99 protein-coding genes, 1 tRNA gene and 1 pseudogene (2 of these 101 running past the window's edge) are annotated in these 115,343 nt (G+C 71.1%); 61 read left to right on the plus strand and 40 right to left on the minus strand.

What is annotated here, in order from left to right; all coding sequences use genetic code 11:
- The 4 genes in view from AB0D85_RS11055 to AB0D85_RS11070 are tightly spaced (at most 54 nt apart) and all read left to right on the plus strand, a layout consistent with a single transcriptional unit that may run on beyond the window.
- Positions 1-2,790: the 3' portion of a putative baseplate assembly protein gene (locus tag AB0D85_RS11055; RefSeq protein ID WP_362317036.1), read on the plus strand. 984 nt of this gene lie to the left of the window's left edge; the window shows 2,790 of its 3,774 coding nt (coding positions 985-3,774); the start codon falls outside the window, past its left edge; it ends in the stop codon at positions 2,788-2,790.
- Positions 2,790-4,919, plus strand: a complete 2,130-nt coding sequence (locus AB0D85_RS11060; protein ID WP_362317039.1) for a hypothetical protein — start codon at positions 2,790-2,792, stop codon at positions 4,917-4,919. Before AB0D85_RS11055 ends, AB0D85_RS11060 begins: the two co-directional genes overlap by 1 nt.
- A 54-nt stretch (positions 4,920-4,973) precedes the next feature.
- Complete coding sequence (locus tag AB0D85_RS11065) at positions 4,974-6,527, plus strand: DUF6519 domain-containing protein (protein WP_362317042.1); 1,554 nt, start codon at positions 4,974-4,976, stop codon at positions 6,525-6,527.
- Positions 6,527-7,420 (plus strand): peptidoglycan-binding protein, encoded by an 894-nt coding sequence (locus AB0D85_RS11070; protein ID WP_362317045.1) that lies wholly within the window; start codon positions 6,527-6,529, stop codon positions 7,418-7,420. The genes AB0D85_RS11065 and AB0D85_RS11070 overlap by 1 nt, the downstream gene beginning before the upstream one ends.
- Positions 7,421-7,435: 15 nt before the next feature.
- On the opposite strand, the gene AB0D85_RS11075 is transcribed toward AB0D85_RS11070, so the two are convergent.
- The 3 genes from AB0D85_RS11075 to AB0D85_RS11085 all read right to left on the minus strand — a co-directional run bounded on the left by AB0D85_RS11075 (position 7,436) and on the right by AB0D85_RS11085 (position 13,470).
- A complete protein-coding gene (locus tag AB0D85_RS11075) occupies positions 7,436-8,809 on the minus strand; it encodes a M1 family metallopeptidase (RefSeq protein WP_362317048.1) in 1,374 nt (457 codons plus the stop codon).
- 77 nt (positions 8,810-8,886) lie between these two features.
- The gene (locus AB0D85_RS11080; protein WP_362317051.1) at positions 8,887-12,753 is read right to left on the minus strand and encodes a Pls/PosA family non-ribosomal peptide synthetase; all 3,867 of its coding nucleotides are present in this window, start codon (positions 12,751-12,753) and stop codon (positions 8,887-8,889) included.
- Between the two features lie 336 nt (positions 12,754-13,089).
- A complete protein-coding gene (locus AB0D85_RS11085; protein WP_362317984.1) occupies positions 13,090-13,470 on the minus strand; it encodes an ATP-binding protein in 381 nt (126 codons plus the stop codon).
- A 303-nt stretch (positions 13,471-13,773) separates the two neighbouring features.
- Between AB0D85_RS11085 and AB0D85_RS11090 the strand changes: the two genes are divergently transcribed.
- Positions 13,774-14,640: a helix-turn-helix transcriptional regulator gene (locus AB0D85_RS11090; protein WP_362317054.1), complete on the plus strand. Its 867-nt coding sequence runs from the start codon at positions 13,774-13,776 to the stop codon at positions 14,638-14,640.
- A 3-nt stretch (positions 14,641-14,643) separates the two neighbouring features.
- On the plus strand, positions 14,644-14,871 hold the full coding sequence (locus AB0D85_RS11095) for a DUF397 domain-containing protein (protein WP_362317056.1): 228 nt from the start codon (positions 14,644-14,646) through the stop codon (positions 14,869-14,871).
- A 118-nt stretch (positions 14,872-14,989) separates the two neighbouring features.
- Here AB0D85_RS11095 and AB0D85_RS11100 read toward each other — a convergent pair.
- Positions 14,990-15,077, minus strand: a tRNA-Leu gene (locus tag AB0D85_RS11100).
- Positions 15,078-15,276: 199 nt separating this feature from the next.
- On the opposite strand from AB0D85_RS11100, the gene AB0D85_RS11105 reads away from it, so the two are divergent.
- The 3 genes and pseudogenes from AB0D85_RS11105 to AB0D85_RS11115 form a co-directional block, all read left to right on the plus strand.
- Positions 15,277-16,602 carry a M20/M25/M40 family metallo-hydrolase gene (locus tag AB0D85_RS11105; protein ID WP_362317059.1) on the plus strand — a complete coding sequence of 442 codons (1,326 nt, stop codon included), beginning with the start codon at positions 15,277-15,279 and terminating at the stop codon, positions 16,600-16,602.
- 145 nt (positions 16,603-16,747) lie between these two features.
- Positions 16,748-16,981 carry a chaplin ChpH gene (gene chpH / locus AB0D85_RS11110; protein WP_123978334.1) on the plus strand — a complete coding sequence of 78 codons (234 nt, stop codon included), beginning with the start codon at positions 16,748-16,750 and terminating at the stop codon, positions 16,979-16,981.
- Between the two features lie 168 nt (positions 16,982-17,149).
- Positions 17,150-17,593 (plus strand): annotated as a pseudogene (locus tag AB0D85_RS11115) (chaplin); the annotation flags it as partial.
- A gap of 21 nt (positions 17,594-17,614) precedes the next feature.
- On the opposite strand, the gene AB0D85_RS11120 reads toward AB0D85_RS11115, so the two are convergent.
- Positions 17,615-18,010: a hypothetical protein gene (locus AB0D85_RS11120; protein ID WP_362318027.1), complete on the minus strand. Its 396-nt coding sequence runs from the start codon at positions 18,008-18,010 to the stop codon at positions 17,615-17,617.
- A 15-nt stretch (positions 18,011-18,025) separates the two neighbouring features.
- On the opposite strand from AB0D85_RS11120, the gene AB0D85_RS11125 reads away from it, so the two are divergent.
- Positions 18,026-18,217 carry a hypothetical protein gene (locus AB0D85_RS11125; RefSeq protein WP_362318030.1) on the plus strand — a complete coding sequence of 64 codons (192 nt, stop codon included), beginning with the start codon at positions 18,026-18,028 and terminating at the stop codon, positions 18,215-18,217.
- An 85-nt stretch (positions 18,218-18,302) separates the two neighbouring features.
- On the opposite strand, the gene AB0D85_RS11130 is transcribed toward AB0D85_RS11125, so the two are convergent.
- Positions 18,303-18,491, minus strand: a complete 189-nt coding sequence (locus AB0D85_RS11130) for a DUF5703 family protein (RefSeq protein WP_007380901.1) — start codon at positions 18,489-18,491, stop codon at positions 18,303-18,305.
- A gap of 47 nt (positions 18,492-18,538) precedes the next feature.
- Between AB0D85_RS11130 and AB0D85_RS11135 the strand changes: the two genes are divergently transcribed.
- On the plus strand, positions 18,539-19,249 hold the full coding sequence (locus AB0D85_RS11135; RefSeq protein ID WP_362317063.1) for a hypothetical protein: 711 nt from the start codon (positions 18,539-18,541) through the stop codon (positions 19,247-19,249).
- Positions 19,250-19,335: 86 nt separating this feature from the next.
- On the opposite strand, the gene AB0D85_RS11140 is transcribed toward AB0D85_RS11135, so the two are convergent.
- Both AB0D85_RS11140 and AB0D85_RS11145 read right to left on the minus strand, forming a co-directional pair.
- Positions 19,336-21,633, minus strand: coding sequence for a helix-hairpin-helix domain-containing protein (locus tag AB0D85_RS11140; RefSeq protein WP_362317065.1), 2,298 nt, complete (start codon positions 21,631-21,633; stop codon positions 19,336-19,338).
- Positions 21,630-22,613, minus strand: coding sequence for an aldo/keto reductase (locus AB0D85_RS11145; RefSeq protein ID WP_362317068.1), 984 nt, complete (start codon positions 22,611-22,613; stop codon positions 21,630-21,632). Before AB0D85_RS11145 ends, AB0D85_RS11140 begins: the two co-directional genes overlap by 4 nt.
- A 184-nt stretch (positions 22,614-22,797) precedes the next feature.
- Here AB0D85_RS11145 and AB0D85_RS11150 point away from each other — a divergent pair, with 184 nt between their 5' ends.
- Together AB0D85_RS11150 and AB0D85_RS11155 are read left to right on the plus strand one after the other, a co-directional pair.
- Complete coding sequence (locus tag AB0D85_RS11150; RefSeq protein ID WP_362317071.1) at positions 22,798-23,853, plus strand: LLM class F420-dependent oxidoreductase; 1,056 nt, start codon at positions 22,798-22,800, stop codon at positions 23,851-23,853.
- A gap of 270 nt (positions 23,854-24,123) precedes the next feature.
- Entirely contained in the window at positions 24,124-24,912 is a 789-nt protein-coding gene (locus AB0D85_RS11155; RefSeq protein ID WP_362317073.1) for a ferritin-like domain-containing protein, read from the plus strand.
- Here the strand turns inward: AB0D85_RS11155 and corA are convergent, their stop codons facing one another.
- On the minus strand, positions 24,913-25,914 hold the full coding sequence (gene corA, locus AB0D85_RS11160; protein WP_362317076.1) for a magnesium/cobalt transporter CorA: 1,002 nt from the start codon (positions 25,912-25,914) through the stop codon (positions 24,913-24,915).
- Positions 25,915-25,976: 62 nt separating this feature from the next.
- On the opposite strand from corA, the gene AB0D85_RS11165 reads away from it, so the two are divergent.
- The 4 genes from AB0D85_RS11165 (at position 25,977) to mshC (ending at position 29,475) form a co-directional block, all read left to right on the plus strand.
- The gene (locus AB0D85_RS11165; protein WP_362317080.1) at positions 25,977-26,663 is read left to right on the plus strand and encodes a histidine phosphatase family protein; all 687 of its coding nucleotides are present in this window, start codon (positions 25,977-25,979) and stop codon (positions 26,661-26,663) included.
- A gap of 108 nt (positions 26,664-26,771) precedes the next feature.
- A complete protein-coding gene (locus AB0D85_RS11170) occupies positions 26,772-27,362 on the plus strand; it encodes a DUF3090 domain-containing protein (RefSeq protein WP_362317083.1) in 591 nt (196 codons plus the stop codon).
- A complete protein-coding gene (locus tag AB0D85_RS11175) occupies positions 27,326-28,141 on the plus strand; it encodes an SCO1664 family protein (protein ID WP_362317085.1) in 816 nt (271 codons plus the stop codon). Before AB0D85_RS11170 ends, AB0D85_RS11175 begins: the two co-directional genes overlap by 37 nt.
- A 104-nt stretch (positions 28,142-28,245) precedes the next feature.
- Complete coding sequence (gene mshC, locus AB0D85_RS11180) at positions 28,246-29,475, plus strand: cysteine--1-D-myo-inosityl 2-amino-2-deoxy-alpha-D-glucopyranoside ligase (protein ID WP_362317088.1); 1,230 nt, start codon at positions 28,246-28,248, stop codon at positions 29,473-29,475.
- Between the two features lie 100 nt (positions 29,476-29,575).
- Here the strand turns inward: mshC and AB0D85_RS11185 are convergent, their stop codons facing one another.
- The 8 genes from AB0D85_RS11185 to AB0D85_RS11220 form a co-directional block, all read right to left on the minus strand.
- Entirely contained in the window at positions 29,576-30,604 is a 1,029-nt protein-coding gene (locus tag AB0D85_RS11185) for a PAC2 family protein (protein ID WP_362317091.1), read from the minus strand.
- Positions 30,605-30,767: 163 nt separating this feature from the next.
- Positions 30,768-31,439 carry a FadR/GntR family transcriptional regulator gene (locus AB0D85_RS11190; protein WP_362317093.1) on the minus strand — a complete coding sequence of 224 codons (672 nt, stop codon included), beginning with the start codon at positions 31,437-31,439 and terminating at the stop codon, positions 30,768-30,770.
- Positions 31,440-31,516: 77 nt separating this feature from the next.
- Positions 31,517-32,812, minus strand: a complete 1,296-nt coding sequence (locus tag AB0D85_RS11195) for an amidohydrolase (RefSeq protein ID WP_362317096.1) — start codon at positions 32,810-32,812, stop codon at positions 31,517-31,519.
- Positions 32,809-33,561: a nucleoside phosphorylase gene (locus AB0D85_RS11200; protein ID WP_362317098.1), complete on the minus strand. Its 753-nt coding sequence runs from the start codon at positions 33,559-33,561 to the stop codon at positions 32,809-32,811. The genes AB0D85_RS11195 and AB0D85_RS11200 overlap by 4 nt, the downstream gene beginning before the upstream one ends.
- Positions 33,558-34,424: an ABC transporter permease gene (locus tag AB0D85_RS11205; protein ID WP_362317101.1), complete on the minus strand. Its 867-nt coding sequence runs from the start codon at positions 34,422-34,424 to the stop codon at positions 33,558-33,560. The genes AB0D85_RS11200 and AB0D85_RS11205 overlap by 4 nt, the downstream gene beginning before the upstream one ends.
- Positions 34,424-35,470 (minus strand): ABC transporter permease, encoded by a 1,047-nt coding sequence (locus tag AB0D85_RS11210; RefSeq protein ID WP_362317103.1) that lies wholly within the window; start codon positions 35,468-35,470, stop codon positions 34,424-34,426. The genes AB0D85_RS11205 and AB0D85_RS11210 overlap by 1 nt, the downstream gene beginning before the upstream one ends.
- 1 nt (position 35,471) lies before the next feature.
- The gene (locus tag AB0D85_RS11215; protein WP_362317105.1) at positions 35,472-36,998 is read right to left on the minus strand and encodes an ABC transporter ATP-binding protein; all 1,527 of its coding nucleotides are present in this window, start codon (positions 36,996-36,998) and stop codon (positions 35,472-35,474) included.
- Positions 36,979-38,031, minus strand: coding sequence for a BMP family ABC transporter substrate-binding protein (locus AB0D85_RS11220; RefSeq protein WP_362317108.1), 1,053 nt, complete (start codon positions 38,029-38,031; stop codon positions 36,979-36,981). The genes AB0D85_RS11215 and AB0D85_RS11220 overlap by 20 nt, the downstream gene beginning before the upstream one ends.
- A 340-nt stretch (positions 38,032-38,371) precedes the next feature.
- Between AB0D85_RS11220 and mtnA the strand changes: the two genes are divergently transcribed.
- A complete protein-coding gene (gene mtnA, locus AB0D85_RS11225) occupies positions 38,372-39,403 on the plus strand; it encodes an S-methyl-5-thioribose-1-phosphate isomerase (RefSeq protein WP_362317111.1) in 1,032 nt (343 codons plus the stop codon).
- A gap of 61 nt (positions 39,404-39,464) precedes the next feature.
- Here mtnA and mtnB read toward each other — a convergent pair whose 3' ends face one another.
- The 3 genes from mtnB to AB0D85_RS11240 are packed head-to-tail and all read right to left on the minus strand — an operon-like array spanning position 39,465 to position 41,385.
- The gene (mtnB, locus tag AB0D85_RS11230) at positions 39,465-40,073 is read right to left on the minus strand and encodes a methylthioribulose 1-phosphate dehydratase (protein WP_362317114.1); all 609 of its coding nucleotides are present in this window, start codon (positions 40,071-40,073) and stop codon (positions 39,465-39,467) included.
- Positions 40,070-40,789: an acireductone synthase gene (gene mtnC / locus AB0D85_RS11235; RefSeq protein ID WP_362317116.1), complete on the minus strand. Its 720-nt coding sequence runs from the start codon at positions 40,787-40,789 to the stop codon at positions 40,070-40,072. The genes mtnB and mtnC overlap by 4 nt, the downstream gene beginning before the upstream one ends.
- Complete coding sequence (locus AB0D85_RS11240; protein WP_362317119.1) at positions 40,786-41,385, minus strand: cupin; 600 nt, start codon at positions 41,383-41,385, stop codon at positions 40,786-40,788. Before AB0D85_RS11240 ends, mtnC begins: the two co-directional genes overlap by 4 nt.
- Positions 41,386-41,958: 573 nt before the next feature.
- Here AB0D85_RS11240 and AB0D85_RS11245 point away from each other — a divergent pair.
- The 4 genes from AB0D85_RS11245 to mtnK are packed head-to-tail and all read left to right on the plus strand — an operon-like array spanning position 41,959 to position 46,858.
- Positions 41,959-43,056: a substrate-binding domain-containing protein gene (locus AB0D85_RS11245; protein WP_362317122.1), complete on the plus strand. Its 1,098-nt coding sequence runs from the start codon at positions 41,959-41,961 to the stop codon at positions 43,054-43,056.
- On the plus strand, positions 43,043-44,578 hold the full coding sequence (locus tag AB0D85_RS11250) for a sugar ABC transporter ATP-binding protein (RefSeq protein ID WP_362317125.1): 1,536 nt from the start codon (positions 43,043-43,045) through the stop codon (positions 44,576-44,578). Before AB0D85_RS11245 ends, AB0D85_RS11250 begins: the two co-directional genes overlap by 14 nt.
- Before the next feature lie 52 nt (positions 44,579-44,630).
- Positions 44,631-45,671 carry an ABC transporter permease gene (locus tag AB0D85_RS11255; protein WP_362317128.1) on the plus strand — a complete coding sequence of 347 codons (1,041 nt, stop codon included), beginning with the start codon at positions 44,631-44,633 and terminating at the stop codon, positions 45,669-45,671.
- A gap of 14 nt (positions 45,672-45,685) precedes the next feature.
- Positions 45,686-46,858 carry an S-methyl-5-thioribose kinase gene (gene mtnK / locus AB0D85_RS11260; protein WP_362317131.1) on the plus strand — a complete coding sequence of 391 codons (1,173 nt, stop codon included), beginning with the start codon at positions 45,686-45,688 and terminating at the stop codon, positions 46,856-46,858.
- 5 nt (positions 46,859-46,863) lie between these two features.
- On the opposite strand, the gene AB0D85_RS11265 is transcribed toward mtnK, so the two are convergent.
- The 5 genes from AB0D85_RS11265 to AB0D85_RS11285 form a co-directional block, all read right to left on the minus strand.
- Positions 46,864-47,424 carry an SMI1/KNR4 family protein gene (locus tag AB0D85_RS11265; RefSeq protein WP_362317134.1) on the minus strand — a complete coding sequence of 187 codons (561 nt, stop codon included), beginning with the start codon at positions 47,422-47,424 and terminating at the stop codon, positions 46,864-46,866.
- 191 nt (positions 47,425-47,615) lie between these two features.
- Positions 47,616-49,232: a glycerol-3-phosphate dehydrogenase/oxidase gene (locus tag AB0D85_RS11270; RefSeq protein WP_362317136.1), complete on the minus strand. Its 1,617-nt coding sequence runs from the start codon at positions 49,230-49,232 to the stop codon at positions 47,616-47,618.
- Between the two features lie 44 nt (positions 49,233-49,276).
- Positions 49,277-50,815, minus strand: a complete 1,539-nt coding sequence (gene glpK / locus AB0D85_RS11275; RefSeq protein WP_362317139.1) for a glycerol kinase GlpK — start codon at positions 50,813-50,815, stop codon at positions 49,277-49,279.
- A gap of 75 nt (positions 50,816-50,890) precedes the next feature.
- Positions 50,891-51,685: an MIP/aquaporin family protein gene (locus tag AB0D85_RS11280; protein WP_362317143.1), complete on the minus strand. Its 795-nt coding sequence runs from the start codon at positions 51,683-51,685 to the stop codon at positions 50,891-50,893.
- Between the two features lie 397 nt (positions 51,686-52,082).
- Positions 52,083-52,847: an IclR family transcriptional regulator gene (locus AB0D85_RS11285; protein ID WP_362317147.1), complete on the minus strand. Its 765-nt coding sequence runs from the start codon at positions 52,845-52,847 to the stop codon at positions 52,083-52,085.
- A 359-nt stretch (positions 52,848-53,206) separates the two neighbouring features.
- Here AB0D85_RS11285 and metH point away from each other — a divergent pair, with 359 nt between their 5' ends.
- The 3 genes from metH (at position 53,207) to AB0D85_RS11300 (ending at position 59,578) form a co-directional block, all read left to right on the plus strand.
- Entirely contained in the window at positions 53,207-56,722 is a 3,516-nt protein-coding gene (metH, locus tag AB0D85_RS11290) for a methionine synthase (RefSeq protein ID WP_362317150.1), read from the plus strand.
- Positions 56,723-56,849: 127 nt separating this feature from the next.
- Entirely contained in the window at positions 56,850-57,551 is a 702-nt protein-coding gene (locus tag AB0D85_RS11295) for an HAD family phosphatase (protein ID WP_362317153.1), read from the plus strand.
- Between the two features lie 422 nt (positions 57,552-57,973).
- Complete coding sequence (locus tag AB0D85_RS11300) at positions 57,974-59,578, plus strand: ABC transporter substrate-binding protein (protein WP_362317156.1); 1,605 nt, start codon at positions 57,974-57,976, stop codon at positions 59,576-59,578.
- Between the two features lie 84 nt (positions 59,579-59,662).
- On the opposite strand, the gene AB0D85_RS11305 is transcribed toward AB0D85_RS11300, so the two are convergent.
- Together AB0D85_RS11305 and AB0D85_RS11310 are read right to left on the minus strand one after the other, a co-directional pair.
- Complete coding sequence (locus tag AB0D85_RS11305; RefSeq protein ID WP_030608351.1) at positions 59,663-60,334, minus strand: response regulator transcription factor; 672 nt, start codon at positions 60,332-60,334, stop codon at positions 59,663-59,665.
- 16 nt (positions 60,335-60,350) lie between these two features.
- The gene (locus tag AB0D85_RS11310; RefSeq protein ID WP_362317159.1) at positions 60,351-61,292 is read right to left on the minus strand and encodes a RecB family exonuclease; all 942 of its coding nucleotides are present in this window, start codon (positions 61,290-61,292) and stop codon (positions 60,351-60,353) included.
- Between the two features lie 140 nt (positions 61,293-61,432).
- On the opposite strand from AB0D85_RS11310, the gene AB0D85_RS11315 reads away from it, so the two are divergent.
- The 3 genes from AB0D85_RS11315 to AB0D85_RS11325 all read left to right on the plus strand — a co-directional run bounded on the left by AB0D85_RS11315 (position 61,433) and on the right by AB0D85_RS11325 (position 64,978).
- Complete coding sequence (locus tag AB0D85_RS11315) at positions 61,433-63,124, plus strand: site-2 protease family protein (RefSeq protein ID WP_362317162.1); 1,692 nt, start codon at positions 61,433-61,435, stop codon at positions 63,122-63,124.
- A 137-nt stretch (positions 63,125-63,261) separates the two neighbouring features.
- Positions 63,262-64,164: a tRNA (adenine-N1)-methyltransferase gene (locus tag AB0D85_RS11320; RefSeq protein WP_089103073.1), complete on the plus strand. Its 903-nt coding sequence runs from the start codon at positions 63,262-63,264 to the stop codon at positions 64,162-64,164.
- A 235-nt stretch (positions 64,165-64,399) separates the two neighbouring features.
- On the plus strand, positions 64,400-64,978 hold the full coding sequence (locus AB0D85_RS11325; RefSeq protein ID WP_362317165.1) for a hypothetical protein: 579 nt from the start codon (positions 64,400-64,402) through the stop codon (positions 64,976-64,978).
- Positions 64,979-65,053: 75 nt separating this feature from the next.
- Here the strand turns inward: AB0D85_RS11325 and AB0D85_RS11330 are convergent, their stop codons facing one another.
- Positions 65,054-65,359 (minus strand): ferredoxin, encoded by a 306-nt coding sequence (locus AB0D85_RS11330; RefSeq protein ID WP_362317168.1) that lies wholly within the window; start codon positions 65,357-65,359, stop codon positions 65,054-65,056.
- A gap of 523 nt (positions 65,360-65,882) precedes the next feature.
- On the opposite strand from AB0D85_RS11330, the gene arc reads away from it, so the two are divergent.
- The 6 genes from arc to prcA all read left to right on the plus strand — a co-directional run bounded on the left by arc (position 65,883) and on the right by prcA (position 72,061).
- Positions 65,883-67,649 carry a proteasome ATPase gene (gene arc / locus AB0D85_RS11335; RefSeq protein WP_362317171.1) on the plus strand — a complete coding sequence of 589 codons (1,767 nt, stop codon included), beginning with the start codon at positions 65,883-65,885 and terminating at the stop codon, positions 67,647-67,649.
- A 244-nt stretch (positions 67,650-67,893) separates the two neighbouring features.
- Positions 67,894-69,405 (plus strand): depupylase/deamidase Dop, encoded by a 1,512-nt coding sequence (gene dop, locus AB0D85_RS11340; protein ID WP_362317174.1) that lies wholly within the window; start codon positions 67,894-67,896, stop codon positions 69,403-69,405.
- A gap of 188 nt (positions 69,406-69,593) precedes the next feature.
- Entirely contained in the window at positions 69,594-69,812 is a 219-nt protein-coding gene (locus AB0D85_RS11345; protein WP_316774888.1) for a ubiquitin-like protein Pup, read from the plus strand.
- Between the two features lie 113 nt (positions 69,813-69,925).
- Complete coding sequence (locus AB0D85_RS11350) at positions 69,926-70,438, plus strand: endonuclease VII domain-containing protein (RefSeq protein ID WP_362317178.1); 513 nt, start codon at positions 69,926-69,928, stop codon at positions 70,436-70,438.
- The gene (gene prcB / locus AB0D85_RS11355; RefSeq protein ID WP_362317180.1) at positions 70,390-71,235 is read left to right on the plus strand and encodes a proteasome subunit beta; all 846 of its coding nucleotides are present in this window, start codon (positions 70,390-70,392) and stop codon (positions 71,233-71,235) included. The genes AB0D85_RS11350 and prcB overlap by 49 nt, the downstream gene beginning before the upstream one ends.
- A gap of 67 nt (positions 71,236-71,302) precedes the next feature.
- Positions 71,303-72,061: a proteasome subunit alpha gene (gene prcA, locus AB0D85_RS11360; protein ID WP_362317183.1), complete on the plus strand. Its 759-nt coding sequence runs from the start codon at positions 71,303-71,305 to the stop codon at positions 72,059-72,061.
- Between the two features lie 76 nt (positions 72,062-72,137).
- Here prcA and AB0D85_RS11365 read toward each other — a convergent pair whose 3' ends face one another.
- The gene (locus AB0D85_RS11365) at positions 72,138-73,154 is read right to left on the minus strand and encodes a LacI family DNA-binding transcriptional regulator (RefSeq protein ID WP_362317186.1); all 1,017 of its coding nucleotides are present in this window, start codon (positions 73,152-73,154) and stop codon (positions 72,138-72,140) included.
- A gap of 89 nt (positions 73,155-73,243) precedes the next feature.
- Here AB0D85_RS11365 and AB0D85_RS11370 point away from each other — a divergent pair, with 89 nt between their 5' ends.
- The 11 genes from AB0D85_RS11370 to AB0D85_RS11420 all read left to right on the plus strand — a co-directional run bounded on the left by AB0D85_RS11370 (position 73,244) and on the right by AB0D85_RS11420 (position 84,659).
- The gene (locus AB0D85_RS11370; RefSeq protein ID WP_362317188.1) at positions 73,244-74,503 is read left to right on the plus strand and encodes an MFS transporter; all 1,260 of its coding nucleotides are present in this window, start codon (positions 73,244-73,246) and stop codon (positions 74,501-74,503) included.
- A 9-nt stretch (positions 74,504-74,512) separates the two neighbouring features.
- Positions 74,513-75,874, plus strand: a complete 1,362-nt coding sequence (pafA, locus tag AB0D85_RS11375; RefSeq protein ID WP_062672158.1) for a Pup--protein ligase — start codon at positions 74,513-74,515, stop codon at positions 75,872-75,874.
- A 113-nt stretch (positions 75,875-75,987) separates the two neighbouring features.
- A complete protein-coding gene (locus tag AB0D85_RS11380) occupies positions 75,988-76,992 on the plus strand; it encodes an FKBP-type peptidyl-prolyl cis-trans isomerase (RefSeq protein ID WP_362317191.1) in 1,005 nt (334 codons plus the stop codon).
- Between the two features lie 74 nt (positions 76,993-77,066).
- A complete protein-coding gene (locus tag AB0D85_RS11385; protein ID WP_362317194.1) occupies positions 77,067-77,438 on the plus strand; it encodes an FKBP-type peptidyl-prolyl cis-trans isomerase in 372 nt (123 codons plus the stop codon).
- Positions 77,439-77,644: 206 nt separating this feature from the next.
- Positions 77,645-78,598 carry a WYL domain-containing protein gene (locus tag AB0D85_RS11390; protein ID WP_362317196.1) on the plus strand — a complete coding sequence of 318 codons (954 nt, stop codon included), beginning with the start codon at positions 77,645-77,647 and terminating at the stop codon, positions 78,596-78,598.
- A 19-nt stretch (positions 78,599-78,617) separates the two neighbouring features.
- Positions 78,618-79,628, plus strand: a complete 1,011-nt coding sequence (locus AB0D85_RS11395; RefSeq protein ID WP_362317199.1) for a WYL domain-containing protein — start codon at positions 78,618-78,620, stop codon at positions 79,626-79,628.
- Positions 79,629-79,725: 97 nt separating this feature from the next.
- The gene (locus AB0D85_RS11400; protein ID WP_362317987.1) at positions 79,726-79,986 is read left to right on the plus strand and encodes a hypothetical protein; all 261 of its coding nucleotides are present in this window, start codon (positions 79,726-79,728) and stop codon (positions 79,984-79,986) included.
- 10 nt (positions 79,987-79,996) lie between these two features.
- Positions 79,997-80,191, plus strand: a complete 195-nt coding sequence (locus AB0D85_RS11405; RefSeq protein WP_362317201.1) for a hypothetical protein — start codon at positions 79,997-79,999, stop codon at positions 80,189-80,191.
- A 260-nt stretch (positions 80,192-80,451) separates the two neighbouring features.
- Positions 80,452-80,730 carry a Sec-independent protein translocase subunit TatA gene (tatA, locus tag AB0D85_RS11410; RefSeq protein WP_360237225.1) on the plus strand — a complete coding sequence of 93 codons (279 nt, stop codon included), beginning with the start codon at positions 80,452-80,454 and terminating at the stop codon, positions 80,728-80,730.
- 47 nt (positions 80,731-80,777) lie between these two features.
- On the plus strand, positions 80,778-81,725 hold the full coding sequence (gene tatC / locus AB0D85_RS11415) for a twin-arginine translocase subunit TatC (protein ID WP_362317204.1): 948 nt from the start codon (positions 80,778-80,780) through the stop codon (positions 81,723-81,725).
- A gap of 81 nt (positions 81,726-81,806) precedes the next feature.
- Entirely contained in the window at positions 81,807-84,659 is a 2,853-nt protein-coding gene (locus tag AB0D85_RS11420) for a DEAD/DEAH box helicase (protein WP_362317207.1), read from the plus strand.
- A gap of 73 nt (positions 84,660-84,732) precedes the next feature.
- On the opposite strand, the gene atzF is transcribed toward AB0D85_RS11420, so the two are convergent.
- From atzF to AB0D85_RS11440, 4 genes are read right to left on the minus strand one after another with little or no spacing between them, the layout of a single operon-like run.
- Complete coding sequence (gene atzF, locus AB0D85_RS11425; RefSeq protein ID WP_362317210.1) at positions 84,733-86,388, minus strand: allophanate hydrolase; 1,656 nt, start codon at positions 86,386-86,388, stop codon at positions 84,733-84,735.
- A gap of 17 nt (positions 86,389-86,405) precedes the next feature.
- On the minus strand, positions 86,406-89,915 hold the full coding sequence (locus AB0D85_RS11430; RefSeq protein WP_362317212.1) for a 5-oxoprolinase/urea amidolyase family protein: 3,510 nt from the start codon (positions 89,913-89,915) through the stop codon (positions 86,406-86,408).
- A complete protein-coding gene (locus AB0D85_RS11435; RefSeq protein ID WP_362317215.1) occupies positions 89,912-90,526 on the minus strand; it encodes an urea amidolyase associated protein UAAP2 in 615 nt (204 codons plus the stop codon). Before AB0D85_RS11435 ends, AB0D85_RS11430 begins: the two co-directional genes overlap by 4 nt.
- A complete protein-coding gene (locus AB0D85_RS11440) occupies positions 90,523-91,347 on the minus strand; it encodes an urea amidolyase associated protein UAAP1 (RefSeq protein WP_362317218.1) in 825 nt (274 codons plus the stop codon). Before AB0D85_RS11440 ends, AB0D85_RS11435 begins: the two co-directional genes overlap by 4 nt.
- 191 nt (positions 91,348-91,538) lie before the next feature.
- Between AB0D85_RS11440 and AB0D85_RS11445 the strand changes: the two genes are divergently transcribed.
- From AB0D85_RS11445 to AB0D85_RS11470, 6 genes are all read left to right on the plus strand, one after another.
- Entirely contained in the window at positions 91,539-92,165 is a 627-nt protein-coding gene (locus tag AB0D85_RS11445) for a helix-turn-helix domain-containing protein (RefSeq protein ID WP_362317221.1), read from the plus strand.
- Between the two features lie 309 nt (positions 92,166-92,474).
- Positions 92,475-94,097 carry an ATP-binding protein gene (locus tag AB0D85_RS11450; protein ID WP_362317224.1) on the plus strand — a complete coding sequence of 541 codons (1,623 nt, stop codon included), beginning with the start codon at positions 92,475-92,477 and terminating at the stop codon, positions 94,095-94,097.
- Positions 94,094-94,501 carry a roadblock/LC7 domain-containing protein gene (locus AB0D85_RS11455; protein ID WP_089103096.1) on the plus strand — a complete coding sequence of 136 codons (408 nt, stop codon included), beginning with the start codon at positions 94,094-94,096 and terminating at the stop codon, positions 94,499-94,501. Before AB0D85_RS11450 ends, AB0D85_RS11455 begins: the two co-directional genes overlap by 4 nt.
- Positions 94,498-94,926, plus strand: a complete 429-nt coding sequence (locus AB0D85_RS11460) for a DUF742 domain-containing protein (protein WP_362317228.1) — start codon at positions 94,498-94,500, stop codon at positions 94,924-94,926. The genes AB0D85_RS11455 and AB0D85_RS11460 overlap by 4 nt, the downstream gene beginning before the upstream one ends.
- Complete coding sequence (locus AB0D85_RS11465) at positions 94,907-95,527, plus strand: ATP/GTP-binding protein (protein WP_362317231.1); 621 nt, start codon at positions 94,907-94,909, stop codon at positions 95,525-95,527. The genes AB0D85_RS11460 and AB0D85_RS11465 overlap by 20 nt, the downstream gene beginning before the upstream one ends.
- Positions 95,528-95,550: 23 nt before the next feature.
- Positions 95,551-97,026, plus strand: coding sequence for a cytochrome P450 (locus tag AB0D85_RS11470; protein ID WP_362317233.1), 1,476 nt, complete (start codon positions 95,551-95,553; stop codon positions 97,024-97,026).
- Between the two features lie 5 nt (positions 97,027-97,031).
- Here AB0D85_RS11470 and AB0D85_RS11475 read toward each other — a convergent pair whose 3' ends face one another.
- Complete coding sequence (locus AB0D85_RS11475) at positions 97,032-97,979, minus strand: RluA family pseudouridine synthase (RefSeq protein ID WP_362317236.1); 948 nt, start codon at positions 97,977-97,979, stop codon at positions 97,032-97,034.
- A gap of 82 nt (positions 97,980-98,061) precedes the next feature.
- Positions 98,062-99,591: an amino acid permease gene (locus AB0D85_RS11480; protein ID WP_362317239.1), complete on the minus strand. Its 1,530-nt coding sequence runs from the start codon at positions 99,589-99,591 to the stop codon at positions 98,062-98,064.
- Between the two features lie 229 nt (positions 99,592-99,820).
- Here AB0D85_RS11480 and AB0D85_RS11485 point away from each other — a divergent pair, with 229 nt between their 5' ends.
- From AB0D85_RS11485 to AB0D85_RS11495, 3 genes are all read left to right on the plus strand, one after another.
- Positions 99,821-100,489 carry a PadR family transcriptional regulator gene (locus AB0D85_RS11485; protein ID WP_362317242.1) on the plus strand — a complete coding sequence of 223 codons (669 nt, stop codon included), beginning with the start codon at positions 99,821-99,823 and terminating at the stop codon, positions 100,487-100,489.
- 222 nt (positions 100,490-100,711) lie between these two features.
- Positions 100,712-101,719, plus strand: coding sequence for an ATP-binding cassette domain-containing protein (locus AB0D85_RS11490; protein ID WP_362317245.1), 1,008 nt, complete (start codon positions 100,712-100,714; stop codon positions 101,717-101,719).
- Entirely contained in the window at positions 101,716-102,492 is a 777-nt protein-coding gene (locus tag AB0D85_RS11495; RefSeq protein WP_362317248.1) for an ABC transporter permease, read from the plus strand. Before AB0D85_RS11490 ends, AB0D85_RS11495 begins: the two co-directional genes overlap by 4 nt.
- Positions 102,493-102,587: 95 nt before the next feature.
- On the opposite strand, the gene AB0D85_RS11500 is transcribed toward AB0D85_RS11495, so the two are convergent.
- Together AB0D85_RS11500 and AB0D85_RS11505 are read right to left on the minus strand one after the other, a co-directional pair.
- Positions 102,588-103,436, minus strand: coding sequence for a siderophore-interacting protein (locus tag AB0D85_RS11500; RefSeq protein ID WP_362317251.1), 849 nt, complete (start codon positions 103,434-103,436; stop codon positions 102,588-102,590).
- A gap of 114 nt (positions 103,437-103,550) precedes the next feature.
- Positions 103,551-104,480, minus strand: coding sequence for a 5'-3' exonuclease (locus tag AB0D85_RS11505; RefSeq protein ID WP_362317254.1), 930 nt, complete (start codon positions 104,478-104,480; stop codon positions 103,551-103,553).
- Between the two features lie 178 nt (positions 104,481-104,658).
- On the opposite strand from AB0D85_RS11505, the gene AB0D85_RS11510 reads away from it, so the two are divergent.
- The 4 genes from AB0D85_RS11510 (at position 104,659) to AB0D85_RS11525 (ending at position 109,595) form a co-directional block, all read left to right on the plus strand.
- A complete protein-coding gene (locus AB0D85_RS11510) occupies positions 104,659-105,732 on the plus strand; it encodes a glycine betaine/L-proline ABC transporter ATP-binding protein (protein ID WP_362317257.1) in 1,074 nt (357 codons plus the stop codon).
- On the plus strand, positions 105,725-107,512 hold the full coding sequence (locus AB0D85_RS11515; RefSeq protein WP_362317260.1) for an ABC transporter permease/substrate binding protein: 1,788 nt from the start codon (positions 105,725-105,727) through the stop codon (positions 107,510-107,512). Before AB0D85_RS11510 ends, AB0D85_RS11515 begins: the two co-directional genes overlap by 8 nt.
- A 777-nt stretch (positions 107,513-108,289) precedes the next feature.
- Positions 108,290-108,862 (plus strand): XRE family transcriptional regulator, encoded by a 573-nt coding sequence (locus AB0D85_RS11520; RefSeq protein WP_362317263.1) that lies wholly within the window; start codon positions 108,290-108,292, stop codon positions 108,860-108,862.
- A 19-nt stretch (positions 108,863-108,881) separates the two neighbouring features.
- Positions 108,882-109,595 carry a helical backbone metal receptor gene (locus AB0D85_RS11525; protein ID WP_362317266.1) on the plus strand — a complete coding sequence of 238 codons (714 nt, stop codon included), beginning with the start codon at positions 108,882-108,884 and terminating at the stop codon, positions 109,593-109,595.
- Here AB0D85_RS11525 and AB0D85_RS11530 read toward each other — a convergent pair.
- Positions 109,507-110,625 (minus strand): TDT family transporter, encoded by a 1,119-nt coding sequence (locus AB0D85_RS11530; RefSeq protein WP_362317268.1) that lies wholly within the window; start codon positions 110,623-110,625, stop codon positions 109,507-109,509. The two genes, AB0D85_RS11525 and AB0D85_RS11530, sit on opposite strands and share 89 nt — an antisense overlap.
- 71 nt (positions 110,626-110,696) lie before the next feature.
- Here AB0D85_RS11530 and AB0D85_RS11535 point away from each other — a divergent pair, with 71 nt between their 5' ends.
- Positions 110,697-111,617 carry a LysR family transcriptional regulator gene (locus tag AB0D85_RS11535; RefSeq protein WP_362317271.1) on the plus strand — a complete coding sequence of 307 codons (921 nt, stop codon included), beginning with the start codon at positions 110,697-110,699 and terminating at the stop codon, positions 111,615-111,617.
- 24 nt (positions 111,618-111,641) lie between these two features.
- Here the strand turns inward: AB0D85_RS11535 and AB0D85_RS11540 are convergent, their stop codons facing one another.
- Complete coding sequence (locus AB0D85_RS11540; protein ID WP_362317274.1) at positions 111,642-112,328, minus strand: gamma-glutamyl-gamma-aminobutyrate hydrolase family protein; 687 nt, start codon at positions 112,326-112,328, stop codon at positions 111,642-111,644.
- A gap of 59 nt (positions 112,329-112,387) precedes the next feature.
- Positions 112,388-113,122 carry an FCD domain-containing protein gene (locus AB0D85_RS11545; RefSeq protein WP_362317277.1) on the minus strand — a complete coding sequence of 245 codons (735 nt, stop codon included), beginning with the start codon at positions 113,120-113,122 and terminating at the stop codon, positions 112,388-112,390.
- A gap of 107 nt (positions 113,123-113,229) precedes the next feature.
- Between AB0D85_RS11545 and AB0D85_RS11550 the strand changes: the two genes are divergently transcribed.
- A complete protein-coding gene (locus AB0D85_RS11550) occupies positions 113,230-114,597 on the plus strand; it encodes a glutamine synthetase family protein (protein ID WP_362317280.1) in 1,368 nt (455 codons plus the stop codon).
- Between the two features lie 8 nt (positions 114,598-114,605).
- Positions 114,606-115,343: the 5' portion of an aldehyde dehydrogenase family protein gene (locus tag AB0D85_RS11555; protein WP_362317283.1), read on the plus strand. It continues 642 nt past the right edge of the window; the window shows 738 of its 1,380 coding nt (coding positions 1-738); it begins with the start codon at positions 114,606-114,608; its stop codon lies off the right edge, out of view.

Consider the following 115,343-nt stretch of genomic DNA (forward strand, 5'->3'; position numbering starts at 1 on the left):
CGGCTGGGGGAGGCCCAGGTGCTGGCCGAGCCGTGGGAGGAGGTCTCGGCGTGGTTCGAGCAACTGCAGGCCGTTTTGGACGAACTTGGCAAGCGGGCACTGGAGTTGGCGCCTGCGCAGAGTGATGACGGCAGTGCTTCGGCTGCGGCGCCGCGGGGGCTGGTCGCGCAGTTCCCCGCGCCCCCAAGAGAGGGCACCTCACGGATCGCCGCCTTCAAGGCTCTGGCCGCTGTGCTTCCCGCCCTGCGCTCCGAGACCGCGGACCGGAGAAGCGATGCACGCCCCACCACCGACCCCGCCCGTCTCCTCGCCGCCCTCGACCCCGGGCTCGGCTCCCTCTATCCCGCCTGGCGGAAAGCCACCGCCACCGGCACCACCCCCCAACTCCTCCGCGCCCTCCTCGCCATGCGCGTCACCGCCGCGCCCTTCGGGGCCACCGCTCCGCTCAAGCCGGTCCAGGACGACAAGGGAAGGGTCATCCGGTCCGCCGACTGGCCGCTCACCGGGGCCGTGCTCGCCGGGATGCGGGTCGTTCTCGACACCGCCGGCAAGACCCCGGTCCGCGCCGAGTTCCAGTACGTCGAGGGCAACAGCTCCGACCAGCGGGCGGTGACCCTGCCCGTCACCCAGCAGGTCAACTTCGCGCTCGGTCCGGGGCAGGTGGAGCTGTCCACCCGCGGTGCCCTGGACCACGACCTGCGCTGGCTCACCCGGCGTCCCGCCGACTCCCAGGAGCCCGGTGTGACGGTCCGGTTCCGTGCCGGGCTGCCCGAGCGCACGCTCTTCGTCTCCCGGCCCGACGACGACGGCCTGGTCCACATCGGGGTCAACAACGGCACCGCCCAGGAGATCTCGCTGCGGCCGGGCGCCACCGAGCAGTTCACCCACGGCGAGTACGAGGTGAGCCTGCGCTACACCGTCGCCGGCAACGAGCCCAACGTCGAGGTGGTCGTCGCCAGCAAGCCCGCGCCGGTCAACCGGAACGTGCTCCAGCTCGACTCCGTGCACACCGGCATCACGGTCGGCAGCTGGGTCGCGATCCAGCGCCCCGCGAAGGGCGCCCAGGACGGCATTCCCGGCGACGCGAAGCTCGCCTTCGTCACCACGCAGGTCGTGGCGGTGCGTACGGCGGTGTACACCAACTACGGCATCACCGGCCGCGGCACCGAACTCACCCTCGCCGACCCGTGGCTGGACGAGTTCGACGTGCTGCTCTCGCAGATCCGGGACACCACCGTGTACGCGGCGGGCGAGGCGCTGGACCTCGCCGACGAACCGCTCGGCGAGGACGTGCACGGCAACGAGATCGAACTCGACCGGCTGTACGACGGGTTGCGGCCGGGGCGCACCCTGATCGTCGGCGGCGAACGCACCGACATCCCGGGCACCACCGGAGTCACGGCCACCGAGGTGGTCACCATCGCCGCCGCCGACCCGGCCGTCGACCCGCGACTGCCCGGCGACCACGTCCACACCCGCCTCACCCTCACCACCGGCCTCGCCCACCGCTACCGCCGGGCGACCGTCCGCATCCTCGGCAACGTCGTCGACGCCACCCACGGCGAGAGCCGCGAGGAGGCCATCGGCAGCGGCGACTCGGACCGCACGAACCAGACCTTCGCGCTCTGGCAGTCCCCGCTCACCTGGCTCGCCGACGACACCCCCCTCGGCGCCACACCGGTCCTGGAGATCCGGGTCGACGGGGTGCGCTGGCACGAGGTCGACAGCCTCGCCGGCCGCGGCCCCGACGAGCGGGTGTACATCACCGGCACCGCCTCCGACGGCCGTACGACGGTCACCTTCGGGGACGGTGTGCACGGCGCCCGGCTGCCGTCCGGCCACGAGAACGTGCACGCCCGCTACCGCTTCGGCACCGGCAAGGCGGCCAACGTCGCGGCCGGCCGGATCACCCAGCCCCTCACCCGCCCGCTCGGCGTCACCGCGGTCACCAACCCGCGCCCGGCGACCGGCGGCACGGACGCGGACGGCCCCGGCCTGACCCGCCGTACGATCCCGCTCGCCGTCTCCGCCCTGGACCGGCTGGTCTCCGAGCCCGACTACGAGGACTTCGCCCGCTCCCGCGCCGGCATCGGCCGGGCCGCCGCACGCGAACTCTTCGACGGACGGCGGCGCGTGCTGCACGTGACCGTCGCCGGCAGCGACGACGTCCCGCTCGGCGAGGAGACCCTGCGGCCCCTGCGCGCGGCCCTGACGGAGTACGGCGACCCGAGCCTGCCCGTCCGCGTCGACGTCCGCGAACCGGTGCTGCTGCTGGTCTCCGCCGGGGTGAAGGTCGCCCCCGACCACGCCTGGGAGTACGTCGAACCACGGCTGCGCCAGGCGCTGTACGCCCGACTCGGATACGAGGGACGGGAGTTGGCCCGGCCTGCCCGGCTCTCCGACCTCCTCGCCACGGCCCACACCGTGCCGGGTGTCGACTACGTGGACGTCGACGTCTTCACCGGCGTCCCCGCCTCCGTCACCCCGGACGAACTCACCGCGCTCCTCGCGGATCCGGGCGAACCCCGCGCGAGTGTTCCGGCCCGCCCGGCGTCGTACGAGGAGAAGATCCACACCGTCAGGGACCCGGACGGCGAGACCCTCTCCGCGGTCTGCCACCGCCACGGCATCCCGCTCGCCCGGCTCCTGCGCCTCAACCCCGACATCACCGACACCCGGCGCCTGGCCAGGGGCCGGTCGGTGTTCGTCTTCCGCGGCATCCGCCCCGCGCAACTCGCCCTGCTCTCCGCGAAGGCGACGGACACCCTCATCCTCACGGAGGTCAAGTAATGTCCCCGGATGTCCAGTTCGACACCGAGGCTCCGGTGGCGTCCCGGGAGCCCGACGGCCTCGCCGCGCTGCTGCCCCGCTGGCACCTCCTGCGGGACGCCGAGGAGGGCGAGCCGCTGCGCGCACTGCTCGCGGTGATCGCCGAGCAGCTCGACCGGGTCCGCGACGGCGTCGAGCAGCAGTACGAGGACCTGTTCGTCGAGACAGCGGCGCCCTGGGTACTGCCGTACTTCGGCGACCTGGTCGGCTACCGCACCCTGCCCGGCTACGAGCGGGTGCTCACCACCGGACTGCACGACGGCGGCCGGGACGCCCTCGCCGAGGCGATCGCCCCGCGCGCGGACGTGGCCGCCACGGTCGCCAACCGGCGCCGCAAGGGGACCCTGCACCTGCTGGAGGAGATCTCCGAGCAGGTCGCCGACTGGCCCGCACGGGCCGTGGAGCTGTCCCGGCTGGTCGCCCGGAACCAGTCGGTGAAGCTGTACCGGGACACGGGCCGCGGCCGCCTCCCCGACCTGCGGGACGGCTCGGCGCTCGCCCTCCAGGGCGGTCCCTTCGACACCACGGCCCGCACGGTCGACATCCGCCGCGCCGACTCCGCGCACCGGCAGGGCGGTTGGACCCCGGCCGGAGTCGCCCTCTTCGTCTGGCGGCTCAAGGCGTACTCCCTCACCTCCTCCCCGGCGTACTGCATCGACCGCGCCCGCAACCTCTACACCTTCTCGATCCTCGGCAACGACAGCCCCCTGGTCACCAAGCCGGAACCGGAGCCGTCGCCCACCCACATCGCCACCGTCGACAACGTCCCCGCCTTCATCACCCGCCGTCTGCTGCACGACCGGCTCCTCGACTACTACGGCCCCGGCAAGAGCTTCGTGATCCGGCGCGACGGCGAGGACCGGCCCGTACCGCCGTCGGACATCGTGGTCGCCGACCTGTCCGACTGGCGCTACCGGCCGGGGCGCGGCCAGATCGCCGTCGACCCGGAGCTCGGGCGGATCGCGTTCGGCTCCCGGTCGGCGCCCCGGCAGGGCGTGTGGGTCGACCACCACTACGCGTCCGGCGCCGACATGGGCGGCGGCGAGTACGAGCGGCCCGACCGCGTGGACCGGCCCGACGCGACCTTCTACCGGGTCGGGCCCGGGCAGCCGTACCGGCAGATCATGGACGCCTACCGGGCCTGGCAGGGCGAGCGCGGCCCCGGCCGGACCGGCATCATCGAGATCACGCACAGCGGCGCCCACCAGGAGCAGCTGGACTTCGACCTCGACCCGGGCGACCGCCTCGAAGTGCGCGCGGCCGAGGGCGCCCGCCCGGTGATCCGTCTCCTCGACTGGTACAGCAACCGGCCCGACGCCCTCAACATCCGCGCCGTGGACCCGGACTGCGCTCCGCACGAACGGCCGCGGATCGTCCTGGACGGGCTGCTGGTCGCGGGCCGCGGCATCAACGTCACCGGCCCGATGGGCGCGGTCGTCGTCCGGCACTCCACCCTCGTGCCCGGCTGGTCCCTGGAGCCCGAGTGCGAGCCGCACTCGCCGGAGGAGCCCAGCATCGTCCTGGAGCGCACGACCGCCTGCCTCCAGATCGAGCACAGTGTCCTCGGCACCATCGAGGTCATCGGCGACGAGGTGACCGAGGACCCGATCGACATCCACCTCCGCGACAGCATCCTCGACGCCACCGCCCACGACCGCGAGGCGCTGTCCGCCCCGGACTGCCGGCACGCCCACGCCGTGCTCCACCTCCACCGCACCACCGTCATCGGCGAAGTCCGCACGCACGCCGTGGCGTTGGCCGAGAACTCGGTCTTCACCGGGAAGCTGCACGTGGCCCGGCGCGGCATCGGCTGTCTGCGGTACTCCGCCGTGCCCGCCGGCTCGCGCACACCGCAACGCCATCGCTGCACCGCCGTACGGCCGTTGTTCGCGTCGGTGCGCTACGGGACCCCCTGGTACGGGCAGTTGGCCGACCGCTGCCCCGAAGAGATCCGCCGCGGCTCCGACGACGGCGCCGAACCGGGCGCCTTCCACGACCTGTACCGGCCCCAGCGCGAGGACGGTCTGCGGGCGCGGCTCGCCGAGTACACGCCCGCGGACGCGGACGCCGGGATCTTCTACGTGACCTGAGCAGTGCCGCCGTACGCCCTACCCGCACTTTCCTGAACCAGGGGGACCCCCTTCATGCACGCAGATCTCTCCCGCCTCACCTTCCGGCCGGAGCGGCACTACTCCGCGGTCATCGCCCAGCAGGGCCGCGTCCAGCTCGACGCCGACGCCAACGAACAGACCGCGATCCAGCTCCATCAGTCCCGCGCCTTCGCCGCCGACCTGATCGGACGACACGGCGGGCCGCTCGGCACGGCGGGCTTCCATATCGAGTACATCGGCGGCAAGCACGACATCGACACCCTCACCATCAAGAGCGGCCGGTACTACGTCGACGGCATCCTGGTCGACGCCGACCGGCCGGCCCCCGGCGTTCCGGTGCCGGACGAGGAGGCGCAGGAGGACACCACCGTCACGTCGCCGTACTGGACCTACTGGGACCAGCCCGACGCCTACCGCGACCCGGAGAAGCCCGGCGACCGGCTGCCCTCGCCCGCCGAGTCGCCGTTCGTGGTCTATCTGAACGTCTGGGAGCGGTCGGTGAGCGCGGCCGAGGACCCGGCGCTGCGCGAGGTCGCTCTCGGTGCCGCCATGCCGGACACGGCGGCCCGGGTGAAGGTGGTGTGGCAGGTACTGCCGCTGTCCCTCGACGAGTTGGCCATCGAGGACGTCGACCCGACGCGGGAAGTGGTCCGCGCGGCCTTCGAGACGTGGGCTCAGCGCCAGTCGCCGTCCTCGGCCCGGCTCGCCGCCCGCAGCGAGCGTCCCGACCACGCCGACGAGGACCCGTGCCTGGTCAGGCCGGACGCCCGCTACCGCGGCCCGGAGAACCAGCTGTACCGCGTCGAGGTGCACGCCGGCGGCGAGGCGAAGGACGCCACCTTCAAGTGGTCCCGGGAGAACGGGTCCGTGGTCTTCCCGGTCGACGGACTCGACGGCACCTGGGTGCAGTTGGCGTCCCTCGGCCACGACGACAAACTGGACCTGGACGTCGGCGACCACGTGGAGTTCACGGACACGGCGTACTCCTCGCGGCTGGAGGCCCTGCCGCTGCTACGGGTCGAGGAGCTTGACCTGCCCGGCCGTCGCGTGCGGCTGTCCGCCGAGCCCGCGCCGGGGGTCGGGCGGCTGCCGGGCCTCAACCCGTTCCTGCGGCGCTGGGACCACCGCGAGGGACCGAAACGCAAGGGCCGTACGACCTCTCTGAAGGCCGGAGCCGTGCCGGTCACGGAGGGGGAGTGGGTGTCCCTGGAGGACGGCGTCGAGGTCTACTTCGCCAAGGGCGGCGCCTACCGTACCGGCGACCACTGGCTGATCCCGGCCCGCACCGCCACCGGCAGCGTGGAGTGGCCGACCGACCCTGCCCGCCGCCCGCTGCTCCAGGGCCCGGCCGGCATCACCCGGCATCTCGCCCCGCTGGCCCTGGTCAAGGGCGAGGAGGGAGCCGTCGATCTACGGCTCGCGTACGCGCCGTTGGCCAGCAGGAACTTTCCGGCCGCGGACAAGGCCGCCCTGGCCGCGGAGGAGCAGGCACATCTGGAGGAGGTCGCGGCCGAGGACCCGTCGCACGGGAGGTCGCAGACCACGGCGGAAGCGGAAGCGGCGGCGCCGCTGGACGGAGACAACTGATGGCCACCCCCATGACCGCCTCCCAGTTCCTGCAGACCCTGCGCGCGGAAGGCGTGACGGTCGTCGAGGTGGGCAACTGGCGCCACCACAACCGCAACACCAAGGGCCCCTGGGGCCCGATGAACGGCGTGATGATCCACCACACCGTCACCTCCGGCACCGAGAACTCCGTCAACATCTGCTACGACGGCTACTCGTTCCTGCCCGGCCCCCTGTGCCACGGCGTCATCGACAAGCAGGGCCGCGTCCATCTCGTGGGCTACGGCCGCGCCAACCACGCGGGCCTCGGCGACCACGACGTGCTGCGCGCCGTCGTCAACGAGACGAAGCTGCCGCACGACAACGAGGCCGACACCGACGGCAACCGGCACTTCTACGGCTTCGAGTGCATCAACCTCGGCGACGGCAAGGACCCCTGGCCCGAGGCGCAGAAGGAGGCCATCGAGAAGGTGTCCGCCGCGATCTGCCGCCACCACGGCTGGAGCGCGGCCTCGGTGATCGGCCACAAGGAGTGGCAGCCGGGCAAGGTGGACCCGCGCGGCTTCACCATGGACGGCATGCGCAAGCGGATCGCGGAACGGCTGGCCGGGAAGGGCGGCGGAGGCGGCACACAGGACCCGGGCCCCGAGCCGCCGTCCAAGCCCCAGTACGCGCCCTTCCCCGGCAGCGGCTTCTTCCACGTCGGCCAGAAGTCGCCGCTCGTCACCGCCATGGGCAGGCGCCTGGTCGCCGAGGGCTGCGGCCACTACGAGGACGGGCCGAGCCCCGAGTGGACCGACGCCGACCGCAGGTCCTACCAGGCCTGGCAGCAAAAGCTCGGCTTCAAGGGCAAGGACGCCGACGGCATCCCCGGCCGGACCAGCTGGGACAAGCTGAAGGTGCCGGCCTCCTGACGCGGAGCCGCCCGCCTACGCCGACTCGGCGTTGGTGGGCGGCTGCGCCGGTCGTGCCGGGACGGCCTGGACGGGCAGCGCGGGCAGGGCCGTACGGTGCACCCAGGCGTCGAGGAGGGCGTCCAGCGGCTCGTCCGCGAACCGGTTGACGTGCGCCGTGAACATCGAGGTCGTCACCGCCCCGCCCCGGTGCAGCCCCGCCCACGCGCGCAGCATGTGGAAGAACCGCTCGTCGCCGAGCGCGCAGCGCAGCGCGTGGATCGTGACCCCGCCGCGCTCGTAGAGCCGGTCGTCGAACATCGCCTTCTTGCCCGGCGCGGCGATCCGGATGTCCTGCGGCATCCCGGCAAGCAACCGGTGGGCGACGGCGGCCAGTTGCTGGGCGCTGCGGCCGCCGGACCGCTCCGACCACAGCCACTCCGCGTACTTGGCGAGCCCCTCGTTCAGCCAGATGTGCCGCCAGTCGGCGATGGACACACTGTTGCCGAACCACTGGTGGGCGAGCTCGTGCGCCACCAGCCGTTCCGAACCCCGGGCCCCGTCCACGTGGTTGGCGCCGAACAGCGACAACCCCTGGGCCTCGACGGGGACATCGAACTCCTCGTCGGCGACGACCACCGCGTACTCGTCGAACGGGTAGGGCCCGAACAGCCGCTGGAACAGGTCCATCATCGCGGGCTGCCGTGCGAAGTCCCTGGAGAACTCCGGGAGCAGATGCGCCGGTATGTGGCCGTGCATCGGCACCCCGCCGAAGCCCGGGTCGCCCAGCAGCACCGTCTGGAACTTGCCGATGGCCAGGCTCACCAGATAGCTGGACGTCGGCGCCGCCTGCTCGTACACCCAGGTCGTCGTGGACGCCTTGGTGGTCCGGGTGAGGAGCCGGCCGCCGGCCACCACCGAGTACGCCGACGGGCAGGTCACCGAGATCAGGTACGACGCCTTGTCGGCCGGCCGGTCGTTGCACGGGAACCACGAGGGCGCGCCGATCGGCTGGCTCGCCACCAGCGCGCCGTCCGTCAGCTCCTCCCAGCCGATCCCGCCCCAGGGGCTGTTCACCGGCTTCGGATTGCCCGACCAGTGGATCTCCACCGTGAAGGCGGCACCGGCGCGCAGCGGCTTCGCGGGCTTGACCCGCAGCCTGCCGCCCCGGTGCGTCCAGTGCGGCTGGCGGCCGTCCACCCGGATCCGGCCGATCTTGAAGTCGGCCAGATTCAGCTGGAACTCGGGCAGTGCCGCCCGGCCCGCGATCGCGTTGATCCGGACCATGCCGGCCAAACGGTTGGGGCCTGGCCGGTAGTCCAGCGTGAGCTCATAGCGATGCACCCGGTACCGGGGATCGCCGTTGTCCGGGAAATACGGGTCCGGACCCGCTGACTGCTGCACTGCCACTTCCGCGTTCGCTCCCTGCGCCTTGCTCGAACCATTCCTCGGTGCCCCGACGCCCGCGGTCACCGAGGGGCCCGCGCTCAGGGACGCCATGCCTCGATCGGATTGCCGAGCCAGCGGGTGTCGTCCGGGACGGACTCCGCGGCCATGACGAGCGACGCGGGACCGAGGGTCGTACGGGCCCCGATCGCACTGCCCGGCAGCACGATCCCGCCAGGACCCAGTGTGGCGCCCTCACGGAGAACCACAGTATCCGTCCGCAAGATCCGGTCGTGGAAGAGGTGAGTCTGCAGTACGCACCCGCGGTTCACGGTGGCCGCGTCCTCCAGGGTCACCAGATCGGTCTCCGGGAGCCAGTAGCTCTCCACCCAGACACCCTTGCCGATCCGCGCACCCATGCCGCGCAGCCAGGCCGTCAGCACCGGCGTGCCCGGCACCGAACCGGCCAGCCACGGCACCGCCAGCACCTCCACGAAGGTGTCCGCCAGCTCGTTGCGCCACACGAAGGAACTCCACAGCGGGTGCTCCCCGCTGCGGTGCCGCCCGACCAGCAGCCACTTCGCCAGCATGGACACCAGGCCCGCGGCCGCACCGGCGCCGAGCAGCACCAGGCCGGACAGCAGCGACGCCCACGCGCCCAGCGCGCACAGCGCGGCGACCGTCAGCCCGGCCAGCGCCACCGAGCACAGCACCGGCACGATCCGGCACGTCTCCACCAGGGCCCGCGCCCACAGCAGCCGCGCCGGCGGCTCGTACGTCCGGCTCTGGTCGCCGTCGGCCGCGCTGCGCGGCAGCTTCACCGGCGGCAGCCCCAGGTACGAGGTGCCCTTCTTGGCCTTCTTCGGCGTCGCCGACAGCACACCGACCAGACCGCCGTCCGGGACACTGCGGCCCGGCGCGGTCATCCCGGAGTTGCCGAGGAACGCCCGCCGGCCGATCTCCGCGCGCCCGATCCGCACCCAGCCGCCGCCGAGTTCGTACGGCGCGGTCAGGGTGTCGTCGGCCAGGAACGCGCCCTCGCCGACCGTCGTCAGGCTGGGCAGCGCGAGCACGGTCGACACCTCGGCACCGCGCCCGATCCGCATCCCGAGCAGCCGCAGCCACACCGGGGTGACCAGACCGGCGTACAGCGGGAACAGCGTCTCGCGGGAGCGGTCCATCAGCTGGGACACCGTCCACGCCTGCCAGCCGATCCGGCTGTGCGTCGGATGCGTACCGACGCGCAGGCCCAGGCTGAGCAGCCGTACGGAGACGAGAATCAGCAGGGCGTACACGAGACCGAAGGCCAGGGTGGCCGGGACCAGCGCCACCGCCGCGTCCCGCAGGGCCTGGGCGAGGCCGTCCCCGGGGGCCACGAAGAGCCCGGCGACCAGCAGGGCGACGGCTCCGGCGACCACCGGCAGCGCACTCAGCCCGAGGCCCGTCAGGCCGTACATCACCCGCCAGTACGTGCCGCGCTGCGGCCGCTGCTTGGGCCAGTTCCGCTTGGCCTTGCCCAGCTTGACCGCCGGGGCGCCGGCCCAGCGCTGACCCGTCGGGATCTGCCCGGTGACGGCCGAGCCGGGGGCCACCTCGGCCCGCTTGCCGACCCGGGCGCCCGGGAAGAGCATGCTGCGCGTCCCGACGACCGCGTGGGCGCCGATCCTGACCGGGCCGACCACCAGCCGGTCGCCGTCCAGCCAGTAGCCGGACAGGTCCACCTCGGACTCCACGGCCGCGCCGCGCCCCACCCTGAGCAGACCGGTGACCGGCGGCAGCGAGTGCAGGTCCACCTCGGGACCGATCTTGGCGCCGAGCGCCCGCGCGTACCGCTCCAGCCAGGACCCGGTCAGCGTGGTCGCCCCGGTGAACTCGGCCAGCCGCTCCGCGGCCCACAGCCGCAGGTGCACGGCGCCGCCGCGGGCGTACCGGCCGGGCTTCACGCCCCGCAGCAGCAGCCGCGCGCCACCGGCCGCGATCGCGATCCGGCCGGGCGGGGTGAACAGGACCAGGGCGCCGAGCCCGACCAGCCACCAGGGCGCGGTGGGCAGCCAGCCGTAGCCGGACAGGAGGTTCCCGAGCGCGGCCAGCACGACGGTCCAGCGCAGGCCCAGGAGCGTGAACAGGGGGAGGAGGAGCAGGACCTGGAGCAGCTGTGCCCTGCGCGGCACGGGCGCGATGGTGCGCTCCGTCCCGTCGTCCTGTACGGACTCCTCCAGCCGGCGCGCCAGCTTGCGCAGCACCGGCTGCTGGTAGATGTCGAGAACGGCCGCGCTCGGGTAGCGGGTGCGCAGCCGGGTGGTGAGCTGGGCGGCGGACAGGCTGCCGCCGCCGATCGCGAAGAAGTCGTCGGAGGCGCTGCCCACCGGGATGCCGAGGACCTCGGTCCACTGCTCGGCGAGCCAGGCCTCGGTGCCGTACAGCTGCTCGGCCGGGCCGCCGGTCTCCAGGCCCTCCAGGGGCCAGGGCAGGGCGTTGCGGTCGACCTTGCCGGAGGTGCGGGTGGGCAGCTCGGCGACGGGCGCGAGCAGCGGCACCAGGGCCGCGGGCAGCTCGGCGCGCAGCTTCTCGACGGCGGTGGCGTGGTCCCAGCCGTCCTGGGTGACGACATAGCCGACGAGGAGCTGGTTGCCGCTGCGGGCGGTCCGTACGGCCGCCGCGGCGCCCGCGACGCCCGGGAGCGCCTGGAGGGCCGCGTCGACCTCGCCGAGCTCGATACGGCGGCCGCCGAGCTTGATCTGCTCGTCGGCCCGCCCGAGGAACACCAGGCCCTCGCGGTCGGCACGCACCAGGTCACCGCTGCGGTACGCCCGCTCCCAGCCCAGCGACTCCAGGGGCGCGTACTTCTCCGCGTCCTTCTCGGCGTCGAGGTACCGGGCGAGGCCGACCCCGCCGATCACCAGCTGGCCGCTCTCGCCCAGGGACACGGGCTCGCCCGCGTCGTCCACCACGGCGAGTTCCCAGCCGTTCAGCGGCAGCCCGATGCGGATCGGCTCCTCGCCGCTCATCAGGGCGGCACAGGCGACGACGGTGGCCTCGGTGGGCCCGTAGGTGTTCCAGACCTCGCGGCCCTCGGTCACCAGCCGCTGCGCCAGCTCGGGCGGGCAGGCCTCGCCGCCGAAGATGAGGAGGCGGACGTCGTTGAGGGTCTCCGGCTCCCAGAGGGCGGCCAGGGTCGGCACGGTCGAGACGACCGTGATCTCCTGCTCGACCAGCCAGGGGCCGAGGTCGGCGCCGCTGCGGACCTGGGAGCGGGGCACGGGCACCAGACAGGCGCCGTAGCGCCAGGCGAGCCACATCTCCTCGCAGGAGGCGTCGAAGGCCACGGAGAGGCCCGCCATGACCCGGTCGCCGGGGCCGATCGGCTCCTCGGTCAGGAACAGCGCGGCCTCGGCGTCCACGAAGGCGGCGGCGCTGCGGTGGGTGACGGCGACGCCCTTGGGCTTGCCGGTGGAGCCGGAGGTGAAGATGATCCAGGCGTCGTGCTCGGGGCCCGGGCGGCCGACGGGCCGCTCCGACGCGTGCCGCACGTCGATGTGCAGCCCCGCGCCGAGGACGGCCGCCACCTCCGCCTCGCCGAACACCAGTGCGGCCCGCTCGTCCGGGTCCTCGGCGTCGACGGGCACATAGGCGGCCCCGGCCGCGAGAACGCCCAGAACGGCCACGTACAGGTCGTTGGTCCCCGACGGGACGCGCACGCCCACCCGGTCGCCGAGCCCGATCCCGGCCTCGGCGAGCCGCCGCCGCAGCCGCTGCACCTCGATGGCGAGCCCGCGGTAGGTGAGCTGGGTGGTCCCGTCGTCGAGCGCGGGCTCATCGGGGTGAGTCCGTACACTTGCTTCGAACACGTCTACGAGCGTGCGCGGCGACGCTGCCGCCCCGGCCGAAAAGCGGGCCGTGTCCCCGAACTCCTCGCGGATCTCTTCGTCGAGCAGGCCGAGAGCGCTGCTCTCGTCTATGGCTGCCATCCGGTCCTCGCGTCTCGTTCCCGGAACCCTCCGGGGCGCCGGCGGGCCCGCAGGTGTGCCTGGGGTTATCCGGGTCCGGCTGGGTAACAAACCGGAAATGTTAGTACGACGCTAGGCTTCCGTTCATCTGACGGCCACTCGAAAGCCGCCGTTCGGGGCAGTCGTTTGAAACTTAACATACCCCTGACCAGGCATTATGCGTCTGCGGCGAGAGATGGACCACACAGTGTGAGACGGGCCAACTCCGCGTGTCCGCAGGTGGGTACGAGGACGGCCGGTGCCGTGGCGGGGAGGGGAGTGGGTCGCCGCGGAACCGGCCGCCGTCTCGGTGGTACGTCACACGGCACTGACCTCGGCCCAGATGGACTTGCCCCAGGGCAGATTGCCCACACCCCAGCGGCCCGAGCACAGCGCGTCGAGGATGAGCAGACCCCGTCCCCGGTCCCGTTCGACGGAGATGGGCCGCAGCCGGGGGTGACGGCTCAGCGGGTCGTGCACCTCGACCCGGGTCCGGGAGCCGTCGGACTCGATGAGGAGCCGGACCGGGTCGTCCGGGTCGGTCTCGTAGCGCAGGGAGTTGGTCACCAGCTCGCAGGCGACCAGGGCGACCGCGTCGATGTGGTCACGGGAGGCGTCCGGTGTGTGATGGACGATGAAGTCGCTCACGAACAGCCGTGCCGCCCTGGCCGACTGAGGCTCACTCGCCAGTAACAGCACCGGCGCTGGGGCGACTTGCAGTGCACGGGTTTCGGTCGTGGTGCTCCGCTGGCGTTCGATCATGTGGATCCCCTCACGGGCATGTCCCAACGCAGGCACGGTGCTTCGCCATGCGAGTGCGGTCACTTTCGTATTTCCCGGATTCATGGTGCCTTCACGGCACAGTCGATCGCAATACGTCCCACGTGATGTGAAAAATTGCGCATCTCTGAGAGAGACTTGCGGCACAAGTCGTCAGCCGGTGGCGAGGGGTGGGGCGGCACGGCAGACTGTCGGGCAGTTCACCGGACAGAAGGGGGATCCGTGAGCACGCCCACGGTGCGCCGGCGACGGCTCGGTGCGAAGTTGCGCGAACTGCGCGGCGAACTGACCCTCGACGACGTGGCGGAGCACTCCGAAGGTGCCTTCGTCTCCTCGAAACTGTCCCGCATGGAGACCGGCAAGACGGCCCCCAAGGCAGCGGACATCCAGGCGCTGCTCACCCTGTACGGCGAACTCGGCCGTGACGTCAGCGACGAGCTGCGCGCGGCCCTGATCACGCTCACCAAGGAGGGTGGCCGGCGCGGCTGGTGGCACTCGTACCGGGGTGTCCTCACGCCGGTGTACGAGGACCTGATCAGCCTGGAGGCCGAGGCGGAGACGGTCTCCACCTGGCAGTTGGGAATGGTCCCCGGACTGCTCCAGACCGCCGAGTACGCCCGGGAGATCATCCGGGCGACCGCCATGTCCGAGGCGGTCGAGGCACGGGTCGACGCGCTCGTGGAGGTACGGCTCGCACGCCAGGCCGTGCTCACCCGCGACAGCGACCCGCTGGCGCTCTGGGCGATCATCTCCGAACAGGCCCTGCGCTGCACCACCGAGGATCCCGCCCTGATGTACGAGCAGTTGGGGCGCCTGCTTACGATGGGGCGGCGCCCGAACATCAACATCCAGGTGCTGAGATCGGACGCTCCCCTGCACGCCGGGCTGACCGGCACCTTCAGCATCCTGGGCTTCGGTCCGCACACGGACCTGGACGTCGTCCACCAGGAAGGGCTGACCTCCGCCCTGTACATCGAGGAACGTGATCGGGTCTCCACGCACCGGGCCGCGTGGCAACGCCTCACGTCTGCCGCCGAGTCCGTCGAGGCGTCGGTGGAACTGATCACCCAGATAAGGAAGAACGAATAGCGAATGAAGCACGTTGACGACGCGTCGACTCTGCCGGTGACCTGGTGGAAGTCCTCGGCGTCCGCATCACAGTCCGACTGCGTGGAATGCGGGATCGTCGACGGGACGACGGTCGCCGTCCGTGACAGCAAGCGGCCCGACGGGCCCGCCCTGCTGGTCGGCCGGACGGCACTCTCCGCGTTCACCTCCGCCGTGGCCCTCGACGACGGCCGAATAGGCCGCCTCGGCTGACCGAGCGGCCGAGACATCCCCAGCGAGTACGGCGACAGCCACCGGGAGGTGGTCTCCCGCACTCCCCGGAAAACCAAGAAACCCCTGCTCAGCAGGGGTTTCTTCGGGTTCTTCCTGATGGTGTCCGAGGGGGGACTTGAACCCCCACGCCCGATAAAGGGCACTAGCACCTCAAGCTAGCGCGTCTGCCATTCCGCCACCCGGACAAGGTGTCTGTCGTGCGGGGTTTCCCTCGCGGCGACGAAGGAAACACTACCAGGCTTTCAGGGGCGTCCGATCACGCCCCGTTCCCGGGCCGGCCCCACGTGAACGGCGTGTGACGGGCCGGGCCCGGTCTTGGGCTCGGAGCCGGAAGGGAGAGAGGATGGCGGGGACCGGCCGGCAGTGACAGCAGGAGGAATCGACGTGAGCGAGACGGACACGGCCAAGGGCGTCACCGGCGAGGACGAGGTCGTGGACCTCTGCCGCGAGCTGATCCGGTTCGACACCAGCAACTACGGCGACCACTCCGGACCCGGCGAGCGCAAGGCCGCCGAGTGGGTCGCGGAGAAGCTCGCCGAGGTCGGCCTCGACCCGGAGATCTTCGAGTCCCACCCGGGCCGTGCCTCCACGGTGGCCCGTATCGAGGGCGCGGACCCGACCCGGCCCGCCCTGCTGATCCACGGCCACCTCGACGTCGTCCCGGCCAACGCCGACGACTGGACCCACCACCCGTTCTCCGGCGAGGTCACGGACGGCTGCGTGTGGGGCCGGGGCGCCGTCGACATGAAGGACATGGACGCCATGACCCTCGCGGTCGTACGCGACCGGCTGCGCAGCGGGCGGAAGCCGCCCCGGGACATCGTGCTCGCCTTCCTCGCCGACGAGGAGGCCGGCGGCACCTACGGCGCCCGGTACCTCGTCGACCACCACCCCGGCCTCTTCGAGGGCGTCACCGAGGCGATCAGCGAGGTGGGCGGCTTCTCCTTCACGGTCAACGAGCAGCGGCGGCTCTATCTGATCCAGACGGCCGAGAAGGGCATGCACTGGATGAAGCTGAAGGTGGCCGGCACCGCCGGGCACGGCTCGATGATCCACCGCGACAACGCGATCACCGAGCTCTCCGAGGCCGTGGCCCGGCTCGGCCGGCACGAGTTCCCGGTGCGGGTCACCAAGACCACCCGGGCCTTCCTCGACGAACTGGGCGACGCGCTCGGCACCGAGCTGGACCCGGAGGACATGCAGTCCACGCTGGCCCGGCTCGGCGGCATCGCCAAGCTCATCGGCGCGACGCTCAGCAACACCGCCAACCCGACCCAGCTCAACGCCGGTTACAAGGTCAACGTGATCCCCGGCGAGGCCACCGCGCACGTGGACGGCCGTTTCCTGCCCGGCCACGAGGAGGAGTTCCTCGCCGACCTCGACCGCATCCTCGGCCCGAACGTGGTCCGCGAGGATGTGCACTCCGACAAGGCGCTGGAGACCAGCTTCGACGGGGCGCTGGTCGAGGCCATGCAGTCCTCGCTGCTCGCCGAGGACCCCACCGCCAAGGCCGTCCCCTACATGCTCTCCGGCGGCACCGACGCCAAGTCCTTCGACGACCTCGGCATCCGCGGCTTCGGCTTCGCGCCCCTCAAGCTGCCGCCGGAGCTGGACTTCGCGGGCATGTTCCACGGGGTGGACGAGCGGGTGCCGGTGGACGGTCTGCAGTTCGGCGTGCGGGTGCTCGACCGCTTCATCGACGCGTCGTGAGGCAATGGCTCGGGCTAATCGGGCGGCTGTGCGAGTTCGACTGGAAAGAGTGAATGCGACGATAAGCTCGTAGCTCCATTACTCCCTCCTCGTTACACGGGGTGCGATCCGCTACTTGGAATCGCATTGCCAACAAGGAGGAATAATGCTCAAGAAGGTCGTCGCTGCTGCGGCTGCCACTGGTGGTCTGGTTCTCGCGGGTGCGGGCCTGGCCGTCGCCGACTCGGGTGCTCAGGGTGCCGCCGTGGGTTCCCCGGGTGTCGTCTCCGGCAACGTGATCCAGGTTCCCGTGCACGTCCCGGTGAACGTCTGCGGCAACACGATCTCCGTGATCGGGCTGCTGAACCCCGCCTTCGGCAACACCTGCATCAACAAGTGACGCCGGCTCCCTGAGGGGGCGTCTTTCCGTCGGCCCCGGAGCGCGCGCCACGCGCTCCGGGGCCGACCGGTTTTTCCGCGGGTATTTCCACGCGGAATGCAACGGTCAGGATCCAAGGCAGGGGGGAATTCAGAAATGCGACAGGGTACCCGCAAGGGCCTCATGACAATGGCCGCGGCGACCGGCGTGATCGCCGCGGCGGGCGGTTACGCCCACGCCGACTCGGGGGCCGTCGGCTCGGCCGCCGACTCACCCGGCGTGCTGTCCGGCAACACGGTGCAGGCGCCGGTGCACGCGCCGGTGAACGTCTGCGGCAACACCGTGAACGTGGTCGGCGCCCTCAACCCGTCGGTGGGCAACAAGTGCGCCAACCACGGTGGCGGAGGCGGTACATCGGGGGGCTACGGCGACTCCGGTGGGTACGGAGGCGGTTACGGAGGCGGCCCCGGGGCGCACAGCGGCTCGCACGGTGGCTCGCACGCCGGAGGGCACACCGGCGGCTCGCCCGGGGTCGGCTCGGGCAACACGGTCCAGGCGCCGATCGACGCACCGGTCAACGTGTGCGGCAACAGCGTCAATGTGATCGGCATCGGCAACACCGCCGCGGGCAACGACTGCGCCAACGGCGACGGTTCAGACGACCATGGGGGCGGCGGGGGGCATGGCGGTCACGGTGGCCACGGTGGCCACGGTGGCCACGGAGGCCACGGAGGCCACGGAGGCCATGGGGGGCACGGTGGCCACGGGGGAGGTCACCACACGCCGCCTGGGCACGGAGGGCATGGCGGTCACGGAGGCCATGGCGGACCCGGCGGACCCAGCGGACCCGGCGGACCCGGCGGTCACGGAGGCCATGGCGGTCATGGTGGCCACGGCCACGGGACGCCTCCGGGGCACGGCGGCGGTGGGAGCACCCCGCCCGGGGCGCCAGGTACGCCCGGTACGCCAGGGCACCCGGGAACTCCAGGGCACCCGGGACAGCCCGGTCAGCCGGGTGGGCCGGGGCAGCACCCGGTGGCGCCCGGTCACTCCGGGGGCGGGACCGTGCCGACCGGCAGTCGCGGCTCCACCTTCGGCACCCCGCAGGGAGGCGTCTCGGTGACCCAGCCCGGCCCGGCCGTCGCACAGCTCGCGCACACCGGCAGTGATCTGCCGCTGGGCCTCATGCTCCCGGCGGGCGCCGGTGCGCTGCTCGCGGGCGCCGTGCTGTACCGCAAGGCGCGCGCCTCGGCGTAGCACACGGACGGTGACGCGCCGGCAGCGGTGCGTGGAACGGAACGGGCCCCGTCGATGCGGGGCCCTTTCCGTCATGTAGCCAGTCTCACCATGTGGCACGCACCTGGCGGATGATCCGCCGGCGCAACCGCACCCTGCGGCTGCCGTCGCGCATGAGGCTCAGTCGGTCCAACTCCCAGTGTCCGTACTCGGCATGGTCCGTCAGTAGACGCGTGGCGTCCTTGCGGGAGACCCCGCGAGGTACGTACACGTCGACAAATTCGTATTCCGGCATCGCATCTATTGTGCGGGCTGGTGCCTGGTACGGATAGCGTCTGCACTATGTCTGATGCTGCGCAGCCCACCGCTGCCGAGGTACGCGCCGCCGCCGAGGCGGTCAAGACCGCGCTCGACCGCCATCTGGCCGCGGTCGAACGCAGGTCGGGGGAGGACGACCCCGCTGTCTACGAGGCGTTCAACCAGCTGGCCGCGGCCGCCGAGGTCTACGACGAGCTGCTCTACGACCGCTACGACGAGGTCACGCCCTTCGAGATCCCCGGTACGGAGGACTCGCTGCCCCCGTACGCGGGCCCCGAGGAACCGAACGCGATCAGCGTGCTGATCCGCCGCGACTACTCCGTGGCGGAACCACAGCGGCTGCTGGCTCAGGCCCAGCGGGTCGAGGCGGCGGAGTACGCCGCCGGTCCCGGCGTGGACCAGGACGCCGCCGGCACGATCCACGGGGCGGTGGGGATCCTGTTCGGTGAGTTCGAACCGGACGAGATCGCCTCCCGGCACAAGGAGTTCGGGCTGGAGGAGGGCGACTCCACGCTGTGGGTGACCGCGGCGGACGAGCCGGCCGAGCCCGGGGAGTGGCTGGAGACCCCGTTCGAGGCGGTCGATCCGCAGCGGGTCGTGTGCCGGTTCGACGTCAGCGCGGTGTTCGACGACGAGGACGAAGAGGACGTCGAGGACAGCGCGGGAGCCGACGAACTGGACGAACTCGACCTCGACGAGGACGAGGACCTGGAGCCGTTGGACGCCGAGCGCTGATTTCCCGGCCGGTCGGCGGTGCGCATCCGGGAGCGTGAGGCCGGATGGGCACCGCCGACCGGTGCCGTTGTGGCTGGAAAAGTGACTTACGTGGCCGGGACCTGTGTCGTGAGGAGCAGCGGCAGGCGGGTCGTCCGGGGCTTGGGCAGGGACTCCGCCACCGCTTTGGGCAGGGCCTGTTCCACACCGTGGACCACCGACAGGTGGCGCTCCGCCCGGCTGAACGCCGTGTACACCCAGGGGCGGCTGAGCGACTGGGCCGCGTCGCCGGGGAGGACCACGACCGCTGCCGGCCAGCGGCTGCCCGTCGCCTGGTGGGCGGTGAGGGCCCACCCGTGCCGGACGGACTGCTCCACGCGCTCCTTCGGTACGACGACGGGCACGCCCGCGCACGACAGGTGCAGCCCCTCGGCGTCGGCCTTCACCACCTGGCCCGGGACCGTACGGCCCGGCGTGGGGGAGTAGGCGATCCGGTCACCCGGGTCGAAGCCGCCGAAGCGGCCGGGGCCCGGGTTGAGCCGTTCCTTGAGCGCGGTGTTGAGGGCGCGGGTGCCGGCCGCGCCGCCGTGGCCCGGAGTGATCACCACGGTCTGTTCGGCGGGGATGCCGATCGCGCGCGGCACCGAGTCGGCGACCAGCTGCACCGTCCGGTGCACCGCCTCGCCCGCGTCCCGCACGGGCACGATCACGATCTCCTTGCCGGGCGCCTCGACCTGGGTGAGCTCGCCGACGCCGATCCCGGAGACCAGCTCGCCGAGCGGACCGGGGTCGGGCGTGCGCGAGGCGATCGCCGGGCACACGCGGGCCGCCAGGAGATCGGCGAAGACCCGCCCGGGGCCCGCCGACCACAGCACCGCCGGATCCCCGCTCAGCACCAGCCGGGCCCCGTCGGGCAGCGCCTCCACAAGGATCGCCGCGTCCTCCACGTCCAGCTGGGGCGCGTCCAGCACGATCAGCAGATCGAGATCGAGGGCGCCGTCCGCGTCCCGGCCCGGCCCCTCGGCACCGGAGAGGAGACCGGCGACGGTGCCGTCGGCACCCTCGCCGTCCTCCAGCAGCGCGGTCAGGCGGCGGCGTCCGTCGGGGGTGTGCGCGGCGGCGAAGGCACGCAGCCCTGCGGTGCGGGCGGCGGTCAGCAGGGCCGCGGGTTCGGCGCGGGCCGCCTCGCCGCCCGTGTGCAGGACGAGGCCGTGTCCGGCGACCGCCCTCGCCAGCTCGGCCGCGCCTGCGGAGGCGGCCGCCGCGGCCGCCTCCCAACGCTCCGAAGCGTCCTTGGAGAGGGAGTTGACCAGCCGGGCCAGTCCGTCGGCGAGGCTCTCCTCGGCCAGCGCGTACCGCTCCAGACCGGCCAGGACCCGGACCGGCCGTTCCTCCTCGTCGTCCTCGGGCTCGGGGGCGCCCGGATCGAGCGCGTCCCGGAAGACCAGCGCCTCGCCCTCGGCGATCGCGCTCTGCACGGCCGCCTCCGGGTCGGGCACCGCCCGCTGGGCCAGCGCGGCGGTGAGCGCGGACATCTCCAGCGCGGTGTGCCCGGCCACGGCGGCCTGCTCGAGGAGCCAGCCGGTCACCGCCCGGCCACGCCGCTCGTCGTCCGGACCGCACTCCGCGCCGAGCAGCGCCCGCGCGAACCCGTCGGCCTGGTCGGGTCGTACGCCGGTGACCCGCAGCAGCTGCCACGGGTCCGCCCGCAGCAGCGCGTCCGCTCCCTCGCCGAGAGCGGCGGCGACCTGGGGTGCGAGCGACTCGGGCGCACCGCCGTCGGCGAGGGCACGTCGTACCGCCGTGACCGTCTCCGTGGCGGGAGCGGCGGCAGCAGGGGCGGCGGGCTGCGGCGGGCGGACCGGCTCCGGGGCGGGGGCCGCCCGGCGCGGGGCCGGCTCGGCCGGGGCACTGAACACGGTGGCCGCCGGCTTCTCGCCGCCCTCCACGGCCCGGACCGCCGCGAGCAGATCGGCCGCCTTGCCGCTCAGCTTGGCACCGCTGCCGACGGGCCCCTTCTTCTCGGCCTTCCGCCGCTCGATCCGCTCCCGCTCGACACGCTGAGCAGCCAACTCGGCCGCGGCCTCGGACACCTGGGCCGCACCCTCGCCGCCAGTGCCGGCGGCGTCCGCCCCACCGCCCCCGCCCGCGCCATCGGTACCGCCGTCTCCGGCCGCGTCCTCGGCGTCGGAGGCGCTCGCCGGGCCTGTCGTTCCGGTCGGGTCCTCGGAGTCACCATCACGGTCTGTGCTCGCCGTGCCGGAGGCGCCGGCCGGTCCGTCAGTGTCGGCGGACCCGCCCTCGGGGGCCTTGCCGCCCACCGCAGCCGGGCCCCCGGCAGCCGCGCCGCCGTCACCCACCTCGTCGGCCTCGGGCCCAGCGCCCAGCTCCGGCTCCGTGCTCACAGCGTGCTCCAGTCGTGATCGGGATAGCGGTGCACGGGCGCCGACACATCGTCGAGCGCCCGGCAGATCTCGTCAGGAAGACTAAGCGCCTCCACTGACAACGCCCCCGTGAGCTGCCGCGCGTTGCGCGCGCCGACGATCGGCGCGGCCACGCCTGGCCGGTCCCGCACCCACGCGAGGGCGACCTGGAGCGGGGTCACCGCGAGCCCGTCCGCCGCCGTCTGTACCGCGTCCACGATCCGGCTCGCGGTGTCGTCGAGGTACGGCGCGACGAACGGCGCGAGGTGTTCGGAGGCGCCGCGCGAGTCCGGGGGAGTGGAGTTCCGGTACTTCGCGGTCAGCACGCCGCGGCCCAGCGGGGAGGACGGCAGCAGGCCGATGCCCAGGTCGAGGGCGGCCGGGAGGACCTCGCGCTCCACGCCCCGCTGGAGCAGCGAGTACTCCAGCTGGGTGCTGGCCAGCCGGGTGCGGGTGCCGGGCGCCGCGAGCTGCCAGGTCGCCGCCTTCGCCAGCTGCCAGCCGCAGAAGTTGGAGATGCCGGCGTAGCGGGCGCGGCCGCTGCTGACGGCCAGGTCGAGGGCCTGGAGGGTCTCCTCCAGCGGGGTGTCGGGGTCGTAGGCGTGCACGTGCCAGACGTCGACGTAGTCCGTGCCGAGGCGGGCGAGGGAGGCGTCGAGCGCGGCGAGCAGATGGCTGCGGGAGCCGTTGAACCGGCGGTCGGGGTCGGGGACGCTGCCCGCCTTCGTCGAGATGACCAGGTCCCGGCGTGGCACCAGGCCTTCCATGAGCTGCCCGAGCAGATACTCGGCCTCTCCGTCGCCGTACACGTCCGCGGTGTCGACGAGGGTCCCTCCGGCCTCCCAGAACGTCTTCAGCATGTCCGCGGCGTCGTGCTCGTCGACGTCCCGGCCCCAGGTGAGGGTGCCGAGTCCGATTCTGGACACGCGCAGGCCGGTACGGCCGAGATGCCTCTGCTCCATGCCCGCGAGATTACTGGCCAGAGCTGGTGCGTTGGGTTGCCTGTGGATAACCGATTTCCCCAGAGGCCGGGACGGTGCGGCCCCCACGACCCGCAGCCGCGCCACGGCCGATCTCCCTCACAGGAAACGACCGCGCTAAGGTCTCTCGCAACAGCGACGTTACTGATCGGTAAGGGGTACGGCCATGCAGCTCGGGATCAACCTCGGCTACTGGGGCGCCGGGATGGACGGGGACAATCTGGCCGTGGCGCAGGAGGCCGAGCGGCTCGGGTACGCCGTGTGCTGGGCCGCCGAGGCCTACGGCTCCGACGCCGCCACCGTGCTCAGCTGGGTCGCCGCCAAGACCGAGCGCATCGACGTCGGTTCGGCCATCTTCCAGATCCCGGCCCGGCAGCCCGCCATGACGGCGATGACCGCCGCGACCCTCGACTCCCTGTCCGGCGGCCGCTTCCGGCTCGGCCTCGGCGTCTCCGGACCGCAGGTCTCCGAGGGCTGGTACGGCGTCAAGTTCGACAAGCCGCTCTCCCGCACCCGCGAGTACGTGGAGATCGTGCGCAGGGCGATGAGCCGGGAACGGCTGTCGTTCGAAGGGGAGCACTGGACGCTGCCGCTGCCGGGCGGCCCGGGCAAGCCGATCAAGCTCACGGTGCACCCGGAGCGCGAGCACATCCCGGTCTACATCGCAGCCATCGGGCCGAAGAACCTGGAGCAGACCGGCGAGATCGCCGACGGCGCGCTGCTGATCTTCCCCTCGGCCGAGCACCTGGAGGAGACGGCCGTCCAGTACCTGCGCGCGGGGCGGGAGAAGGCCGGCAGGACCCTCGACGGGTTCGACATCTGCCCGACGCTGCCGCTCGCCGTCGGCGACGACAAGGACGTGGCCACGCTCGCCGACACCTTCCGCCCGTACACCGCGCTGTACGTCGGAGGCATGGGCAGCCGCAAGCAGAACTTCTACAACCAGCTCGCCCGGCGCATGGGGTACGAGCAGGCGGCCACCGAGGTCCAGGACAAGTACCTGTCCGGGGACAAGAACGGGGCCGCGGCCGCCGTACCGCACGAGCTGATCGACCAGACCACCCTGCTCGGGTCCGTGGACCGGATCGCCGACCGGATGAAGGCCTACGCTGCCGCCGGGGTCACCACGCTGTCCCTCGCCCCCGCCGGCTTCACCCTGGACGAGCGCCTCGCCTCGCTGCGGGCCGGCGCCGAGGCCGTGGAGCGCGCCGGGCTCGCGTAGGCGTCTCCGAGGGAACCCGGAGCATCGGGAGAGCCGGGAGCATCGGGAGCACCGGGGAGAGGTCCACGGCCGTGGTGGGGGCTCGGGGGTCTTCCCCGCCACGGCCGTCACGCAGCACAACGCGCCCGTGCCCGCGCGGTTACGCCCCCGGTGTGACCCCGGTGCTCCACCTTTCGGCCGAGTTCGCCCGCACCCCTGTTGCAGCCGCTTCGATGCGGCATTTGACTCGTTCTTTGCGGGTTCGGTGAGTCCTCCAGAGAGGTGCCCACGATGCTTTCGGCCAGGAGTCTGTTCCAGGAGATCATCGACAACGACGAGTCCTTCCGGCTCTTCTGCTCCATCGCGGCCAGCGGCGAGTCCCAGGGCGGCTGGGAGAACACACGGATCGCCGCGCTGGTACCCCGGGGCGAACGCGACCTCGCCCCCAAGATCACCCGCCATGGCGCCGACGAGGACAAGCACGGCCGGATCTTCAACGCCCTGCTGAAGAAGCGCGGGCTGACGCCCGTTCCGGTGCCGGCCGACACCGACTACACGATGCTCCTGGAGCGGCAGGGGATCGGGCTCGCCCACGCCAGGCTCAGGGCCGACCGGCTGCTCACCGTGCCGGAGATCGTCACCTACCTCGCCCACAGCAGGGTCACCGAGCAGCGCGCCTCCGAGCAGATGGAGCTGCTGCGCAGGGACTTCGCCGACCACCCGGAGATGGGCCGCGCGGTGAAGATGATCTCCCACGACGAGGACAACCACCTCGCCTACTGCCACGAGGAACTGCTCCGCCTCGCGTCCGCCGGACACGGTCACGCCATCCAGCGCACACTGCGCGAGTGCGCACTCGCCGAGATCCGCGTCTACCGGGACGTCAGCCTTGCCGTCATGGCCCACATGGGCCGCATCCTCGGCTGGCCGAGGACCAGGACCGCGCTGCTCGCCCTCGGCATCCACGTCGTCTACGGCTACGAGCGCGCCGTCGGCTGGCGCCGCATGGTCTCGCTGCGGATGCCCGAGCGCAGGAACGCCCTGGGCGGCCCCGCCGCCCCCGCCGCCGAGTTCGCCTGATCACATCCAGCCGCGGTGCTTGAACAGCCGGTACAGCACCGTCTCCAGGAAGGCCATGAAGAGGATCACCGCCGGGTAGGACCAGTACCAGTGCAGCTCGGGCATGTGGTCGAAGTTCATGCCGTAGATCCCCGCGATCAGCGTGGGCACCGCCGCCATGGCCGCCCACGCGGAGATCTTCCGCATGTCGTCGTTCTGCCGCACGCTCATCTGCGCGAGATGGGCGCTGAGGATGTCCGACACCAGCCGGTCCAGGGACTCCACACCGTCGTTCACGCGCAGCAGATGGTCGTTGACGTCCCGGAAGAACGGACGGGCCTGCTCCTGCACGAAAGGCACCGGCGTCCCGCCGCCGTACTGGCCCACCCCCGCCAGCTTGGTCATGGGCACGGCCAGCGGCGCGGTCGCCCGGCGGAACTCCAGGATCTGCCGCTTGAAGGTGTAGATCCGCGACGCGGTGCGCAGGGAGCCGCCGCTCGGTGAGAACACCTCGGCCTCCAGCTCCTCCAGGTCGCTCTGCAGCTCGGTCGAGACCTCCAGGTAGTGGTCGACGACCGCGTCCGAGATCGAGTACAGCACCCCTGTCGGCCCGTACGTGAGCAACTCGTGCTGCTCCTCCAGATGCCGCCGGATGTCCCCGAGCGGCGAGGGTGTCCCGTGGCGCACGGTGACCACGAACGAGTCCCCGATGAAGATCATCAGTTCGCCGGAGGTCACCGCGTCGCTCTTCGGCTCGTACGTCACCGGCTTCAGGACGACGAACAGCGAGTCGTCGTACACCTCCAGCTTGGGCCGCTGGTGGGCGGTCAGGGCGTCCTCGACGGCCAGCGGATGCAGCCCGAACTCGTCGGTGACCAGGTCGAACTCGCGCTCCGTCGGCTCGTACAGGCCGATCCACAGAAAGCTGTCGCCACGCGCGCGTGCCTCCGCGAGGGCGTCGGAGAAGTCCTGCGGGGTCTCCGTCCGCTCCCCGCCCCGGTAGATGGCGCAGTCGACGATCACGGAGAGTATTGTCCCGTCGCCCGCTCACCTGCGCACTTCGGTGTGCGCCTACCCTGGGCGGCATGCCCACGCTGATCCTCGTAAGGCACGGACGGTCCACCGCCAACACCTCCGGGGTGCTCGCCGGCTGGACGCCGGGCGTCGCCCTCGACGAGCGCGGCGCCGCCCAGGCCGCCGCACTGCCCGGCCGGCTCGCCGGGCTGCCGATCTCCGAGGTCGTCACCAGCCCCCTGCAGCGCTGCCAGGAGACGATCCGGCCCCTCCTGGAGGCCCGCCCCGGACTCACCGCCCACACGGACGAGCGGATCGGGGAGGCCCACTACGGCGACTGGTCCGGCCGCAAGCTCGCCGAACTCAAGGACGAGCCGCTGATGGAGGTCGTCCAGGCGCACCCGTCGGCCGCCGCGTTCCCCGGCGGCGAGTCCATGCGCGCCATGCAGACCCGCGCCGCCGAGGCCGTACGCGAGTGGAACGCGCGCGTGGAGCGCGACCACGGCTCCGACGCCGTCTATCTCATGTGCTCGCACGGTGACATCATCAAGTCCCTCGTCGCGGACGCGCTCGGCCTGCATCTCGACCTCTTCCAGCGGATCTCCGTCGAACCGTGTTCCGTCACCGCGATCCGCTACACCCGCCTCAGGCCGTTTCTCGTTCGTCTCGGGGACACCGGGGATTTCGCGTCCCTTGCCCCCCGCGAGGAACCTCCCGGGGAAGACGCCACGGTCGGTGGCGGCGCCGGCGCGCCGTGATCGTCAACCGCAGTAGGGTGAAGCGATCCACGCGGCGATCCCGGTAGTCGCCACCCTCGTCGTCGCCCTCCCGATCCCACGCACTCTCGATTCCCATGGAGACAGGACGTGTCCCGTCAGGTGTTCCTCTACGATCCGCCGGACCGCTTCGTCGCGGGCACGGTCGGACTGCCCGGACGCCGTACGTTCTTCCTCCAGGCCACGGCCGGCCCCCGGACGACCAGCGTGGCCCTGGAGAAGACCCAGGTCGCCGCGCTCGCCGAACGCATGGACGAACTCCTCGACGAGGTCGTACGGCGCAGCGGCGGCAACGCGGCCGTGCCCGCCGTCGCACCCAACGAGATCGCCGACAGCGCCCCGCTCGACACCCCCATCGAGGAGGAGTTCCGCGTCGGCACCATGGCGCTCGCCTGGGACGGCGAGGAAGAGCGCATGATCGTCGAGGCCCAGGCCCTCGTCGAACTGGATGCCGAATCCGAGGAGGACCTCGCCGAGGCCGAGGAGCGGCTCCTCCAGGACGAGGAGAACGGGCCCCCGATGCTGCGGGTCCGGCTGACCGGCGCGCAGGCCAGAGCCTTCTGCAAGCGCGCCCTCGACGTCGTCAACGCCGGGCGGCCGCCGTGCCCGCTGTGCAGCCTCCCGCTCGACCCGGAAGGACACGTATGTCCGCGCCAGAACGGATACCGCCGCGGAGCGTGACCGCCGCCGACCTGCTCGCCCACGGTGAGCTGAAGGTGCGCGGCCGCATCCGCGACGCCTCCAACGCGGCGCTGTTCTGCACGGTCGCGTACGACGGCGAGGAAGCGTCCTGCGTCTACAAGCCGGTCGCCGGGGAACGCCCCCTGTGGGACTTCCCCGACGGCACCCTCGCCCAGCGCGAGGTCGCCGCCTACGAGGTCTCCGCGGCCACCGGCTGGGACCTGGTCCCGCCCACCGTCCTGCGCGACGGGCCGTACGGCGAGGGCATGTGCCAGCTGTGGATCGACGTCGACCCCGAGGGCGGCGACCTGCTCGCCCTCGTGGACGCCGAGGAGCCGGAGCCCGGCTGGAAGGCCATCGGGTTCGCCGAGGTCGGCGACGGCAGGACGGCGCTCCTGGTGCACGCCGACGACGAACGGCTGCGCCGGCTCGCCGTCCTCGACGCCGTCATCAACAACGCCGACCGCAAGGGCGGCCATCTGCTGCCCACCGCCGACGGCCGGCTCTACGGCATCGACCACGGCGTCACCTTCAACGTCGAGAACAAACTGCGCACCCTGCTCTGGGGCTGGGCCGGGGAATCGCTCACCGCCGACGCCGTCGAGGTCCTCGAAGGCCTGCGTGAGGCCCTCGGCGGCGCACTGGGCGTCCGGCTGGCCGAACTGATCACCGCCGCCGAACTGGACGCCACACGCGCGCGTGTCGACGAGCTGCTCACCGCCGGCAGACACCCGGAACCGAGCGGCGAGTGGCCCGCCATCCCCTGGCCACCCGTGTAGGCGGCCTTTCAGCACATCCAGGCCACAAGATCAAGAGCGCCTTTCCGGCCGTCCGGCCCGATCCGGTTCGTATACCGAACTCGGGTCCGGTTACGCTCATGTACATGCATGCCTGGCCCGCTTCCGAGGTCCCCGCCCTGCCTGGTCAGGGCCGCGACCTGAGGATCCACGACACCGCGACCGGCGGTCTGGTCACTCTCGACCCCGGTCCCGTCGCCCGTATCTACGTCTGCGGCATCACGCCGTACGACGCGACCCATATGGGTCACGCGGCGACCTACAACGCGTTCGACCTGGTGCAGCGCGTGTGGCTCGACACCAAGCGGCAGGTGCAGTATGTCCAGAACGTGACGGACGTCGACGACCCGCTCCTCGAACGCGCGGAGCGCGACGGTGTCGACTGGGTCGCCCTCGCCGAGAAGGAGACGACCCTCTTCCGCGAGGACATGACCGCCCTGCGGATGCTGCCGCCGCAGCACTACATAGGCGCGGTCGAGGCGATACCCGGCATCGTGCCGCTGGTCGAGCGGCTCCGTGAGCTCGGCGCCGCCTACGAGCTCGACGGCGACATCTACTTCTCCGTCGAGGCCGACCCCGACTTCGGCAAGGTCTCGAACCTCGACGCGGCCGCCATGCGGCTGCTCTCCGCCGAGCGCGGCGGCGACCCCGACCGCCCCGGCAAGAAGAACCCTCTCGACCCGATGCTGTGGATGGCCGCCCGCGAGGGCGAACCCAGCTGGGACGGCGGCTCCCTCGGCCGCGGCCGCCCGGGCTGGCACATCGAGTGCGTGGCCATCGCCCTCGACCACCTCGGCATGACCTTCGACGTCCAGGGCGGCGGCTCCGACCTGGCCTTCCCGCACCACGAGATGGGCGCCTCGCACGCCCAGGTGCTCACCGGCGAGTTCCCGATGGCCAAGGCGTACGTCCACGCCGGCATGGTCGGTCTCGACGGCGAGAAGATGTCCAAGTCCAAGGGCAACCTGGTCTTCGTCTCCCGGCTGCGCCACGACGGCGTGGACCCGGCCGCGATCCGCCTCGCCCTGCTCTCCCACCACTACCGCGCGGACTGGGAGTGGACCGACCAGGTCCTGGCCGACGCCGTGGCCCGCCTGGACCGCTGGAGAGCGGCGGTCTCCCGCCCCGACGGCCCGCCGGCCGAGGCCCTGGTCGAGGAGATCCGCGAGGCCCTCTCCAACGACCTGGACGCGCCTGCCGCCCTGGCCGCGGTGGACCGCTGGGCGGCCCAGCAGCAGACGGAGGGCGGCACGGACACAGGGGCGCCGGGCGTCGTGTCGCGAACGGTGGACGCGCTGCTCGGCGTGGCCTTGTAAACAAACGCCAACACCCGCGCCCCCCACCGGCGCAAAGCCGACAATCAACGGCTGACACCTGACAGACAGGGGCGGTACGCGCCATGCGTACCGCCCCTTTTCAGTCCTCGGAGGTGTCCTCGTCGTCCGGCCCGGAGGCCCCCGTGTCGCCGGGTTCCTCGGAACTCCCGCCGTTCCCGGGCGTGTCGGCCCTCGGCGGCTTCGGCGGCCGTGTCCTGCCGCTGGGGCTGTCCCGCAGGTACGACGCACTGTCGCTGCCGTCCGCCGTGGCGTGCCCGCCCGGCGGGCTGACGTCCCGGCGCCGCAGATACCGCTCGAACTCGCGGGCGATCGCCTCGCCGGACGCCTCCGGCAGCTCGGCGGTGTCCCGGGCCTCCTCCAGCGTCTGCACGTACTCCGCGACCTCGCTGTCCTCCGCGGCCAGCTGGTCGACGCCGACCTGCCAGGCGCGCGCGTCCTCGGGCAGCTCGCCCAGCGGGATCCGCAGGTCGAGCAGGTCCTCCAGCCGGTTCAGCAGCGCCAGCGTGGCCTTCGGGTTGGGCGGCTGGGAGACATAGTGCGGGACCGCCGCCCACAGCGAGACCGCCGGGACGCCCGCGTGCGTGCACGCCTCCTGGAGGACGCCGACGATGCCCGTCGGGCCCTCGTACTTGGTCTCCTCCAGGTCCATCCGCTGGGCCAGGTCCGAGTCGGACGTGACCCCGCTGACCGGCACCGGACGCGTGTGCGGGGTGTCACCGAGCAGCGCGCCCAGGACGACCACCAGCTCGACGCCCAGCTCATGGGCGAAGCCGAGCAGCTCGTTGCAGAACGAGCGCCAGCGCATGGACGGCTCGATACCTCTGACCAGCACCAGGTCGCGCGGCTTCTCGCCGCCGACCCGGACCACCGACAGCCGTGTCGTCGGCCAGGTGATCTTGCGCACGCCGGCGTCCATCCACACCGTGGGGCGGTTCACCTGGAAGTCGTAGTAGTCCTCGGCGTCGAGCGCCGCGAACACCTCGCCCTTCCACTCCCGCTCCAGATGCGCGACCGCGGTGGAAGCGGCGTCACCGGCATCGTTCCAGCCCTCGAACGCGGCCACCATGACTGGGTCGATCAGCTCGGGAACCCCCTCCAGCTCGATCACCCAGTGCCTCCTTCCGACGTGCCCTCGCGTACGCCCCAACCTTACGGCGTCCAACGGGGGCGACCGCAGCCCCCTTGCACGGGGGAGTGAACGGATCACTGCCCCGTTCGCCACGCTCGAACACCCCACTTCGACGTGGAACCGCCCACGGGCAGCAAGCGCTTCACAGGCTGCTGCGCAGCCACTGCTCCACGCTCGCGATGTGCACGGTCGCCCAGGACCGGGCCGCCTCCGCGTCCCGGTCACGCAGCGCGGCCAGGATCGCCCGGTGCTCGCGCAGGGTCCGGGCGACCGCGTCCTCCTGGGTCAGCCCGCGCCAGATCCGGGCCCGGGTGGTCGGCCCGGACAGCCCGTCGAGCAGCGAGCAGAGCACCGAGTTCCCCGAGCTCTGCACGATGCCCCGGTGGAACTCCAGGTCGCAGGCGACCAGCTCCTCCACCGAGGGCTCGCCGCCGAGCGCGTCCAACTGGGCGGCAAGTGCGTCCAGTTGCTGCTCGCTGATCCGGGAGGCGGCCATCGCGGTCGCGGCCGGCTCCAGGATCCGGCGCACCGCCAGGAACTCCAGGACCGTGTCGTCGCGGTGGAAGTCGACGACGAAGCTCATCGCCTCGAGGAGCAACTGCGGGTCCAGGCTGGTGACATACGTGCCGTCGCCCTGCCGGACGTCCAGGATCCGGATCAGCGACAGCGCCCGCACCGCCTCCCGCAGCGAGTTGCGGGACAGGCCGAGTTCGGCGGCGAGTTCGCTCTCCTTGGGCAACCGGTCGCCGGGGCGCAGGGCACCGGAGACGATCATGTCCTTGATCTTCTCGATCGCCTCATCGGTGACTGCCATACCGGCCTCCCTGTCGCTCAGACATCCGATGTCTCAGCCACATTATGCGGCCTGGTCAGGCTCGGGCCGGACCAGGCTCACAGGGCCGCCTCCACGTCGGCGACCACGGCCCGTTCGTCCAGCGTGAGCAGCTCGCGCCCGCGCATCAGCACCCGCCCGTCGACCACGGTGTCCCGCACGTCCGCCGAGTGCGCCGCGTACGCCAGCGTCGACCACGGGTCGTGCGGCGGCCGCAGATGCGGCGCGTCCAGATCGAGCACGATCAGGTCCGCCCGCTTGCCGGCTTCGAGCGACCCCAGCTGGTCCCCGAGCCCGAGCGCCCGCGCCCCCTCGACGGTCGCCATCCGCACGGCCTGTTCGGCACCGACCGCCGTCGGGTCGCCGCCGGCCTTGTGCACCAGCGCCGCCTGCCGCACCGCTCCCAGCACATCGAGGGAATTGGAGCTGACCGCCCCGTCGGTGCCGAGCCCCACGGTGACACCGGCGCCGAGCAGCCGGGGCACCGGCGCGATCCCGCAGCCCAGCTTCAGGTTCGACACCGGGCAGTGGGCGACCGACGTCCCCGTGCGGGCGAGGGCCGCGATCTCCGGCCCGGTCAGGTCGACGGCGTGCGCGAGCAGCACGTCCGGGCCCAGCAGCCCCAGCGAGTCCAGCAACTCCACCGGCCGCTTGCCGTACTTGACCTCGACGGTGGCCACCTCGGTGCCGTTCTCGGCCGCGTGGATGTGCACCAGCGCCCCGAACTCCCGGGCCAGGGCGAAGACTTCGGTCAGCTGGTCGGGGGAGAGGGTGTAGGCGGAGTGCGCGAACACCACCGGCCGGTGCCCCGGCCGGGCGTCGCCGCGCGACTCCAGGTCCCGCCGCGCCCAGCCGAGCCGCTCCTCGTACGCGAGCCCGTCGGGCGGCTCCGGTACGTCCATGAAGGTCGGCCCGGTGTGCAGCCGCCAGCCCGCCTCCCGGGCCGCCGTCTCGGCCGCCTCGTGGAACCAGTACATGTCCAGCGCCGAGGTGACCCCGGCCCGTATGCTCTCGGCGATCGCCAGCCGTACGCCCGCCGCCACGTTCTTCGGCGCCAGCAGCTCGGCCTCCCACCTCAGCACCCGCTCCAGGAAGCCCTGCAGGGTGACGTCGTCGGCACGGCCGCGCAGCAGGGTCATGGCGAGGTGGGTGTGCGTGTTCACGAGCCCCGGCAGGACCAGACAGCCCTCGGCGTCGATCGTCTCGCGGGCGGTGTACCGCCCGGCGAGGTCCGCGGCCGACCCCACGGCCACGATCTCCCCCTCGTGCACGGCTACGGCCCCGTCCCGTACGACGGTCGAGTCCGCGTCCATCGTGAGGACGTCCCCGCCCCGCACCAACAGGTCGATGCTCACGCCTCGTTCCCCTCCGCCAGCAGCCGCAGCGCCTCCAACGACACCACCGCACCGCGCTCCACACCGGCCGCGACGACGTCCCGGTGCGGGTCGTACCCACCGGTGGCCTCCGCGTCGACCAGGTCGTCTGCGTTGGCCCCGTCGACGACCAGTACCCCGCCCGCGACCAGACCGCGCAGCGACGCCGTCACCAGCAGCGCGGACAGCTCCATCTCGATCGCGGCGAGCCCGGCCCCCTGGTACGAGAACAGCGGCAGCAGCCCGGGCTGGAAGGCCGCCCGCGTCCACACCACACCCCGGTGGTGCGGGGCGCCCGCCTCCCGCGCGGCCCGCTGCAGCGCGAACACCGCCTCGGGAGCGGAGTACGCCGGATACTCCGGCGGGAGCAACTGCTGGGTCACCCCGTCGTCCCGCACCGCTGCCTCCGCGATGACCAGGTCACCGTCCCCGATGCCCGGCTTCATCGCCCCCGCCGTACCGAACCTCAGGAAGGTCCCCACCCCCGCGTCGGCCAGCTCCTGGAACAGCAGGACCGCACCCGGCGCCCCCACCCCGTGCGAGGCGACGGCCACCGGCAGTCCCTTCCAACTCCCGCTGAACACCCGGTACTCGCGGTGGTACGACACCTCCTCCGCACCGTCGAGCAGCGCGGCCACCGCCGCCGCCCGCGCCGGGTCCCCGACGACGATCGCGTGCGCCGGCAGCCCGGTGCGCGGTATTCGGGTGATGGGCAGCAGATCCTGCGTCATGCGACAGCTCCGGAAGAGGAGGTACGGCGACGGCGGCGGGCCGTCGAGAGGAAGAGGGCGCCGAGGGTGACGACGTACGGCGCGGCGTCGGTCGCCTGCTGCGGCAGCCCGAGGCCCTGGAGGCGGAAGCCGGCCGCCTCGGCGAGCCCGAACAGCAGCGCGGCGAGCAGCACACCGAGCGGGGCGGCCCGCCCGAGCAGCACGGCGACGACGGCGATCCAGCCGCGCCCCGCCGTCATGTTCTCGGAGAACAACGTGACGTTCCCGAGGGCGAGTTGGGCCCCGGCGAGCCCGCACAGCGCGCCCGAGGCCAGCACGGCGCCGTACTTGTACCTCACCGGGCTCACCCCCAGCGAGGCCGCCGCCCCGGGCGCCTCGCCGACCCCGCGCAGCCGCAGCCCCCACACATGCCGGGACAGCAGCACCGCGGCCACCGCCACCGCCGCGAACGCCAGATAGGCGAGCGGGGTGAAACCGCCGATGAGCGGCAGTCCGGCGAGGGACGGATCGTCGAAGGTGCCCTGCACACCGAAGACCGTACGCAACAGGAAACTCGTCAGCCCCACCGCCAGCAGGTTCATCGCGATGCCGAGCACCACCGCGTCGCCCTTCAGCGTCACCGCGCCCACGGCCAGGATCAGCGAGTAGGCGGCCGCGGCGAGGGCGGCGGCCAGCACACCCAGCCACGCACTGCCGGTGAACCAGCTGGTCGCCACCGAGGTGAAGCAGCCGAGCAGCATCAACCCTTCAAGGCCGATGTTGAACACCCCGGCCCGCTCGCACAGGGCACCGCCCAGCGCGGCCAGCAGGATCGGCGTCAGCGCGCGCAGCGCCGACATCAGGAGATCGGAGTCGAGGAACATCACGCGGCCTCCCGCTTCCGGAAAAGCCGGAACAGACGGCTGGGGAACCGGAGTCGGGCCGCCAGGAACACGATCACGATCGCCTGCAGCACCTGCGTCAGCTCCCGCGGCACCTCGGTGGTCCGCTCCATCGCGAGTCCGCCGACCTGGAGGACGGCGAAGAAGAGGGAGGCGATCACCGTGCCCAGCGGGGCCGCCGCCGAGAGGAGAGCGGCGGTCAGACCCGTCCAGGTGTAGCCCGGCGCGGTCAGTGAGCCGTCCACGAAGCGGTAGGGGAAGCTCAACACCCCGACGGCGCCCACGAGTCCGGCCAGCGCACCCGACACCGACATCAACTTCAGCGTCAGGCCCCGGCGTTCGATGCCCGCGTACGCGGAGAAACGCGCGTTGAGGCCGGTCATCCGGATCTCGTAGCCGAGGGCGGTGCGCCGGTCGGTGAACCAGTACGCGCCCGCCGCCGCCAGCACCAGCAGCAGACCGACGGTCACCGTCGAGTCCCCGAACGCGGGCAGCGCGACGCCGTCCCCCAGCGCCCGGGTCTGGGGCAGGCTGGAGCCGGGCTCCTTGAGCGGGTAGCGGGCCAGATAGGAGGCCAGCGACACCGCCGGGTAGCTGAGCAGCAGACTGCTGACCAGCAGCGGGACGCCGAGCCGGTTCTCGCAGAGGGCGGCGAGGGCCGCGTAGCCGGCGCCGGCCGCCATTCCCGCGAGCAGCGCCAGCACGACGGCGAGCGGGGCCGGCACCGGCACGTACAGGCCGGTCACGGCGGCCGTGATCCCGCCGAGCACCAGCTGGCCGTCGCCGCCCATGTTGAACAGCCCGGCGCGCAGCGGGATCGCCAGCGCCAGGGCCATGCCGAGCACGCTGGTGCCGGTGGACAGCGTCGAGCCGATGCCGTCGGCGCCGAGCGCGCCGGTGAGGACGGCGCCGTACGCGGTGACCGGGTCGGCGCCGGTGCCGAGCAGGAAGAGGGCGCCGATGACCACTCCGGCGGCCACGGAGAAGGCGACGGGGGAGCGCAACGCCCCTGATATGCGGTTGTTCATGTCAGTCCACGGTCTCCACGGTCTCCCGGGCACCCGCCATCGCGAGCCCCAGCGACCGTTCGTCGGCCTCGTGCTTCGGGTACGACGCCGTGATCCGGCCCTCGTACATGACCAGCACCCGGTCCGCCAGTTGGCGGATCTCGCTCAGCTCGGCCGAGACGAGCAGGACCGCGTGACCGGCGTCGCGGTACGCGATCAGCTGGTCGTGGATGTGCTGGACGGCCCCGATGTCGACCCCGCGGGTCGGCTGCTCGACCAGCAGCAGCGGTGCCTCGTGGGCGAGTTCGCGGCCGATCAGCAGCTTCTGCAGGTTGCCGCCGGAGAGCGTGGCCGCCGGTGCGTCCGGGCCGGCCGTCCTGATGCCGAACCGCTCGACCAGCCCGCGTGCGTGGGCGCGGACGGCGGACGGCGACAGCAGGCCCCGGTCGGACAGGCTCGTACGGTGGTGGCCCATCGCGAGGTTGTCCGCGACCGAGGCGGCCGGGGCCGTACCGACCGCGTGCCGGTCCTCGGGGACGTAGGCCAGCCCCCTCGCCCGGCGTTCGGCGGCCGAGGCGTGCGTGATGTCCTCGTTCCGGAGCACGACCGCGCCGCCGGTGACGGGCCGCAGCCCGGCCAGCGCCTCGACCAGCTCGCCCTGCCCGTTGCCCGCGACCCCCGCGACACCGACGATCTCCCCGGCGCGGACGGTGAGTCCGACGTCCCGGACGCCTTCGGCGGTCAGGCCCCGCACGTCGAGGACGACGTCACCGGGCGTTCCCGGTGCGTGGACGCGGTCCAGCTCCACCGCCCGGCCGGTCATCGCGGCGGCGATCTCGTCGGCGGAGGTCTCGGCGGTGACCAGGCGGGCGACCACCCGGCCGTCCCGCAGCACGGTCACCCGGTCGCTGCCCTCCAGCACCTCACGCAGCTTGTGCGTGACAAGGATCACCGAACGGCCCTCGGCGGCCAGCGACTTCAGCACCGCGAACAGCGCGTCCGCCTCGGCCGGGGTGAGCACGGCCGTCGGCTCGTCGAGGATCAGCGTCCGGGCGCCCCGGTGCAGCAGTTTCAGGATCTCCACGCGCTGGCGCAGCCCGACCGGCAGGTCGCCGACCCGGGCGTCCGGATCGACGCCGAGCCCGTGCTCGTCGGCGAGTTCGCGCACCCGGCGGCGGGCGGCGGCCCGGTCCACCAGGCCGAAGCGGCGTGGCTCGGCGGCGTAGACGACGTTCTCGGCGACCGTCAGCGAGTCGAACAGCTTGAAGCTCTGGTGGACCATGCCGAGCCCGGCGGCCATGGCATCGGATGGCCCACCGAAGTTCACGTCCCGCCCGTCGACACGGATCGTCCCGGCATCCGGACGCTCCATGCCGTACAGGACGGACATCAGCGTGGACTTGCCCGCGCCGTTCTCGCCCATCAGCGCGTGGATCTCGCCGTGGCGGACGGTCAGGTCGACGGAGTCGTTGGCGAGCGTGCCGGGGAACCGCTTGGTGATTCCCCGGAGTTCGACGGCGACCGCGGGATCAGCCTGCGGCGGGGTCATCGACCGTCAGCTTCCCGGCGACGATCTGGTCGCGCAGCGCCTTCACCTCGGCGAGGACGTCCTTGTGCTGGGCGATCACGCACTTCGACGAGTCGACCCCGGCCTCCAGCCCCGTGAGGCTGATGCCGCCCTCCTTCAGGCCGTACGACACGGTGGTGCCGGCCTTGCCGCCGAGGACCGCGTCGATGCCCTTCTGCACGGCGACGTCCGTGCGCTTGATCACGTTGTCGACGACCGTGCCGGGGGAGGAGGGGCACTGGTTGACGTCGACGCCGTACGCGAACGCGCCCTTGGCCTTGGCCGCCTCGAAGACGCCGTAGTTGCCGGCCGCGGCCGCCGCCATGATCTGGTCGGTGCCCTTGGCGAGCAGTGAGGCGGCCTGCTCCTTGGCGCGGGCCGAGTCGTCGAACGGCGACTGGCCGCCGACGAAGCGCGTGGACGTCTGCGTCCTGGCGGCGACCTTCCTGGCGCCGGCCGCGAACGGGTCGCTGTAGCGCCGGAACTGGGGCGTGTCGAGCACGTCGACGGCGCCGACCTTCCCGGACTTGCTGAGCAGCCCCGCCTCGGCGCCCGCGAGATAGACACCCTCGTGCTCCCGGAAGACCGCGCAACTGACGTTCTTGAACGTCTTGGTCGTGCAGGCGTCGATCATCAGGAACTGCTGCTTCGGGTGGGCCTTGGCCTGCTGGGCGACCAGGTCGGCGAACTCGAAGCCGACGAGCACGATCACGTCCGGTGCCGCGTCCACGGCGGCCTGCACGTTCTGCTGCTGGGAGGCGGTGTCGGTCGACTCGTACACCTTCTGCGAGCCGTTGTGCGCCTTCGCCGCGTCCTCGACGCCGGTGACCGCGAGCTTGAGGAACTCGTTCTGGCCGACGGCGTCCGGGGTGACCAGCGTGAACGACTTCCCGGACGTGCCCGACGCGCTGTCGGAGGCGTCGGTCTTGGCGGCCGCGTTGCAGGCGGTGGCGGCGGTGGCCAGCAGCGCGGTGGCGGCGGCGAGTTGCAGGGAGCGGCGGTGTCTGCGGCGCATGGGGACCTTCCGGGGACGTACCGGGTACGGCGAGACGCGCTCCGCCGTTGGAGCGCGTGAGGTGAGGTGCAGAAGAGGTGGAGAAGGGGACGCTGAGGGGGAGAGGTCAGCGTCGACAGCCGTCGCCGGCGCAGCGACCGAAGTCGAGGAAACGGCGTTTGGTGAGCGGCACGGTTCCTCCTTCGTCGTCTCAGCCTGCGGAACGCGGGTGTCGGCCTGTGGAATACAGGTGCTGGACTGTAACACCCGTCTCCGACCACCCGTCACACCGTCTCGAACTGTGGTTCTACGAGGTCATGTACGGTGTCGGACACCATCGGAACATCAGGAGTGTCCCGTTATGTCCCAGGAACTGCGTGCCGTCGAGTGGACGGGAACCGGTCTCGCGCTCATCGACCAGACCCTGCTGCCGCAGCGTACGGAGACCCTGCATGTCCACGATGTGGACACCTTGGTCGACGTGATCCAGCGGCTCGTGGTGCGCGGCGCCCCCGCGATCGGTGCGGCCGGCGGCTACGGCGTCGCGCTCGCGCTGCTCCAGGGGGAGCGGGACGGGTGGACCGAGGCGGAGACCAGGGCGGCCGTCGCCCGGATCCGGGAGGCGCGCCCCACGGCCGTCAACCTGATGGTGTGCGTGGACCGCGTGATGACCCGCTTCGAGGAGGGCCTGGACGCGGTGCTCGCGGAGGCGGCGGCCATCCAGCGCGAAGACGTCGAGGCCAACCGCACCATGGGCGGGCACGGCGCCGACTGGCTGCTGAAGAAGGTCGGCGTGGACCGCCCCCTGCGGATCCTCACGCACTGCAACACCGGCGCGCTGGCGACGGCCGGTTGGGGCACGGCCCTCGGTGTCATCCGCGAACTGCACGCCCGGGGCCGTGTGGAGGTCGTCTACGCCGACGAGACGCGCCCGCTGCTCCAGGGGTCCCGGCTCACCGCCTGGGAGTTGGTGCAGGAGGGCATACCGCACTACGTCCAGGCCGACGGGGCCGCCGCCGGCACGATCCTGCGCGGCGAGATAGACGCGGCGATCGTCGGCGCCGACCGCATCGCGGCGAACGGCGACACCGCCAACAAGGTCGGCACCGTGGGCGTCGCCCTCGCCTGCGCCGACGCGGGCATCCCGTTCCTCGTCGCCGCCCCGACCACCACGGTCGACCTCTCCACGGCCACGGGAGCCGACATCCACATCGAACTCCGTTCGGAGACCGAGGTGCTGGAGTGGGCCGGCGTCCGCACGGCTCCGGCACAGTCACGGGGTCACAACCCGGCGTTCGACGTGACACCGGGCCGACTGGTCACGGGCCTGGTGACGGAGCGCGGCGTACTGGAGGTCTCGGCGGGCGAACTGCCGGGGGACCGGCTGAAGTAGGGGAAGGCCGAGGGCCGCGCGCATTCCGCCGGACCCCCGACACCCTCGACCCCGGCCTCGGTTACCTCCCCGAGAGTTCCAACTCCAGGAGCCACTCCACCACTTCCGTGTGATGGCGGGCCTGGCGAGGCGTGTCGCCCCAGACGTACAGCCCGTGTCCGGCCACCACTACCGCCGGCATCCCCGGGTTCCGCGCGGCCTCCAGGCGGTCGCCGAGTTCCCTCATGTCCTGGCTGTTGGCGATGACCGGCAGGGTCACCTCGACGTCGTGGGCGGGCTGGCCGACGCCCTTGAGCATCTCCAGGTCCTTGAAGACGATGCCGCCCGGGTGGCGGTGACCCATGGCCACGGAGGCCACCGTGTGGACGTGCACCACCGCGCCCGCCCCGGTCGACGCGGCCACCCGCGCGTGCAGTTCGGCCTCCGCCGACGGCCTGCCGCCCCGCACCGCGGCCCCCAGCCCGTCGACCAGCACCACGTCCGCGGGCGTCAGTTCACCCTTGTCGTGGCCACTCGCGGTGACCGCCAGCCGCAGCGGGTCGCGGGACAGGACGACCGACAGATTGCCGGACGTTCCCCGCATCCAGCCGAAGCCGGCGAAACGGGCGGACTCGGCGGCGAGGACCGCCCCCGCCTCTTCCAGGTCGTGGGCGCTGATGTCGGCGGTCACGTGGTGCTCCTCGAAACGGTGATCTCGTCGAACGTCCCCGCCTGCGCGTGGTCGCCGACGCCTTGCTCGTAGTACGGCTCGCCGGGGCGTCGGATCCCCACGGCGTGCCAACCGGCCGCACGGGCCGCGTCCAGTTCGCCGGGCCGGTCGGAGAGGAACAGCAGCCGGTCCGGGGCGATCCCGGCCGCCCCGGCGATCCGCCGGTAGGACTCCGCCTCCTGCTTCGGCCCCGCGTTCTCCGTGTCGTACAGCCCGGACAGCAGGGGCAGCAGATCGCCCTCCGGGGTGGCCGAGAACCACGCCCGCTGGGCCGCCACCGAGCCGGACGAGTACACGTACAGGCGCGGTCCGGCCGCGTGCCAGGCGCGCAGCGCCGGGATCACGTCGGCGTAGAAGTGCGAGGCGAGGTCGCCGCGGGCGAAGCCCTCGGCCCAGATGATGCCCTGAAGGGTCTTCAGGGGCGTGGCCTTGCGGTCCTCGTCCAGCCAGGCGTTGAGGGTCTTCTCCACGGCCGTCGCGTCGGCCTCCGGATCGCCCGTCAGCTCCCGTACCTGGGCCACCGCCCGCGCCACCTCCGGATCACCGCTCCGCTCCGAGAGCAGCGCTCCGAAACGCGAGCGCGAGTACGGGTACAGCACGTCGACCACGAAGCCCGTGGCGCTCGTGGTGCCCTCGATGTCGAGCACCACGGCGTCCACGTCGAAGTGCAGGGTCACACCGCATCCTTGTCGGCCTCGTACCCCGCCGCGATCGTGTCGTAGTCCGGGAAGCCGGACGCGATGGCCGAACCGGTGAAGTTGCCGACCCAGCCGTCCTCCTCGTGGAAGAAGCGGATCGCGGTGAACGACGGCCGCGTGCCCATGTCGAACCAGTGCGTGGTGCCGCGCGGCACACCCAGCAGGTCGCCCTTCTCACAGAGGACCGCGTGCACCTCGCCGTTCACGTGCAGGTAGAAGATGCCGGACCCGGAGACGAAGAAACGGACCTCGTCATCGTCGTCGTGCGTGTGCTCCTGCAGGAACTTCTCGCGCGCGGCCTTCGCCTTCACCGGGTACTCGGGGTCGTCGCCAGGGTGCAGACCGAGGACGTCGACGGTGGTGAAGCCCTCCTCCGCGTTGAGCTTGTCGATCTCGGCGCCGTACGCGGCGAACACCGTCTCGCTGTCGGCGTCGAAGGGGACGTCCTCGCGGACCGGCCACTGCTCGTAGCGCACGCCCAGCGGCTTGAGCGCCTCGGCGATCTCGGCGGGGTCAGAGGTGCGGCGCACCACTGTGTCGGGGCCGGACTGGGGCCAGGTCGTCAGCAGCGTCATGACGGCAACTCCAGGGAAGAGGAGGGAATGTCCGGATACCGAGACGGTAGCGGACGGCAGAGGAAGAGAGAGGAAGGCAGAGGAAGGGTGGGCGGACGGCTCGCGGGGCAGTGGTCAGCCGCGACACAGCGCGCGGATACAGCGGTGCATGCGGTGCATGCCCTGCGCTGTCGCGCGTGCAGTCGTCATCGGGGCCTCACTGTGCCGGGGCGGGTGCCGGTCCCGTGATGGTAACTCCACCGGCCGAGACGACCCGGTGTGACGTAGTCGTTGTCCCACATGTCGAGAAATCGCTTCCACAACATTTGACGGTTGGCTGGAACCGTTCCCATGATCTGCGTATGAAGACGCTGCTGCTCGTGCGGCGGCTGTACGTGGACCTGCTCCGGTCGACCACGGCCAGCTGTCGCTGACCCCATCCGGAGCCGCCACGCGCCCTGTTGCGGCGCGTGTCCGCCACCTCTGTGCGCTGGCGCCCGTCCTGCCCTGCTCCGGTCCAAGCACTTCCCCTTCCTTTCTGCGCGCGGTTCCTCGCTGCGCCCGCGCGCCGCCCCTTGCACCTGGAGCTCCGTCATGTCCCGTATCCGTCTGCCGTTTGCCGCGCTCTCGCTGGCATCCGTCTCCGCGCTCCTCCTCGCCGGCTGCTCGCAGTCCACGGACGCCTCGAAGAGCGCCGCCGACACCGCCGCCTCGGCCTCCGCCGCCACCGGGAAGAAGCCGGCCCCCTTCAGCAAGGGCACGGTGAAGGTCGCCCTGGTCCGGCAGAGCGGTGCCGGCGACTACTTCGAGCAGTGGGGCAACGGCGCCAAGGCACAGGCCAAGGCTCTCGGTATCGATCTGACCGTGTACGACGCCCAGGCCGACAACGCCAAGCAGGCCACCGACCTCTCGTCCGCCATCAACTCGGGCGCGCAGGCGATCGTCGTCGACCACGGCTTTCCGGCCACCATCCAGCCGGAGATCGACCAGGCCGTGAAGAAGGGCATCAAGGTCGTCGTCTACGACGTCGACCAGACCAACAAGTCCGTCGTCAGCACCGAACGGGACGACGCCAGCATGGCCCAGGCCGTCCTGGACGTGATGGCCAAGACGGTCGGCGAGAAGGCCAAGGTCGGCTATGTCAACGTGGCCGGGTACGCCGCCCTCGACAAGCGCGACACGGTCTGGCAGAAGGCGCTCACCGCCAACGGCTGGACGCAGGAGTTCAAGGTCGGCAAGGTCACCGACTCCACCGCCACCGACAACGTTCCCCTCGTCTCCGCCGCGCTCACCCAGCACTCCGACGTGACGGGCGTCTTCGCGCCGTACGACGAACTCGCCAAGGGCACCGTCCTCGCCGTGCAGAACAAGAAGCTCCAGGGCAAGGTGAAGGTCTTCGGCGCGGACGTCTCCAACGCCGACATCCAGAACATGACCGCCACCGACAGCCCGTGGGTCGCCACCGCCGGCACCGACCCGTCCGCCGTCGGCGCGGCCGTGGTCCGAACCGCCGCGCTGGAGCTGGCCGGTCAGCTGAACCAGACCTCGGTCGAGTTCCCGGCCGTCGCCATCACCCGCGACTTCCTGCTCAAGAACAAGATCGAGAACATGGACCAGCTGCGCACCGCCCTGCCCGCGCTGAACCTGTCCAAGGTCAGCACCGCGGACTGGATTCCCAATGTCGCCCACTGAGACGGCCGTTCCGGCAGTCGGTCTGACCGACGTCAGCATGGCCTTCGACGGCAAAACGGTCCTGGCGTCCGTCTCGCTCGACATCGCCCCGGGCAGCGTGGTCGCGCTGCTCGGCGCGAACGGCGCCGGAAAGTCCACGCTGATCAAGATCCTGTCCGGCGTGCACACGGACCACGGGGGCGAGGTGCGGGTCGCAGGGGAGCCCGCGGCTCTCCAATCCCCTCTCGCCGCACGCCAGTTGGGTATCCAGACGGTGCACCAGCGGATCGGCGAGGGCATCGTGCCCGGACTCACGGTCGCGGAGAACCTGGTCTTCGAGGAGCTGGCCCAGCAGCGCGGCAACCCGTTCCTGAGCGGTGCCCGCACCCTGGCCCGCGCCCGGGAGATCCAGGCCGGCCTCGGCCTGGACTGGTCCGACGCGGTCCTCAGGCAGGACGTCACCGAACTCGGCATCTCCGACCGGCAGTTGCTGATCCTGGCCCGCGCCCTGGCCACCCGCCCCCGGCTGCTCGTCCTCGACGAACCGACCTCGGCCCTTTCGGCCGCCGAGGCCGAGCGCCTCTTCGCCCTCGTGGAGAAGATGCGCGACGACGGGATCGCCGTCCTCTACGTCTCCCACCGCCTCGGCGAGATCGACGCCCTCGCCGACCGGCTGGTCGTCCTGCGGGACGGCCGTCTCACCGACGACCAGTCAAGGCCCTTCGACTGGGACGCGGCCCTGCGCGCCATGCTCGCCCAGGCCCATGAGGCCCGGACGGCCCGCCCGGCCCGCCCGGCCCGGGAGGGCGAACAGCGCGAGACCGTCCTCTCCCTGCGCGGCGTCCGGCTCTTCGAGGACCGCGCCCCGCTCGACCTCGACCTGCGCGGCGGCGAAGTCACCGGAGTGGTCGGCCTGCTGGGCGCGGGCAAGACCGAACTCGCCCGCGGCCTCTTCGGCGCCGAGGCCTTCCGCACCGGCACCGCCGAACTGGACGGCAGGCCCTACGCGCCCCGCCGCCCCGCCGACGCCATCCGGGCCGGGGTCCATCTGGTCCCCGAGGACCGGCACGCCGACGCCCTCGTCCCCGGCTGGTCCCTGGCCCAGAACATCTCCCTGCCGTTCCTCGGGTCCCTCTCCCGGGCCGGCCTGGTGAGCCGCTCCCGCGAGGACGCCCTCGGCCGGGCCGCCGTCGACGCCCTCGGGATCGTGGCCCGCGACGAGCACAGCACCGTGGAGGAACTCTCCGGCGGCAACCAGCAGAAGGTCGTCGTGGGCCGCTGGCTCGCCGAGACCCCACGCGTCCTCATCCTGGACGAACCGTTCCGGGGCGTGGACATCGGCGCCCGCCGGGACATCGGCCGCCGGGCCCGCGCCCTGGCCGCCGAGGGCGCCGCCGTGCTCGTCCTGTCCGCCGACGTCGACGAGGTGCTGGAGGTCGCCGACCGGGTCGTCGTCCTCGCGGCCGGCGAGGTCCACCTCGACGCGTACGGCGAGGACGCGGAGCGCGACCGCGTGATCCAGACCATCGCCGTGTCCGTGTAGACCACGCGTCCACCAGCCCCTCCGACACCGGCTGCCGAAGGAAGCAGCACCCATGACCACCACCCAGAGCACCGAGACAGCAGTCGAGGTACCGGCTCCGCCCCTCACCGCCGTACGCGTCCAGAACGCCGTCATCAAGTACGGCTTCATCTTCGTGACGGTCGCGCTCTTCGGCTACTTCGCCCTGACCGAGGGCTCGTTCCGCGAGTCGGCGACCCTGCTCGACACCCTGCGCTATGTCTCCGTCGCCGCGATCCTCGGCCTCGGCGTCACCCTCACCATGGCCGTCGGCGGAATGGACATGTCGGTCGGCGCGGTCGCCGGACTCGGGGTCTCCGTCGCCGCCCAGACCATGGTGATCCACAACCAGGTCGGCACGGTGGCGATCCTCGCCGTCCTCGCGGCGGGCGCCCTCGCCGGTCTGCTCAACGCGCTGCTCATCGTCGTACTGAAGATCCCCGACATGCTGGCCACCCTCGGCGTCATGTTCGTCATCCAGGGCGGCAAACTCATCCTCGTCGACGGCCAGTCCGTCTCCCCGGGCATGACCGAGTCGGACGGGACGACCGCTCCCGGCAGGTTCACCGCCGGGTTTCTGCGCATCGACCGCGGCACCGTCCTCGGCATCCCCGTCTCCGTGCTGATCTTCGGCGCGCTCACGGTCGCCGCCTGGGTGTTCCTGGCCCGCACCCGCTGGGGCCGGGTGCTCTACGCCATCGGCGCCAACCCCGAGGCCGCCCGCCTCGCCGGTATCCGCGTCGGCGCCTACCGCGCCCTCGCCTACGTCCTGTCCGGCGTCCTCGCCTCGGTCGGCGGGCTGATCCTGGCCTCCCGGATCGGCCAGGGCGATGTCTCGGCCGGCACCTCCCAGCTCCTGGAGGCGGTGGCGGTCGCCCTCGTCGGCACCTCGGTCCTCGGCAAGGGCCGCCCCAACGTGTGGGGCACCGCCCTCGGCGCCGTCCTGATCGGCATCATCACCACGGGGCTGACCATCAAGGGCCTGCCGTACTACACCCAGGACGTGGTCGAGGGCGCCGTCCTCATCCTCGCCCTGGTCTTCAGCTTCACCCTGTCCAAGCGCCGCACCGCATAAGGAAGTTCGAGACCATGGGCTACCGCATCCTGGAGACCGCCGACATCCCGGCCTACCTGCGCGAGCGCGGCCACTGGGACGGCTCCGACGACATCGGGGTCCGCGAGGTCTCCGACGGCAACCTCAACCGCGTCTTCGTCGCCTCGGACAGCGCCGGCACCCGGACCCTCGCCGTCAAGCAGGCACTGCCCTGGGTCCGGGTGGCGGGCCCCTCCTGGCCGCTGAGCCCCGACCGCTCCGACGCCGAGGCCCGCGCCTACGAGCAGCTCGCCAGGGTCGCCCCCGGCACCATCCCCGCGATCCACGGCTACGACCCCGAGAACCACGCCCTGGTCATGGAGGACCTCTCCGACCTCCGGGTCCTGCGCACGGCCCTCAACGAGGGCGCCGCCTACGGCCCGGACACCTCCCGCCGCATCGGCGAGCTGGTCGCGCAACTGTCCTTCGCCACCAGCGACTTCGGCCTGGACTCGGCCGGCCGCAAGGCCCTGATCGCCGCCTCGGCCAACCCGGAACTCTGCAAGATCACCGAGGACGTGGTCCTGTCCGAGCCGTACACCGAGCACGAGCACAACCACTGGCTCCCCGAACTGGACGACCTCGCCGCCGAGTTCCGCGCCGACACCCGGCTGCGCACCGAGGTCGCCGACCTCCGCCACACCTTCATGACCGGCGCCCAGGCCCTGCTCCACGGCGACCTGCACACCGGCAGCATCATGGTCGGCGAGCGCGAAGGCGCCCCCGTCGTCCGGGTCTTCGACCCCGAGTTCTCCTTCGTCGGCCCCATCGGCTTCGACCTCGGCCTCTACTGGGCCAACGCCCTGGTCTCGGCGGAACGCGCCCGCGCCCTCGGCACCGCGTCCGACCACGCGGACCAACTCCGGGTGTCCTGGGAGGCGTTCGAGAACGAGTTCCGACGCCTCTGGCCGACCCGCGTGGACACCTTCTTCGACGACGCCTACCTGGACCGCTTCCTGCGCCGGGTCTGGACGGAGTCCCTCGGCTTCGCCGGCACGGAGCTCGTCCGCCGCATCATCGGCTTCGCCCACCTCACCGACCTGACAACCCTGCCGAACCCGGCCCCGGCGTCCCGCCGCGCGCTCCTCCTGGGCCGCGAACTCATCCTGCACCGCACGGAACTGACGAACGCCCGGGCCGTACGGTCCCTGGCGGAGTCGCTGGTCTGAGGGGCTCACTCCGCGTCGAACCACTCCTTGCCGGCCGCCCAGTGCCGCACCCAGCCCGCGAAGCCGGGCTCGGCCGTGGTGTACCCGAAGTCCGCGCCGAACGGCATGGCACCGACGTCGGTGACGTGCCATATGTGCCCGCGCTGGGCGCCAGTGACGACGAGATGCCAGTTCATGGCACATCCGTCGGTCCCGAGCACGACCGAACCGTGGTTGAGGACCTGGTCGATGACGGCGTCGGGGTCCTCGTACGGTCCCTCGTCCTCCTCCCAGAGCCATCCCCGGGAGAGCGGGAAGGGCTTGGCCAGGTCCCGGCCCCTCCCGTCGTCGCCCCAGTCGTCGGGGGACGCGGCCAGCGCCACCAGCCCGTACTCCGGAGGTCCCTGGAACGAGCCGTCCGTCAGCTCCGCCACGAACGTCCGGTACGGCTCCGGCAGCACCACCCCGTGCTGCGCCTCGAACGCGTGCACGCCCTCCCAGCCCAGTGCCGACGCTCCGTCGTCGCTCACGCCGAACGCCGCGCGCAGGGCCGCGAGCTCGGCGGGATCCGCCTGATCGATGTTCATACGTCGATGGAAGCACCCGGCACTGACGGCGGCGCACCGACAACGGAGCACCGGCCGCAGGGCATGCGAAAGGGGCGGCTCCCAAGGGGAGGGGAGCCGCCCCTCTGCCGTGCCCGTCCCCGGTACGGCGGGGCGGGACTTCAGCGGCTGCCGGATCGGTCAGGGGAGGCCCGGCAGCCGCCTGCTTCTTGTCACTTCTCGTCGAGCAGGCCCTGGACCTTGGCGCGGACGTCGTCCGTGGCCAGGCCGCGGATCGTCAGGGTGGTCCGGCGGCGCAGCACGTCGTCGGCGGTCTCGGCCCACTCGTGGTCCCGCGCCCAGACGACCTGCGCCCAGATCTCCGGGGCGTCCGGGTGGACCCGCTCGGCCAGCTCCGGGTGCTCGTTGGCGATCCGCGCGATGTCGAAGGCCAGCGAACCGTAGTGGGTGGCCAGGTGCTTGGCGGTGTCGGCGGCCATGCGGGGGCCGGGCGCCGGGTTGTCCACCAGCAGGCGGTGGGCGACCGCACGGGGGTTGGCGACACCGGGCAGCGGCAGCTTCTTCGGCAGCGAGGCGATCGGCTCGAAGTCGTCGCCCAGCGGCCGGCCCGGCAGCGCCTCCAGCTTCTGCATCACGGTGCGGCCGATGTGCCGGAAGGTGGTCCACTTGCCGCCCGCGACGGACAGCATGCCGCCCCTGCCCTCGGTGACCACGGTCTCCCGCTTGGCCTTGGCGGTGCTGCCGGGGCCGCCCGGCAGCACGCGAAGGCCGGCGAAGGCGTAGGTGATCAGGTCACGCTGGAGCTGCTGGTCCCGGACGGAGAACGCGGCCTCGTCCAGGATCTGGGCTATGTCCTTCTCGGTGACGGAGACGTCCGCCGGGTCGCCCTCGTACTCCTCGTCGGTCGTACCGAGCAGGAGCATGTCCTCCCAGGGCAGGGCGAAGGTGATCCGGTACTTGTCGATGGGGGTCGCGAGCGCGGCCTTCCACGGCGCGGTCCGCTTCAGGACCAGGTGCGCGCCCTTGGAGAGGCGGATGGAGGGGGCCGCGTTCGCGTCCTCCATCTTGCGCAGGTGGTCGACCCAGGGGCCGGTCGCGTTGAGCACCAGGCGGGCGTTGACGCCGAACTCCTCGCCGGAGACGGCGTCCTTGAGGTCGGCGCCGGTGACCCGGCCCTTGGTGAAGCGCAGCCCGGTGACCTGGGCGTGGTTGAGGACGACCGCGCCCGCCTCGACGGCCGCGCGGACCGTCATCAGCGCCATGCGCGCGTCGTTCATCTGGTCGTCGCCGTACACGGCCACGGCCTTGAGGTTCTCGGTGCGCAGCTCGGGCACGTCCTGCGCCGCCTTGGTGGGGGAGAGCAGGTGGCCGACGCCGTCACCGAACGCGGAGAGCGCGGAGTAGGCGAACACGCCCGCCCCGAGCTTCGCCGCGCCGTGCGGACCGCCCTTGTACACGGGGAGGTAGAACGTGAGCGGGTTCGCCAGGTGGGGGGCCACCTGGCGGGAGACCGCACGGCGCTCGAAGTGGTTCTCCGCCACCAGCTTCACCGCGCCGGTCTGCAGGTAGCGCAGACCGCCGTGGAGCAGCTTGGAGGAGGCGGAGGAGGTGGCGCCGGCGAAGTCGCCGGCGTCGACCAGTGCCACCCGCAGACCGGACTGCGCGGCGTGCCAGGCGGTGGAGATGCCCAGGATGCCGCCGCCGATCACGAGAAGGTCGTACGACGCCTTGGAGAGCTGCTCCCTGGTCTCGGCCCGGCTCGGAAGCGAGCCGGAGGCCGGGTGCGTCCCCAGGGCAGGCACGGACTGCAGGGTGGACTGACTGGTCATGTCGGGTTCTTACTCCTCGTCAGAGCTGGTGAGCTCTCTTCGGCTCAGCTCTCGTCGTCGATCCAGCCCATGGTCCGGTCGACGGCCTTGAGCCAGTTCTTGTACTCACGGTCGCGGGTCTCCGCGTCCATGCGGGGGGTCCACTCGGCGGCCCGGCGCCAGTTGGCGCGCAGTTCGTCGGTGCCGGACCAGAAGCCGACGGCGAGACCGGCGGCGTAGGCGGCGCCGAGGCAGGTGGTCTCGGCGACCATCGGGCGCACCACGGGTGCGTCGAGGACGTCGGCGAGCTGCTGCATCAGCAGGTTGTTGGCGGTCATGCCACCGTCGACCTTGAGGGCCACCAGCTCGTCGCCGGAGTCCTTCACCATGGCGTCCGCGATCTCGCGGGTCTGCCAGGCGGTGGCCTCCAGGACGGCGCGGGCCAGGTGCGCCTTGGTGACGTACCGGGTCAGGCCGGCGATGACACCGCGGGCGTCGGAGCGCCAGTGCGGGGCGAACAGGCCGGAGAAGGCCGGCACGAAGTACGCGCCGCCGTTGTCCTCGACCGAGAGCGCGAGCGTCTCGATCTCGGCCGCGGTCGAGATCAGGCCCATCTGGTCGCGCATCCACTGCACCAGCGAACCGGTGACGGCGATCGAGCCCTCCAGCGCGAACACGGTCGGCTGGTCGCCGATCTTGTAGCCGACGGTGGTCAGCAGGCCCGCGTAGGAGTTGATGATCTTGTCACCGGTGTTCATCACCATGAAGGTGCCGGTGCCGTAGGTGGACTTGACCTCGCCCTCGGCGAAGCAGCACTGGCCGAACAGGGCCGCCTGCTGGTCGCCGAGCGCGGAGGCGACGGGGATGCCGCCGAGCAGGTCGCCGAGCCTGCCGCCGGTGACCTCGCCGTAGACCTCCGCGGAGGAGCGGATCTCGGGCAGGATCTGCAGCGGCACGCCGATGGACTCGGCGATCTTGTCGTCCCACTGCATGGTGTGCAGGTTCATCAGCAGGGTGCGGGACGCGTTGGTCACGTCGGTGACGTGCTTGCCGCCGTTGACGCCACCGGTCAGGTTCCAGATGACCCAGGTGTCCATGGTGCCGAAGAGGATGTCGCCCGCCTCGGCGCGCTCCTTGAGGCCGTCGACGTTGTCGAGCAGCCAGCGGGCCTTGGGGCCGGCGAAGTACGAGGCCAGCGGCAGGCCGGTCTCGCGGCGGAAGCGGTCCTGGCCGACGTTGCGCCCGAGCTCCTTGCAGAGGGCGTCGGTGCGGGTGTCCTGCCAGACGATCGCGTTGTGGACGGGCTCACCGGTGTTCTTGTCCCACAGCACGGTGGTCTCGCGCTGGTTGGTGATGCCGATGGCCTTGATGTCGTCACGGGTGATGCCGGCCTTCTGGATGGCTCCGGCGACGACTTCCTGGACGTTGGTCCAGATCTCGTTGGCGTTGTGCTCGACCCAGCCCGGCTTGGGGAAGATCTGCTCGTGCTCCTTCTGGTCGACGGAGACGATCCGGCCGTCCTTGTCGAAGACGATGCAGCGGCTGGAGGTCGTGCCCTGGTCGATCGCGGCGATGAAGGGGCCTGCGGTGTGGGCGTCGGTCACTGTGTGCTCCTCGAAGTTCCTGGTGTTGGGGCTGAACGTACGGCGCGTGTCGGCTTTTTCGGCGGAGGTTGCTTCTTAAGCGAAGGCGACGTTGTAGATGCCTGCGGCGATGGCGGCGCCGATCAGCGGACCGACCACCGGGATCCAGGCATAGCTCCAGTCGGAACCGCCCTTGTTGGGCAGGGGGAGGAGGGCGTGCACGATGCGCGGACCGAGGTCACGGGCCGGGTTGATCGCGTAACCCGTCGGGCCGCCGAGCGACAGACCGATCGAGACGACCACGAGCGAGGTGATCAGGGCGCCCAGGGTGCCCAGACCGTTGCCCTTGTCGTTCAGGCCCTGGGTGAGGACGGCGAGCACCAGCACGATGGTGCCGATGATCTCCGTGGCGAGGTTCTGCACCGCGTTGCGGATCTCCGGGCCGGTGGAGAAGATGCCGAGGACCGGGCCGGCGCCCTTCTCCTGGGCCTCGACGGCCTTGGCCGCCGTGGCCTGCGCACCCGGACCACCGACGATCTCCTTGTCGGTGAGGTGCGCGTGGAACTGGCCGTAGTACGCCAGCCAGACCAGGGTGGCGCCGATCATGGCGCCGAGCAGCTGACCGCCCCAGTACTCGGGGAGGGTGCTGAAGTCGTGGTTCTTGATCGCGAGTGCGAGCGTCACGGCCGGGTTCAGATGGGCACCGGAGAGCGGCGCCGAGGTGTAAACGGCCGTCAGAACGGCGAAACCCCACCCGAAGGTGATGGCGAGCCAACCGGCGTTACGGGCCTTGGAGGCCTTGAGCGTAACGGCGGCGCAGACGCCACCGCCGAGCAGGATGAGTATGGCGGTACCGATGGTCTCGCCGATGAAGATGTCGGAGCTGGACACCCGCGACTCCTTTGTCCTTCGTCCAGGGGACCGAACCCCGGGTCCCTCCGGGAGTTCGAGCTGCCCTCGGGGGTGAGAGCGATACCGGCCCTTGGCACTGTCACACTCTAACGCGTATTGCCGGTAGGTGTTCGACAATGTCGACCGATGGACGGGAGTCTTGCTCCGGCGTTACGCGTGCGTCAAGAGTTCTGTTATCGAAAACGCGATCGTTATTGATTGCTGTGGGTTATCGATCCGCGGGCCGGTCGTGCCCGGTCGCGCCGAGGTTCGGCGGCCGCTCGCGGCCCCGGGGTCCTGAGCTGCGACTTTGTCCCGCTTTGCCCGTCTCGGGGTATGGCTGAGGCCGGTCCGCCGACATGCGGACCGGCCTCGGTCGTCGATCAGTGGCGCGGGGTCAGAACCGCCCGGCGCCCAGGTCCCGCGACACCGCGCGGGCGCAGTCCCGTACCGCGGCGATCAGCTCGGGCCGCAGCTCCCCGTCCCGGCACAGCCGCTCCACCGCGCCCGTGATGCCCACCGCGCCCACCGGCATGCGCCGCCGGTCGTGGATCGGCGCCGCGACGGAGGCCACACCCAGCCAGGTCTCCTCCACGTCGGCCGCGTACCCACGCGCGCGCGTGAAGTCGAGGATGTGCTCGAAGGCGTCCGGATCGCAGGTCGTGCGGTCCGTGAAGGGTTTGCGGTCCGCCTCCAGGGCCTCGCTGTGCGCCACCGGGTCGTACGCCGACAGCACCTTGCCCAGGGCCGTGGAGTGCAGCGGCTGCATCGCCCCGATCTCCAGCACCTGCCGGCTGTCGTCGGGCCGGAAGACGTGGTGCACGATCAGCACGCCCTGCTGATGGAGAACGCCCAGGTAGACGCTCTCCCCGCTGGAGCGGGCCAGGTCGTCCGTCCACACCAGCGCCCGTGCCCGCAGTTCGTGGACGTCCAGGTAGGTGGTGCCGAGCCGGAGCAGCTCGGCGCCCAGCTGATAGCGCCCGGAGGCGTCGTCCTGCTCGACGAACCCCTCCTGCTGGAGGGTGCGCAGGATGCCGTGCGCGGTGCCCTTGGCGAGTCCCAGTGACGAGGCGATGTCGGACAGGCCGAGCCGTCGCTCGCCGCCCGCGAGCAGCCGCAGCATCGCGGCCGCCCGTTCGAGCGACTGGATGTTCCGTGCCATCGCCGTCCTGCCTCCGTCCTCCGACCTTCACCGAACGATCGCCGTAACCATCGTTCGGCAATGTCGAACACTACCGGTCCATGTCGACTCTCCGCTAATGGTCGGTCGACACCTGTTACATCACGCGTGGCCCGGGCTTGGGTGCCCGGCCACACTCGTCCGCCCCGCACCATGGCCGGTAAGCGACCAGGACACCAGGGCCCGCGACATACTCCCGCACCGGCCGACTCACTCGTCCGCCACATGGACGCCCTGCCCATCCAAGCCGACACCCGGTTAGGCTGACGCAGTGCGTCCGTGCCCGGGCCCGCCCGGGAGGACCGCATAGCCGACAGCCGTCGCATCCAAGGGAGCCCTTCATGGCCTCGTCGCAGCCGTCCCCTTCCGCCGACAGCCGGACCCGCGTGTCCGCGCTCCGAGAGGCGCTCGCCACCCGTGTGGTGGTCGCCGACGGAGCCATGGGCACCATGCTGCAGGCACAGGACCCGACCCTGGAGGACTTCGAGAACCTCGAGGGCTGCAACGAGATCCTCAACCTCACCCGCCCCGACATCGTCCGCTCCGTCCACGAGGCGTACTTCGCCGTGGGCGTCGACTGCGTCGAGACCAACACCTTCGGGGCCAACACCGCGGCCATGGCGGAGTACGACATCGCCGACCGCGTCCACGAACTGTCCGAGGCCGGCGCCCGCATCGCCCGCGAGGTCGCCGACGAGTACACCGCGGGCGACGGCCGGCAGCGCTGGGTCCTCGGCTCCATCGGCCCCGGCACCAAGCTGCCCACCCTCGGCCATGTGCCGTATGTCACCCTCCGGGACGGCTTCCAGCAGAACGCCGAGGGCCTGCTCGCCGGCGGCGCCGACGCCCTGATCGTCGAGACCACCCAGGACCTCCTGCAGACCAAGGCCTCCGTCCTCGGCGCCCGCCGTGCCATGGAAGCCCTCGGCGCCGAGGTCCCGCTCCTTGTCTCCATGGCCTTCGAGACCACCGGCACCATGCTCCTCGGTTCCGAGATCGGCGCCGCGCTGACGGCCCTGGAGCCGCTCGGCATCGACATGATCGGCCTGAACTGCTCCACGGGCCCCGCCGAGATGAGCGAGCACCTGCGCTACCTCACCCGGCACTCCCGGATCCCGCTGCTGTGCATGCCGAACGCCGGCCTGCCCGTCCTCACCAAGGACGGCGCCCACTTCCCGCTCGGCCCCGAGGGCCTGGCCGAGGCCCAGGACAACTTCGTCCGCGACTACGGCCTCTCGCTCATCGGCGGCTGCTGCGGCACCACCCCCGAGCACCTGCGCCAGGTCGTCGAGAAGGTCAGGGGCGTCACCCCGCCCGAGCGCAGCCCGCGCCCCGAGCCCGGCGCCGCCTCCCTCTACCAGACCGTCCCGTTCCGCCAGGACACCTCGTACCTGGCCATCGGCGAGCGCACCAACGCCAACGGTTCCAAGAAGTTCCGCGAGGCCATGCTGGCGGCCCGCTGGGACGACTGTGTGGAGATGGCCCGCGAGCAGATCCGCGAGGGCGCCCACATGCTGGACCTCTGCGTGGACTACGTCGGCCGCAACGGCGTCGCCGACATGGAGGAACTGGCCGGCCGCTTCGCCACCGCCTCCACCCTGCCGATCGTCCTCGACTCCACCGAGGTCGACGTCATCCAGGCCGGCCTGGAGAAGCTCGGCGGCCGCGCGGTCATCAACTCCGTCAACTACGAGGACGGCGACGGCCCCGAGTCCCGCTTCGCGAAGGTCACCAAGCTGGCGCGCGAGCACGGCGCCGCGCTGATCGCGCTGACCATCGACGAGGAGGGCCAGGCCCGCACCCCCGAGCACAAGGTCGCCATCGCCGAACGGCTGATCGACGACCTGACCGGGAACTGGGGCATCCACGAGTCGGACATCCTCATCGACACCCTGACCTTCACCATCTGTACCGGCCAGGAGGAGTCCCGCAAGGACGGCATCGCCACCATCGAGGCGATCCGCGAACTCAAGCGCCGCCACCCGGACGTCCAGACCACCCTCGGCCTGTCCAACATCTCCTTCGGCCTCAACCCGGCCGCCCGCATCCTGCTGAACTCCGTCTTCCTCGACGAATGCGTCAAGGCGGGCCTGGACTCGGCGATCGTGCACGCCTCGAAGATCCTGCCGATCGCCCGCTTCAGCGAGGAGGAGGTGCGGACCGCCCTCGACCTCATCCACGACCGCCGCGCCGAGGGGTACGACCCCCTCCAGAAGCTCATGCAGCTCTTCGAGGGCGCCACCGCCAAGTCCCTCAAGGCAGGCAAGGCCGAGGAACTGGCCGCCCTCCCGCTGGAGGAGCGCCTCAAGCGCCGCATCATCGACGGCGAGAAGAACGGCCTGGAGGCCGACCTCGACGAGGCCCTGACCACCCGCGCCGCCCTCGACATCGTCAACGAGACCCTCCTGGACGGCATGAAGGTCGTCGGCGAACTGTTCGGCTCCGGCCAGATGCAGCTGCCGTTCGTCCTCCAGTCCGCCGAGGTCATGAAGGCCGCCGTCGCCCACCTCGAACCGCACATGGAGAAGTCGGACGCCGAGGGCAAGGGCACGATCGTGCTGGCCACCGTCCGCGGCGACGTGCACGACATCGGCAAGAACCTCGTCGACATCATCCTGTCCAACAACGGCTACAACGTCGTCAACCTCGGCATCAAGCAGCCCGTCTCCGCGATCCTGGAGGCCGCCGACGAGCACCGGGCCGACGTCATCGGCATGTCCGGACTGCTGGTCAAGTCCACGGTGATCATGAAGGAGAACCTGGAGGAGCTCAACCAGCGCGGCCTCGCGGCCTCCTACCCGGTCATCCTCGGCGGTGCCGCCCTCACCCGCGCCTATGTCGAGCAGGACCTGCACGAGCTCTACGAGGGCGAGGTCCGCTACGCCCGCGACGCCTTCGAGGGCCTGCGCCTCATGGACGCCCTCATCGGCGTCAAGCGCGGGGTGCCCGGCGCCGTCCTGCCGGAGCTGAAGCAGCGCCGGGTCCGGCAGACCGCCACCGTCGAGGCCGAGGAGCGGCCGGAGGAGGGCCACGTCCGCTCCGATGTCGCCGTCGACAACCCGGTGCCCACCCCGCCGTTCTGGGACACCCGCGTCATCAAGGGCATCCAGCTCAAGGAGTACGCCGGCTGGCTCGACGAGGGCGCCCTCTTCAAGGGGCAGTGGGGCCTCAAGCAGGCCCGCACCGGCGAGGGACCGTCGTACGAGGAACTCGTCGAGACCGAGGGCCGCCCCCGGCTGCGCGGCCTCCTCGACCGGCTCCAGACGGAGAACCTGCTCGAAGCGGCCGTGGTCTACGGCTACTTCCCCTGCGTCTCCAAGGACGACGACCTGATCATCCTGGACGACCAGGGCAACGAGCGCACCCGGTTCACCTTCCCCCGCCAGCGCCGCGGCCGCCGGCTGTGCCTCGCCGACTTCTTCCGCCCGGAGGAGTCGGGGGAGACCGACGTCGTCGGCCTCCAGGTCGTCACCGTCGGCTCCCGCATCGGCGAGGAGACCGCCAAGCTGTTCGAGGCCAACTCCTACCGCGACTACCTCGAACTGCACGGCCTGTCCGTCCAACTGGCCGAGGCCCTCGCCGAGTACTGGCACGCGCGCGTGCGCTCCGAACTCGGCTTCGCCGGCGAGGACCCGGCCGACGTCGAGGACATGTTCGCCCTGAAGTACCGGGGCGCCCGCTTCTCCCTCGGCTACGGCGCCTGCCCCGACCTGGAGGACCGCGCCAAGATCGCCGACCTGCTCCGGCCCGAGCGGATCGGCGTCCAGCTGTCCGAGGAGTTCCAGCTGCACCCCGAGCAGTCCACCGACGCGATCGTCATCCACCACCCGGAGGCGAAGTACTTCAACGCCCGGTGAGCCGTGCGGCACGCCGAGACGCGTGCCACACAGCGCACTGATCGGATAAGTCGTACACTGGTCGGTCCACAGCAGGCCGGTTCCCCGCATGGGAACCGGCCTGATCGTCCCTCAAGGAGGTACGTGGATGACCAGCACGGTCCCCGCGCTCGGAACCCGGACGGCCGAAGGCTCTGCCCTTCAAGCCGTGCTCCTCGACATGGACGGCACCCTGGTGGACACCGAGGGCTTCTGGTGGGACGTCGAGGTCGAGATCTTCGCCCGCCTCGGCCACACCCTCGACGACTCCTGGCGCCATGTCGTGGTCGGCGGCCCCATGACCCGCAGCGCCGGGTTCCTCATCGAGGCCACCGGCGCCGCCATCACGCTCGCCGAACTCAGCGTCCTGCTCAACGAGGGCTTCGAGGAGCGCATCGGCAGCGGCCTGCCGCTGATGCCGGGCGCGCAGCGGCTGCTCGCCGAGCTCTACGAGCAGCAGATCCCCACCGCCCTGGTCTCCGCCTCGCACCGGCGCATCATCGACCGTGTCCTGGCCCGGCTGGGCCCCCGGCACTTCGGCCTGTCCGTCGCCGGCGACGAGGTCCTGCGCACCAAGCCGCACCCGGACCCGTATCTGCTCGCCGCCGCCGGCCTGGGAGTGGATCCGGCCAGATGCGCGGTCGTCGAGGACACCGCGACCGGCGTCGCCGCCGCCGAGGCCGCCGGCTGCCAGGTGGTCGCGGTACCCTCCGTCGCGCCCATCGCCCCGGCCGAGCGGCGCACCGTGGTCACCTCGCTGGAAGAGGTCGACCTGGCATTTCTGCGCGGACTGATGACAGAAATGCGCTAGCCGTTCACCCAGTGTGCAAAGACATTGGACGAAAACACGACCGAATCATTCAACGGAATTCGCAACTGTTCAACCGGCTGAATTCCGGTACCCACCCCCGAGTCATGCACGTGTGATGTTCCCCACGTGCACGAGGGTCGACAACGTTGCCGAGGTGTGCCGCCCACCCCCGATCGGGGGGAATCGAGGTGACCTTGTGTCCCGATTGGGGAGACGCTGCACTAATCCTGCCGCTGTCGGGTTTTCGGTCTGTCCGCAGCCGGTTCCACTGCGTGATGGGGCCCCAACTCACGCTCCCGTGAACCCTCCTGCGGGCGCCGACTAATCTCGTCGCGAGAACATCGCCGCAACTCCCGTGATCCGCATCGACACCCCATGTATGACGGATACACGGACACGAACAGTTCTGGAGAACTTCGAGCATGAACCGCAAGACTTTGGTGCTGCCGGCCGTGGTCGGCCTGCTCACTCCGGTTCTCGCCGCCTGCGGCGGATCCGGCAGTGGGAGCAGCAGCAGCGACGCGATCGTCGTCGGCACCACCGACCGGTTCACCGCCACGAAGGACGCTCCGGCGCCGGTCGACCCCGCCTACTCCTACGACGTCGGCGGCTGGAACATCCTGCGCCAGACCGTGCAGACCCTCATGTCCCAGCCCAAGGGCGAGGGCGACCCGGTACCCGACGCGGCCGAGAGCTGCTCCTTCACCGACAGCGGCAGCGAGCGCTACGCCTGCAAGCTGCGCGAGGGCCTGAAGTTCTCCGACGGCAACGCCGTCACCGCCGCGGACGTCAAGTGGTCCATCGAGCGCGCCCTGCGCATCAAGGCCGACACCGGCGTCTACGCCCTCCTCTCGGACATCGACACCATCGAGACCCAGGGCGACCGCGAGGTCATCTTCCACCTCAACAACGCCGACGCCACCTTCCCGTACAAGCTGTCCACTCCGGTCGCGGGCATCGTGAACCCGAAGGACTACGAGAAGGGCAAGCTCCGCGACGGCTTCGGCATAGACGGCTCCGGCCCCTACACCTTCAAGGCCGACGTCAAGGACAACGCGATCGTCTCCGCCACCTTCACCAAGAACCCCAACTACAAGGGCAGCGTGAAGGTCAACAACGAGCAGGTCGTCCTGCGCTCCTACGACGACGCCGACGCCATGGGCAAGGCGATCGACAGCGGCGACATCGACGTCATGACCCGCACCATGTCGCCCGCGCAGATCAACAAGCTCGACACCGGTGCCGACGCCAACGTCGACCTCGTCGAGATGGCCGGCCTCGAGATCCGCTACCTCGGCTTCAACACCGACGCGCCCACGGTCAAGTCCAAGGCCGTCCGCCAGGCCATGGCCCAGCTCATCGACCGCGCCTCCCTGATCGCCAAGGTGTACGGCTCCCAGGCCGATCCGCTGTACTCGCTGGTCCCGGCCTCCGTGACCGGCCACTCCAACTCCTTCTTCAACAAGTACGGCGACCCCAGCGTCTCCAAGGCCAAGGCCCTGCTGACCGCGGCCAACATCACCACCCCGGTGAAGCTGACCCTGCACTACACGACCGACCACTACGGCCCGGCCACCAAGCAGGAGTTCGAGGTCCTCCAGAAGCAGCTCAACGGCAGCGGCCTGTTCGACGTCAGCATCGCGGGCACCACCTGGGACAAGTACCAGACGGCCGAACGCAAGGGCGAGTACGACGTCTACGGCATGGGCTGGTTCCCCGACTTCCCGGACGCCGACAACTTCCTCGCGCCGTTCCTCGACAAGGACAACTTCCTCAAGTCGCCCTACCTCAACAGCAGGATCATCAACAAGCTGATCCCGGACTCCCGCCGCGAGGCCGACCGGGCCAGCGCCACCGGCAGCCTCACCGAGATCCAGGACACCGTCGCCGAAGACGTCCCGGTGCTGCCGCTGTGGCAGGGCAAGCAGTACGTCGCCGCCCGCACCAACATCACGGGCGTCGCCTACGCCATCAACTCCTCCGCCAGCCTCCAGCTGTGGGAGCTCGGCCGCGGCTCCAGCAACTGACACCCGGTCATACGACGTGAAGGGGCCCCTCTCCGACCGGAGAGGGGCCCCTTCACGTCGTACCGCGTGCCGCCCGTGCGCGCCCTACTGCGCGCCGGGACGCACCAGACCGCTCTCGTACGCGTACACCGCCGCCTGCACCCGGTCCCGCAGCCCCAGCTTCGTCAGCACATGCCCCACATGCGTCTTCACCGTGGTCTCGCTGACGAACAGGTCCGCCGCGATCTCCGCGTTCGACAACCCCCGCGCCACCAGCTTCAGCACCTCCACCTCACGGTCGGTGAGCGTGTGCAGGGTGTCCGGCACCGGCTCCTCGCCGGACGGCAGATGCGTCGCGTACTTGTCCAGCAGCCGGCGCGTGATGCTCGGCGCCAGCATCGCCTCGCCGTTCGCCACCACCCGGATCGCCTGCACCAGCTCGTTCGCCGGGGCGTCCTTCAGCAGGAAACCGCTGGCCCCCGCGCGCAGCGCCTCCACCACGTACTCGTCCAGATCGAACGTGGTCAGCACCAGCACCTTCGCCGGACCGTCCCGGCCGGGCCCGGTGATCTGCCGGGTCGCCTCCACACCGTCCATCCGCGGCATCCGGATGTCCATCAGCACGACATCCGGCTGGAGGGCGCGCACCTGGTCGAGGGCCTGCAGGCCGTCTCCGGCCTCGCCCACGACCGCGATGTCCTGCTCGGCCTCCAGAATCATCCGGAACCCGGTTCGCAGCAGCGGCTGGTCGTCGACCAGTAGGACGCGGATGGCCACGGTGAGTCTCCTTCTGCTAGTCCGGGCCCATTCTGCCCTGCACCGGGTCCTGCGGGTCGGCCGACCTCACCGGCAGCGGGTACGGCGGGGGAGTGCCGCCGAACTCCGGGCAGTGCGCCTGGTGGTCGCACCAGCCGCACAGCTTCGTCGGACGCGGCCGCCACTCACCCGACTCCGTGGCCTCCCGGATCGCCTCCCACAACGCGAGCAGCTTGCGCTCCACCCGCTGGAGATCGGCGAGGACCGGGTCGTACGTCAGCACATCACCACTGCCGAGATACACCAGCTGCAGCCGCCTCGGCACCACGTTCTTGAGCCGCCAGACCACCAACGCGTAGAACTTCATCTGGAACAGCGCGCCCTCGGCGTACTCCGGCCGCGGCGCCTTGCCCGTCTTGTAGTCGACGATCCGCACCTCACCCGTCGCCGCCACGTCGACCCGGTCGATGATCCCGCGCAGCCGCAGCCCCGAGTCCAACTCGGTCTCCACGAACAGCTCCCGCTCCACCGGCTCCAGCCGGGACGGATCCTCCAGCGTGAACCAGCGCTCCACGAGCTGCTCCGCCTCACCCAGCCAGCGCGCCAGCCGCTCGCCCTGCGGATCGTCCGCGAACAGCCCGCCGATCTCCGGCCGGCTCTCCCGCAGCCGGTCCCACTGCCCCGGAATCAGCGACTTGGCCCGCGGCGCCGTCCGCTCCGCCGCGGGTGCGTCGAACAGCCGCTCAAGGACCGCGTGCACCAGAGTCCCTCTGGTCGCCGCCTCGCTCGGCTTCTCCGGCAGCCGGTCGATCACCCGGAACCGGTACAGCAACGGACACTGCATGAAGTCACTGGCCCGCGACGGCGACAGCGACGCGGGCGGCCTCGCCGCCGTCACCTCCGCCGCCGTGACCGGCTCTTCCCCCTGCGTGACGCCCGCGCCCCGAGCCTGCGCGGCGTCCTCGATGCTGCTGTCCATGACCACAGACCATACGGCCCGCCACTGACAGTCACCCAACCCGCACGGCGGCCGGGACAACACAAGGGGTGCCGGGGCGAAACGCGTCACGACGGCCGCATACCATCGACCACAGACGACGTTTCTAACGAGGGGACACCGTGGACGTGAGCGGCGGGAGCGGGCAGCCCCGGTCGGACAACGCCGAACCGACCGAACACCCCGCAGGTCCTACGGCCCCGACCCCCGACGGAGGCCCGGACCCCACCGACACCCGCGCCGAAGTCCCCACCGAGCCCGGGAAACCGCAACAGCACACACCCGACGACACCCCCACCCCCGAACCCACCACAGACACCCCCGCGGAGCCGCCGGCCGGTACTCCCTCGGCTGCCGGCGAAGGGCATCGGGAGGCGGCCCCCGAGCCGGCGCCGGCTCCGGAACCGGGCCCCGAGCCGTCCGTCGGTACTCCCTCGGCCGCCGCCGAAGCGCACCCGGAGCCGGCCTCCGAAACCACCCCGGCCGCGGAGCCGGGCCCGCGGACGACCGCCGACGCCTCCTCGGCCCCCGGCGCCCGCCCTACCCCCGTCCCGCTCGCCGAGGCCCGCAAGGACTCTCCCGTCGGGGCCCCCGGCGAAGGCGACGGGCGGGGGCGCGCGCAGTCCGGGATGGCCAAGGGGCAGCCGCCGCAGCGGCCCAAGGAGCCCGGGGGCGGGCTGCTCATGGGGCGGCCCTTCGGCGTGCCCGTGTACGTCGCCCCCAGCTGGTTCCTCGTCGCCGCACTGATCACCTGGGTCTTCGGCGGCCAGCTCGACCGCGTACTGCCCGAACTCGGCGCCGCCCGCTACCTCGTCTCCCTCTTCTTCGCCGTCGCCTTCTACGCCTCCGTCCTGGTCCACGAACTGGCCCACACGGTCGCCGCGATCCGCTTCAACCTCCCCGTCCGCCGCATCCAGCTCCAGTTCTTCGGGGGCGTCTCCGAGATCGAGAAAGAAGCCGAGACCCCCGGACGGGAGTTCGTGCTGGCCTTCGTCGGCCCCCTGCTCTCCCTCGTCCTCGCCGGCATCTTCTACCTCGCCATGCAGCCCGTCCGGCCCGGCACCGTCCCCGGCGTCCTGCTGGCCGGCCTGATGGTCTCCAACCTCATCGTCGCCGCCTTCAACCTCCTGCCCGGCCTCCCCCTCGACGGCGGACGCATGCTCCGCGCCGTCGTCTGGAAGATCACCGGCAGGCCCATGAGCGGCACCATCGCCGCCGCCTGGGTCGGCCGCGCCCTCGCCATCTCCGTCCTCGTCGGCCTCCCGCTCCTCAACCAGTCCGGCGCCTTCGGAGGCGGCGGCCAGGACATCAACGGCATGGACACCGTCACCGACGCCCTGCTCGCCGCCATCCTCGCCGCGATCATCTGGACCGGCGCCGGCAACAGCCTCCGCATGGCCCGCCTGCGCGAACACCTCCCCGAACTGCGCGCCCGCACCCTCACCCGCCGCGCCGTCCCCGTCGAGACCGACACCCCCCTCTCCGAAGCCCTGCGCCGCGCCAACGCCGCCGGCGCCCGCGCCCTCGTCGTCGTCGACGCCGACGGCAACCCCCTCTCCCTGGTCCGCGAGGCCGCCATCGTCGGCGTACCCGAACACCGCCGCCCCTGGGTCGCCGTCAGCGGCCTCGCCCAGGACCTCACCGACGGCATGCGCGTCTCGGCAGAGCTGGCGGGCGAGGACCTCTTGGACGTCCTGCGCGCCACCCCGGCCACCGAATACCTGGTGGTGGAGGAGACGGGCGAGATCTACGGCGTCCTGTCCGCGGCGGACGTGGAACGCGCCTTCGTCAGGGCGATGGCAAGGCCCGCCTGACAACGCCCCGAGGCCGAGCGCCCCGTCAGGGGCGCGGGGAACTGCGCGAGCAACCACAGACGGCCCGCACTGTTCACACGCACCGCACGCCCCCTCCGCCGGTCCGAGCCCCCGCGGGGAACCGGTAGGCTGTTCACATGTCCGAACCGACCGGTGCCGCCCGCAGGCGCGGGCCCTTCAAGGTCGGGGACCAGGTACAGCTGACCGACCCCAAGGGTCGCCACTACACGTTCACGCTCGAAGCCGGGAAGAACTTCCACACCCACAAGGGCTCCTTCCCGCACGACGAACTGATCGGCGCTCCCGAGGGCAGCGTTGTCCGCACCACCGGCAACGTCGCCTACCTCGCGCTGCGCCCCCTGCTCCCCGACTACGTCCTGTCCATGCCCCGCGGGGCAGCCGTCGTCTACCCCAAGGACGCGGGGCAGATCCTCTCCTTCGCCGACATCTTCCCCGGCGCCCGCGTCGTCGAAGCCGGCGTCGGCTCGGGATCGCTCAGCAGCTTCCTGCTGCGCGCCATCGGCGACCAGGGCATGCTGCACAGCTACGAGCGCCGCGCGGACTTCGCCGAGATCGCCCAGCAGAACGTGGAACGCTACTTCGGCGGCCCCCACCCGGCCTGGCAGCTCACCGTCGGCGACCTCCAGGACAACCTGTCGGACACCGACGTCGACCGCGTCATCCTCGACATGCTCGCCCCCTGGGAATGCCTGGAGGCCGTCTCCAAGGCACTCGTCCCCGGCGGCATCCTGTGCTGCTACGTCGCCACCACCACCCAGCTCGCCCGGACCGTCGAGTCCATCCGCGAGATCGGCTGCTTCAACGAGCCGACCTCCTGGGAGACGATGATCCGCAACTGGCACGTCGAAGGCCTCGCGGTCCGCCCCGACCACCGGATGATCGGCCACACCGGCTTCCTGCTCACCGCCCGCCGCCTCGCCGACGGCGTCGAGCCCCCCATGCGCCGCCGACGCCCCGCCAAGGGCGCCTACGGCGAGGACTACGACGGACCCAACGCCGACGGCGGCGCCGGCCGCTGAGCCGCACCCGGCCGCACCCGTCGCCGACCCGCCAACGTACGAGCGCCGCAGCCCAGTTCCCCGGACCCCGCCGGAACTCGGCCGCGGCGCTCACACGTTGACCCGGCAGCAGGACCGGGCCGGCCCCGCCGCCCGCGGAAGCTCACCCCGCCGTTCCCTCCCACTGTGACGTGTGGCACGATGCAGGCCATCCCCCTCACCCCCACCGGCACAGGCCTCACAGGAGACACTCCTAGTGCAGCAATCCGTGGTCCCGGAGCTCGCTCACACCGACACCCGCCCCATGCACTGGCTCGCCACCGCCACCGCGGTGGCCGGCGTCGTGGCACTGACGTCCCTCCTCCAGCCGGGCTCGGCCAAGGCCGCCCAGCCCACCGCGGGAGACGAGACGAAACCCGCCACGGCCGCCGCGCCGCCCAGCACCACCGGCGTGGACTTCCCCATCGACTGCGGACCGGTGAAGGAGAAGGTCGTCAAGAAGGCCACCGGCGACCTCGACGGCGACGGCAGACCGGAAACAGTCGTCGTGGTCCACTGCGACTCCGCCATGGGCACCCCGCCCGACGGCGTCTACGTCCTCACCCAGGCCGCCGACGCCGCCCGGCCCCGCGTCGTCGCCACCCTCGTCGACCCCAAGGACAGGTACACGGTCACCGACTTCGCCGTCGCCGCCGAAGCGGTCACCGCGACCATGCTCGGCTATTCCTCGGACAACGTGCCCAGTTGCTGCCCCGACGTGAAGACCAGCGCGAAATGGCAGTGGGACGGCCACGCCTTCGTCCGCTCCACCCCCGCGGCCTCCCACAGCGTCTGACGGCCACGCCGACGCGACGCAGCACCTGACGATCGCGCCGACCCTACGCACACGCCACGCGGAGTGGCCGGAAAGTCACTCCGCGTCCGGCCCGTACACCTCGACCCGGTCCGTGACCCGGCGCACATGGATGCACTCGCCCGGACACTCCCGCGCCGAGTCCACCACATCCGTCAGCAACGGCAACGGCACCGGCACCGTCGCCCCCTTCGCCTGCAGGAGCTCGTCGTCCGCGCCCTTCACATAGGCCAGACCGTCGATGTCCAGCTCGAACACCTCAGGGGCGTACTGGGCACAGATCCCGTCGCCCGTACACAGATCCTGGTCGATCCAGACCTCAAGCGCCTCACCGCCGGCCAGGGCCTCCTGCTGCACGGTCATCTCTCCTGCCTCGAAAAACGCCGGACGGCCGGACCCGGTGGTCACCCGGTCCCGCCCCGGCGGGTGTTGAACGCCTTCGACCCTACCTCCGCCCGGAGCGCACCCACCCTCGCCCTCCGCGCGCACCCAGCCCCCTCACGCCCGCGCACACGGCGCGTCCGGCCGCGCGGCACGGCGGCGCCCGGCCACCGGACCGATCGACTTCGGCCATCCCGAAACCCGTACCAGGATCACAAACACCACCCGACCGGTCGCTCTGTGTAAGGAATGCGTCACCGGGGCACAACCCCATAACCGGCATCGGATCGGACAACTCCGGTCAGGCGCGAAGGGTTTTGACCGCTCCAAGCCCGGAACACGCCGCTTCTGAATCGCGTTGAGTGGGTATCCACCCCGCACGAGCAAGAACGCAACGGGTGACCGACGACACACCTTGACAGTCTTTGTGATCTAGGGGTTTCAATCGACACCCACCCAGGTAGGGTCTGGAAGCGTCCAGCTCCCCTTGGAGGAGGTGAGGACCGTGGCAGCCCACGACGACGACATGAACCGCGGCATCCGCCCGGGACGAGGGTCCGACGACCCGGCCGGGCAGATCGCTTACCTTGAGCAGGAGATCGCCGTCCTGCGACGCAAGCTCGCCGACTCTCCGCGGCACACGAGGATTCTCGAAGAGCGGATCGTCGAGCTGCAGACGAACCTGGCCGGCGTGTCCGCCCAGAACGAGCGACTCGCGAACACCCTCCGCGAGGCCCGCGACCAGATCGTGGCCCTCAAGGAGGAAGTCGACCGACTCGCACAGCCGCCCGCCGGCTTCGGCGTCTTCCTGGAAGGCAACGAGGACGGCACCGCAGACATCTTCACCGGCGGCCGGAAACTGCGGGTGAACGTCAGCCCAAGCGTTGACCTGGACGACCTCAGGCGCGGCCAGGAAGTCATGCTCAACGAAGCGCTCAACGTGGTCGAGGCCATGGCATACGAGCGCGTCGGTGACATCGTCACCCTCAAGGAGATCCTCGAGGACGGCGAGCGCGCCCTGGTACTGGGGCACACCGACGAGGAACGGGTGGTACGACTCGCCGAGCCCCTGCTCGACGTGAACATCCGCCCCGGCGACGCCCTGCTCCTCGAACCCCGCTCCGGCTACGTCTACGAGATCGTGCCCAAGAGCGAGGTCGAAGAGCTCGTCCTCGAAGAAGTACCGGACATCGGCTACGAGCAGATCGGCGGCCTCGGCGGCCAGATCGAGGCCATCCGCGACGCGGTCGAGCTCCCGTACCTCTACCCGGACCTGTTCAAGGAGCACGAACTGCGCCCGCCCAAGGGCGTCCTGCTCTACGGACCCCCCGGATGCGGCAAGACGCTCATCGCCAAGGCCGTCGCCAACTCGCTGGCCAAGAAGGTCGCCGAGGTCACCGGCCAGGCCGCCGGCAAGAGCTTCTTCCTCAACATCAAGGGCCCCGAGCTCCTCAACAAGTACGTCGGCGAGACCGAGCGGCAGATCCGCCTCGTCTTCCAGCGTGCGAGGGAGAAGGCCAGCGAGGGCACCCCCGTCATCGTCTTCTTCGACGAGATGGAGTCGCTCTTCCGGACCCGCGGCTCCGGTGTCAGCTCGGACGTCGAGAACACGATCGTCCCGCAGCTGCTCGCCGAGATCGACGGTGTCGAAGGCCTGCAGAACGTGGTCGTCATCGGCGCCTCCAACCGCGAGGACATGATCGACCCCGCCATCCTGCGGCCCGGCCGACTCGATGTGAAGATCAAGATCGAGCGTCCCGACGCCGAAGCGGCCAAGGACATCTTCGGCAAGTACCTCACCGAGCGCCTCCCGCTGCACTCCGACGACGTCGGGGAGCACGGCGGCAGCAAGGCCACCACCGTCGAAAGCATGATCCAGACGGCAGTGGAACACATGTACGCAGAATCCGAGGAAAACCGCTTCCTGGAAGTCACCTACGCCAACGGCGACAAGGAAGTCCTCTACTTCAAGGACTTCAACTCCGGCGCAATGATCGAAAACATCGTCGGACGCGCCAAGAAAATGGCGATCAAGGACTTCCTCGAACACAAGCAGAAGGGTCTGCGCGTCTCCCACCTCCTCCAGGCCTGCGTGGACGAGTTCAAGGAGAACGAGGACCTCCCCAACACCACCAACCCCGACGACTGGGCCCGGATCTCCGGAAAGAAGGGTGAACGGATCGTCTACATCCGTACCCTCATCACCGGAAAGCAGGGCGCCGACACCGGACGCTCCATCGACACGGTGGCAAACACCGGGCAGTACCTGTAAAACACAGGGCGGCTGCGGGTGCCCCCACCGGGCACCCGCAGCCCACTGTTTTTCCGGCCAAAACCGGAACCGAGCCGAGCAAGGCAATGACGCAAATGATCTCCCCACCAGCGCAAAGGCGTTCTAGGCTCTTTCCTACCGCCGAGTCGCGCAGTGCGGGGACGGGCACCGCACACGCACCGGAGCGCCAGCGGTACGCGAGCGGAGCCCACGACCGAGGGCTCCGCCGGGCAAGGAGGGCCGCATGACCGTACGGCGAGTAATGGGCATCGAGACGGAGTACGGCATCTCCGTCCCCGGCCACCCCAACGCCAATGCCATGCTCACCTCATCCCAGATCGTCAACGCCTACGCGGCGGCGATGCACCGGGCCCGACGCGCCCGCTGGGACTTCGAGGAGGAGAACCCGCTGCGGGACGCCCGAGGCTTCGACCTCGCCCGCGAGGCCGCCGACGCCAGCCAGCTCACCGACGAGGACATCGGCCTCGCCAACGTCATCCTCACCAACGGCGCCCGCCTCTACGTCGACCACGCCCACCCCGAATACAGCGCCCCCGAGGTCACCAACCCCCGCGACGCCGTCCTCTGGGACAAGGCCGGCGAACGCATCATGGCCGAGGCCGCCGAACGAGCCGCCCAGCTCCCCGGCGCCCAGCCCATCCACCTCTACAAGAACAACACCGACAACAAGGGCGCCTCCTACGGCACGCACGAGAACTACCTCATGAAGCGGGAAACCGCCTTCTCCGACATCGTGCGCCACCTCACCCCCTTCTTCGTCTCCCGCCAGGTCGTCACCGGCGCCGGCCGCGTCGGCATCGGCCAGGACGGCCACGAACACGGCTTCCAGCTCAGCCAGCGCGCCGACTACTTCGAGGTCGAGGTCGGCCTGGAGACGACGCTGAAGCGCCCCATCATCAACACCCGCGACGAGCCCCACGCGGACGCGGAGAAATACCGCCGCCTCCACGTGATCATCGGCGACGCGAACCTGTCGGAGATCTCGACGTACCTGAAACTGGGTACGACGGCTCTGGTCCTCTCCATGATCGAGGACGGCTTCATCGCGGTCGACCTGGCGGTCGACCAGCCGGTCAGGACCCTCCACCAGGTCTCCCACGACCCCACCCTCAAACGCCTCGTCACCCTCCGCAGCGGCCGCACACTCACCGCCGTCCAGCTCCAGATGGAGTACTACGAGCTCTCCCGCAAGTACGTCGAGGAGCGCTACGGCGGCGACGCAGACGAACAGACCAAGGACGTCCTCACCCGCTGGGAGGACACCCTCAACCGCCTCGAACACGACCCCATGAGCCTCTCCGGAGAACTCGACTGGGTCGCCAAACTGGAACTCATGGAGGGCTACCGGCGCCGCGACGGCCTCGACTGGGACGCCGCCAAGCTCCACCTCCTCGACCTCCAGTACGCCGACGTGCGGGCGGAGAAGGGCCTCTACAACCGCCTCGCGGCCCGCGGCCGCATGAAGCGGCTCCTGGACGAGGCGGACGTCGACAAGGCCCGCACAAGCCCGCCGGAGGACACCCGCGCGTACTTCCGGGGCCGCTGCCTCGAGCAGTACGCCGACGACGTCGCCGCCGCCAGCTGGGACTCGGTGATCTTCGACCTCCCCGGCCGCGACTCCCTCCAGCGCGTCCCAACCCTGGAACCGCTACGCGGAACGCGAAATCACGTCAAGGAGCTCCTGGACCGCTGCCGCACCGCAGAAGACCTGGTCAGGGTCCTCTCCGGCGGCTGAACGGGCACTCGGACGGCAGCGGGCGAGCGGGGTCAAAATCCCGCCGCCCGGGAATCATCGAGGTGGCCCCCGTACGTTGGAGAAACTGCGGGGCCGATGTCGGACCCGGCTTGTAGGGTCTGATCATCACCGATCGGCAGGAATGCCGACCTGACGACCATGTCGGGCGAACTGAGCGGGGTGAGGTTATGGCAACCAAGGACACCGGCGGCGGACAGCAGAAGGCGACGCACTCCACCGAGGAGGTCGAGGAGCAGGCGGCAGAGTCGCAGGCTTCGGGAGACCTCAAGGAACGCCACGAGAAGCTGAGCGACGACGTCGACTCGGTTCTTGACGAAATTGACGATGTCCTAGAGGAGAACGCAGAGGACTTCGTTCGTAGTTTCGTTCAGAAGGGTGGCCAGTAGCCTTCGAATCGAAGGTTGCGGGGGGAACTGGGTTGGCAAGCGAAGAGGATGCGAGGCGCTGCTCGCGGTGCAAGGAACACAAGCCGCGAGCGGCCTTTGCGAGCAACAAGTCCATGCGTGATGGCCTGCAGGCCTACTGCAGGGAGTGCGCATCTGCGTACCACCAGCAGAGGCAACTGGCCAAGGGGCTCAACGTCCGGCCCAGGGTGAAGACTCCCGAAGGGCACAAGTATTGCCGTACGTGCGGTGAGATCAAGCCGCACAGTGAGTGGCCGCGGAACAGCAGTGCTTCGGACGGCCTGGGAACCCTCTGCAAGGCCTGCAAAGCGGTTAAGGGGCGTCAGCATCATCTCAAGCGCAACTACGGCCTGACCGAAGCCGAGCGCGATGCGATGATCGCCGCCCAGTACGGGATGTGCGCGATCTGCCTAGATGCCCCGCCCGTTCATGTGGATCACTGCCACAAGACGGGTAGGGTCCGAGGCGTACTGTGCTTCAACTGCAATTCGGCCATCGGCAAATTGAGGGACAAGCCCGCCGCCGCTCGCCGTGCCGCTGCTTACCTGGAAGGAAACTTGTGGAAGCCAACACTCGTAGCACCGGGCGTCTACCAGCTGCCTTCCTGACGCCTGGGTCCTCTTCGTTCATGGACTTTCTCGGGGAGCACCAGCCCGAGCTGCTGCCCGGCAAGCGGCAGTTGCCGCCCACGCAGGGGGTGATCGAGGCGCCGCACGGGACGACGATCGTGGCGGTGACCTTCCCCGGGGGTGTCGTGCTCGCCGGTGACCGTCGGGCGACCATGGGCAATGTGATCGCCCAGCGCGACATCGAGAAGGTGTTCCCGGCCGACGAGTACTCGGCGGTCGGTATCGCCGGCACCGCCGGCCTCGCGGTCGAGATGGTCAAGCTCTTCCAGCTGGAGCTGGAGCACTTCGAGAAGGTCGAGGGCGCTCAGCTGTCGCTGGAGGGCAAGGCGAACCGGCTGTCGACGATGATCCGGTCCAACCTGGGCATGGCCATGCAGGGACTGGCCGTCGTGCCGTTGTTCGCCGGGTTCGACGTGGACCGGGACAAGGGGCGGATCTTCTCGTACGACGTGACCGGCGGTCGTTCCGAGGAGCACCACTTCGCCGCGACGGGCTCCGGCTCGATCTTCGCGCGGGGTGCGATGAAGAAGCTGTTCCGTGACGACCTGTCCGAGGAGCAGGCGACCACACTGGTGGTGCAGGCTCTGTACGACGCGGCTGACGACGACTCGGCGACGGGTGGTCCGGATGTCGCCCGCCGGATCTTCCCGATCATCACAGTGATCACCGAGGACGGTTTCCGTCGGCTCACCGAGGACGAGTCGGCCGAGCTCGCCCGTGCGGTGCTGGCGCGCCGTCTGGAGCAGCCGGACGGCCCGCGCGCGGCCCTGCTCTGAGGGCTCGGTTCTTTTCAAGGTGATCGCAGTGACTTCGACGGAACCTTAAGGAAGGGGACGGATACCGGTGTCGACGCCGTTCTATGTCTCACCTCAGCAGGCCATGGCGGACCGTGCCGAGTACGCCCGGAAGGGCATCGCGCGTGGCCGGAGTCTGGTTGTGCTTCAGTACGCCGACGGCATCGTGTTCGTCGGTGAGAACCCGTCCCGTGCGCTGCACAAGTTCAGCGAGATCTATGACCGGATCGGTTTCGCGGCCGCCGGTAAGTACAACGAGTACGAGAATCTGCGGATCGGTGGTGTGCGGTACGCGGATCTGCGTGGTTACACCTATGACCGTGATGATGTGACCGCGCGTGGTCTGGCGAACGTGTATGCGCAGACGTTGGGCACGATCTTCTCCAGTGCGGCCGAGAAGCCGTACGAGGTGGAGCTGGTGGTCGCGGAGGTCGGGGAGACTCCGGAGGGTGACCAGATCTATCGGCTGCCGCATGACGGTTCGATCGTGGATGAGCACGGTTCGGTGGCGGTCGGTGGCAATGCGGAGCAGATCAGTACGTATCTGGACCGTGAGCATCGGGAGGGGATGACTCTTGCCGAGGCTCTGAAGCTGGCTGTGACGGCTCTGTCGCGGGAGACGAACGGTACTCAGCGGGAGATTCCGGCGGAGCGTCTCGAGGTCGCGGTGCTGGACCGTACGCGTCCGCAGCAGCGGAAGTTCAAGCGCATCGTGGGTCCGCAGCTCGGTCGGTTGCTGGAGGCGAACGGTGCGGCCACAGCGGCCGAGGCCGAGGATGCCGAGGAGTCCGGCGGGGACGTGGAGTAGCCCTGCCGCTCGCTCCACCCGCTCAGCGCGCCCCGCCCGGGAGTCTCCGGGTGGGGCGCGGGCGTTTTCTGTGGTGCTACGGCTGTCGTGGGGGCGCTGTGGAGCCTCGTACGACGAGTTCGACGGGGATGTCCCCGCTGTCGGGTTCCCGGCCGTCCAGGACGGCCAGGAGGGCTCGCATGCCGTGTTCGCCGAAGAGTTCGGCGTCGAGTCGTACGGTGGTGAGTTCGGGGTCGATGGCGGTGGCGAGGGCGAGGTCGTCGAGGCCGGTGACGGAGATGTCGTCGGGGATGCGGAGGCCGAGGCGGCGGAGGGCTTTGTAGGCGCCGGCGGCGAGTTTGTCGTCGTCGCAGACGAGGGCGGTGGGGCGGGGGCCGGGGGTGGTGAGGGCGGCTTCGGTGGCGGCGAGGGCGTCTTCGATGGTGATCGGGGCGTGGACGGTGCGTACGGAGGTGTCGGGGACTTCCGCGGTGCGTGCGGCGAGTTCGCGTGCGCGGACTTCGAAGGTCCAGGAGGCGACGTCCGCGGCCAGGTGCAGGAAGCGGCGGTGGCCGAGGCCCAGGAGGTGTTCGGCGGCCTGGCGTACGCCGTCGGCGATGTCCAGGTTCACCGTGGCGGCTCCCAGGCTGCCTTCCGGGTCGCTGTCGAGCATGACGAGGGGGAGTTGGTCGCCGCGGATGGCGGTGAGGGCGTCGGCGGCCATGGAGGAGGCGATGACGCCGTCGAGGGCTGCTTGGGCGGAGGCGAAGGGGTCGCGGGCGGGGCCGATGCCCGCGGGGGAGGGGTAGAGGACGATGCCGAAGCCGTGTTCGGAGGCTACTCGGGCGGCGCCTGTGTAGACGCCTGCGAAGAATTCGGTGGTGAGTGCGGGGACGACGAGGAGCACGGTGCGGGTGTGGCCGAGGCGGAGGTTGCGGGCGGCGAGGTTGGGGCGGTAGCCGAGGGTGCGGGCGGCTTCGCGGACGCGTTCGGCGGTGGTTTCGGAGACGCGGCCGCGCCATTTGTCGCCGAGGACGAGTGACACGGCGGCCTGGGAGACGCCGGCGGCCTGGGCGACGTCGCGGCTCGTGGGTCGCGTGCTGCTGCGTGCCACCGGGGGTGTGCTCCGTTCGTCTGGACGTGTGAACAGCGCACATGGTACGTATGGGCGACGGGGTTATACGTAACACTTGGAGGCGGGGCATGGCCGCGGGGTATCTGGAGATCCTCAGGGCGAGGCACGCGGCCCGGTTGCTGGTGGGCACTCTCGTGGGGCGGTTGCCCAATGCGACGGCCGCGATCGCGATCGTGCTGTTCGTGCGTGCGGAGGGCGGTACGTACAGCCTGGCGGGGGTGCTGGCGGCGGTGTACGGCGTGGCGAACGCCGTCGGGCAGCCGGTGCTGGGCCGGCTGGTGGATCTGCACGGTCAGCCGCGTGTGCAGTTGCCTGCGGCCCTGGCGTCGGCCCTGGCCATGGCCGGCTTCGCGTTCGTAGGCACCGATCCGCTGCCGCCCGCGTATGTGTGCGTGGCCGCGGCCGGACTGTTCACCCCGCCTCTGGAAGGCGGTCTGCGGGCCCTGTGGCCGAGTGTCCTGGGGGAGGAGGGGCAGGTCCACATGGCGTATGCGATGGACGCGGTGGCGCAGGAAGTGATGTTCACCGTGGGGCCGTTGCTGGTGACGTTGTGCGTGTCGTTGTGGTCGGCGCAGGCGGCGTTGCTGGTGGTGAACGTGGTGGGGGTGCTCGGGGCGCTGTCCGTCGTCGTGTCGCCGCCTTCGCGTGCGTGGCGTTCGGCGCCGCGTGCGGCGCACTGGCTGGGTGCCCTGCGGTCGTCGGGTCTGCTGGCGCTGCTGGCCGCGTTCCTCTTCGTCGGGATCGCGCTGGGTTCGATCACGGTGGCGTCGGTGCCGTATGCGGACGATCACGGTGGTGACGTGGTGTACGGGTGGATGATGGCGGCCCTGGGCCTGGGTGCGCTCGTCGGCGGGAGCGTGTACGGGGTGCGGCAGTGGCCGGGGGAGCCGGCGCGGCGACTGCGGGTGCTGGTGGTGCTTCTGGCGGTGTGTTATCTGCCGCTGATGGTGATGCCCGGTGCCGTGGCCATGGTGTTGCTCACGGCCCTTGCCGGTGTGTTCCTCGCTCCCGCCATCGCATGTGCGTTCGTGCTGGTGGACCGGCATGCGCCGAGCGGGACGGTGACCGAGGCGTTCTCGTGGCTTGTGACGACCATCACCGTGGGGGCGTCGGTGGGAACGGGCCTTGCGGGGCCGGTGGTCGAGGCGGGCGGGGCGCTGTGGGGGTTCGCGGTGCCGGGGGCGGCGGGGGGTGTGTCGTTGCTGGTCCTGGTGGTCACGGGGCGGGTCCTCGCAGCTCCCGGTGGGGGTGCGGTGGTTGCGGCCGGTTCGGAAAATGATCCAAATCGTGCTGCCGAACCCCGTTTCAGCTCAGGGGATCGGGCGTAATGTTCAGTCATGGACCGCCGCATTTTCGGGCTGGAGAACGAGTACGGCGTCACGTGCACGTTCAGGGGACAGCGCCGCCTGTCGCCTGACGAGGTGGCGCGGTACCTCTTCCGCCGTGTCGTGTCATGGGGCCGTAGCAGCAATGTCTTTCTGCGGAACGGCGCCCGGCTCTATCTCGACGTGGGCTCACATCCGGAATACGCAACGCCGGAATGTGACAACGTGACCGAACTGGTCACCCACGACAAGGCCGGCGAGCGCATTCTCGAAGGGCTGTTGGTGGACGCCGAACGACGCCTGCATGAGGAAGGAATCGCGGGCGACGTCTACCTTTTCAAGAACAACACGGACTCGGCGGGCAACTCCTATGGTTGCCACGAGAACTATCTGGTGGCGCGGCACGGGGAGTTCTCCCGGCTCGCGGACATCCTCATTCCGTTCCTGGTGACCCGCCAGCTGCTGTGCGGCGCGGGCAAGGTGCTGCAGACGCCGCGCGGTGCGGTGTACTGCGTGAGCCAGCGGGCGGAGCACATCTGGGAGGGCGTGTCCTCGGCGACGACGCGCTCCCGGCCGATCATCAACACGCGCGACGAGCCGCACGCCGACGCCGAGCGCTACCGCCGGCTGCACGTCATCGTGGGCGACTCGAACATGTCCGAGACGACGATGCTGCTGAAGGTCGGTGCCACCGACCTCGTGCTGCGCATGATCGAGGCGGGCACGGTGATGCGGGACCTGACCCTGGAGAACCCGATCCGGGCGATCCGCGAGGTCAGCCACGACATCACGGGCCGGCGCAAGGTGCGCCTCGCCAGTGGCCGCGAGGCCTCGGCGCTGGAGGTGCAGCGGGAGTACTACGAGAAGGCCGTGGACTTCTGCGAGCGGCGCGGTATCCGTACGGGCACGGTCGAGCAGGTGCTGGAGCTGTGGGGCCGGACCCTGGACGCCATCGAGGCGGAGGATCTGGACCGGATCGGGACCGAGATCGACTGGGTGATGAAGTACAAGCTCATCGAGCGGTACCGGGCCAAGCACAACATGACCATGTCTCATCCGCGGGTGGCGCAGATAGACCTCGCCTATCACGACATCCACCGTCGTCGTGGTCTGTATTACCTGCTGGAGAAGAAGGGTCAAGCCACGCGGATCTGCAATGACTTGAAGATCTTCGAGGGCAAGTCGGTGCCGCCGCAGACGACTCGGGCGCGGTTGCGCGGTGACTTCATCCGGCGGGCTCAGGAGCAGCGGCGGGACTTCACGGTCGACTGGGTGCATCTGAAGCTCAACGACCAGGCGCAGCGGACGGTGTTGTGCAAGGACCCGTTCCGTTCGGTCGACGATCGGGTGGAGAAGCTGATCGCCGGTATGTGAGCGAACTTCGCGGAACGCAACACGGGCGCCGTACTTTCCCGTACGGCGCCCGTGTCACGTCGTAGAGTTGCGCGCACGCCATCCGCAAGATCGACCGATTACGAGGCTCTTCCGTGCGCCGACGCTCTGTTCTCCTTGCCGCTGTTCCCGCAGGACTGGTCACGCTCGCCGGGTGCGGCGACAACAAGTCGACCTCCTCCAGCAAGGCCAGCGCGGCGCCGTCGGCGTCGGCCTCCTCGGTGCCGCCGCCGAAGATCGTGGACGGTCCGTTGCCGGCGATCACGGCGGGGACGAAGTTCGACGAGAAGCCGACGGTGGCGAAGGGCTCCGGGGATCCGTCGAAGAACCTGGCGGTCAAGACGGTGATCGCGGGCAGTGGCAAGTCGGTCGCCGAGAACGACTTCATCCAGGCCAACTACCTGGGGCAGATCTGGTCGACGGCGAAGGTCTTCGACCAGTCGTACGACCGTACGCCGCTGCTCATGCAGCTTGCCCAGGGCAGCATCATCGACGGCTGGCTGTACGGGCTGGCGGGGAAGAAGGTGGGCAGCCGGGTCCTGATGGCGGTGCCGCCGACCTGGGGGTACGGCTCGTCGGGCAACTCGCAGGCGGGTATCAAGGGGACGGACACGCTGGTGTTCGTGGTGGATGTGCTGAACTCCTTCAATTCCAAGAGTTCCAGCACCGGCAAGGAGGTCGCGCAGAGCGACGCGGCGCTGCCGAAGGTCGGCACGAACACCGACGGGAAGGCTCCGTCGATCGACATTCCGAAGGCCGACCCGCCGAAGAAGCTGGTGTCCAACTACGTCCTGGAGGGCGACGGCGCGGAGGTGCAGTCGGCGCAGACGATCCTGTGCCAGTTCAAGGGCGAGGTCTGGGACAGCGGCAAGACCTTCGAGCAGACGTACGAGAGCGGGCGGCTGGCCCAGTTCTCGGTCGAGCAGATGCAGCAGGTCGTCAAGGGGCTGGCGCAGGGCATCACCGGCAAGAAGGTGGGCAGCCGGATCGTGGTCGTCGTTCCGCCGGACCTGGCCTACGGCAACAACCCGCCGAGCGGTGGTGTGGTGAAGAAGGGGTCGACGCTGGTGTTCTCGGTGGACATCCTCGCGGCGATGTAGTCGTGCGGGCGGGAGGCGGGCGGGGATGAAAGACTGTCCGGGTTCCGTGTCGTACACAAGCAGGAGCCAGAGACGTGAGCATCGACAAGCCCGAGATCGACTTCCCCGAGGGTGAGCCCCCGGCCGACCTGGAGATCAAGGACATCTGGGAGGGCGAGGGCGAGGTGGCCCAGGCGGGCCAGACCGTCACCGTGCACTACGTGGGTGTCGCGTTCAGCACCGGCGAGGAGTTCGACGCCAGCTGGAACCGGGGCGCGCCGTTCCGCTTCCCGCTGGGCGGGGGCCGTGTCATCAAGGGCTGGGACCAGGGTGTGCAGGGCATGAAGGTCGGCGGCCGTCGCCAGCTGACCATCCCGGCCCACCTCGCCTACGGCAACCAGAGCCCCACGCCGGCGATCCAGCCGGGCGAGACGCTGATCTTCGTCGTGGACCTGATCGCGGTCTGATCCCCGTCCCCGGTCGGCGGCCGCCGGGCGCCGACCGGTCCGGATCGGAGAACGGCTGGACGAGGGCCCGTGCCAGGTGCGCGGGCCCTCGTCGTTTGTCGGGGCGTGTCCGTTTCGGTCCTCATTGTTTGTACTGGCTTTTGCCGTGACACTCCGGAGCGGTACGGTCGTCGATCAGAAGCACCATAGGGAGGCGAAGGGCGTCGATGGCCATTGCCAAGGCCGAGCGGCTGATGAACCTGGCGCTGTGTCTGCTGGGAACGCGGCGGCCGCTCAGCAAGCGTGAGCTGAGGGAATCCATCGAGGCCTACCTCGAAGCGGGGAACGACGACTCCTTCAACCGGATGTTCGAGCGGGACAAGGACGATCTGCGCGAGCTCGGTCTGGTGATCGCGACCGTCGAGAACCTGGACGGCGAGGTCGGCTATCTGGCGCGCCGTGACAGCAACCGTCTTCCGCCGATCACCCTGGACGCAGAGGAGGCCGCCGCGCTCGGGCTGGCCGCCAAGGTCTGGCAGCAGGCCCGGCTCGCCGGCGCGGCCAGCGGCGCGCTGCAGAAGCTGCGCGCGGCCGGGCTGCCCGAGGATGTCGACCCCTACGAGGCCCATGGCGCCCTGGAGCCCCGGATTCCGGTGCACGAGGCCGCGTTCGAGCCGCTGATGCTGGCCTGCCGGGACCGTCGCCCGGTCGTCTTCGACTACCGCAAGGCCACCGCCGCCCACCCCGGAACCCGGCATGTCGAGCCCTGGGCCCTGGAGTGCTGGCGCGGCCACTGGTACCTGGCGGGCTGGGACCGCGACCGGGGTGCCGAGCGGGTGTTCCGGCTGTCGAGGATCACCGGCAAGGTGCGTTCCCGGGGCACCGGCTTCACCGCGCCGGTCCCCGATGTCGTCACCGTGCGGGAGACCGTCGCGAGCTGGGCCGGGGAGATCGCCGACCGCTCGGCGCTGATCCGGCTGCGCTCCGGCTCCGGCTACCCCCTTCGGGCGAAGGCCACCGCGGTCCGGGAACTCGGCGACGGCTGGGACGAGTTGGAGATTCCGTACGGGCACGGGCTGGACGCCTGGCTGGTGGAGTTCGGGCCGGACGTGTTGGTGCTCGAGCCGGCCGAGCTGCGTGCGGACGTGGTGGACCGGCTGCGTGCCGTGGCCAAGGGCTGAGGGGGAGCGGAGCAAGACAGTGGCAGGCAAACCGGTCAGGCCCGTGAACGCCATCGACCAGACCCGGCGGATGCTCTCCCTGGTGACCTATCTGCGCGAGCGCCCCGGCGCCCGGATCGCGGACGTCGCGCGTGCCTTCGGCATCACCGAGGACGAGCTGGTCTCCGACCTGGACGTGCTGCCCATGTGCGGCACCAGCTTCCGGGGCGGCGATCTGCTGGACATCGACACCGACGGCGAGCGGATCTGGTGGCACAACGCGGCCGCGCTCGGCGAGGAGGCCGCCGAACCGCTCAGGCTCGCCGCCGACGAGGCGACCGCGCTCCTGGTCGCCGCCCGCGCGGTGGCCACATTGCCGGGGTTGCGCGAGGGCGACCGGCAGGCGCTGCTGCGGGCCACCGCCAAGGTGGAGACCGCGGCCGGCGAGGCGGCCGGTGCCAGCGCCCGGCTGTCGGTGACCTTCGAGTCCGAGGGCGGGGTCTTCGCCGACGTCGACCGGGCGATCGCCGAGCGCCGCCGGCTGTGGATCCGCTACTACTCGCCGGCCCGCGACGAGGTCACCGAGCGCGAGATCGACCCCATCCGCCTGGTCAGCGTCGGGCACACCTATGTGGAGGCGTGGTGCCGCCGCTCCGAGGCCCGGCGCACCTTCCGGCTCGACCGGGTCGCCGAGATCAGGATCCTCGACGAGCCGTCCGCGCCCCCCGAGATCGAGCTGCGCGACCTGTCCGAGGCCCTGGTGCAGCCGGCCGCCGAGGACCCCGAGGTGGTCGTCGAGGTCGGCCCGGCCGGCCGCTGGGTCGCCGAGTACTACCCGCACGACAGCGCGGATGAGCTTCCCGACGGCGGGCTGCGTATTACCCTGCGCACCCCCGATCCGGCCTCCCTGCGCCGGCTGGCGCTCAGGCTCGGCGGCGACGGCCGGATCGTGTCACCGCCCGAGCTGGCCGACAGCGCCCGCCGGGCGGCCCGCGAGGCACTGGCGGCGTACGACCACGTCGGGCACGGCGCCGGGGAAGGGCATGAGTGAGCCGCAGGGGCGCGGAGCCCCGGCGGCGAACGGTCCAAAGGGAGGAGCGAGGGTCTTGAACGAGTCTTCGGGTTCCGGTGTCGCGGGCGCGAGGGAGATGACGGTCGCGGCCGCCTTCGCCGGGATGAGACGAGTGGTGCCCGTGGTCTTCAAGGCGGGCTGCCCGGACTGCCGGGGCAGTTTCGAGCTCGCCGCGGGCGCCCTGCGGCTGGCCATCGGGGCCACCAGCAAGACGACGTTCTACTCCTTCACCTGCCCCGACTGCGGGGCCTCCGTCCGCAAGCCCGCCGGCGAGCGGATCGTCGAACTGCTCACCGGCGGCGGGGTCAGGACGCTGCGGCTGCACGGCACCGTCTAGGCTCGATGACATGTTCTGGGCGATGATCGCGGTAGCTGTGGGTTTCGTGGGTCTCGCCGTGCTCGGTGTGCTCGCCGTCCGGGTGTTCGTGGAGGCGCGGCGGCTGGGAGCGCAGGTCGCGGACTCGGCACGGCGGATCAACCGGGCCGCCGAGGACCTGGAGCGGGCGGCCGTCAGCGCCGCCCGCACTGTGGACAGCGTGTGACCTCCGCTGTGCAAGGCATGTGAGTAGTGGGCCATAAGCGGTTTGCGTCACTTCGCCCTGTCACGCCGCCCGCCCCGACAGGTACGCTGCTGCACGCGGCACGGAGAACGAGGCCCGTTCCGCTGACCGGGAGTACGCACGGGGATTGCTTCACGTTTACCCCTGAGCGTTACGATCGCTGACAGCACGATCATTCGGACGCATGTCCGGCCGATCGGACAGCATCCCACCCAGCCGCCTCGGTGAGAAGGTAAAGACTTATGTTCGGAAGGCTCGGAGCCCCCGAGATCATTCTCATCCTTGTCGTCGTCATCCTGCTGTTCGGCGCGAAGAAGCTTCCGGACATGGCCCGCTCGCTCGGCAAGTCCGCGCGCATCCTCAAGAGCGAGGCCAAGGCGATGAAGGAAGAGGGCAGCACCACCTCCCAGGCGCCGGCCTCCGGCGAGCAGCCCCAGGCCCAGCGCACCATCCAGGCGTCCCCCGGTGACGTGACCAGCTCCCGCCCGGTCAACGAGCCGTCGGACACCACCCAGCGCTGACGCAAGGCCGGTGGCACCCGGCCTGCCGCACGAGATGAGGACGTGGGTTGCCCAAGTCTGCCCGCAAAGAGGAGAGGGATCCCGAGGGGCGGATGCCTCTCGCGGATCACCTTCGTGAGCTCCGCAACCGGCTCGCGAAGGCGATGCTGGCCATCGTCGTCATCACGGTGGTCGCTGCCTTCTTCTACAACGACATAATCAACTTCCTCACCAAACCGGTCCTCGACTCGGTCGGGTGCGGGGAGACCTTCGAGCAGCTGGCGAAGTCGAAGGCCAGCTCTCACCCGTGCGCCCAGATCACCATCAACGGTCTGCTCGCACCCTTCACGCTGGCCCTGCAGGTCTCCCTGATGGCCGGTGTGGTGTTCGCCTCGCCGATCTGGCTGTACCAGCTGTGGGCCTTCGTCGCGCCCGGTCTGCACCGGCACGAGAAGAAGTACGCCTACGGGTTCGTCGGCACCGGCGTCCCGCTCTTCTTCGGCGGCGCGTACTTCGCGTACAGGGTCCTGCCGACGACCGCGAAGGTGCTCATCGACTTCACCCCGCACGGGGTGGACAACCTGCTGCCGCTCGACGACCTGCTGCAGCTGGTCACCCGCATGGTGATCGTCTTCGGTCTCTCCTTCGAGCTGCCGCTGCTCCTGGTGATGCTCAATCTCACCGGCATCATCACCGGCAAGCGGATGCTCGGCTGGTGGCGGGCCATGATCCTCGGCATCACGATCTTCGCGGCCGTGGCCACCCCGAGCACCGACCCGCTCTCCATGATGGCGCTCGCCGGACCGATCTGGGTGCTGTACTTCGGCGCCGTCGGGTTCTCCCTGCTGAACGACAAGCGCAAGCGCCGCCGCCAGTCCGAGGGGCCCGACGACGACGAGGCCTCCGACCTGGACCTCACCCCCGAGGACATCGGCGAGGTCGAGAGCGTCTCCGCCAGCCGCGCGCTGCCCGAGGCGGGTCCGGACCGGGTCAACGGATATGACGACGTGACCTGAGAGAACCCCGAACCGTAAAGAGGTGCCCGCGTCCTGGGACGCGGGCACCTCTTTGTCGTCCGTTGTCCCATCTTCCGGATAATGATCGTCCTGTTGTCAGTGGGGACCGGTACGCTCGAAAGCACGATGACAGAGGACCTCTCACCGGCCGAGCGGTATGCGGCGGCCCGCAGGCGGGCCGCCGAGCAGGCCACCGCGCTCGCGTCTTTCCGCGAGATGTACGACTTCGGCCTCGACCCCTTCCAGATCGAGGCCTGCCAGGCGCTCGAAGCCGGGAAGGGCGTACTGGTGGCCGCCCCCACCGGCTCCGGCAAGACGATCGTGGGCGAGTTCGCCGTCCACCTCGCCCTCATGCAGGGCAAGAAGTGCTTCTACACGACACCCATCAAGGCGCTGTCGAACCAGAAGTACGCCGACCTGTGCCGCCGCTACGGCGACGGCATGGTCGGCCTGCTCACCGGCGACAACAGCATCAACCCGGACGCCGCCGTGGTCGTCATGACCACCGAGGTCCTGCGGAACATGCTGTACGCGGGCTCGCAGACCCTCATCGGCCTCGGCTACGTGGTCATGGACGAGGTCCACTACCTCTCCGACCGCTTCCGAGGCGCCGTCTGGGAAGAGGTGATCATCCATCTCCCGGAGTCCGTGACCCTGGTGTCCCTGTCGGCCACCGTGTCCAACGCCGAGGAGTTCGGCGACTGGCTCGACACCGTCCGCGGCGACACCCAGGTCATCGTCTCCGAACACCGGCCCGTGCCGCTGTTCCAGCACGTGCTCGCCGGACGCCGGATGTACGACCTGTTCGAGGAGGGTGAGGGCCACAAGAAGGCCGTCAACCCCGACCTCGCCCGGCTGGCCCGGATGGAGGCCACCAGACCGTCGTACCAGGACCGCAGACGCGGCCGTGCCATGCGCGAGGCCGACCGGGAGCGCGAGCGCCGGCAGCGTTCCCGGGTGTGGACGCCGGGCCGCCCCGAAGTCATCGAACGGCTCGACAACGAGGGCCTGCTGCCCGCCATCACCTTCATCTTCAGCCGCGCCGCCTGCGAAGCCGCCGTCCAGCAGTGCCTGCACGCCGGACTGCGGCTCAACGACGACGAGGCGCGGGAGAAGGTGCGTGCCCTCGTCGAGGAGCGCACGGCGTCGATCCCGCCGGAGGACCTGCACGTCCTCGGCTACTACGAATGGCTGGAGGGCCTGGAGCGCGGCATCGCCGCCCACCACGCGGGCATGCTCCCGACCTTCAAGGAAGTCGTCGAGGAACTCTTCGTACGCGGCCTGGTCAAGGCCGTGTTCGCCACCGAGACCCTCGCACTCGGCATCAACATGCCCGCACGCTCGGTGGTGTTGGAGAAGCTCGTCAAGTGGAACGGCGAGCAGCACGCCGACATCACGCCCGGCGAGTACACCCAGCTGACGGGCCGTGCGGGCCGGCGCGGCATCGACGTCGAGGGCCACGCCGTGGTGCTGTGGCAGCGCGCGATGAGCCCCGAGCACCTGGCCGGACTCGCCGGCACGCGGACGTATCCGCTGCGGTCCAGCTTCAAGCCGTCGTACAACATGGCCGTCAACCTCGTCGAGCAGTTCGGGCGGCACCGCTCGCGCGAACTGCTGGAGACGTCGTTCGCACAGTTCCAGGCGGACAAGTCGGTCGTCGGGATCTCCCGTCAGGTGCAGCGCAACGAGGAAGGACTCGCCGGCTACAAGGAGTCCATGACCTGCCACCTCGGCGACTTCGACGAGTACGCGCGGCTGCGGCGCGAGCTGAAGGACCGGGAGACCGAACTGGCCCGGCAGGGCATGGCCCAGCGGCGCGCCGAGGCCGCCATAGCACTGGAGAAGCTCAAGCCGGGCGACGTCATCCACGTCCCGACCGGCAAGTACGCAGGGCTTGCGCTGGTGCTGGACCCCGGGCTGCCCGCCGGGCGGTCCAACGGCCACCGCGGCTTCGAGCAGCACGACGGGCCGCGGCCGCTGGTACTGACCGCCGAACGGCAGGTCAAGCGGCTGGCGTCGATCGACTTCCCGGTGCCCGTCGAGGCGTTGGAGCGGATGCGGATCCCCAAGTCCTTCAACCCCCGCTCCCCGCAGTCCCGTCGGGACCTCGCGTCCGCGCTGCGCACCAAGGCCGGGCACATTCCGCCGGAGCGGGCCCGCAAGAAGCGGTCGCAGGCGGCCGACGACCGCGAGATCGCACGGCTGCGGACCGCGATCCGGGCCCATCCCTGCCACGGGTGCAACGACCGCGAGGACCACGCCCGTTGGGCCGAGCGCTATCACCGGCTGATCCGGGACACCTCGCAGCTGGAGCGGCGCATCGAGGGGCGGACCAACACCATCGCCCGCACCTTCGACCGGATCGTGGCACTGCTGACCGAACTGGACTACCTGCGCGGGGACGAGGTCACCGAGCACGGAAAGCGGCTCGCGCGGCTGTACGGCGAGCTGGATCTGCTCGCCAGCGAATGCCTGCGCGCCGGTGTCTGGGAGGGACTCGGCCCCGCCGAACTCGCCGCCTGCGTCTCCGCGTTGGTGTACGAGGCCCGGGTCGGGGACGACGACATGGCGCCGAAGCTGCCCTCCGGGAAGGCCAAGGCCGCGCTCGGCGAGATGGTGCGGATCTGGGGGCGGCTGGACGCGCTCGAGGAGGAGTTCCGGATCACGCAGACCGAGGGAGTCGGACAGCGGGAACCGGACCTCGGCTTCGCCTGGGCCGCGTACATGTGGGCCTCCGGGATGGGGCTGGACGAGGTGCTGCGGGAGGCGGAGATGCCGGCCGGGGACTTCGTGCGGTGGTGCAAGCAGGTGATCGACGTGCTGGGGCAGATCTCCGCGGCTTCTCCTGTGGAGGGCTCGACCGTGGGGAAGACTGCGCGTAAGGCGGTTGATCTGGTGCTGCGGGGGGTTGTGGCCTACTCGTCGGTGGGGTGATGGATTCGTTGGCGGGCGCGGGTGCGTTGTGGCTGGTCGCGCAGTTCCCCGCGCCCCTGACGGGGCGCTTGTTCTAGGCCTCTTTCAAGAAGGCTCGCCAGCCTCCGTACCGTGTGATGTCCTCGGCGTCTGTCAGTGCGCTCGGTTCGCACAGGAAGCCGGGGGCGGTTGTGCCGTCCGCCAGTTCCACGCTGCCCAGGGTCATCGGGCGGGGGAGCGTGGCGAGCAGGCGGCCCAGGCCCTCGGGGGGAAGGCTCCACACCTCCGCCTCGATCGCCGCGCCGCCCTCGTCGACGTGGACCAGGCCCGGCTTGGGCGGGGTCGTCCGCAGCGCGTAGCAGCGGTACGCCGGTGCCGTTGTCGTGGTGCGGTCCAGTACCGCTCCCAGGGCCAGGAGCTGTGGGTTCAGGGGCTGGCCCGTCAGGTGGGCGCCCAGTACCGCCAGGCTCACCCTCGGCTCCAGGGAGCGGGCGATCGTGGCCAGGCGTTCGTCCGTGAACGCCGGGCCGATCAGCATCACGCCGAACGGGAGGCCGTTCACCTCACCCGCCGGGACCGCCACCGCCGCCAGGTCGAAGAGGTTCGTGGAGTTGGTGAAGCGGCCCAGCCGGGCGTTGGCGCCCAGGGGGTCCGCCGCCACCTCGGCCAGGGTGGGGTGGCCGGGGGCCGTCGGCAGGAGCAGGGCGTCCGCGTCGGAGAGCTCGGCCAGGGCGCGGGCGCGCAACCCCGCCAGGCGGTCCTGGTCCGTGAAGAGCCGGTGCGCGGGGATGTCGCGGGCCCGGGTGATGATGCCCGTGACCGTCGGGTCCAGACCCTCACCGCCGGATGAGATCAACTTGTCGACAAACGCGCCTACCGCGGTGTAGCGCTCGGCCACGAACGCGCCCTCGTAGAGCATCGCCGCCGCCTCGGTGAAGGGGGTCAGGTCGAGGGGGCGGATCGAGGCGCCCGCGGCGGTCAGGCGGGCCACCGCCGCCTCGTAGGCCTCCGCCCAGCCCTCGTCCAGCTCGCCGAGCTGGGCGAGCGGCGGGACCGCGATCCGCCACGGGCCCGGCGCCCGCTGGGGGAGGGACGGGAGGGGGCGGTCCGGGGGGCAGGTGACATGGCGCAGCGCCTCCTCCGCCTCCGGGAGCGTGCGGGCGAACACCGTCACGCAGTCGATCGAGGCGCACGCCGGGACGACACCGGCCGTCGGCACCAGGCCCCGGGTCGGCTTCAGACCGACGATGCCGTTGAAGGCCGCCGGGATCCGGCCCGAGCCCGCCGTGTCCGTGCCGAGGGCGAGATCGACGATCCCCAGGGCCACGGCCACGGCCGAGCCGGAACTGGAGCCGCCGCTGATCCTGGCCGGATCGATAGCGCCCCGCACCGCGCCGTACGGGGAGCGGGTGCCCACCAGGCCGGTCGCGAACTGGTCGAGGTTGGTCGTGCCGAGGGCGATCGCGCCGGCCGCGCGCAGCCGGGCCACCACCGGGGCGTCGGCCTCCGGTTCGTAGGCGTACGCCGGGCAGCCCGCCGTCGTGGGCAGCCCGTGTACGTCGATGTTGCCCTTGGCGGCGAACAGGCGCCCGGCGAGGGGGAGTCGCTCGCCCGCCGCCACGCGCTCGTCGACGGCACGGGCCTCCGTCTCGACCTCCTCCCGTGGGCGCAGGTCGATCCAGATCTCGGGGCGGTCGACCGCCTCGATGCGCGCGTAGGCGGCACGGACACGGGAGACGGTGCTGGACATGGTCTTGCTCCTGTCGGTCAGTTCGCGGTCGGCGCCAGGACGAGCAGGGCCGTCCCCGCCTCCACCTGGTCGCCGGGCCTCGCCAGGATCTCCGTCACCACGCCGGTCATCGGCGCGTGCACCCTGGACTCCATCTTCATCGCCTCCAGGGCGATCAGGGGCTGGCCGGTCGTCACCTCGTCGCCCGGCCGTACGTTCAGCTGCCAGACGGAGGCGGCGAACTCGGCCTCTATCAGGCGGCCGCCCGGCGGGACCGTCACCTCGGCCGGCGGGGCGGCGGGGGCCGTGGCCGCCTCCGCCCTCGTGAACTCGCCCGCCGCCTCCCACGCGTCGCGTTCCGCCGCGAAGGCCGCCTGCTGGCGGGTCCTGAACGTGGCGATCGGATCCGCCTGTTCGGTGAGGAAGGACTCGTACTCGGCCAGCGAGAACGTCCCCTCCTCGATGCGCGGCACGAACCGGCCGGACGTGATGTCGGCCCGCAGGTCGAGGAGTTCGTCCGCCGACACCGGATACCACCTGATCCGGTCGAAGAAGCGCAGCAGCCACGGCGAGCCCGGCTCGAACGCGCCGCGCTGCTGCCAGCCCGACCACACCTGGGTCGTACGGCCCACGAACTGGTAGCCGCCCGGGCCCTCCATGCCGTAGACGCACAGATAGGCGCCGCCGATGCCGACGGAGTTCTCGGCGGTCCAGGTGCGGGCCGGGTTGTACTTGGTGGTGACCAGGCGGTGGCGCGGGTCGAGCGGGGTGGCGACCGGGGCGCCCAGATACACGTCGCCCAGGCCCAGGACCAGGTACTCCGCGTCGAAGACCGTGCGGTAGACGTCCTCGACCGAGTCCAGGCCGTTGATCCGGCGGATGAACTCGATGTTCCACGGGCACCAGGGGGCGTCGTCGCGGACTCCCGCCATGTAGCGGGCGATCGCCTCGCGGGTCGCCGGGTCGTCCCAGGAGAGGGGGAGGTGGACCGTGCGGGAGGGGACGACGAGTTCGTCGGTGGCCGGCAGTGCCCGCACGATCTCCCGTACGGCGGGCAGGAGTTCGCGCAGGGGGAGGACGGCCGGGTCCGTCCGGATCTGGAGGGAGCGGATGCCGGGGGTGAGGTCCGTGACCCCGGGCAGGGCCGCCGCCGTCACCGCCTCCATCAGCGCGTGGACCCGCATGCGCAGCGCCAGGTCCAGCTGCATCGGGCCGAACTCGACCAGCAGGTTGTCGTCGCCGCTGCGGCGGTACGTCACGTCCCCGTCGTGGGCCAGGACGCCGCCGTCGAGGATCTCGGGGCGGGGCGCGCCCGTCACGTCGACCGGGGTGAAGCGGACCGTGTCGCCGGGGCGGAGCTGGCCCAGTTTCCAGCGTTCGCCGCTCAGGACGGTCGCCGGGCACACGAAGCCGCCGAGGGAGGGGCCGTCGGGGCCGAGCAGGACCGGCATGTCGCCGGTGTAGTCGACGGCGCCGACCGAGTACGGGGTGTCGTGGATGTTGGACGGGTGCAGGCCCGCCTCGCCGCCGTCGGTGCGGGCCCAGCGCGGCTTGGGGCCGACCAGGCGGACTCCGGTGCGGGCCGAGTTGAAGTGCACCTTCCACTCGGCCGCGTAGAACTCGCGGATGTCGTCCTCGGTGAAGAACTCCGGGGCGGCATGGGGGCCCTCGACGGCCGCGAGCTGCCAGTCGGCGGTGAAGTGCGGGCGTTCGGCGACCGGTTCGCCTTCGGTCACGGCTCCGCCGTGCAGGACGTCGCCCGTCCGCAGCGCCCGGCCGCCGTGGCCGCCGAACCGGCCGAGTGTGAAGGTGCTCGCGCTGCCGAGGAAGGCCGGGACGTCCAGGCCACCGCCGGCGAAGAGGACGTAGGTGCGCAGCCCCTGTCCGGAAGGGGCGCCGATCCGCAGCAGGGCGCCGGCCGGGACCGTCACCGGCTCCCACTGCGCGACCGGCGTGCCGTCGACCGTCACGGGAGCCGGGGCGCCGGTCACACAGACCGTCGTGGGGTGGGTGAAGCGCAGGTCCGGGCCCTGGAGGGTGCATTCGAGGCCGGGGGCGCCCTCCGGGTTGCCCAGGGCGCGGTTGCCGAGGCGGAAGGAGCGGTCGTCCATGGGACCGCACGGGGGGACGCCGACCTGCCAGTAGCCGGTGCGGCCCGGCCAGTCCTGGACCGTGGTGAGCGTGCCCGCGGTGACGACCTCGATACGGGGGGTGGGGTCGGTGACCGTGGCGAGGGTCGCCGTGGAGTGGGCGGCGGCACGGAAACCGGGGTCGGACAGCGCCGCGCGCACCAGGCCGAGGTTCGTCTCGATGCCGTCCACGCGGGTGCCGGCGAGCGCCTCGTCCAGCTTCCGCAGCGCCTGGGCGCGGTCGGGGCCGTACGCGATCACCTTGGCGAGCATCGGGTCGTACGACGTCGTCACCTCGGTGCCGGACTCCACCCAGCCGTCGACCCGGACCCCCGGCGGGAACTCCACCCTCGTCAACAGGCCCGCGCTGGGCCGGTGTTCACGGGAGGGGTCCTCGGCGTAGACGCGGGCCTCGACGGCGTGACCGCGCGGTTGGCCGGGGTCGCGGACGACGTCCCTCTCGCCCCTCGCCAGGCGCAGCATCCAGGCGACCAGGTCGACGCCGTAGATCTCCTCGGTGACCGGATGCTCCACCTGGAGGCGGGTGTTGACCTCCAGGAAGTAGGCCTCCTCGCGGGCCGCGTCGTACACGAACTCGACCGTGCCCGCGGAGCGGTAGCCGACGGAGGCGCACAGGTCGCGTGCGGAGTCGGCGAGTTGCCTGCGTACATGAGGGGGGAGGCCGGGGGCCGGGGCCTCCTCGACCACCTTCTGGTTGCGGCGCTGGAGCGAGCAGTCCCGGTCGCCGAGGGTGACGACCCTGCCCTCGCCGTCCCCGAAGACCTGGACCTCGACATGGCGGGCGTGCTCGACCAGGCGTTCCAGGAAGACCCCGGCGGAGGAGAAGGAGGCGGCGGCGACCCGCTGGACGCGTTCCCAGGCCTCGGTCAGCTCGTCGGCGGATCGACAGGCCGACATACCGATACCGCCGCCACCGCCGGTGGCCTTGAGCATGACGGGATAGCCGATGGCCGCCGCCTCCCGCAGGGCCGTGTCCAGGTCAGGGAGGAGGCCGGTCCCCGGCGCGAGGGGCACCCCGGCCGCTTCCGCCGCCGCCCGTGCCGTGTGCTTCGCGCCGAACAGCTCCAGCTGCTCCGGGGCCGGACCCACGAACACGATCCCGGCCTCCTCGCAGCGCCGGGCGAACTCGGCGTCCTCGGACAGGAAGCCGTAGCCGGGGTGGATCGCGCCCGCGCCGGTGTCCTTGGCCGCCTTCAGGACCAGGTCGGCGTCGAGGTACGACTCCTTCGCCGGGGCCGGGCCGAGCCGTACCGCCTCGTCGGCGAGCCGTACGTGGGGTGCGGAGCGGTCGGGGTCGGAGTAGACGGCGATCGTGCGCAGGCCCAGTTCGCGGGCGGTGCGGATGACGCGGACGGCGATCTCGCCACGGTTGGCGACGAGGAGGGTGTCGAAGGTCATCCCGCGGCTCCGGTGATCGTCATCTCCACGGCGGTCGGGTCGAAGCCGTTGCAGGGGTTGTTGATCTGGGGGCAGTTGGAGACGAGGACCAGGACGTCCCGTTCGGCGCGCAGGGTCAGCTTCAGGCCCGGGGCGGAGATGCCGTCGACGATGCCGAGGGTGCCGTCCTTCTCGACGGGCACGTTCATGTACCAGTTGATGTTCGAGACCAGGTCGCGCTTGCCGAGGCCGTGCCGGGCGCCCTCCGCGAGGAAGTTGTCCACGCAGGCGTGCTGGGACCAGGTGTGGTGGCCGTAGCGCAGGGTGTTGGACTCCTTGGAGCAGGCGCCGCCGACCGTGTCGTGCCGGCCGACCGTGTCCTCGATGACGGTCATCAGCGAGGTGTGCTCGTTGGAGAGCAGCACGCTGCCGGTGGTGAGGAAGATGTTGCCCTGGGCGTGGATCGTGTCCGGGGCGCTGTAGCGGACGGACGTGTCGTGGGCGTCGTAGACGAGGAAGTCGACGGCCTGGTTGCCGTGCAGGTCGGTGATGGTGAGGGTGTCGCCCGCGCGGATCACGGAGGACCAGGCGGCACGGGCCGGGACGACGACGGTCTGCGTGCTCGTGCTCATGCGAGCCCCCTCGCGGCGAGGAATTCGGCGGTGTTGAGGAAGGCGCGGCGGCCCTCGGGGGTGTCTTCCCAGATGGGGTCGCCCGGTGGGGTGGGGGCGGCGCGCCAGGCCAGGACCTCCAGGGGGGTGCTGACGTAGTCGGGGCGCGGGTCGGCCGGGTGCGGGACGTTGGCGATCAGCACGGTCAGGTCCTGCTCGGCGCGGAGCGTGACGCTGCCGCCGGGCCCGGTCGAGCCGGTGAAGTCCAGCGTGCCGTCCTCGCGCACCTCCACGCCCTGGAAGAACGACAGGGACGGCGGCAGGTCGCGCGGTTCCAGACCGTTCTTGGCGGCGGCCAGCTTGAACAGCTCGCGTCCGGCGGGGGAGGGCGACTGCGGGGTGCCGTCGCCGTAGCGGTCGGTGTTGCGGACGAGAGTGGAGGTGCCGCACAGGGCGTCGTGCCGGCCGGAGGTGTCGGCGACCACGGAGGCCAGCACCCGGCCCTGGTCGGACAGGAGCAGTACGCCCTCGCCCAGGTAGGCGTTCCACTGGACCTTGACCGTGTCGGCGACGTTCAGCCGCTCCCAGGGGCGGTCGGCGACGAACAGCAGGAGGTGTGCACAGGCGTCGCCGTGCGGGTCGGTCAGCCGCAGCTCGGTGCCGCGGGCCAGGACGCGGTGGGTGTAGTTGCCGCCCGCCACCGTCTCGGCCCACACCAGGTGGCCCGCCTCGCAGGGCGGGTCGGGCCAGTCGGCGGCCGGTACGACGGGCATCGCCTCGGCGCGGGTGCCCCCCTGGGCGCGGGCATGCGCCCGGGCTCCGTACGTGGTCGCTGTCGCCATCGCCGACCTCCGGCTCCGTGGATTCGGGACTATTTCTGTCGCGCGACAGAAATTAGGCGCGGGGCGGGTCGGCGGCGTTGCCGTCGCGTTCCGGCCCGGTTACCGAGGGCTCACCGGGGGCTCGATACGGGTGCACGCCGTGATCGCCGTGCGACGTCATGCGTGCGAGGTCATGTGCGAGGATCGAACGCATGGGAACGAGCAGTGGCCGCCGGGTCGGCCGGCCGCGGGCCGCGCAGCGGCCGGACAGCGGTCTCGAGCCGCGCGCCGAACTGCTCGCGGCCGCCGCCGAGTTGTTCACCACCCGCGGATACGCGGCCACCACCACCCGGGCGGTCGCCGACCGGGCGGGCATGCGGCAGGCGTCGATGTACCACTACGTCTCCGGCAAGGAGGAACTCCTCGCCGAGCTGCTGGAGTCCACCGTCACCCCGTCGCTGGCCTACGCGCGTGAGCTGCTCGCGGACCAGGTGGCACCGGCCGAGGAGCGGCTGCGGGCGCTGTGCCGGGCCGACGTGGAGCTGCTGTGCGCCGGTCCGCACAACCTCGGCGCGCTCTACCTGCTGCCCGAGGTGCGCACCGAGCGGTTCGCCGGTTTCCATGCCGTACGGGCCGAACTCAAGGACGCCTACCGGCAGTTGATCGCCGCCACAGCCGCCGGCGGGACGCTCGCCAAGGGTGAGCTGGAACTGCGGACCGATCTTGTCTTCGGGCTGATCGAGGGCGTCATCCTGATCCACCGCTCCGAACCGGAGCGCCGGGTCCCCGAGTTCGCCCGCGCCACGGCCGACGCGGCGCTGCGCATCGCGGGCGTCTGAGGCCCGGCAGGGCCTGTTTCACCCATCACGGTGAGTCACTTTCGCACGCCCGTACTTAGTCACGCAACGTGTGCGAACAAATGCCCTGCGTGCAAAATGACCGAGGGTACTCCAGTCCTTCGGGTGGTTTCAGGTGCTTGCCGAATATGACACGGCGTTGATCCGGTCGGACTAAGCTCGCCCGCGGCGCACCGAGTTGAGATGAATTCGTGCGTCTGTTCCCAAACATACGGAAGATCCAGACTGCTCCATGAACCTTCCCCCCACGAACTCCCCCGACACCCAGCCGATTCGTCTCAGAAGGCATACATGGTGAGTGTGCAATCGCCTCCCAAGGACCGTGAACTTTCCCTGGCGCGCGTGCTGTTGCTGCCCGCCATAGCGATGGCCGCGGTGACCGCCGCCGCCGTCCTCCTGGTGGCGGGGCCCGCCCGGACCGCCGTCGGCGTGTGCGGGGCCGTCGGCATGCTGCTGGTGCTCACGACGGCGGCGGAAGCGGTGCGCCGCGGCCGTAAGCTGCGGGACGCCCGCGCCGAGCACGCCCGTCACAGTGCGTATCTGGAACGGCGCCTCGACGCCGGCGACGAGGAGATCGACCGCCTCGGCAAAGAGGTCTTCCCGACCGCGCTGTACCGGCTGAAGGCCGGCGAGTCGCCCAAAGAGGTGATCCGCCAGGTCTTCGACCTCGACCCCCGGATGCGCCACGCCCCCGAGACACAGCGCCGGCTGATCCGCACGATGCTCGACATCGTCGACGAGGAGGACCTCCAGCGCGACTCCCTGGAGCGCTCGTTCGTCAGCGTCGCCCGGCGCGTCCAGGCCATCGTCCACCAGCAGGCCCACGAACTGCGGGAGATGGAGGAGGACCACGGCCGCAACCCCGAGGTCTTCGACGACCTGCTGCGCATCGACCACGGCACCGCGCTGATCGGACGCCTCGCCGACTCGGTCTCCGTCCTCGGCGGCGGCCGCCCCGGCCGCCAGTGGCCCAACCCCGTCGCCCTCTACAGCGTGCTGCGCGGCGCCATGTCCCGGATCCTGGAGTACCGGCGCATCGAACTGCACTCCATCTGCCAGGTCAACATCAAGGGCACCTCCGTCGAGCCGCTCATCCACGCGGCCGCCGAACTCCTCGACAACGCCACCCGCTACTCGCCGCCCTCCACCAAGGTGCACGTCACCGCCGTCGAGGTGCAGTCCGGCGTGTGCATCGAGATCGAGGACGCCGGCGTCAGCCTCAACGAGGAGGCCCGCGGCCGGATCGAGGGCATGCTGGAGAAGGCCAAGCAGGGCAAGGACATCCAGGTCCTCGGCGAGAACCCGCGCCTCGGCCTCTCGGTCGTCGGCCGCCTCTGCACGACGTACGACATGGACGTCTCGCTGCGCGCCTCCGCGTACGGCGGCGTCCGGGCCGTCCTCATCGTGCCCAGCGACATGATGACCACCGACCCGGCCCCCGGCATCGCCCACGGCATCGGCGCCACCGGCATCCCCAAGCCCGAACTCGGCGCCCTCGAAGGCCCCAAGCGACCGCCCAAGAAGCGCCGGCCCACCAGCCCCCGCATCCCCGCCGGGATCTCCATGGAGGACGACGTCCCCGAGGTCACCGAGTGGACCGCGGGCGGACTGCCGCAGCGGCGCAGCCGGATGAAGATGCCGCTCAGCCAGCGGCTCGCCGAACAGGCCGCCATCGAGCGCGCCGAACGCGAGGGCAACCCGACCATCTGGTCGCAGCACAAGGAACCCGAGCCCGAGAAGCCCGAGCCGGAGCGCCGCGAGCCCGGCCTCTGGGTCGAGGCCTTCTGGGAGGGGCTCAAGAAGAACAACCCGGGTGTCCACCCCACCGACTTCACCCGGAACCCCACCAAGTACCTGCACCTGATCAACGACCCGGCCGGCCCCGACGCCGACGACGAGGGGGACATCAAGTGATCCAGCAGCGAGGCAACTTCGACTGGATGCTCAAGCAACTCGCCGACGGGGTACCGGGCGTCGAGATGATCGTCGTGCTCTCCGCCGACGGACTGCGCATCGCCCGGCACGGCGGCGACCCCGACGCCGCCGACCGGCTCGCCGCGGCCTGCGCGGGCGTGCAGAGCCTGGCCAGTGCCGTCGCCCAGGAACTCCCCATCAGCAACGGCGACATGAACCTCGTCCTCATCGAGATCGACAGAGGCTACTTCTACCTCATGTCCGCCGGTGCCAACGCCTACCTCGCGGTACTCGCCGACGTGACCTGCGAACCCGGCCGGATGAGCGAGATGATGCGCGACCTCGTCGTCCGGATCGGCGCGCATCTCACCAGTCCGCCCCGGCGGAACGGGCAGACCGTATGACTCCTCCGCAACGCAAACGGCGCCGGCCCCGGCCGGAACACCAGCCGCCACCGGTTCCGTCCACGCTGCCGGCCCCCGAGAACGGCGACGAGGACGGCGACAACAAGAACCCCGAGCGGCTCTACGTCATCAGCGGCGCCGACGGCGCCCGGGCCGAGCTCGACCTGGTCACCTTAATCGTGGCGCGCGCCGCCGCCCCGCCGTCCGTCACCCCGGAACAGGCGGTGCTGCTCCGGCTCTGTATCGCCCCCCTGTCCGTGGCCGAGCTCTCGGCCTACCTCAATCTGCCGTTCAGCGCGATGACCGCGCTGATCACCGAGCTGATCACGGCCGAACTGGTCACGGCGCGCGCCCCGATCGTCCGCCAGGCGGTGCCCGACCGTTCACTCCTCGAAGCGGTGATGCATGGACTTCAAAAGCTCTGACACGATCCCCGGCCCCCGCACCGAGGACCATCTGCCGCACACCGCGCAGGCCGCGGTGAAGATCGTGATCGTGGGCGGCTTCGGAGTCGGCAAGACCACCATGGTCGGTTCCGTCAGCGAGATCAGGCCGCTGACCACCGAGGAGACCATGACCCAGGCCGGCATCGGGGTCGACGACAACTACGGCTCCGACTCCAAGACCGCCACCACGGTGGCCATGGACTTCGGCCGGATCAGCATCACCGACCAGCTCGTCCTCTACCTCTTCGGCACCCCCGGCCAGGAACGCTTCTGGTTCCTGTGGAACGGCCTGTTCGAAGGCGCCCTCGGTGCGGTCGTCCTCATCGACACCCGGCGCCTGGAGGTCAGCTTCGACGTCATGGGGCGTCTGGAGGAGCGCGGCGTGCCGTTCGTCGTCGCCGTCAACTCCTTCCCGGACGCGCCCCGTTACCCCGTCGAGGAACTGCGCACCGCGCTGGACCTGTCGCCCGAGATCCCCATCGTCGAGTGCGATGCCCGCCGCCGGGCCTCCAGCCGTGACGTCCTGATGACCCTGATGCGTTTTCTGCACTCGCTCGCCATGTCCGGCGCGCTCACCTGACACCTCTTTCCGGAGCGATCACTGTGACGCCTGAATACCCCTTCCCCAGCGGCGCCGGCACGGACCCGGCCCCACCGCCCGGCTGCCCGGCCCACGACCGCGGACCCGGCGGACTGCAACGGCTCTACGGCGCCGACGCCGACCACCTGGGCGAGCTGTACGAGACGCTGCGCGAGGAACACGGCGCCGTGGCCCCCGCCCTGCTCCACGACGACGTACCGGTCTGGGTCGTCCTCGGGCTCACCGAGAACCTCCAGATGGTCCGCACCCCCGCCGTCTACACCCGGGACAGCCGCACCTGGACCCCGCTGCGCGAGGGCATGGTCAAGCCCGACCACCCGCTCATGCCGCACATCGCCTGGCAGCCCATCTGCTCCCACGCCGAGGGCGACGAGCACCAGCGGCTGCGCGCGGCCGTCATGGGTGCCATGACCACCATCGACCACCGCAGCATCCGCCGGCTCATCGGCCGCTACACCCAGCTGCTGGTCAACGAGTTCTGCGAGAAGGGCCACGCCGAACTGGTCTCCCAGTACTCCGAGCACCTGCCGATGGCGGTCATGTGCGAACTGCTCGGCATGCCCGAGGAGTACAACGACCGGATCGTTGAGGCCGCCCGCGACATGCTCAAGGGCACCGAGACCGCGATCGCCAGCAACGAGTACGTCATGGGCTGCCTGACCCGGCTCACCGCCCGCCGCCGGGCCCGGCCCGAGGACGACTTCACCAGCCACCTCATCAACCACCCCGCCCGGCTCAACGACGACGAGGTCGCCCAGCACCTCAGGGTCGTCCTCATCGCCGCCTACGAGACCACCGCCAACCTCCTCGCCAACGCGCTGCGCATGGTCCTCACCGAGCCGGGCTTCCGCGCCCAGCTCAACGGCGGCCAGATGACCGTGCCGGAGGCGATCGAGCAGTCCCTGTGGGACGAGCCGCCGTTCAGCACCGTCTTCGCCTACTTCGCCAAGCAGGACACCGAGCTCGGCGGCCAGCGCATCCGCAAGGGCGACGGACTGCTCTACGCACCCGCCCCGGGCAACGTCGACCCGCGTGTCCGCCCCGACCTGAGCGCCAACATGCAGGGCAACCGCTCCCACCTCGCCTTCGGCGGCGGTCCGCACGAATGCCCCGGCCAGGACATCGGCCGTGCCATCGCCGACGTCGGGGTCGACCAGCTGCTGACCCGCCTCTCCGACATCCAGCTCGACTGCGAGGAGGAGGAGTTGCGCTGGCGCGCGTCGATCGCGTCCCGGCACCTGGTGGAACTGCCGGTGCGCTTCGACCCGAAGCCGAAGCAGGACGTCACCCTCATGCCGAGCCCGGCCCTCGTCCCGCCCCAGCGCACCGACTGGCAGGTCGGCACGGTCCGCCCGGCACCGGCCGCTCCGGAGCCGGCGGAGCCCCGCCCGGTACCCGCCGCCGCGGCCGCACCGGAGCCCGCGGCCAAGCCGCTCGGCATCTGGCCCAGGCTGCGCCGCTGGTGGCTGGGCCACTGACCGGACTACCGACCGGCCCAGCTCTCGTACGACTCCCAGGCCCGCAGCGTCCGCCCGCTGCACAGCCGATGCTCCACCCCCGTGACCGGATCGGTGAACTCCAGCCGCCGCGCCAGCAGTTGCAGCGGACGCCGGAAGTCACCGTCCGGCACGGGGCCGGTCACGACCGGATACAGCGGATCACCCAGAATCGGCACACCCAACGCGTTCATGTGGACCCGCAGTTGATGCGTCTGCCCGGTGCGCGGGGTCAGCCGGTACCGCCCCAAGTCCCCTCTGCGCTCGACCAGTTCGACGACGGTCTCCGCGTTGGGTTCCCCCTCGACCTCCCGCGCCGCCGGCACCCCACGCTCCTTGAGGATGCGACTGCGCACGGTCCGGGGAAGGGCGAGCGAGGGATCGTACGGTGCGACCGCCTCGTACTCCTTCCGCACCCGCCGCTCGCCGAACAGCGTCTGGTACGCCCCCCGCTCCTCGGGCCGCACGGTGAACAGCACGAGCCCGGCGGTCAGCCGGTCCAGCCGATGCGCGGCCCCCAGCCCGGGAATCCCCAGCTCCCGCCGCAGCCGGGCGAGAGCGGTCTCGGTGACGTGACTGCCGCGGGGGGTGGTGGCGAGGAAGTGCGGTTTGTCGGCGACGACGACATGGGCGTCGCGGTGGACGACTTCGAGAGGGAAGGGGACGGGGACCTCGGGAGGCAGCTCGCGGTGGAACCAGAGACAGAGGCCGGGGACGTAGGGCGCGTGGGCGGGGACGGGGCGCCCGTCGGCGCCCACGACGAGCCCCGAGTCGAGCATCTTCTCGACGACACCGGGCCCGGCTCCGGAGAGCCGGGCCACCAGGTATGCGCCGACGGTGGCCCACTGATCGGCGCGGGGCAACCGCACCCGAACGGGGTCCACCCCTTGGCGCTGGGGGAGGGGCGAGGGCGGGGCGGGGCGCTTACGTCTCATTGCAGCCAAGGGTAAGTGGAGCGCCCCCTTTGGGGGCGCGGGGAACTGCGCGACCAGCCACAATCCGCCCGCACCCGACCGACTACCCCACAGCCTCAGGCACAACAACCGCACCTCGGGACTCCGCCCGGGCCAGCCGCCAAGCACCCCCCACCACCACAGTCCCGACCAGGAACAACACGGTGAACCACCGGAAGTACCAGTGCCCCCCAGCCGGGTCGTACACCGCTCCCCGGGGCCACGCCAGATTCACGGTCATCACCAGCCCGTACAGCAACGCGACAGCGTTGACCGGCGCCCCCCAGCGCCCCAGCGAGAACAACGGCGCCCCGGTCTCGTCCGTCCCCTCGACCCGGAACTCGCCCCGCAGCCGCCGCACCAGCAGCGGCCCGGTCACCATCGCGTAGGCGAGATACAGCATCACGATGCACGTGGTCCCGATCGCCAGAAACGCGTCCGGCGACACGAAGTTGAGCAGCAGCAACACCGCCGCCAGCACCCCCACCACCACGGCCGGCGCCCCCGGCATGCCCGTCCGCGGATTCACCCGCGCCAGCCGGTCGGCGAACGGCAGTTGCCCGTCCCGTGCCATGGAGAACAGCATCCGGGAGGCCGCCGTCTGGATCGCCAGCGTCGCCACCGCGATCGCCACCACCACGTCGGCGAGCAGCACCCGGCCCACCCCGTCCCCGAGGCTGCTGGTCAGGACATAGCTCAGCCCGTCGACCCCCAGGTGCCCGTCGGTGAGGCTGGGCGCGGCGAGCAGCCCGCCGAGGATGACAAGGCCGCCGAGCAGCCCCGCGGCGGTCAGCGCCGTGAGGATGGTGCGGGGCGCCGTCCGCCGCGGCTGGTGGGTCTCCTCGCTCATCTCTCCCGCGCTGTCGAAGCCGATCATCACGTACGCGGCGGTGAACGAGCCGACCAGCAGCGCGCCCAGCAGCCCTCCCTCCGCGGCCGTCCCGGTGTGGAACGTGATGCCGGGGGAGCGCTTGGAGTGGGTGAGCAGCAGCACGACGATCAGCACCGCGCCGATGATCTCGGCGGTCACCCCGACCCGGTTGATCACGGACATCACCCGGTTGTCCATGACGTTCACGAGGGTGGTCAGCACCAGGAGCACGACGCCGAGAACGGCCGCGTTGGCAGCCCCGTCGGCCGAGGTCGGCGCGGAGTCCGTGCCGATCAGCTGGAAGCCGGACCACAGCGCGGGCAGCACCATCTGCAGGGCCAGCGCGGCGGCCGCGACCACCACGATCTGCCCGATCACCATGATCCAGCCGGCGAACCAGCCGAAGGACGGGTTCGAGAGGCGTGAGGACCACTGGTAGATGGCGCCCGAGATCGGATAGCGCCCGGCCAGTTCGGCGAAGCAGGCGGCGACCAGCAGCTGGCCGATCAGTACGGCCGGCCAGGCCCAGAAGAAGACCGGGCCGCCGAACGCGTACCCGAAGGCGAAGAACTGGAAGACGGTGGTCAGTACGGAGATGAAGGAGAACCCGGCGGCGAACGAGGCGTACCGGCCGAGGCTGCGGTGCAGCTCCTGGCGGTAGCCGAACTCCTCCAGGGAGCGGTCGTCGGTCTCCCTCAGCGGGCGGTCGTCGGTGGTCGTCACGGCGGTACCTGCCTGTCAGGCGGATTTCCTGTCGGGCGACAGAAATTAGGGACGCGCTGTTTCGGACGCGTCACGCGGGCGTGTCCGGGGCGGGCCCAAGTCCTCACCTCCTTGCGGACGTGGCTCAGACGCGATACATCGTGTGTATTGACGTGTGCGGTCGACTCGCGATATGTTCGGTCACGGATATTCGGTGACGAGGTCGACTCGGAGAGCGAGGTGGGTGTCGATGGCGACCAGGCGCCGCAAGCTGGGCAACCCCCTGGCGCTCGCCGTGATGGTGCTGCTCGCCGAGCGGCCGATGCACCCGTACGAGATCGCCCAGACCCTGCGCAGACGCGGCAAGGACACGAGTCTGAAGATCAACTACGGCTCGCTCTACACCGTCGTGCAGAACCTGGAGAAGCACGGCTTCGTCGAGGTGACGGACGTGGAGCGGCAGGGCAACCGCCCCGAGCGCACGCTGTACGGCATCACCGAGGCCGGGCGCGAGGAGACGACCGAGTGGCTCTCGGACCTGGTCGCCGTGCCCGCGCGGGAGTACCCCGTCTTCGAGGCGGCGCTGTCGCTGATGGGGGCGCTCCACCCCGACGAGGCCGCCCGGCTGCTGGAGGAGCGGCTCAAGACGCTCGACGTGCAGGCCGCCAGCCTGCGCGGCGGCCTCGACAAGCTGCGCGAGTCCCTGCCCCGGCTCTTCGTGATAGAGGCCGAGTACCAGTTGCACATGATCGAGGCGCAGGCCGAGTGGGTGCGCGGCTTCCTGGCGGAGCTGACGGAGGGCAGCTTCCCGGGTGTCGTCGACTGGCGGCACTTCCATGAGACGGGGGAGGTCCCCGAGAAGTACCTGAAGCTGGAGGCCGAGTTCGAGCAGAAGCAGAAGCAGAAGCAGGAGCAGTAGCAGGAGGAGCAGCACTGGAGAGCAGACCCCGGCTGAGCTGTTGCAGCAGCCCGGCCGGGGTCTCGAACCCCGAACCGAACCCGCCGTGCGGCGGCTCCGGGCCATCGAGGTGCGGCACACCCAGGATAGCCCGGTGCTCATCGCACGGATCGTTCGCGATCAACCGCGACCATCCGTCGATCATCCGCGATCATTCGCGTTTTCCTCAGGAGAGCAGCCGACATGAGCACCCGTGCGCCCGCAGTGCAGGCGCGCCAGCTGATCAAGACCTACCCCGGTGACGTCACCGCGCTGAACGGCATGGACGTCACCGTCGAACCCGGCACCGTCTTCGGGCTCCTCGGGCCCAACGGCGCCGGCAAGTCCACCACCGTCAAGATCCTCACCACCCTGGCCCGCCCCGACTCGGGCACCGCCACCGTGGCCGGCCACCACGTGCTGCGCCACCCGGACCGGGTGCGCCGCGCGATCGGGGTCGTCGCCCAGAACTCCGGCGCCGACCCGGTCGCCACCGGCCGGGAGAACCTCCGGCTCCAGGGCAGGCTCCACGGTCTGCGCGGCGCCGACCTCGACCGTCGCGTCCGTGAACTGCTGGACCGCTTCACCCTCGCCGACGCCGCCGGCCGCCAGGTCAAGGGCTACTCCGGCGGTATGCGCCGCCGCCTCGACGTGGCCCTCGGCCTGGTCCACCGTCCCGAGGTGCTCTTCCTCGACGAGCCCACCACCGGCCTCGACCCGGAGGCCCGCACGGCGATGTGGGACGAGATCGGCCGGCTGGCCGGCGAGGAGGGCCTGACCATCCTGCTGACCACGCACTATCTGGAGGAGGCCGACCGGCTCGCCGGGCGGATCGCGATCGTCGACCGCGGCCGGGTCGTGGTCGAGGGCACCCCCGACTCCCTCAAGGGCGAACTGCGCGGCGACGCCGTCCATGTGGAGCTGCGCGAGGCGCCCGGAGAGGCCGGCCGCACCCTGCTCGCGGGCGCCCTGACCGGGCTGCCGGGCGTGCACGAGGCGCTGTTCGACGGCCGCCGGATCAGCGCCCGCGCCGACGACGGGGCCGCCGCGATGCCCGCGCTGCTCGCCGCGCTGGAGCGGGCCGGGGTCGGCGTGGTGGCCGCGACCGTCGCCCGTCCCTCCCTCGACGACGTCTATCTGCGCTACGCGGGCCGCCGTTACGCCGAGGCCGACACCGCCGACTCGCTCGCCCTGGCCGGAGGTGCCCGATGAGCAACGCCCTGTCCCAGACCTGGTACATGACCCAGCGCCAGCTGCTGGTGTTCGCCCGCCAGCCCGCGTACGCGATCATCACCCTGATCCAGCCGGTGATCTGGCTGTTCCTGTTCGGCAACCTCTTCAAGAAGGTCGTCGAGCTGGGCGGCTTCGGCACCACCTCCTACCTCGACTACCTGGTGCCGGGCGTGGTCGTGATGAGCGCCCTCAGCTCCAACATGTGGGCGGGCATGGGCACGTTGGAGGAGATCCAGCGCGGCACCCTCGACCGCTTCCTGACCACACCCGTCAGCCGGGCCGCGCTGATGAACGGCAACGTGGTGAACAACGGTCTGGTCACCGCGGGCCAGTCGCTGATCATCGTGCTGCTCGGCCTGCTGGGCGGCGCCGACTATCCGGGCGGGATCGCCGGCACGGCCGTCCTGGTGGTGGCCTCGGTGCTGCTCGGCACCATATTCGGGGCGCTGTCCAACGCGCTCGGCATGCTGGTGCGGGAGCGGGAGTCGATCATCGGGATCAACACCTTCCTGCTGCTGCCGCTCACCTTCCTGTCCAGTGCGTTCATGGCGCCGTCGCAGATGCCGGGCTGGATGCGGCACACAGCCGACTTCAACCCGCTCAACTGGGCGATGGTGGCGGGCCGTTCGGCGATGTCGGCGGATCCCGACTGGGGCGCGGTGCTCGGCCGCGGCGGGGCCCTGCTGGCGCTCGCGGTCGCCGCCGTATGGCTGTCGATCAGGACGTTCCGGTCCTACCAGCGGTCGGTGTGACCGACCCGCGTGGACGGCGGAGGCCGACGGCACCTTCGGGGTGCCGCCGGCCTCGGGGCCGCGCCGCTCGACAGGGCCGCGACCTCATGCACTTCTCACGCGGCGACCGCGCCGCCGCTCTCCTGCTCCGCCTCGATACGGGCGTTCCAGTCGCGCTTGGAGGCCTGCCAGCCGTCCTCGTTGTGACCCAGGCGCCAGTAGCCGGAGATCGACAGGTCCTCACGCGGGATCTGACACTCCACGCGGAGCATCGCCCGCAGCTCCTTCACGAAGCTCGCCTCGCCGTGGACGAAGGCGTGCACCCGGCCCTCCGGGAACTCCAGCGCCCGTACGGCGGCCACCAGGGCCTCGCCGACCGGCCGCTCGCCCCGGTGCAGCCAGACGACCTCGACATCGGAGTCGATCTTCTGCTCCTCCTCGGGGCCGGACACCTCGATGAAGGCGAAGGTCCTCGCCCCGGCGGGCAGGGACTCCAGCGCCCGGGCGATCGCGGGCAGCGCGCTCTCGTCACCGGCGAACAGATGCCAGTCGGCGTCCGCGTCGGGGGCGTAGGCACCGCCGGGTCCCATGAAGCGGACGGTCTCGCCCGGCTGGACACGGCACGCCCAGGGGCCTGCGAGCCCCTCGTCGCCGTGCACCACGAAGTCCAGGGTCAGCTCACGGTGTTCGGGATTCCAGGAGCGCACCGTATAGGTCCGCGTCACCGGCCAGTGCTCACGGGGGAACTCGGCGCGGATCCGTTCCAGGTCGAAGGGCTCCGGGTAGGTGACGCCCTCGGGTCCGAACAGGAGCTTCACGTAATGGTCGGTGCAGGTGTCCGCGGCGAAGCCGGCCAGTCCGTCACCGCCGAGGACCACACGCTGCATGTGCGGGGTCAGTCGTTCGGTGCGTACCACCTGGGCGGAATGGGGCTTACGCGGCTTACGTCCCGGGCGCTCTGCCATGATCGGCCTCCCTGCTCCGTGGTTAGGTTTACCTAAGTTAGCACTCCCTTCCTAGTTAACACCTCTCCCATGAACACTTGATGAGCGTGTTTTGCCGGAACAATGCTTTGGCGGTCACCCGGCGAGTGTCACCAGCAGCCGGTGCAGCGAACCGCCCAGCCCCCAGCGCGCCGACAGCGCGTCCAGCCCGGCCGGATCACGCGGGGCCTTCGGCAGCAGGGTGTCGACCTCCGGCAGTGGTACGTCACCGGCGACCCGGACCACCTCGGGCGCGACCGCGACATACGGCCGGGCCTCGTCCAGCCGCTTGCGCTGCGACGGCGTGAGTCTGGCCTTCGGGTCGTCGACCGCGGCCATGATCCCGGCCAGGTCGCCGAACTCGGCGAGCAGCTTGGCGGCCGTCTTCTCGCCGATACCCGGCACCCCCGGCAGGCCGTCGCTCGGGTCGCCGCGCAGCAGCGCCAGATCCGCGTACCCGGGTCCGTCCACCCCGTACTTCTCGCGCAGCCAGGCCTCGTCGGTCGTCTGCAGGGTGCCGACGCCCTTGAGCGGGTACAGCACCCGCACCCCGCGCCCGTCGTCCACGAGCTGGTAGAGGTCGCGGTCGCCGGTGACGATGTCGACCGGGCCGTCGGCGCGCGCGGTGAAGGTGCCGATCACGTCGTCCGCCTCGTAACCCGCGACACCGACCCGGGCGATGCCGAGCGCGTCCAGTACCTCCTCGATGACCGGCACCTGCGGGGAGAGGGTGTCCGGCACCTCCTCCTCGTCCGGTCCCCCCTCACGCTCCTCGGCGACCCGGTGCGCCTTGTAGGAGGGGATGAGGTCGACCCGCCACTGCGGCCGCCAGTCGGCGTCCATGCAGGCCACCAGCCGGTCCGGACGGTGGTCCTTGACCAGCCGGTCGATGAAGTCCAGCAGCCCGCGCACGGCGTTCACCGGCGTGCCGTCCGGCGCCTTCACGGAGTCCGGGACGCCGAAGTAGGCGCGGAAGTACAGCGAGGCGGTGTCGAGAAGCATCAGTCGTCCGGTCACGCCACGCATCATGCCGTACGGCACTGACGGCGATCGGGCGCCGCATCCCGGGTCGCGGCCGGTGGAGACGTCGTGACCTGGCCCACGTGCACGTTTGACCTGCGTGGACCCGGGCAGGCGCGGCCCTGTCCCGCACCCCGGGGTGCTGTGGTCCCCGAGGCCCGGCGCCTCCGAGAGAGAGGTTCGTGTGTCACCCAGGCTTGAGGCCGAGCACCTGTACAAGGTCTTCGGCAGACGACCGGACGACGCGGTGCAGCGGCTCCGCCAGGGCGCCGACCGGGAGGAACTGCGCGCCGACGGCACCACCGCCGCCGTGATCGACGCCTCCTTCCGGGTCGACCCCGGCGAGATATTCGTCGTGATGGGCCTGTCCGGCTCCGGAAAGTCCACCCTCCTGCGCACGCTCAACGGCCTGCTGGAACCGACCGCGGGACATGTCCGCTTCGACGGCCAGGACCTCACCGCGCTCACCGACCGCGAACTGCGCGAGCTGCGCTCCAGGAAGATCAGCATGGTCTTCCAGCACTTCGCGCTCTTCCCGCATCGCAGCGTCCGCGACAACGCCGCCTACGGCCTGGCCGTGCAGGGCGTGCCCCGCGCCGAGCGCGTCCGCCGCGCCGACGAGGCGCTCGCCCTGTGCGGACTGGCCGGCTGGGAGGACTCCTGGCCCGACGAGCTCTCCGGCGGCATGCAGCAGAGGGTCGGCCTGGCCCGCGCCCTGGCCACCGACGCCGACCTGCTCCTCATGGACGAGTCGTTCAGCGCGCTCGACCCGCTGATCCGCCGGGACATGCAGGACCAGCTCCTGGAACTCCAGAAGACCCTGAAGAAGACGATCGTCTTCATCACCCACGACCTCAACGAGGCCATGCGCCTGGGCGACCGCGTCGCCGTGATGCGCGACGGCCGTATCGTCCAGACCGGCACCGCCGAGGACATCCTGCTGCGCCCCGCCGACGACTACGTGGCCTCCTTCACCCAGGACGTCGACCGCTCCCGCGTGCTCACGGCCGCCGCCGTCATGGACACCGACGTGAGCGGCGACGAGGCGAACTGCGGCTGCGCGGCCGCGACCCCCGACATGCCGTTCACCGAACTGTGCGCGCTCAGCGCCCGGTTGCCCCACCCCGTCGCCGTCCTCGACGAGAGCGACGCGGTCGTGGGGGTCGTACCGCGAGAGCGGCTGATCGGTTTTCTGGCGGAGGAAGCGGGCGAACCCGTGGTCTGCGACGGCGGAAAGAAGGTGACCGCCCGTGCCTAGGCTGCCTCTCGGCGACTGGGTCGACTCCGGCGTCAACTGGCTGGTCGCGCACATGTCCTGGCTCTTCGACGCGATCCGCACGGTCGTCGAGGGCATGTACGACGGCATCGACGGCGTCCTCACCGCCCCCGCGCCCCTGCTGCTGGCGGGCATCCTCGCGGTGCTCGCCTGGTGGCTGCGCGGTGCCGGCGCCGGCGTCCTCGCCTTCGCCGGGTTCGCGCTGGTCGACTCCCTCGACCTGTGGGACCGCGCCATGTCCACCCTGGCGCTCGTCCTGGTCGCCACGGTGATCGCGCTGGCCGTCTCGGTCCCGCTGGGCATCTGGGCGGCCCGTTCCAAGGCGGTCAGCGCGGCCGTCCGCCCGGTCCTGGACCTGCTCCAGACCATGCCCTCGATGGTCCTGCTGATCCCCGCGATCCTCTTCTTCGGCCTGGGCACCGCCGCCGGTGTGATCGCCACCCTGATCTTCGCGCTCGCCCCCGGCGTCCGCATGACCGAGCTGGGCATCCGCCAGGTCGACGCCGAACTGGTCGAGGCCGCAGAGGCGTTCGGCACCACACCCCGCGACACCCTGCTCCGCGTCCAGCTGCCGCTCGCCCTGCCGACCATCATGGCGGGCGTCAACCAGGTCATCATGCTGGGCCTGTCGATGGTCGTCATCGCCGGCATGGTCGGCACCGGCGGCCTCGGCGGCGCCGTCAACGAGGCCATCGGACAGCTCGACATCGGCTTCGGCTTCGAGGCGGGCGTCGGCATCGTCGTCCTCGCGATCTACCTCGACCGGATGACCAGCGCGCTCGGCACCCAGCTCTCCCCGCTCGGCCGGCGCGCCGCCGCCAAGGTCCGCCCCACCCCCTGGACCTACCGCCCCCGCCCGGCCGTCGCCGTCATCGGCGTGGTCGTGCTCGCCCTGGTCGCGAGCGGCATGGGGATCTTCGGCTCCTCCTCCGGCACCGGGACGGCCTCCGCCACGAACGTCGGCAAGGGCAGGGAGATCAAGATTGGCTACATCCCCTGGGACGAGGGCGTCGCCTCCACCTTCCTCTGGAAGGAGATCCTGGAGGAACGCGGCTACCGGGTCACCACCACCCAGTACGCGGCCGGCCCCCTCTACACCGGCCTCGCCACCGGCCAGCTCGACTTCGAGACCGACTCCTGGCTGCCCACCACCCACGCCGAGTACTGGAAGAAGTACGGCAAGCAGCTCGACGACCTCGGCAAGTGGTACGGCCCCACCTCCCTGGAGCTGACCGTCCCCTCGTACGTGAAGGACGTGAACTCCCTGGCCGACCTGAAGAACCACGCCTCCGAGTTCGGCGGGAAGATCGTCGGCATCGAACCCAGCGCCGGAATGATGGGCCTGCTCAAGTCCAAGGTGCTCAAGGAGTACGGCCTCGACGGCACCTACCAGGTCGTCGACGGCTCCACGCCCGCGATGCTCGCCGAGCTCAAGCGGGCCTACGCCAGGAAGCAGCCGATCCTCGTCACCCTGTGGTCGCCGCACTGGGCCTACAGCGACTACGGCCTCAAGAAGCTCACCGACCCCAAGGGCGCCTGGGGCAGCGGCGACGGTGTGCACACCCTCTCCCGCAAGGGCTTCGCCGCCGACAACCCCGAGGTCGGCACGTGGCTCAAGGACTTCACCATGACGGAGCAGCAGCTCACCGGCCTGGAGGCGGCCATCCAGGAGGCGGGCCAGGGCAAGGAGCAGGACGCGGTGCGCTCCTGGCTGAAGCGGAACCCCGGCCTTGTCGACAAGTGGGCGCCGATCCGGACGTGACCGGGTGGGTGCCGTGGCGGATCGGGTCCTCGCCTACGAAAAGGATCCGGCCAACCACAGAGCGCTACGGCATGACCCAAGCCTCGCCGCGCTACCGGCCGGAACGGCCGACCGCGCGTTCGACGCACCCCGCATCCTGCCCGCCTGTGCCGAGGGCACCCCGGACCTCGCCGCCGTCCACGGCGACACCGTGGGACCGACCGGCCGCCACCCCGGGCCGACCGCGCCACCGGCCGCCAACTCCGCTCCGCCCCGCGGGACTTCACGGTCCGGGACGCCCGCCCGGATCAGCGCCTTGACCAGCCGCTCCTGGCCCGGGGCGGCGCGCGGAACATCGGCGTCCGCGCATGCGTCCAACTGGTGGGGAGGCCCCTCGTCCTGATCGAGGGTCGGCGCCTTCGCGGCGGCTCCGGGAGCCGGTCGGCCCGTGCCCACGGCCCCGCCTCCGGCCGGGCCGGCCGGCCGAGTCCGCGCACTCCGGCGGCAGCCGCGCCTTCGCCGGTCCGTCGGCCACGCCGCTCACCGACCCCGGCGGCCGTCCGGCCCTCCTGGTCAGCGGCTTCATCCCGAAGGAGGAGCCCGCGCCCGGCGAATCCGGCGGGCCCGTGTACTGGCGCGAACTGTGAGGGTCGCGCTCACCGGACGTGACAGGGATGTGACGGCCGCCTGAAACGGTTTGCCGAACATGCGTAGGGTGCAGAGAACCCATCAGGAGGGGCCCGGCCGAAGCGGGGCACCCGATGGACGGAACGACGAGCGAAGGAGGGAGCCGGAGCGATGGGCGACCACAAAGACCAGCAGCCCGTGCGGGTGGGCGCGGCAGTCCGGCGGCGTCGCCGCGCGCTGGAGCTCACCCTCGCCGTCGTGGCCGAGCGCAGCGGCCTGTCCGTGCCCTTCCTGAGCCAGATCGAGAACGACAGGGCCCGCCCCAGCCGCACCTCCCTGGAGAAACTCGCCGACGCCCTGCGCACCACGGCCGTCGAACTCCTCGCCGCCGCCGACCCGGCGTGCAGCGTGGACGTCGTACGCGCCGACGAGGCCACCGAGCCGGACTTCGCACCCAAGGTGCGCTCCCTGGTGCGCGGTCACCATCAGCTGCACGCCTCGGAGTTCACCGGCGACCACGACGCCGGCCGCGAATTCCAGCACCGCAACGACGAGTTGATGTACGTCGCCGACGGCGCCGTGGAGATCGAGGCCGAGGGCCGCGCCTACCGCCTCGGCCGCGGCGACACCCTCTACCTCACCGGTGGGGTCCGCCACCGCTGGCGCGCGACGGTCCCGGACACGAGGGTGATCGTGGTGGCGGTGGCGGAACACATCGAGGCGGTCCACGATCGCCAGCGCTGAAGCGCCCCGTGCACGACGCGTGGTCTCCCTCGTCCCCTCCCTCACCGAGGCCGTCGCGGAAACGCTCCCGGGAACCCTCGTCGGCGCCACCGACTGGTGCAGCCATCCGGCCGACCTCGATGTCACCCGTGTCGGCGGTACCAAGAACCCCGCCGTCGACCGGATCCTCGCCCTCGCCCCCGACCTCGTGATCGCCAACGAGGAGGAGAACCGCGCCCCCGACCTGGACGCCCTGCGCGCGGGCGGGGTGGAGGTGCTGGTCACGGTGGTGCGTGACGTGCCACAGGCGTTCCGGGAGCTGGCCCGGGTCCTGACCGCCTGCGGGGCGCGCAGCCGCCCCCGCTGGCTGGACGAGGCGGAGGAGACCTGGTCGGCCCCGGCGCCCGCGCGGCCTCGTACGACCGTCGTGGTACCCATCTGGCGGCGGCCGTGGATGGTCCTGGGCGGGGACACCTTCGCGGGTGACGTCCTGGACCGGCTCGGTTTCGAGAACCTGTACGGCACGCACCCCGAGCGCTACCCCCGTGTCCCGCTCCAGGACCTGGTCGACGCGTCCCCGGGCCTGGTCGTCCTCCCGGACGAGCCCTACCGCTTCACCGCGGCCGACGGCCCGGAGGCCTTCCCGGGGCTGTCCTGCGCACTGGTCAGCGGACGGCATCTGACGTGGTACGGGCCGTCACTGGCCGAGGCGCCACGGGTGCTGGCCGAGGCCCTGCGAGCAGTGCGCCGCTGAGCAGCCCGCGTACGGTGCCGGAGGCTGCCGCGAGCCAGCCGACGACGAGCAGGCCGTAGAGGCCGGCCGCCAGCCAGTCGTACACGGCGAGCCCGGTGTGCCGCCCCAGCGCCGCCGCGCCGGTGACGCACGTCCCCACCGGGAAGGTGAACGCCCACCACGTCATGGCGAACCGCATGCCCTGCCGCCGGGCCCGCACCAGGTGCGAGACCGCCAGCGCCAGCCACAGCAGCGCGAACCCCATGACCGGAACGCCGTACAGCACGGCGAGCACACCGAAACCGCCGTCGTACGGCGCCGGTACGACCCCGGGCGCGATGTCGGCGAAGGCGCCCACGGCCGTCGTGGACTGTCCGAGCGGACCCAGTACCAGGAAGAGCGTCGGGGTGAGCGCGAGGGGCAGCGGGCCGCCGGTGATCAGCCGGGCGAAGACGAGGGGCAGCATCAGCAGCGTGGCCAGCAGGCTCAGCCCGAACATCGCGAAGCAGGCGAGGAGCAGGGTCTCGCGCGGCTGCCCCGCCGGCAGATGCGGTACGAGCTGCGGCCCGAGGGCGGCCGACACCATGGGTGCGACCAGCGGCAGCAGCCACACGGGGGTGGCCTGCCCGGGTTCGATCCGGTGCCGTACGGCCATGAGGTACGGCACGGCGACGGCCGCCGCGAGTCCCACGGCCGTACCGGCGACGAACAGCACGGAGTCGAGGGCCACGGCCGCCGGTTCGCCGATCCAGTCCCGGCCCAGGGACAGCGCCCCGCCGCCGACGGCCAGCAGGGCCATGGAGAGGCAGCCGTAGAAGGGCGCCATGGCGGGGTCGAGGAGGTGGGCGCGGGCCTGGTCGGGATGGCGGGCCCAGTGCAGGGCGCGGGCGGCGAGGAGGACCGCGAGTTGCAGCAGCGACAGCGCCCAGACGCCGACGAGGACCTGCCGTGTCCCGCCGATGCCGAGTGCGGCGCCGGCGCCGGCGAGGGCGGCGGTGCCCATGACGGAGGCGTACCAGTTGGGGCCGAGATACCGGACTGCGGTGACCATGGATCCAACGGTGCCGCCGGTCCGGGCCCGCGACCAGGGACTCCGTCCCTATGACGGCATAAGCTGTGTTTATGAGCGAGGCGGAGGGACGGGCGGCGGGCGGCACGCTGGCGCACCGCGTGCCGGATCTGGGTGCGTTGGAGCTGCTGCTGGCGGTGGCGCGGCTGGGCAGCCTCGGGGCGGCGGCCCGGGAGGTGGGCATCACCCAGCCCGCGGCCAGCAGCCGGATCCGCTCGATGGAACGGCAGTTGGGCGTGGCCCTCGTCGACCGCTCACCGCGTGGCTCCCGGCTCACGGACGCGGGTGCGCTGGTGACCGACTGGGCGCGGCGGGTGGTGGAGGCGGCGGAGGCGTTCGACGCGGGGGCGCAGGCGCTGCGGGACCGCCGGGACTCGCGGCTGCGGGTCGCGGCGAGCATGACCATCGCCGAGTATCTGCTCCCCGGCTGGCTGCTCGCGCTGCGCGCGCAGCGCCCCGACACGGCCGTGTCCCTGCTCGCGGGCAACTCGGCGGCGGTGGCCGAACGGCTGCTCGCGGACGAGGCGGACCTGGGCTTCGTGGAAGGACTGACTGTTCCGCAGGGTCTGGACTCGGCGGTGATAGCCCACGACCGCCTGATCGTCGTGGTGGCCCCCGCCCACCCCTGGGCCCGCCGCCGGCGCCCGCTCGCGGCGGAGGAGCTGGCGGCGACGCCCCTCATCCTCCGCGAACGCGGCTCGGGCACCCGCCAGGTGCTCGACACCGCACTGGGCGGCCTGGCCCGCCCGCTGATCGAGCTGTCCTCGACGACGGCGGTGAAGGCGTCGGCGGTCGGCGGCGCGGGCCCGGCGGTGCTGAGCGAACTGGCGGTGGGAGAGGAACTGGCGATGCGGCGGCTGGTGAGCATCCCGGTCGAGGGCGTTGCGCTGCGGCGGGACCTGCGGGCGGTATGGCCGACGGGCCATCGCCCGACGGGCCCGGCCCGCGAACTGCTCTCCCTGACCCGGGGCTGACGCACCTTCGCGGTCCGCCCCGCCTCAGGACGCGGCTGTGACCAGCGCCCGCATCACCCGCAGGTCCTCGCCCATCTCCGGATGCCACTGCACCCCGAGGACCCAGCCGCGCCCGGCGGGGAGTTCGATCGCCTCGACCGTGCCGTCGGCCGCGTACGCGCACGGCACCAGGCCGTCCCCGAGCCGGTCCACCGCCTGGTGGTGGAAGGTGGGGACGGCGGTCTCCTCGGGGACCGTCTCGGCGTACCGCGTCCCGGGGACGGGCTTCACCTCGTGGCGGCCGAAGACGCCGGGCACGTCCGCGTGGCCGTCGATGTGCTGGACGAGGGTGCCGCCCAGGGCGACGTTCAGGAGCTGCATGCCCCGGCAGATCCCGAGCAGGGGGATGCCCGCCGTCAGCGCCGCGTCGATGAGGGCCAGCTCCCAGGCGTCCCGGGCGCGTGCGGGGCGTCCCGTGCGGGGGTCGGGCTCGGCGCCGTAGCGGACCGGCTCGACGTCCGGGCCGCCCGCGATCACCAGGCCGTCCAGGCGGGCCACCGTCGCCGCGGCCTGCTCGGGGTCGTCCGGCGGCAGCATCGCGGCCAGGCCGCCCGCCCGCTGGACCAGGCGCGGATAGCCGGCCGGCAGCAGCGCCGCCTCCAGCTCCCAGGCGCCCCAGCGGGTGCCGGCCTCCAGATACGTGCTCACGCCGATCAGCGGCCGTCCGGTCATGGGCCCCTCCCGAGTCACAAAGGTGTACGTGCATACCTTTATGACACGCCCGTGGGCCGTTACGCCAGAAAGCCCCGCAGCAGCGCCGCCGTCCCCGCGCAGTGCTCCCGCATCATCTCCCGCGCGCCGTCCGCGTCCCCGTCCAGCACCGCCTCCACCAGGGCGATGTGCTGACGCTGGGAGTGCTCCAGATTGCGGACCAGGAGCGGGATGCAGTCGAGGAGGTCGTTGACCGTCGCCCGCACCGCCGCGTACTGGGCGGTGAGGGAGGGCGAGCCGCACAGCTCGGCGATCGTCAGATGGAGCAGGGTGTCCAGGCGGCGGTAGTCCGCGAGCGGTGCCTCGTGCGTGCGGGCCAGCGCCTCGCGGAGGCGGTCCGCCTGCTCCTCGGTCAGCCCGTGCGACGCGCACAGGCCCGCCGCGCCCACCTCAAGCACCTCGCGGAACCGGAGTACGTCTTCGATGTCGACCTCGGCGATCCGGCGCCGCAGTTCGTCCTCGCCGCCCGCGTCCGCGCGCGGCAGCACGAACGTACCGCCGTACCGGCCGCGCCGGGACTCCACCAGGCCCTGGTCCTGGAGCACCTTCAGCACCTCGCGCAGCGTCACCCGGCTGATCCCCAGCCGCTCCGCCAGCTCCCGCTCGGCGGGCAGCCGTTCGCCGCCCGGAACCAGGCCGAGGCGGACGACCTGGAGGATCTGCTCCAGCGCCTCCTCGAAGCCGTTGCCCGCCCGTACCGGCCGCAGCACCGGAGTCAACGGGTCGTCGAGGGCGCCGTCCGCGTCCAGCGACATATGGCCCCACCCCCTTCCCAAGCAATGGTTCTCACCAATACCTTAGAGCTCCCGCCCCGGCCGCAGAAGCACAGCACCATCGCGAAAGAAGCCGAAGGAGCTCCCCCGTGGCAGACCGCACACCCCCGCTGAGCGTCGAGGAACTGCACACCCTCGTCGCGAGCGGTGAGATCGACACTGTCGTCCTGGCGTTCCCGGACATGCAAGGGCGCCTGCAGGGCAAGCGGTTCGCCGCCCGGTTCTTCCTCGACGAGGTCCTGCACCACGGCACCGAGGGCTGCAACTACCTGCTCGCCGTCGACACCGAGATGAACACGGTCGACGGCTACGCCATGTCCTCCTGGGACCGCGGCTACGGCGACTTCGCGATGCACCCCGACCTCTCCACCCTCCGCCGCGTGCCCTGGAACGCGGGCACCGCGATGCTCGTCGCCGACCTCGCCTGGAACGACGGTTCCCCGGTCGTCGCCGCGCCCCGCCAGATCCTCCGTCGCCAGCTGGAGCGCCTCGCCGGACTCGGCTACACCGCACAGGTCGGTACGGAGCTGGAGTTCATCGTGTTCAAGGACACCTACGAGGCGGCCTGGGACGCGAACTACCGGGGACTGACCCCGGCCAACCAGTACAACATCGACTATTCGGTACTGGGGACCGGGCGCATCGAGCCCCTGCTGCGGCGGATCCGCAACGAGATGGCGGGGGCCGGGCTGACCGTCGAGTCCGCCAAGGGGGAGTGCAACCCCGGCCAGCACGAGATCGCCTTCCGCTACGACGACGCCCTGGTCACCTGCGACCAGCACGCCATCTACAAGACCGGCGCCAAGGAGATCGCCGCCCAGGAGGGCGTCTCCCTCACCTTCATGGCCAAGTACAACGAGCGGGAGGGCAACTCCTGCCACATCCACCTCTCGTTGGCGGACGCGGACGGCCACAACGCCTTCGCCTCCCGAGACTCCCAGGACGGAATGGCCGACGTCATGCGGCACTTCCTCGCCGGACAGCTCGCCGCGCTCCGCGACTTCTCGCTGCTGTACGCGCCCAACATCAACAGCTACAAGCGGTTCCAGCCGGGCTCCTTCGCCCCGACCGCCGTCGCCTGGGGCCACGACAACCGCACCTGCGCCCTGCGAGTCGTCGGCCACGGCCGTTCCCTGCGCTTCGAGAACCGGCTGCCCGGCGGCGACGTCAACCCGCACCTCGCCGTCGCCGGCCTGGTCGCCGCCGGGCTGTACGGCATCGAGCAGAAGCTGGAACTCCCCGAGGCCTGCCCCGGCAACGCCTACGCCGCCGACTTCGCCCACGTCCCGACCACGCTCCGCGAGGCCGCCGAGCTCTGGGAGAACAGCCCCGTCGCCAAGGCGGCCTTCGGCGACGAGGTCGTCGCGCACTACCGCAACATGGCCCGCGTCGAACTGGAGGCCTTCGACGCCGCGGTGACCGACTGGGAGCTGCGCCGCTCCTTCGAACGCATGTGAGGCATCACTTGTCGCAACAGTACGAACTCGACGTCCTCAACCCGGCCACGGAGGAGGTGATCGCGACCGTCGAGGGGGCTGTCGAGGAGGACATCGACACCGCCGTACGACGGGCCGCGCGGGCCCAGGAGCGGTGGGCCGCCCTCGCACCCGCCGACCGGGCCCGGCTGCTGCGCCGCTTCGCGGTCGTCGTCGACGAACACCGCGAGGAACTCGCCCAGACGGAGGTCCGGGAGGCCGGGCACACGGTCGGCAACGCCCGCTGGGAGGCCGGCAACGTCCGCGATCTGCTCGACTACGCGGCCGGGGGAGTGGAGCGGCTGACGGGACGCCAGATCCCGGTTCCCGGCGGCCTCGACGTCACCCTCCTCGAACCGCTCGGCGTCGTCGGCGTCATCGCCCCCTGGAACTTCCCGATGCCCATCGCGGCCTGGGGCGCCGCGCCCGCGTTGGCCGCGGGCAACGCGGTGATTCTCAAGCCCGCCGAGACCACCCCCCTCACCGCCCTCCGCCTCGCCGAACTCGCCCTGGAGGCAGGTCTCCCCGAGCACCTCTTCCAGGTGCTGCCCGGCCGCGGGGACATCGCGGGCGAGGCGCTCGTGCGGCACCCGGGCGTCGCCAAGATCGTGTTCACCGGCTCCACCCGCGTCGGCAAGCGCATCATGGCGCTCTGCGCCGACCAGGTGAAGCGCGTGACCCTCGAACTCGGCGGCAAGAGCCCCAACCTCGTCTTCGCCGACGCCGAC

It is taken from the genome of Streptomyces sp. NPDC048277 (assembly GCF_040652235.1).
Lineage (GTDB): Bacteria > Actinomycetota > Actinomycetes > Streptomycetales > Streptomycetaceae > Streptomyces.

Bases quoted from the DNA above. Each gene is read 5' to 3' on its own strand.
- AB0D85_RS11060 (WP_362317039.1), top strand. From the start codon at position 2,790: ATGTCCCCGGATGTCCAGTTCGACACCGAGGCTCCGGTGGCGTCCCGG.
- AB0D85_RS11065 (WP_362317042.1), top strand. From the start codon at position 4,974: ATGCACGCAGATCTCTCCCGCCTCACCTTCCGGCCGGAGCGGCACTAC.
- AB0D85_RS11070 (WP_362317045.1), top strand. From the start codon at position 6,527: ATGGCCACCCCCATGACCGCCTCCCAGTTCCTGCAGACCCTGCGCGCG.
- AB0D85_RS11080 (WP_362317051.1), bottom strand. From the start codon at position 12,753: ATGGCAGCCATAGACGAGAGCAGCGCTCTCGGCCTGCTCGACGAAGAG.
- AB0D85_RS11095 (WP_362317056.1), top strand. From the start codon at position 14,644: ATGAAGCACGTTGACGACGCGTCGACTCTGCCGGTGACCTGGTGGAAG.
- chpH (WP_123978334.1), top strand. From the start codon at position 16,748: ATGCTCAAGAAGGTCGTCGCTGCTGCGGCTGCCACTGGTGGTCTGGTT.
- AB0D85_RS11130 (WP_007380901.1), bottom strand. From the start codon at position 18,491: ATGCCGGAATACGAATTTGTCGACGTGTACGTACCTCGCGGGGTCTCC.
- AB0D85_RS11135 (WP_362317063.1), top strand. From the start codon at position 18,539: ATGTCTGATGCTGCGCAGCCCACCGCTGCCGAGGTACGCGCCGCCGCC.
- AB0D85_RS11145 (WP_362317068.1), bottom strand. From the start codon at position 22,613: ATGGAGCAGAGGCATCTCGGCCGTACCGGCCTGCGCGTGTCCAGAATC.
- AB0D85_RS11150 (WP_362317071.1), top strand. From the start codon at position 22,798: ATGCAGCTCGGGATCAACCTCGGCTACTGGGGCGCCGGGATGGACGGG.
- AB0D85_RS11155 (WP_362317073.1), top strand. From the start codon at position 24,124: ATGCTTTCGGCCAGGAGTCTGTTCCAGGAGATCATCGACAACGACGAG.
- AB0D85_RS11165 (WP_362317080.1), top strand. From the start codon at position 25,977: ATGCCCACGCTGATCCTCGTAAGGCACGGACGGTCCACCGCCAACACC.
- AB0D85_RS11175 (WP_362317085.1), top strand. From the start codon at position 27,326: ATGTCCGCGCCAGAACGGATACCGCCGCGGAGCGTGACCGCCGCCGAC.
- mshC (WP_362317088.1), top strand. From the start codon at position 28,246: ATGCATGCCTGGCCCGCTTCCGAGGTCCCCGCCCTGCCTGGTCAGGGC.
- AB0D85_RS11190 (WP_362317093.1), bottom strand. From the start codon at position 31,439: ATGGCAGTCACCGATGAGGCGATCGAGAAGATCAAGGACATGATCGTC.
- AB0D85_RS11200 (WP_362317098.1), bottom strand. From the start codon at position 33,561: ATGACGCAGGATCTGCTGCCCATCACCCGAATACCGCGCACCGGGCTG.
- AB0D85_RS11205 (WP_362317101.1), bottom strand. From the start codon at position 34,424: ATGTTCCTCGACTCCGATCTCCTGATGTCGGCGCTGCGCGCGCTGACG.
- AB0D85_RS11210 (WP_362317103.1), bottom strand. From the start codon at position 35,470: ATGAACAACCGCATATCAGGGGCGTTGCGCTCCCCCGTCGCCTTCTCC.
- AB0D85_RS11215 (WP_362317105.1), bottom strand. From the start codon at position 36,998: ATGACCCCGCCGCAGGCTGATCCCGCGGTCGCCGTCGAACTCCGGGGA.
- AB0D85_RS11220 (WP_362317108.1), bottom strand. From the start codon at position 38,031: ATGCGCCGCAGACACCGCCGCTCCCTGCAACTCGCCGCCGCCACCGCG.
- mtnA (WP_362317111.1), top strand. From the start codon at position 38,372: ATGTCCCAGGAACTGCGTGCCGTCGAGTGGACGGGAACCGGTCTCGCG.
- AB0D85_RS11240 (WP_362317119.1), bottom strand. From the start codon at position 41,385: ATGACGCTGCTGACGACCTGGCCCCAGTCCGGCCCCGACACAGTGGTG.
- AB0D85_RS11245 (WP_362317122.1), top strand. From the start codon at position 41,959: ATGTCCCGTATCCGTCTGCCGTTTGCCGCGCTCTCGCTGGCATCCGTC.
- AB0D85_RS11250 (WP_362317125.1), top strand. From the start codon at position 43,043: ATGTCGCCCACTGAGACGGCCGTTCCGGCAGTCGGTCTGACCGACGTC.
- AB0D85_RS11255 (WP_362317128.1), top strand. From the start codon at position 44,631: ATGACCACCACCCAGAGCACCGAGACAGCAGTCGAGGTACCGGCTCCG.
- mtnK (WP_362317131.1), top strand. From the start codon at position 45,686: ATGGGCTACCGCATCCTGGAGACCGCCGACATCCCGGCCTACCTGCGC.
- AB0D85_RS11265 (WP_362317134.1), bottom strand. From the start codon at position 47,424: ATGAACATCGATCAGGCGGATCCCGCCGAGCTCGCGGCCCTGCGCGCG.
- AB0D85_RS11270 (WP_362317136.1), bottom strand. From the start codon at position 49,232: ATGACCAGTCAGTCCACCCTGCAGTCCGTGCCTGCCCTGGGGACGCAC.
- AB0D85_RS11285 (WP_362317147.1), bottom strand. From the start codon at position 52,847: ATGGCACGGAACATCCAGTCGCTCGAACGGGCGGCCGCGATGCTGCGG.
- metH (WP_362317150.1), top strand. From the start codon at position 53,207: ATGGCCTCGTCGCAGCCGTCCCCTTCCGCCGACAGCCGGACCCGCGTG.
- AB0D85_RS11295 (WP_362317153.1), top strand. From the start codon at position 56,850: ATGACCAGCACGGTCCCCGCGCTCGGAACCCGGACGGCCGAAGGCTCT.
- AB0D85_RS11300 (WP_362317156.1), top strand. From the start codon at position 57,974: ATGAACCGCAAGACTTTGGTGCTGCCGGCCGTGGTCGGCCTGCTCACT.
- AB0D85_RS11310 (WP_362317159.1), bottom strand. From the start codon at position 61,292: ATGGACAGCAGCATCGAGGACGCCGCGCAGGCTCGGGGCGCGGGCGTC.
- AB0D85_RS11320 (WP_089103073.1), top strand. From the start codon at position 63,262: ATGTCCGAACCGACCGGTGCCGCCCGCAGGCGCGGGCCCTTCAAGGTC.
- AB0D85_RS11330 (WP_362317168.1), bottom strand. From the start codon at position 65,359: ATGACCGTGCAGCAGGAGGCCCTGGCCGGCGGTGAGGCGCTTGAGGTC.
- dop (WP_362317174.1), top strand. From the start codon at position 67,894: ATGACCGTACGGCGAGTAATGGGCATCGAGACGGAGTACGGCATCTCC.
- AB0D85_RS11345 (WP_316774888.1), top strand. From the start codon at position 69,594: ATGGCAACCAAGGACACCGGCGGCGGACAGCAGAAGGCGACGCACTCC.
- AB0D85_RS11350 (WP_362317178.1), top strand. From the start codon at position 69,926: ATGCGTGATGGCCTGCAGGCCTACTGCAGGGAGTGCGCATCTGCGTAC.
- AB0D85_RS11370 (WP_362317188.1), top strand. From the start codon at position 73,244: ATGGCCGCGGGGTATCTGGAGATCCTCAGGGCGAGGCACGCGGCCCGG.
- pafA (WP_062672158.1), top strand. From the start codon at position 74,513: ATGGACCGCCGCATTTTCGGGCTGGAGAACGAGTACGGCGTCACGTGC.
- AB0D85_RS11390 (WP_362317196.1), top strand. From the start codon at position 77,645: ATGGCCATTGCCAAGGCCGAGCGGCTGATGAACCTGGCGCTGTGTCTG.
- AB0D85_RS11400 (WP_362317987.1), top strand. From the start codon at position 79,726: ATGACGGTCGCGGCCGCCTTCGCCGGGATGAGACGAGTGGTGCCCGTG.
- AB0D85_RS11405 (WP_362317201.1), top strand. From the start codon at position 79,997: ATGTTCTGGGCGATGATCGCGGTAGCTGTGGGTTTCGTGGGTCTCGCC.
- tatA (WP_360237225.1), top strand. From the start codon at position 80,452: ATGTTCGGAAGGCTCGGAGCCCCCGAGATCATTCTCATCCTTGTCGTC.
- AB0D85_RS11420 (WP_362317207.1), top strand. From the start codon at position 81,807: ATGATCGTCCTGTTGTCAGTGGGGACCGGTACGCTCGAAAGCACGATG.
- atzF (WP_362317210.1), bottom strand. From the start codon at position 86,388: ATGTCCAGCACCGTCTCCCGTGTCCGTGCCGCCTACGCGCGCATCGAG.
- AB0D85_RS11430 (WP_362317212.1), bottom strand. From the start codon at position 89,915: ATGACCTTCGACACCCTCCTCGTCGCCAACCGTGGCGAGATCGCCGTC.
- AB0D85_RS11435 (WP_362317215.1), bottom strand. From the start codon at position 90,526: ATGAGCACGAGCACGCAGACCGTCGTCGTCCCGGCCCGTGCCGCCTGG.
- AB0D85_RS11440 (WP_362317218.1), bottom strand. From the start codon at position 91,347: ATGGCGACAGCGACCACGTACGGAGCCCGGGCGCATGCCCGCGCCCAG.
- AB0D85_RS11445 (WP_362317221.1), top strand. From the start codon at position 91,539: ATGGGAACGAGCAGTGGCCGCCGGGTCGGCCGGCCGCGGGCCGCGCAG.
- AB0D85_RS11450 (WP_362317224.1), top strand. From the start codon at position 92,475: ATGGTGAGTGTGCAATCGCCTCCCAAGGACCGTGAACTTTCCCTGGCG.
- AB0D85_RS11460 (WP_362317228.1), top strand. From the start codon at position 94,498: ATGACTCCTCCGCAACGCAAACGGCGCCGGCCCCGGCCGGAACACCAG.
- AB0D85_RS11465 (WP_362317231.1), top strand. From the start codon at position 94,907: ATGGACTTCAAAAGCTCTGACACGATCCCCGGCCCCCGCACCGAGGAC.
- AB0D85_RS11475 (WP_362317236.1), bottom strand. From the start codon at position 97,979: ATGAGACGTAAGCGCCCCGCCCCGCCCTCGCCCCTCCCCCAGCGCCAA.
- AB0D85_RS11485 (WP_362317242.1), top strand. From the start codon at position 99,821: ATGGCGACCAGGCGCCGCAAGCTGGGCAACCCCCTGGCGCTCGCCGTG.
- AB0D85_RS11490 (WP_362317245.1), top strand. From the start codon at position 100,712: ATGAGCACCCGTGCGCCCGCAGTGCAGGCGCGCCAGCTGATCAAGACC.
- AB0D85_RS11495 (WP_362317248.1), top strand. From the start codon at position 101,716: ATGAGCAACGCCCTGTCCCAGACCTGGTACATGACCCAGCGCCAGCTG.
- AB0D85_RS11500 (WP_362317251.1), bottom strand. From the start codon at position 103,436: ATGGCAGAGCGCCCGGGACGTAAGCCGCGTAAGCCCCATTCCGCCCAG.
- AB0D85_RS11505 (WP_362317254.1), bottom strand. From the start codon at position 104,480: ATGCGTGGCGTGACCGGACGACTGATGCTTCTCGACACCGCCTCGCTG.
- AB0D85_RS11520 (WP_362317263.1), top strand. From the start codon at position 108,290: ATGGGCGACCACAAAGACCAGCAGCCCGTGCGGGTGGGCGCGGCAGTC.
- AB0D85_RS11530 (WP_362317268.1), bottom strand. From the start codon at position 110,625: ATGGTCACCGCAGTCCGGTATCTCGGCCCCAACTGGTACGCCTCCGTC.
- AB0D85_RS11535 (WP_362317271.1), top strand. From the start codon at position 110,697: ATGAGCGAGGCGGAGGGACGGGCGGCGGGCGGCACGCTGGCGCACCGC.
- AB0D85_RS11540 (WP_362317274.1), bottom strand. From the start codon at position 112,328: ATGACCGGACGGCCGCTGATCGGCGTGAGCACGTATCTGGAGGCCGGC.
- AB0D85_RS11545 (WP_362317277.1), bottom strand. From the start codon at position 113,122: ATGTCGCTGGACGCGGACGGCGCCCTCGACGACCCGTTGACTCCGGTG.